A 115,343-nucleotide genomic window follows, 5' to 3' on the forward strand; every position below is an offset into this window, starting at 1 on the left:
CGACCGTGGTCGCCACGGTGCTCGGCACCCTGATGGCGTTCGCGCTGGCGCGGCACCGGTTCCGTGGCCGTTCCGCGATCGACGTGCTGATCTTCCTGCCGATGGCCACCCCCGAACTGGTGATGGGCACCTCGCTGCTGGCCCTCTTCGTCTCCGCCGGGGTACCGCAGGGCTTCTGGACCGTCGTCGTCGCGCACGTCATGTTCTGCCTGTCGTTCGTGGTGGTCACCGTCAGGGCGCGGCTGGCCGGGATGGACCCCCGGCTGGAGGAGGCCGCGATGGACCTCTACGCGAGCGAGTGGCAGACCTTCCGGCGGATCACCCTGCCGCTGGCGCTGCCCGGCATCGTGGCCGCCGCACTGCTCGCGTTCTCGCTCTCCTTCGACGACTTCATCGTCACGAACTTCAACGCCGGCACCACCGTCACGTTCCCCATGTACGTCTGGGGTGCCGCCCAGCGGGGCATCCCACCCCAGGTCAACGTCATCGGCACCGCCATGTTCCTGCTCGCCCTGCTACTGATACTCCCCGCCACCCTGCGAACGCGAAGAGCCCCTCGCCGACCGTGAGCGGTGGCGAGGGGCCCTTCGGTGCGGCCGTGCCCTGAGCTGACGGTCCCTAGAGGGTCAGGGTCCAGCCGTCGATGTAGCCGGTGTCGCCGGAGGCGGCGTCCTGGACGCGCAGGTTCCAGGTGCCGTTACGGGTCTCCGTGGAGAGGTTGACCGTGTAGGTCTGGTTGATGTTGTCGGCGGAGCCGCCGGTGCGGTTGTGCAGGGTGTAGGCGCTGCCGTCGGGGGCGACGAGGCTGACGGCGAGGTCACCGATGTAGGTGTGCACGATCTGCACGGCGACCTTGCTGGTGGACGACGCGGTACCGGTGCAGCCGGCGATCGCGATGCTGCTGGTGACCGTCGCGTTGTCGTTGACGGTGACGTTGTTGGCGTTGGTGCCGGTGCAGTTCGTCGTGCCGGAGCCGGCCAGGTTGAGCGTCCAGCTGTTCACGTAGCCGGTGTCGCCGGCGCCCGCGTCCTGGACCCGCAGCTTCCAGGTGCCGTTGGCGACCTCGGAGGAGAGGTTGACCGTGTAGGTCTGGTTGATGTTGTCGGCGGAGCCGCCGGTGCGGTTGTGCAGGGTGTAGGCGCTGCCGTCGGGAGCGACGAGGCTGACGGCGAGGTCACCGATGTAGGTGTGCACGATCTGCACGGCGACGGTGCTGGCGGAGCCGGCGGTGCCGGTGCAGCCCGCGATGGTGATGGTGCTCTCCACCGTGGCGTTGTCGCGGATCGTCACGTCGGTGCCGTTGGTCTGGGTGCAGCCGGTGGGCGGCGGGGGCGGCGGGGGCGTGGTGCCGCCGTCGCCGACGTACAGCAGCTTGTTGGGCGAGCCGGTGCCGGGGCTGGTCACCGCGTTGCTGGTGGCGTCGGCGACGAGCTTGTCGCGTACCTGCTGCGGGGTGAACGTCGGGTTGGCGGCGAGCACGAGCGCGGCGGCGCCGACCACGTGCGGGGTCGCCATCGAGGTGCCGCTGATGCTGTTCGTGGCCGTGTTGCTGGTGTGCCAGGCCGAGGTGATCGAACTGCCGGGCGCGAAGATGTCCAGGCAGGTGCCGATGTTGGAGAACGACGAGCGGGCGTCGGTGTTGGTGGTCGAGCCGACGGTGATGCCGGCGAGGAGGCTGGCCGGCGAGCTGTTGCAGGCGTTCGCGCCGTAGTCGTTGCCGGCCGCCAGGCCGTAGGTGACGCCGTCGGCGATGGAGCGGGCCACCGCGTCGTTGAGGGCCTGGCTGAAGCCGCCGCCGAGGCTCATGTTCGCCACCGCGAGCTGACCGGCGGCGTGGTCGCCGGTCACCCAGTCGACGCCCTGGATGACGCCGGCGTCGGTGCCGCTGCCCTCGCAGTCGAGCACCCGGACGCCGACCAGCGTGACGCCCTTGGCCACGCCGTAGGCGGTGCCGCCGACCGTGCCGGCCACGTGGGTGCCGTGCCCGTTGCAGTCGTCCGCGCTGCCGCCGTCGATGGAGTCGAAGCCGGTGACGGCACGACCGCCGAAGTCGCTGTGGCCGAACCGGATGCCGGTGTCGATGATGTACGCCTTCACGCCCGAGCCGGTGTTCGGGTAGGTGTACGAGTTGTTCAGCGGCAGCGTGCGCTGGTCGAGCCGGTCCAGGCCCCAGGACGGGGTGGGGCTCTGCGTACCGCTGATCCGCATGGTGTGGTTCTGCTGGACGTAGCGCACCGAGGGGTCGGCGGCGAGCCGCTTGGCCTCCGCCTCGGACATGCGCGCCTCGAACCCGCGCAGCGCGTTCTGGTACGTCCGGTTGACCGCGCCCCGGTGCCGGCCGGCGAGGTCACGGGCCTTCCTCGTGACGTCGGTCCGGCCCACCGAGGTGTCCTTGAACACCACGATGTACGAGTCGTCGACGGCGGTGGCGCCGCCCGCCATGAGGATCTGTCCCTCGGCGGGGGCGGCCGTCGCGGGGGCGCCGAACGCCACGGCGGTGGCGACGGCGGCTGTCAAGACACCGACGCGCCAGCGGCGCGCGGCGGGGTAGGGGAGTGTCATCCCTCGGGTGTTCCTCTCGCTACACGACGGCGGGTCCCGCCATCGATCGCAATTGATCAAAGTGAGCAAGAGCGTAGGGCCTGCACGGCAAAAAGTGGAGACGTGAGAGCACCTTGTGTTTAGGGGTCGAACTGCGGTAATGCATCGACGCCTCGCGAAGTCTCGGCTGTCGCCCGCTCGTGCGGATCAGCTCCCCGGGGAGGGGCTACGCTGCTGCGTGTGGACTCCGTCGCCTTCCATGTCGCCTCCCGCCCCGCGCACGGCGAGGGCGAGCTGACCGTCCACCACCCGTACGACGGGCGCGCCGTCGGTCGTACCACCCTCGCCACCGCCGGCCAGGTCGAAGCGGCCGTCGCGGCAGCCGCCGGGGTGGCCGCGGCGGTCGCGGCCCTGCCCGCGCACGCCCGCGCGGCGGCCCTGGACCACGTGTCCCAGCGGCTCGCCGAGCGGGCCGAGGAGTTCGCGCGGCTGATCACCGCCGAGAACGGCAAGCCGCTGAAGTGGGCCCGCGCCGAGGTCGGGCGGGCCGTCTCGACCTTCCGCTGGGCCGCCGAGGAGGCCCGGCGCTTCTCCGGCGAGCTGCAACGCCTCGACACCGACCCCGCCGCCACCGGGCGGATCGCCCTGGTCCGGCGGATGCCGAAGGGGCCGGTGCTCGGCATCGCGCCGTTCAACTTCCCGCTGAACCTCGTCGCGCACAAGGTCGCCCCGGCCATCGCGGTCGGCGCCCCGATCATCGTCAAGCCCGCCCCCGCCACCCCGCTGTCGGCGCTGCTGCTGGGCGAGCTGCTCGCCGAGACCGACCTGCCGGAGGGGACGTTCTCGGTGCTGCCGCTGCCCAACGAACGCGCCGCCGAGCTGGTCGCCGACCCCCGGCTGCCGGTGGTCTCGTTCACCGGCTCCGGGCCGGTCGGCGCGGCGATCCGCCGCTCGGTGCCCGAGAAGCACGTCACCCTGGAGCTGGGCGGCAACGCCGCCGCCGTGATCTGCGAGGACTGGAACACCGCCGAGGACCTGACCTTCGCCGCGCACCGCATCGCGACGTTCGCCAACTACCAGGCCGGCCAGTCGTGCATCGCCGTGCAGCGGGTCTACGTGCACGAATGGCTCTACGACGCGTTCCTGCCCCGCCTCGTCGCGGCGGTGCAGGAGCTGCGGGTCGGCGACCCGTCCGACCCCCTCACCGACGTCGGGCCGCTGATCTCCGCCGACGCCGCCCGCCGGGTCGAGGCGTGGGTGGACGAGGCCGTCACCGCCGGCGCCACCATCGAGCTGGGCGGCCGGCGCGACGGCGCGACGTACCCGCCGACCGTGCTCTCCGGCGTGCCGGCGGACGCCAGGGTCTGCGCCGAGGAGGTCTTCGGGCCCGTGCTGGTGGTCGCCCGCGTCGCGCACGACCAGGCCGCGTTCGCCGCCGTCAACGACTCGGCGTACGGGTTGCAGGCGGGGGTCTTCACCCACCGCCTCGACACGGCCTTCGCGGCGCACCGCGCCCTGGAGGTGGGCGGGGTGATCGTCGGCGACGTGCCGTCGTACCGGGCCGACCAGATGCCGTACGGCGGGGTGAAGGGCAGCGGCGTCGGGCGGGAGGGCGTGCGCAGCGCCATGGAGGACTACACGGAGCCCCGGGTCATGGTGCTGACCGGCCTGGCGCTGTAGCGCCGCCCGCTCACCAGGTGCCGTCGTCGCGGACGCGGGCCGGCGCCCGGCCGAGCAGTAGGGTGGTCAGCGCGGCGTCGATGTCCTCGCCGAGGAACCACTCGCCGGCCTGGTCCAGCGCGAAGACCCGCCCCCGCTCGTCGACGGCGAGGATGCTCTCCTGCCGCTCGGTGCCGATGGGGAAGAGCCGTACGCCGAGCACGGCCGCGCAGTCGGCCAGCGTGTCGGCGGTGTGCGCGACCTGTCGTGGACGGACGTCGAAGCGGGAGATCCACACCTGTTCGCCGGGACCGCGCCGGGCGCCCACCAGGCTCGGGAAGGCGGTGAGTGTCGACAGGACCGCGGGAAAGTCGGGATGCGTGGACGTCTCACCCCGGACGGCACCGACGTCCCTGATGGCGGACAGGGCGACGATCTCGTCTCCGAAGTGCGGCCGCCAGCCAGCCGCGACGAGTGCCTGCGCGACGTCCGGGTGGAACCGGCCCGGGACCGGGTCGGGCTGCGGGTCCGGCTGCCACGGCATCGTGAAGGCCCGGTCGGACCAGGGCAGCACGTGGAAGTCCACCAACGTGTCCACGCAGGAGTCGCACGGGCGGTCGGCGAGGCCGCCGTTCGGATCGCCCGGTTCGCGCACCCGGTGGACCTCGAACCGGGCGGTCTCCAGGATGTCCTGCGCGTCGGCCATGCCGAGTGGCGCGATGCCCTCGGCGGCGCGGTGGTGGTCGTAGTGGTGCAGGACGTCGGAGACGACGATCAGTTCGGCGTGCCGGTCGCCGCCGCGTACGAGGTGCCCGGCGGGCTGCTCGTCCAGGTAGGAGCGCACGAGTGGGTGGTGGTTGAGGGTGATCTCGCCCTTGGCGCCCTGCGCGCGGAAGAGTCGTCCGCCGACCGTCAGGTGGGCCGCCGTGTTGGGGGTCGGCAGACGGTGGATCTCGCGGAGCAGTTGGCTGGCCGGGTCGACGGTGCGGGGCACGCCGGGGCCTTGGGGGCGGCTGCGGCGGTACATCTGCGTGACCGCGTCGGTCGGCACGCGCGGCCAGGTGGTCACCTCGCCGGTGGTCTTGTCGATGACGGTGGTGGGCAGGTCGCCGGGCATCGTTTTCGTCTCGGTGGGAACGGTGGAGGTGATGACGTAGCCGAGGTCGAACTCGTCGACGTGGGGGTGGCAGTCGTGTCCCAGTCGTTGTGACTCGCGGCGGGCCCACACGGTGGCGAGTTGCTCGGCCTGCTGGCGATCGATCACGGCTTGAAAGTACCGGACCCCACGGATTCGTGGCGGCCGGTATGGTTCGCCCTACCGACGGTAACCGGGGGAGGGTGGCGTTGGCTGAGAGTGTGGCCCGGGACGCCAATCGCGCGCTGCGGGCGCGGTTCGACGAGGTGTACGGGGACTACCAGCGACTGAGGTCCGGTCTGGACGAGCTGCAGGGCCGGCTCGCCGGGCTGCGGGTGACCGAGCGCTCCGAGGACGGTCAGGTGACCGCCACCGCCGGTGCCCGTGGCGAGCTGATCTCGGTCGAGCTGCACCCCGCCGTCTTCCAGGACCGGGACGCGAAGGCGTTGAGCCGGAAGATCACGGTTACCGTCCACCGGGCCGGCGCTGCGGCGGTCGCCGCCACCCAGGAACTCGTGGCCGGCTATCTGCCCGCCGGCTCCGGGGCGACGGACTTCCTGCGTACGGGTGACTTCGGTTCCTTGCTGGGCCGGGCCGACGCCGTGCTGCGCCGGGGCGAGTGATGGACGGTCAGCTCTGGCTCGACCCGCAGCGCGCCCGACGCGGGGGCGTCGACCTCTCGTTGTCCGGCGAGGCCGTCACGGCACGCCGCCGCCAGGCGGGCGGCGCCATCGCGGCGGCGAGCGACCGGTCGCCATGGGGCAAGGACGACATCGGGGCCGCGTTCGAGCAGAAGTACCGCGGGTTCGAGGAGCTGATCCTGCGCACGTGGGAGGGCGTGGGTCGGCACCTGGAGGGTCTCGGTGCCGATGTGGTCCGGTCGGTGGACGCCAACCTGCGGACGGACGCGGCAAGTGCGGGGCGGCTAGGGCCGTGTCGGCGACCGGCACCAGCAGCGCTGATCCGCTGAGGAGACCCGGATGAGTGTGTTGCCGAGCCCGCGATTTCCCCGACCTTCGGGTGGTGAACAGGACGTATGGATTCGTCACGAAGAAGGTTGCGAGGAAGTGCTTCCCGGCCCTTTTCGCGTGGGCCGAGAAGTATGGCAGGGAGTTCGGGCGCGTTGTGGTCCCAGTGGTCTTCCCTGGGACGGGTCCGCCGGATCGCTCCGGCGACGGGGCATCCTCCCACTTCACGTCAGAGGACTGGATAATTGAGGGCAACCGTGGCCGATAGTTGGGTGTTTCGCATTTCCGGAGCAGTTGACCGCCCTGTTCTCGACCGGCTGCGCGCGGAGTTGGGCCTGAGCAAGGTCGGCCGACTGGCGGACGATTGGGACGAGCTGTTCGGGGAAGCGGCGTGGGCAATCCAGGGGCAGGTGGTCCGAGTCGAATTGTGGCGTGACGTCGACTCACAGGAGTGGCGCCTTGAATTGGAGGCCCCAGCCCCCCTGCCGGAGACTGAAGAAGTGAGCTTGTGGGAGCGGGTGCAGGCTGGACTGCGACTGGCAGGGCTGGAGGTCGCCTCCATCATCAAGCGCCCTTAGCGGCACTCCACGACGGTGAAGGCGGAGCCGAAGTATTGGGGCGCGGCCTCCGCGATGGACCGGATTGCGCGCCCTCCGGAATTGGACGCCGGCCCCGGCGGGACTCTGACGCCGCCGATGCCGTGTGACTCGGCCTGGTTGGTGGTCCATCCAGGTGGAGCGCCTGTTCCCGGCGGACGGGCGCCGGCCGGGCGGAGGGGCGAAGCCGGCGCGGGCGCAGGCGGCGGCGAAGCAGTCGCCGGAGCGTGCCGAGGCGCTACCGCTGGGAGCCCGGCCAGTAGGCGTCCGCCGCCCCCCGAGGGTCGCGGGTTCGGGGCGGGTTGCCGGGCCGGAATACCATGGCGAAATGGCTGAATCAGACAATGGGCAGAAGTCGCCCGGCCCTGGTGGCTGGCAGTCCAACGCCTGGGCGTGGCCGGTCGGCCTCATGCTCGGTCTGGTCGTCGGCCTGGCCGCACTGGACGGAGCCGCCGGTGTGGGCGTCGGCATCGCGATGGGGGTGGCCTTCGCCGTCGCCCTGGGAGCCGGCAGCAGCCGGGACACCGACGGCGAGGACGACGACGGCGAGGACGCCGACAGTGCGGGCGACGACATGAAGGGCGACGACAGCAAGGGCGACGACGGGCGGGACGCTCACGAGCAGGGCGCCGAGCGGCAGACGGTCGGCCCGGAGGGCGCCGGGACGCCGGGTGCCGACGGGCAGGGTGCCGACAGGTCGCGCACCGACGGGCCGTCGTGACGCCGGGCGAACCCGGAGCCGCGCGGGTGGAGACGACGACCGGGGCGCCGGACCCCCGGATGGTGGTGCCGGGCAGCGTGGCGGAGGCGCTGGCCGTACAGGAGCGGTTGCGGCCACTGGTGGACCTGGTCGGGCCCGGTCCGGCCGAGCCCGCGACGGTGGCCGGCCTGGACGTGGCGTACACCGAGAGTGGTGACCGGCTCGCGGCGGCCGTGACCGTGCTGGACACCCGGACCCTCGCGGTGGTCGACTCGGCGGTGAGCGTGGGCCGGCCCGCGTTCGGGTACGTCCCGGGGCTCTTCGCCTTCCGCGAACTGCCCGCGCTGCTCGACGCGCTCGACCGGCTGAGCGTGCCTCCCGAGTTGCTGGTCTGTGACGGGCACGGGCTGGCCCACCCGCGCCGGTTCGGGCTCGCCTGCCACCTGGGCGTGGTGACCGGCCTGCCCGCCATCGGGGTGGGCAAGACGCCCCTGCTGGGGGAGTGGACGCCGCCGGCCCAGCGTCGGGGCGCGTGGACGCCGTTGCGCGACGGGGACGAGACCGTGGGTCGGGTGCTGCGTACCCGGGACGGCGTGAAGCCGGTCTTCGTCAGCGTCGGCCACCGGATGAGCCTCGACGACGCGACCGCGCGGGTGCTGGCGTTGACGCCGCGCTACCGGCTGCCGGAGACCACCCGTACCGCCGACCGGCTCTGCCGCGACGCCCTGGCCGCCGCCGAGGCGACCGCCCGCGCCACCTGAGGCCGCCGCCGTCGAAGCGATGGCCCGCACCACCTGACGCCGCCGGAGCGACGGCCCGCGCCGTCTGGGGCCGCCGCCGTTCTCGGCAGCCCCGGACCGGCGGACGCACGACCGTCCCGCCGCCGGCCAGGGTGCGCGGACCGGGTCGCGGGGTAATACGGCGCACATCCGGAGCGCTCAATGACCGGGCCCCGAGCGGGCCCGGTAGTAGCCTGACCGGCGGACCCCCGTCGGGGGAGGAACGGCGAGGTGATCATGGCGGTACGTCGGCACGCGGCGCGGCTCGCGACGGTCTGCGCGTTGCTGGGCGGCCTGGTGGCGCTCGGCGCGACGCCGGCGCTCGCCGCAGGCGACTCGGTCCGGGTGCGTTCGGCCGGCAGCTTCACCGCCGGCGGTTCCGCCGGGGGCGTCTCGATCGAGGTGCGCAAGCGCAGCGACGGCTGCGTGCTGCTGCGTACCGCACTGGGGTTGCGCCTGGCCGGCCTGCGCGCCGACCAGGTCAGCGCGCAGGTCAACGTGGGTGGACGCTGGTTCCCGGTGCCGCTCTCCGGAAGCGGTGGCAGCGCGGCCACGTCGGCCACCTCGCCCCTGAAGCCGAGGCTCTGCAAGGGCAAGAGCATCACGGTGCGCTACCGGGTGGCGTTCGACGCGGAGGTGCCGGGCGGCCGGCTGACCGTCAGCGGCGCGGCCAGCGACGCGCTCGGGCGGGCCCTGGGCCGGGGCGCGGTGGCGTCCCGGGTGGTCGGCGACCGGGCCACGCCCTCGCCGACGCCGAAGCCGTCGAAGAAGCCGTCGCCCACCCCGAGCGCGGTCGCCACCGAGGTGCTGGCCGGCGCGGCGGACCCGAGCCTGGCCGCCGGCCAGGGCGCGGGCGCCGTCAGCAACGCGGCCGAGGAGGAATCTTCCGGCGGCTCGGTGGTCATGTTCTTCGGCATCGCCATGGTCGCCGTCGGGATCCTGCTCATCGTCCTGCTGTTCCGCCGCTCGCGGGCGGACAAGGAGCCGGCCGACCCGGGCCACGTCCCGCTGCCCCGCAACCCCGGCGGCACCACCTACCGCTCCGGGCAGGGCCCGGCCGCCGCCCCCGGTCCACCCGGCCAGGTGTACGGGCAGCAGCCGCCCGCCCCCGGCCTGTACGGCGGCGCGCCCGCCCCGCGCCCCGCTGGCGGCGTGTACGGCAGCCGCCCGGCACCGGCCCCGGAGGCCACGCAGGTGGTGCCCGGCGCGCCGGCCTCCCCACCCGTGTCGGCCCCGCCGGCGCCCCCGGTGCCGGGGCAGTACGGGGCGCCGCCGCCCGTGCCGCCCGCCCAGGGCAAGCCCGGTGACCCGCCGCCGGAGACCGGCGGTGGCGACCACACGGTGTTCATGCCCCGGCTCCCTGGCTGAGCCGGGCCGGGCCGCGCCGCTCCGATACGCTCAGGCCGTTGAGGACCTGCGGCGCGAGGAGCGAGACCGGTGTCTGATCTGTCCCAGATCGTGAAGGCCTACGACGTCCGTGGGACGGTGCCGGACCAGTGGGACGAGCAGGCCGCCGAGGCCCTCGGCACGGCCCTCGCGCAGGTGCTGGACGGCTTCGGCGAGCGGGACGGGGAGGTGCTCGTCGCGCACGACATGCGCGCCACCGGTCCTGCGCTGGCCGCCGCCTTCGCCGCCGGCGTGCGCGCCGAGGGGCGCGCCGTCATCGAGCTGGGCCTCGCCTCCACCGACATGCTCTACTACGCCTCCGGCGCGCTGGGGCTGCCCGGCGCGATGTTCACCGCCAGCCACAACCCGGCGCAGTACAACGGCATCAAGATGTGCCGCTCCGGGGCTCGCCCGATCGGGCAGGACAGCGGGCTGGCCGAGATCCGCGAGCGGGCGCAGGCCCTGCTGGACAAGGGGGAGCGTCCGGCCGGCACGCCGGCCGCGCCGGCCGAGCGCCGCGACCTGCTGGCCGACTACGCGGCGTACCTGCGGCAGCTGGTCGACCTCTCGGGCATCCGTCCGCTGAAGGTGGTCGTGGATGCCGGCAACGGCATGGCCGGCTACACCGTCCCGGCCGTGCTCGGCGACGCCGTCCTGCCGGCCCTGCCGCTGGAGATCGTGCCGCTCTACTTCGAACTCGACGGCACCTTCCCCAACCACGAGGCCAACCCGCTGGACCCGGCCAACCTGGTCGACCTCCAGCGCGCGGTGATCGAGCACGGCGCCGAGATCGGCCTGGCGTTCGACGGCGACGCCGACCGCTGCTTCGTGGTCGACGAGCGCGGCGAGCCGGTCTCGCCGTCGGCGGTCACGGCCCTGGTGGCGGCCCGCGAGCTGGCCAAGCACCCCGGCTCGACGGTGATCCACGGCCTGATCACCTCGCGGGCGGTACCGGAGATCATCCGCGAGCACGGCGGCGAGCCGGTCGTCGCCCGGGTCGGGCACTCCTTCATCAAGGCGGAGATGGCCCGGACGAACGCGATCTTCGGCGGCGAGCACTCCGCCCACTACTACTTCCGCGACTTCTGGTTCGCCGACACCGGCATGCTCGCCGCGTTGCACACCCTGGCCGCCCTGGGTGAGCAGTCGCTGCCGCTGTCCGTGCTGGCCGGCGAGTACGAGCGGTACGTGGCCTCGGGCGAGATCAACTCGACGGTGGCCGACCAGGCCGCCAAGGTGGCCGAGGTGCGGGCCGCGTACCCGCAGGCCGACGTCGACGAGATGGACGGGCTGACCCTGCGCTTCCCGGACGGCGCGTGGTTCAATCTGCGCGCCTCCAACACCGAGCCGCTGCTGCGGCTCAACGTCGAGGCCCCGACGCGGGAGCGGATGACCGCCCTCCGTGACGAGGTGCTCGACCGCGTTCGCCGATAAGATCGCCTGCGCCGGTCGGCACCGTCGATCGGTGAGACCGCATACGTGGAAGGAGCCGCGCCGTGGCCCTGGACCCGCAGTTGCTGGAAATCCTCGCCTGTCCGGACACGCATCACGCCCCGCTCGACTACGACGCGCAGGCGCAGACGCTGACCTGCACCGAGTGCGGCCGGATCTTCGAGGTCCGCGACGACGTGCCGGTGCTGCTGCTGGACGAGGCGCGCGGCCCCGCGGAGCAGTCGTGATCGACGGCACGGCCGGGGTCAGCGGCCGGCGCGAGCCCGACGAGGCACTGCTCGACGACCCGGCCGCGCTGGCCGAGCACGACCCGGGCGGCATGCTGCGGCACACCGCCTCCGCCGGGGCACAGGTCCGCGAGACGGCCGCGCTGGCCGCCGAGGCCAACCTCCAGGTGCTCGCCGACGAGGGCCGCCCCCGGGCGGTCGTCATCGCCGGCATCGGCACCGCCGGGCGTACGGGCGACGTGCTGGCCACCGTCGCCGGGCCGCGCTGCCCGGTGCCGGTCATCCCGCACCGCAGCGCCGGCGTGCCCGGCTGGGTGGGCGCCGCCGACGTGGTCATCGCCGTCAGCGCGTCCGGTCGCAGCCCCGAGGCGCTGGGTGCCGCCGAGGCCGCGCACCGGCGGGGCGCCCGGCTGGTCGCCGTCGGCGCGCCCGACTCGCAGTTGCAGTCCGTGGCCGAGCGGGCCCGGGCGCCGTTCATCCCGGTGCCCCGGCGCGCCCCGGCCCGGGCCAGCCTCTGGGCGCTCACCGTGCCGGTCCTGCTCGCCGCCCGTACGCTCGGGCTCGTGAAGGTCAACGAGGCGGACCTGGCGGAGACCGCGGCCCGGCTGGACGCGGACGCCGACCGCTGCCGCCCGACGGCCGAGTCCTTCGTCAACCCCGCGAAGTCGCTGGCCCTGGGCCTCGCCGGCTCGGTGCCGATCGTCTGGGGCTCGTCGCCGCTGGCCACGGTCGCGGCCCGCCGGTTCGGCGACACCCTGTCCGCCAACGCCCGCTACCCCGTGGTCAGCGGGGCGCTCGGCGAGGCGGGGCGCGGTCGGGTCGGCCTGCTCGACGGCGTCTTCGGCGGTCTGGCCGAGGGGGAGCGCGACATCTTCGCCGACCCCGACGTGGAGTCGCCGTCGGGCACCCGGCTGCGGTTGGTCCTGCTGCGCGACGGCGGGTTGAACCCGGAGGACGACGCCGACGAGCCGCTCGACGTCGAGGAGCGCCGCGCGGACGCCGTGCAGACCCTCGCCGAGCGGCGCGGCGTGCGCTGCGACGTGGTGACCGCCGAGGGCGGCTCCGCGCTGGAGCGGCTCGCCTCGCTGGTCGCCGTGCCGGACTTCGCCTCGATCTACCTCGCCCTGGCACACGGACTGGATCCGATGGCCGTGCCGGCCATCACCGAAATGAAGGAGCTGGCAAACCAGTGAGCGATAGCAGGGAACGGGTCGAGCGGCGCACCGCGCCGACGCCCGGCGGGGCCGCGCGACACGACGGAGCGACGGCGTGAGCGCCAACGGTGGTACGAAGGCGATCGTCGCCGCCCTGCTGGCCAACGCCGGCATCGCCGTCACCAAGTTCGTCGCGTTCCTGCTGACCGGATCGTCGTCGATGCTGGCCGAGTCGATCCACTCGGTCGCGGACTCCGGCAACCAGGGGCTGCTACTGCTCGGCGGGCGGCGGGCCAAGCGCGCGGCCACCCCGCAGCACCCGTTCGGCTACGGCCGGGAGCGCTACATCTACGCGTTCATCGTCTCCATCGTGCTGTTCAGCATCGGTGGCCTGTTCGCCCTCTACGAGGCGTACCACAAGTGGTCGCATGAGGAAGGCATCACCTCGTGGCACTGGGTGCCGGTCGTGGTGCTGGTGTCGGCGATCATCATGGAGACGTTCTCCTTCCGCACCGCCATCAAGGAGTCCAACCTCGTCCGGGGCAACCAGTCCTGGGTGAGGTTCGTCCGGCGGGCCAAGGCCCCCGAGCTGCCGGTGGTGCTGCTGGAGGACCTGGGCGCGCTGGTCGGTCTGATCTTCGCGCTCTTCGGCGTGGGCATGACGCTGATCACCGGCAACGGCCGGTGGGACGCGGTGGGCACCGCGATGATCGGTGTGCTGCTGGTGGTCATCGCGATCATCCTGGCCATCGAGACCAAGAGCCTGCTGCTCGGTGAGGGCGCCGAGGCGCACGACGTCGCCGCGCTGGAGAAGGCGGTCACCGACGGCCCCGAGTTCGAGCGGATCATCCACATGAAGACGCTCTACCTCGGGCCCGAGGAACTGATGGTGGCCGCCAAGGTCGCCGTGCCGGCCGGCGTCACCGCCGAGGTGCTGGCGCGGAGCATCAACACCGTCGAGGGGCGGATCCGCGCCGCCGTGCCGACCGCCCGGGTGATCTACCTGGAGCCGGACATCTACCACGCCACCGCCGAGCGGGCGGTCGCCGGGAACGCGTCGCCCGCCGAGCCGGGTGAGGTCGCCGGGCGGCCCGGGAGCTGACCGGTGGAACTGCTGCACGGACCGATCCGCGACTACGCCTGGGGGTCCCGCTCGGCGATCGCCGAGTTGCAGGGGCGGCCGGCGCCGAGCGACGGCCCGGAGGCCGAGTTGTGGCTGGGCGCCCACCCGGGCGGCCCGGCCCTGGTCGACCGCGACGGCGACCGGGTGAGCCTGACCGACCTGCTGCTCGCCGAGCCGCACCACTGGCTCGGCGAGCGGCTGGTCGGCCGGTTCGGTACCCGGCTGCCGTTCCTGCTCAAGGTGCTCGCCGCCGACGCCCCGCTGAGCCTCCAGGCGCACCCGGACGCCGAGCAGGCCCGCGCCGGGCACGCCGCCGACGCCGCCCGCCCCGACGGGCAGCGCAACTACGTCGATCCGTACCACAAGCCGGAGCTGCTGGTCGCGCTCTCGCCGATGGAGGCGCTCTGCGGTTTCCGGGACCCGGCGACCTCGGCGGCGGCGCTGGCCGGCTTCGGCGTACCCGCGCTGGAGCCGGTGCTGGCGGCGCTGAGGACGGGGCCGGCGGGCCTGCGTGACGCCGTACGACTGCTGCTGACCTGGCCCGCCGACCGGCGCGACGCGCTGGTGGCGGCCGTGGCGTCGGCGCCGGTCGCGGGGCCGGACGCGGAGCTGGCCCGGGACCTGGCCGCCGCCTACCCGGGCGACCCCGGCGTGCTGGTGGCGATGCTGCTCAACCGGGTGCGGCTGGCCCCCGGCGAGGCGATCTGGATGCCGGCGGGCAACCTGCACGCCTACCTGCGCGGCACCGGCGTGGAGATCATGGCGGCCAGCGACAACGTGCTGCGCGGCGGGCTGACGCCGAAGCGGGTGGACGTCGAGGAGCTGCTGCGGGTGCTGCGCTTCGAGGTGCTGCGCGACCCGGTGGTGCCGCCGCTGGAGGTCGCCCCGGGCGTGGTCACGTGGCCGGTGCCGGTGGAGGACTTCGCGCTGCACCGGGTGACGGTGGGCGCGGGACTGCCGGCGGTGTCGGTCGAGGTGCCCGGGCCCCGGGTGGTGCTCTGCCGCTCCGGCGAGGTCTCGGTCGACGACGGGGCCGGCGCGGTGACGCTGGCGCCCGGACGGGCGGCCGTCGGCAGCGCCGCCGCCGGGCCGCTGCGCCTGGGCGGGGCGGGGGAGGCGTACGTCGCGAGCTGCGGCCTGCGCTGACAGGCGGGGCGGCGGGCGTGCGGGTGGGGCGCGAGGCGGCGACGCGCAAGTCCGACTTTTCCGGAATAGCTTGACGCGGCCCTGGCTGAATGTGACTCTATGGGTACGCAGCGTTATCGCGACGAAGGTCCGAGAACGCGCGGGGGAACCAAACCGGGGGGATGCACGGGGCGGGCGGCCGATGGACGGGAGACCGTTCACGACCGGCCGCCCCGTGCGCTGTCCGCTGATGTCTTCGTGCTCACTTCACCCGACCGGTCCTCCCGTCGGCGGCTCGCGCGCGTAAGGTGAATGGTCGCGCAGCACATCGTCCGACAGGAGATTTCATGACCAGCACCCTCCCGGCGTCCGCCAGCGGCACGCCGTCCGAGGCCCGGCCGAGCACTCTCGCCGAGGGCGACTACAAGGTGGCGGATCTGTCGCTCGCCGAGTTCGGGCGTAAGGAGATCCAGCTCGCCGAGCACGAGATGCCCGGCCTGATGGCGATCCGTCGTGAGTTCGCCGACGCCCAGCCGCTCGCCGGTGCCCGGATCACCGGGTCGCTGCACATGACCATCCAGACCGCCGTCCTGATCGAGACCCTCGTCGCGCTCGGCGCGCAGGTCCGCTGGGCGTCCTGCAACATCTTCTCCACCCAGGACCACGCCGCCGCCGCGATCGTCGTCGGCCCCGAGGGCACCCCCGAGGCCCCGGCCGGCGTCCCGGTCTACGCCTGGAAGGGCGAGAGCCTGGAGGAGTACTGGTGGTGCACCGAGCAGGTGCTCGCCTGGCCCGACGGGCAGGGCCCGAACATGATCCTCGACGACGGCGGCGACGCCACCCTGCTGGTGCACAAGGGCGCCGAGTTCGAGAAGGCCGGCGCCGTGCCGCCGGTCGAGTCCGCCGACTCCGAGGAGTACGCGGTCATCCTCGGCGTGCTGCACCGCTCGCTCGCCGAGGACAACCAGCGGTGGACCCGGATCGCCGCCGGCATCAAGGGCGTGACCGAGGAGACCACCACCGGCGTGCACCGGCTCTACGAGATGCACCGCGCCGGCACCCTGCTCTTCCCCGCCATCAACGTCAACGACTCGGTGACGAAGAGCAAGTTCGACAACAAGTACGGCTGCCGCCACTCGCTGATCGACGGCATCAACCGGGCCACCGACGTGCTGATCGGCGGCAAGATGGCGGTCGTGCTCGGCTACGGCGACGTCGGCAAGGGCTGCGCCGAGTCGCTGCGCGGCCAGGGCGCCCGGGTCGTGGTGACCGAGGTCGACCCGATCTGCGCGCTCCAGGCCGCGATGGACGGCTACCAGGTCGCCACCCTGGACGACGTGGTCGAGCAGGCCGACATCTTCATCACCGCCACCGGCTGCTTCGACGTCATCACCAACGAGCACATGGCCCGAATGAAGCACCAGGCCATCGTCGGCAACATCGGCCACTTCGACAACGAGATCGACATGGCCGGCCTGGCGAAGCGTTCCGACGTCGAGCGGGTCAACATCAAGCCGCAGGTCGACCTCTGGAAGTTCGCCGACGGGCACGCCATCATCGTGCTGTCGGAGGGCCGCCTGCTCAACCTGGGCAACGCCACCGGCCACCCGAGCTTCGTGATGTCGAACTCGTTCGCCAACCAGACGATCGCCCAGATCGAGCTGTTCACCAAGACCGAGGAATACCCGATCGGCGTCTACGTGCTGCCCAAGCACCTCGACGAGAAGGTCGCCCGGCTGCACCTGGAGGCGCTCGGCGCCAAGCTGAGCACCCTGACCAAGGAGCAGGCGTCCTACCTCGGCATCTCCGTGGAGGGCCCGTTCAAGCCGGAGCACTACCGCTACTGACACCTGGCGCGCCGACCGGGCCGACCGCTCCCTCCCGAGCGGCCGGCCCGGTCGGCGTTTCCGCCGGCGGGCGCGCCGCCACGGGTCGAGCGGACCGGCGGCAGCGCGGGCGGTCGCCTGCCGCCGGGCGGTCAGTCCCGGCGGGAGCGGCGCCGGGCGGGGCGGACCCAGCTCCACACACACCAGACGAGCCACGCCACCGAGACCACGGCGGCCAGCGTGCGCAGCCGCAGCGCGTCGAGCAGCAGCACCAGGGCGAGGACGGCCAGCCACGGCCCGAACGCCCTCACGACCGCCACCGGCCGAGCACCATCCGGCGGACCAGCGGCGGAGCGATCCACGACCAGACGCAGAAGAGCATCCAGGCCACGGCGAACAGGCCGGCGAGCACGTCCAGACCGGCGACGTTCAGCAGCACGATGACGCCGACCGCGAACAGCCAGGTGCGGAAGATCCCCAGCCGGTGCAGCGGACGCAGCGGCAGCAGCAGCGGGTGCGCGTGCACCTGCGCCTCCCACGCCGCCTCGGCGTAGTCGGCATCGGTCGGGTCGTGCGCCACCGCCTGGCCGAACGCGCGGCGCGCGGTGCCCAACCGGCCACGCCGGGCCGAGGTGGCGCCGTGCAGGGCGAGCGCCGCCGGATTGTCCGGCCACGCCCCGAGGAACTCCCTGGCGATCCGGTCGGCCGCCCGGTCGTCCCCCCGGGCGTACGCGAGCTGGACGCGGCACGCGAAGACGGCCGGCTCCTGCGGGCTGATCGTGGCGGCCCGGGCGACCAGGCGTTCCGCCTTGTCGAGCTGCCCCACGGCCGAGCAGAGCTGCGCGTACTGGCACAGCAGCCACGGGTCCTCCGGCTCGATGGCGAGCGCGTCGAGCAGTGCCCGCTCGGCGGCGGGGTACTCGCGGCGGTGGCGCAGCGCGACGCCGAGCCGGCCGAGCAGTTCGGGGTCCGGGCCGGCCTCGGCGAGGCCTCGACGGGTGACTGCGGCCAGGTCGTCCCAGCGGCTCAGCGAGGTCAGCGCGTACGCCCGCAGCCGGAACGCCGCCGGGCTGAGGGCCAGCGCGGCCGGGAGCCGGTCGACCTCGTCGAGGGCCTGCTCCGCGCGGTTCAGCTCGAGCAGGTGCGCCACCCGGGCGAGCTGGGCCTCCGGGGCGGTCATCCGGCGGCCACCAGCAGGAACAGCAGGGCCTCGACGACGCCGAACAGGAGCACCGCCCCGAGGCCGGGCAGCCACAGCGACGCCGGCTCGTCGCCACGCAGCTCGTAGGCCCGGAACGGACGTTTCTGCGTGGCGGAGGCGGCGAGCCAGACCCCGGCGCCGGCCAGCGCCGCGATCAGCCGGACGGGACGGTCCCCCCAGTCGTCGAGGAAGGCGAGCGTGAGCGCCAGCCGGGCCGTCAGCGCGGCCAGCCCGACGCCGAGCACCATCAGGTTCGTCCGACGGGGCAGGCCCAGCCGGTGCCCGTTGACCAGGGCCAGCACGGTGGCGGCCAGCGGACCGGCGAAGACGGCGGGGAAGATCAGCGACTGCGGTCGCCACGGCCGGCGTCGCGTCCCGTACGCCGCCGGCGCGATGGTGGGGGTGAACAGATCGTCGGCCACGATGTTCCCGTCTCGGTAGGGGCGAGCGAGCCGGATCCTGCCACAGCCGGGTGACCGAGGGCGCTCCCGGAGGGAGTGGATTCCAGGTCGCGACGTGTGCGCGGCCCCCGCCCGCCGGTCAGGTGCCGGCATCGGGCACGGGCCCGCCACCCGCCGGTGCCGCCGTCGGCCGTACCCCCGGAAGGGGCTGCACCGGCACGGCGGCCGGCGCCCCGACGGGCACCGCCGGACGGACCGTGCCGGGCGGCACGACGCCCGCGGGCCCGACGGCACCTTCAGAGGTGACCACGCCTGCGGGCCCGGCGGTGAGGTCGGGTCCGGCGGCGCCTTCAGACGTGGCGACGCCCGCGGGCCCGGCGGCGGACGGGGTCGCGCGGGGTGGCGCGGGTGGGTGGAGTGTCAGCTCCGGCCAGAGCGTCGCGGCGGCCGACCGGCCGAGCCCCAGCCGGTACCTCGCCCGCCGGTGCCGCTCGCCGAGGACCGCGGCCAGGTAGACCGACTCGGGCATGCCCGGAGGCGGGGGCGGCGTGACCACCGCCGAGACCTCCGTCCACAATCCGTGCCCCAACCGCCCCCGCGCCGGCTCCGCCAGCTGGTGCACGCGGGCCAGGTACTGGCGGGCGGCCAACGCCAGGCCGTCGTCGAGCCGGCTCAGGTCCACCGCGCCCGCCCAACCGGCCAGCGCGGGGACCGCCGTGGGGACGGGCCGCCAGGCGGTCGCCGTGCGGGTGTGCACGACCAGCGTGCCCGCCACCAGGTCGCCCAGCCGACGCCCGCGCCGGTCGGTCACCATCACCGTCACCCCGGCCACCCAGCTCACCAGCGGCAGCACCAGGCCGGGCCACTCCACGGCCACGCCGACCAGCGCCCGGATCAGCGACTGCCGCGCGGCGACCGGAGCGCCGTCGGCGCTGACCACGCGCAGCCCGACCGCCATCTTGCCCAGCGTGCGACCGTGGTTGAACCGCTCGCACAGCACCGGGTAGCCGACCAGCACCAGGATCAGGCCCACCGTGGCGATCCCGCCGGCCAGGGCGCCGTCGACCAGCCCTTCCGGCAGGTTGAGCAGCGCGACGCCGACGCTCATGGACAGCACCAGCATGAGGGCCGCCTGCGCCAGGACGTCGAGCAGCAGCGCGAGCACCCGGGAACCGATCCGGGCGGCCCGGACGTCCAGCTCCACGGCCTCCCCGCTGACCAGCCCGGCGTCACCCCACGGGGCGGGTCGCGGTTGTGCTCTCACCCCGACAGTGAACACTATGATCGCCGGACGGGGGTGACGGTGGATCTCGACGCGTACGTCGCGGAACACGGCGGGCAGTGGCGACGGCTGGAGGAACTCTCCGGGCGCGGCCGGCTCGACGCCGCCGAGGTCGACGAGTTGGTCGCCCTCTACCAGCGGGCGACCACCCAGCTGTCGGTGCTGCGCAGCCGCTCACCCGACCCGGCGTTGGTCAGCCAGCTCTCCCAGGTGGTGCTGCGCGCCCGGGCCCGGCTCACCGGGCGCCCGCGCCCGTCGTGGGCGGCGGTCGGGCGGTTCTTCGTGGCCGGCTTCCCCGCCGCGGTCTACCGCGCCTGGCCCTGGTGGTGCGGGGTGGCGACCGGGTTCAGCCTGCTCAGCCTCTTTCTCATCTGGTTCGTCGCGGGCAATCCGCAGACGGCGGCGGCCTTCATCGGCGAGGCGGCGGCCGCCGACCTGGTCGAGTCCGGCTTCGCCGGCTACTACACCGAGTTCTCCGCGCCGACGTTCGCCTTCCACCTGTGGACGCACAACGCCTGGCTCGCCGCCCAGTGCCTCGCCGCCGGGGTGCTGATCGTCCCGGTGCTCTACCTGCTCTGGCAGAACGCGCTCAACATCGGCGTGGTCGGCGGGGTGATGGTCGCCTACGGCCGCGCGGACGTCTTCTTCGGCCTGATCACCCCGCACGGGCTGCTGGAACTCACCGGCGTCTTCGTGGCCGCCGGGGTGGGCCTGCGCATCGGGTGGGCGTGGATCGCTCCGCCCACGCAGCTCACCCGGGGGCAGTCGGTGGCCCAGGCGGGACGCGAGGGCGTGCTGGTCGCCGTCGGGCTGGTGGGGCTCTTCGCGGTCTCCGCCGTCATCGAGGCGTTCGTGACCCCCGCCCCCGTGCCCATTCCGCTCCGCGTGGCCGTGGGCGCCGCCGTCTGGCTCGCCTTCCTGGCGTACGTGGTGCTCCTCGGCCGCCGCGCCACCCACCCGGGGCCTGCCGGTGGGGTGCCGCCGAACGCGGGTCAGAGGTGGCCCAGGGACTTCAGGCGGAGGTAGGTGTCGGCCAGGGTGGGGGCCAGGCGGCCGGCCGGGGCGTCCACCACCGTCACGCCGTGGCGGGCCAGAGCCACCCGCACCCGGTCGCGTTCGGCTAGCGCACGCCAGGCCGCCGCTGCGGCGTAGGCGTCCGCCGGGCGCTGCGGGACGGTGGTGGTGAGGGCGGTCAGCACCGGGTCGTGCGTCGCCGCGATCACCACCTTGTGCCGGGCGGCCAGCCGGGGGAGCACCGGCAGCAGCCCCTCGCCGAGAGCGCCGGCCTCCAACGCGGTGAAGAGCACCACCAGGCTGCGCTGGCGCTGCCGGCGCAGCAGCTCGCCCGCGATCAGGTCGAAGTCCGTCTCCACCAGCGTCGGCTGGAGCGGGGCGAGGGCGTGCACCACCCGGGAGAGCAGGGCCGGGCCGCCGGTGCCGGTGACCGTGGCCCGTACCGCCGCGTCGGCCGCGAGCAGGTCGACCCGGTCGCCGGCGCGGGCGGCGAGGGCGGTGAGCAGCAGCGCGGCGTCGATCGCGGTGTCCAGCCGGGGTTCGTCGCCGACCCGCACCGCCGACGTCCGCCCGGTGTCCAGCACGCACAGCAGCCGGCGGTCCCGCTCCGGCCGCCACGTGCGCACCAGCACGTCGGCGCGGCGCGCACTCGCCCGCCAGTCGATCGAGCGCACGTCGTCGCCGACCACGTACTCGCGGAGGGTGTCGAACTCGGTGCCCTGGCCCCGCCCCCGGCTCACCTGGGTGCCGTCGATGACCCGCAGCCGGGACAGCTTCTCCGGCAGGTGCCGGCGGGAGTCGAAGCGGGGCAGCACGCGCAGCGTCCACGGCGGGGTCGCCGGCCGCCCGGAGCGCTGCCGGAACCCGAGCCCCAGCGGTCCGAACGAGCGCACGGTCAGCGCCACCGCCGGCCGGTCGCCGCGCCGCAGCGGGGTCAGCCGGCTGGGCAGCGCCACCGTCGCGCCCGGCTCGACGTGCACGAGCTGTCCCGGCGGCACGTCGGGGCGGGCGCCGGCGGAGGGCACCCAGGCGTCGCGGACGCGCGCCCGCAGCGTACGGCCGGAGGGGTTGTGCAGCAGCAGCGCGACGGTGGCGGTGCCGCCGAGGCGGACCGCGCGGTCCCCCTGCCGGGCGGCCGTGAGCGCGCCCGGCGGCGCGGCCAGCGCCCGGTCGAGCAGCACCAGCAGCAGTACCGCCCCGGTCATCACCAGCAGCCCGGCGAACGGCGACGGCCAGGCCGGCAGGGTCAGCGCGCCGACCGCCAGCAGGAGCGCCGCCCGCCAGGTCATCGCGGCGTCGGCACGGTGGCGAGCACCGTGTCCAGCACCTGGTCCACGCCGACGCCCTCCAGCTCCACCTCGGGGCGCAGCCGCAGCCGGTGCCGCAGCGTCGGCCGGGCGACCGCCTTCACGTCGTCCGGTACGACGTGGTCGCGGCCGGCCAGCCAGGCCCACGCCTTGGCCGTGTTGAGCAGCGCGGTGGCGCCCCGGGGCGAGGCGCCCAGCTCCAGCGCCGGGGTGTTGCGGGTGGCCCGGCAGAGGTCGACGACGTAGCCGAAGAGCGGCTCGGCCACGTGCACCCGGCCGACCGCCGCCCGGGCCGCAGCCAGGTCGGCCGCGTCGGCCACCGGCCGTACGCCGGCGGCGGTCAGGTCGCGCGGGTCGAAGCCGGCGTGGTGCGCGCGGAGCACGCCCAGCTCCTCGTCCCGGTTGGGCAGCGGCACGGTGAGCTTGAGCAGGAACCGGTCGAGCTGCGCCTCCGGCAGCGGGTAGGTGCCCTCGTACTCGATCGGATTCTGGGTGGCGGCGACGATGAACGGGTCGGGCAGCGGTCGCCGTTCGCCCTCCACCGAGACCTGCCGCTCCTCCATCACCTCCAGCAGTGCCGACTGGGTCTTCGGCGGCGTCCGGTTGATCTCGTCGGCGAGCAGCAGGTTGGTGAAGACCGGCCCCTCGCGGAAGGTGAAGGCGGCGGTGCGCGGGTCGAAGATCAGCGAGCCGGTGACGTCGCCCGGCATCAGGTCGGGAGTGAACTGCACCCGCTTGGACCCCAGGTCGAGGGCGGTGGCCACGGTGCGGATCAGCAGGGTCTTGGCCACGCCCGGTACGCCCTCCAGCAGCACGTGCCCACGGCAGAGCAGGGCGATGACCAGGCCGGTGACGACCGCGTCCTGCCCGACGACCGCCTTGGCGACCTCGGCGCGCAGCCGGTGCAGGGCGGCGCGGGGGTCGACGGGGTCGATGGTCGGCGGCTCGGCGGTACCGGCGGGTCGGGTCACCGGGGGTCTCCTTCGGCTCTGTGCGGGTGCGGGTGCGGTGCGGCTGGCGGAGGAGGCCCCACGGCTGGCGGGGGCGGCCCGTCGGCGGCCGGTGGCGGCGCCTCGGCGGGTGGGGGCGGTCCGTCGGTGGCGTGCGGGGCGGCGACGCGGGTCAGCCGGTCCAGCGCGCGGGCCAGGTCCAGCAGGTCCTGATCGGTCTCGGGCCCCGCGCCGTGCAGCACCTCGTCGGTCCACCGGGGGTCGTCGCCGGTGCGGGCGGCGACGGCGGCGGCCACGTCGGCCGGCGGCGCGGTCGGCGGCAGGTGCAGCCGGGGCGTCAGGCGATCCAGGGCGGCGCTCCGCAGCGTCCGCGCGGCCGCGTCCCGGGCACCCGCCTTCTCGTAGAGCCGCGCCCGGCCGAGCACCGTCTCCGCCGAGCGGACCGTGACCGGCAGCGGCTCCACCGCCGGCGGGCCGAGCCGGCGGGCCCGCCAGAGCGCCGCCAGCAGGGCGGCAAGGGCGAGCTGGGCCAGCAACGCCCACAGCCAGGCGGGGAAGGCGGACCAGAGCGGGTTCGGCGGGTCGGGCCTGTCGGCCCGGTCCTCGCTGTCGTCGTCGGTCTCCCCGCCCGGGTCCGCCGGGCCGCCGGGCCGCCCGTCGCCGGTGCCGTCGCCGGTGCCGGTGCCCGGCCCGCCGTACCCGGTGGAGCCGCCCGGCGTCGGCGACCAGGCCGGGCTGCCGCTGCTGCCGTCGCCGAAGACCGGCGGGGGTTCGGGGCCGTCCAGGTCGAGCCACACCACCCGGCCGGTCCCGCCGAGCAGCGCGGTGGCGAACGCCCGGTTGTCCCACTCGTCGATCCGGTCGTTGCGGAACGGATCGCTGGCGCCCACCGCCACGGTGCTCTCGGGGACCCGGGGCAGCAGGGCGAGCCCGTCGGCGAAGCAGAACCGGACGGGCGCCGACGCGCCCGGGGCGAGCGCGTAGCGTTGCAGCCCGACCGCCACGCGCCCGAGCTGCCGCAGCTCGGGCAGCGGGCAGGGCAGGCCCCGCGCGTCGGGCCCCACCGCCTGCGCGGCCCACCGTCGACCGGCCGGTTGCACCGGCAGCAGCCTGACCGCCTCCAGCACCCGTCGCGACGGATCCACCAGCACCAGCCTGGTGGTCGAGGGCAGCGAGTCCAACGCGCCGACCGTGTCCGGGTGCAGCAGCGCCGGCGCGGGCACGAAGAGCGTGGTCGCCCCACCGCGCGCGGCCAGCAGGGCGCGCAGCGTGTCCGTCTCCCGCTGCACGGTCACGCCCTGCCCGCGCAGCGCGTCGGCGAGCCGGCTGCCGCCGTCGTCCCCCGTCGCGACCGGGGAGAGGAAGCCCTGCTCGCCGGGGTCGGGCTGGTCGACCGCGTGGGTGATCAGGGTGGTGGCCAGCAGCGCCGCGGCCAGACCCAGCGGGATCAGCAGCCGGTGCCGGCGGCGCCGACGCCGGGGGGCGACGTCCGCGCGGGGCGCCGGTGGTACGGCGGTGGCCTGTGCGCTCATGGTCGTGGCCCGTCCTCGGGTCGCCCGGTCAGCAGCCGGTCCAGGTCGGCGGCGTGCTCCCGCATCCGGTGGTCGTGCTCGGCGGAGGCGGGGCGCTGGCCGTACCAGAGCTCGGAGAAGATCGCGCTGGCGGCGCTCAGCGGTGGACCCACCTGGGGCCGGGTGTCCGTCGCGGCCCGCACCAGTTCGGCGACGGTCATGCCGGGCTGCGGCTGCACCACGCGCCGGGCGGTCAGCTCCCGGACCATCGCGCGCAGCCGCTCCCGGACGGCTTCGGCGTACCGGCCCTCGGCGGCGAGCCGGTCCGCGAGGGAGACGTACGCGGCGGCCGGCAGCTCGGGCTCGCGGGGAGCGGGGACGACCGGCGGCGGGGCGGCCGGCGGCGCGGTCTCCCGGCGGCGTCGACGCAGCCGGGGCAACCGCCGGGGAACCCAGGCCGGGAACGTGTACCAGCCGACCGCGACCAGCACCGCGGCGAGCACCAGCAGCAGGGCGACCAGGGACAGCGGCACCCGGTCGCCGAGCGCCGCCGTGGTCTCGGTCCACCACCGGCTGAGGCTCATCGCCCGGCCGCCAGCAGGACGGTCTCCGGCGTGCCCGCCCGGGCCCGGGAGAGCCGGATGTCCAGCCCCTCGGTACGCATCCGGGTCTCCAGGTGCAGCACCGCGTCCAGGCAGGCCAGGGCCGGGTAGGCGACGCTGTTCACGCCCGCCCAGACGGCCAGCGACAGCCACCCGGCCCAGGCGCGGTCGACGAGGTCGAACGAGTCCAGCCCGACGTAGACGCCGACGCCGAGGCCGACGCGGACGATCCACCACACGAGGTAGCCGAGCAGCCGGATCCAGCCGGCCCGGCCGGCGCCGCGGACGGCCAGGGCGGCGGCGCGCAGCGGGGCGCGCATCGGATGCACCCGGTCGACGACCAGCGCCGGCGCCACGGCGCCGAGCAGGGCGAACCCGACGATCCACGCCGGCCCGAACAGCGCCACCCCGCACATCACGACGCCGACGAGGACGGCGAGCAGCACGGTGGCACCCCAGCGCGCGCCGGTCGGGCGGAGCAGTTCCCGGGCGCCCGGCGCGCGACCGAACAGGGCGGCCCCGGCGGCCCGGGCGGCCGGATTTCCGAGCAGCAGGACGATCACCGCCTCGGTCGCCGCCCCCACCGCCAGCAGCAGCCAGTACGCGCCGAACCGCCCGAACTCCGGCAGCCAGGCGGGTGGCGCCGTGCCGGCGGCGAGCCGCAGCGGGTGCAGCAGGAGTTGCTCGGCCACGGCCAGTACGAGGGCGACCGGCACCAGCACCCGGGCCTGGCCCCGCAGCAGCAGGACCGCGGAGTCCAGCAGTTCGCCGACCGTGAGGGGGCGGCGCGGGAGCACGGCGGTCGGGCCGGCGTCGGGCACGCGTACTCCTGGGGACGGGCGGCGGTGGCGCGTGACGGCGCGCGCGGGGATCATGGTGACACGCCCGTTCCGATCGGGTGGACCCGCACGTCGGGGCGGCGACGCCAGGCACCTGTTGCTGGGCGGCGACGGCCCACGGCAGTACCGTGCCGGGTGACGGGGATCCCACCGAACTGAAGGGGATGGAAACATTAACCCCATGAGAGCCCGGGTACTGGTGGTCGACGACGACCCCGCGCTCGCCGAGATGCTCGGCATCGTCCTGCGCAGCGAGGGATTCCTGCCCTCGTTCGTCGCCGACGGGGAGCGGGCGCTGGCCGCGTTCCGCGAGAACCGCCCCGACATCGTCCTGCTCGACCTCATGCTCCCCGGCATGAGCGGCATCGACGTGGCGCGGTCGATCCGGGCCGAGTCGGGCGTGCCGATCGTCATGCTGACCGCCAAGAGCGACACCGTCGACGTGGTGCTCGGCCTGGAGTCCGGCGCCGACGACTACGTGGTCAAGCCGTTCAAGCCCAAGGAGCTGGTCGCCCGGATGCGGGCGCGGCTGCGCCGGGGCGAGGACGTCGCCCCGGAGATGCTGACCATCGGGCCGCCCGGCAACCAGATCACCATCGACGTGCCGGCGCACACCGTCAGCCGCAACGGCGAGGAGGTGAAGCTGACGCCGCTGGAGTTCGACCTGCTGGTCGCGCTCGCCCGCAAGCCGCGCCAGGTCTTCACCCGCGAGGTGCTGCTGGAGCAGGTCTGGGGCTACCGGCACGCGGCGGACACGCGGCTGGTCAACGTGCACGTGCAGCGGCTGCGGGCCAAGATCGAACCGGATCCGGAGCGGCCGGAAATCATCCTCACCGTGCGGGGCGTGGGCTACAAGGCGGGCACCGGATAGCCTGGTCACACTGTGGCCACCTCCCCGATTCCGGACCCCCCGACGGCAGCTCCGCGCCGGCGTGTCGCCGCGCGGGAGCTGTGGCGTGGCGTGAGCGGCCGGGCCGCGCGCCTGCTCGCCGGGCTGCGCCAGGCCTGGCGGCGGTCGCTCCAGCTTCGGGTGGTGACCATCACACTGGTCGCGTCCAGCCTGCTGGTGGGCGGCTTCGCCTACCTGATCGCCGACAAGATCACCGGCATCCTGGTGGAGAACGTCGAGACCGACGTGCGGCTACGGCTGGGCAGCGGCGCGGACTACGCGGCGAAGCAGTTCGGCCTCTACAACCAGCCGCAGGAGGGGCAGCTCCAGGAGACCATCGACGGCACGGTCAACTACCTGGCCGGCGGTGACCCGCAGCAGACCACCGGCGTCATCGTGGCGCTCACCGCCGACAACCACACCGGGGCCATCCAGCCCCGGTCCTCGCCCGCGGTCAACGTCCGCCCGCTGATCAGCCGGGAGCTGCGCGAGACCGTCGCCGGGGGCAAGGTCGCCAGTCAGATCCGCACCGGGCGCCTCGGCGAGGAGCGCACGAAATACCTGGTCTACGGCTCGCCGGTGCCCACCCGGTTCGGCCAGGTGGAGCTCTACTACCTCGTGCCGCTGGCCCGGCAGGACGCCACGGCCGCCGACGTACGGGGCACCGTGGCCGCCACCGGAGCGGCCCTGGTGCTCCTGCTCGCCCTGCTCGCCGGCCTGGTCACCCGGCTGGTGGTGACCCCGGTACGGGTGGCCGCCCGCACGGCCCAGCGGCTCTCCGCCGGCCTGCTCGACCAGCGGATGGTGGTCAACGGCGAGGACGACCTCGCCCTGCTGGCGGCGTCGTTCAACCAGATGGCGACCAACCTGCAACGGCAGATCCTGCGGCTGGAGGAGATGTCCCGGCTGCAACGCCGCTTCACCTCCGACGTCTCGCACGAGCTGCGCACGCCGCTGACCACGGTCCGGATGGCCGCCGACCTGATCTTCGCCGAGCGGGACGAGTTCGACCCGGCGGTGGCCCGCAGCGCCGAGCTGCTCCAGGCCGAGCTGGACCGCTTCGAGGAGCTGCTCACCGACCTGCTGGAGATCAGCCGCTTCGACGCCGGCTTCGCCATGCTCGACTCGGAGCCGACCGACCTGGTGCCGGTCGTGCACCGGGTGGCCGACCGGCTGGCGGGCCTCGCCGAGCGCGTCGGGGTGGCCATCGAGCTGGACGTCCCCGGCACCCCGGTGATCGCCGAGGTGGACCCCCGGCGGGTGGAGCGGGTGCTGCGCAACCTGGTCGGCAACGCCGTCGAGCACGGCGAGGCCAAGCCGGTGCTGATCACGCTCGGGGTGGACGACACGGCGGTGGCGATCACCGTCCGCGACCACGGGGTGGGGCTCAAGCCGGGCGAGGAGAAGCTGGTGTTCAACCGCTTCTGGCGGGCCGACCCGTCCCGGGCCCGGCAGACCGGCGGCACCGGGCTCGGCCTGTCGATCAGCCTGGAGGACGCCCGGCTGCACGGCGGCTGGCTGGAGGCGTGGGGCGCGCCCGGACAGGGCGCCCAGTTCCGGCTCACCCTGCCGTCGCGCGCCGGCGACCGGCTGACCACCTCGCCGCTGCGGCTGGTCCCGGCCGACGCCACGCTGCCCTTCGGCGGGCCCCGGGCGGGCGGGCTGCTGGCCATCGGCCCCGGCACCGGGGGCGCGCTCACGATCGGCCCCGGCACCGACGGCGCGCTGGCCGTCGGTCCGCGGCGGCCGGGCACCGGGGGGCACGCGGAGGTGGGGTCGTGAGGCGTCGGTGGCTCGCAGGCATGCTCGGCGGCGCGCTGCTGTTGGGCGGCGTGGTCGGCTGCGGCATCCCGGAGAACACCGAGGTCCGGGTGGACGGGCCGGGGCCGGCGGCGGAAGGCGCCTCGACCAGCGGCAGCCGGGGCGAGCCCCCGAGCCGCAGCGCGGCCGGCACCGACGCCGAGCAGTTCGTCCAGAACTTCCTCTCCGCCGCGGCCGGCGAGCCGGACGGGGCGTACCAGCGGGTCCGGCAGTTCATCGTGCCGGCGGACCGCGACCGCCTCCAGACCAAGCAGGGCAGCGAGGTCACGCTGGCCGTCGTCCGGCTCGTCGAGGAGCCGGTACCCGTCTACGCCCCGGACCGCACGGAGGTCACCCTCAACGTGCAGCAGGTGGGGCAACTTCGCACGGACGGCACGCTGGCCCCACCGGAGACGAGCACCACGACCTACACCTTCGAGCTGCGCAGCCAGGCCGGGCAGGACGGCCTGACGGACGGCGGGCTGTACGTGGCGAACCCGCCGACCGCGCTGCTGCTCAGCGTCGAGGCGCTTGAGACGTACTACCAGAGCCGCACGATCTACTTCTGGAACAACGACCGCACCCGCCTGGTCCCCGACCAGCGTTACCTGCCGCTCGCCGTGCCGGACGAGCGGCGGGTCAGCGAGGTGGTCAAGTGGCTGACCGCCGGGCCCTCGGCCTGGCTCGGCACGGCCGTGCGCCGGCTGCCGGACGGCACCCGACTGATCAACAACGCCACCCGGACGGACGGCCGCTGGGAGGTCGACCTGGAGATGCCGGAGGACCGGGTCCGGTTGGAGCAGCTCGGCACGCAGCTCGCCTGGTCGCTGTCGGACCTCGACGGGCCGCTCGACATCAAGATCCGCAACCAGTCCCAGGAGTTCATCCCCGACCTGGAACGGCGCCGGCTGGACCGCCCGGTGCACCAGCTCCCGGAGAGTTTCCAGCGGTTCTGCGTCTACGAGGGAGCCGTCCACCCGCTGGCCTACCCGGGAGAGCCGACCGGCCCGGTGCCCGTGGACGCCAAGGCGAACCGGAACGTCGTCTCCGCCGGGCTCAGCCGCGCCGACAACCAGATCCTGGCGGCGCTGGTGGTCTCCGACGCCAACCGTCAGTGGCTCTCCGTCGGCACCGGCACCGACCCGGTGGCCACCTTCACCCGCAGCGCCAAGGGCTATGCCGCCATGGGCCGGCCGGTATGGCTGCGCTCCACGTACCGGGGGCAGCCGGCAGGGCTCGTGGTCGCCGACGGGAGCCTCTACCGCTTCGACGCCCAGGCGCAGCTCACCGCCGTGCCGCTGGGCGTACCCGGGCCGGTGACCGCCGTGGCGGCCTCGCTGGACGGGCACCGGATCGCCGTCATCGCCGGCGGCACGCTCTACGTCGCCGCCCTCAGCCCCGACGGCGCGGGGGCGACCCCCGGCCCGGCCCGTCGGCTGCACACCCGGCTGACCAGCCTGTCGGCCGTCGACTGGTACGGCGAGAACACCCTCGTCCTCGCGGGCGCGGTCGGCCGCCCCGCGGTCTACGAGGTCAGCGTGGACGGCGCCCGGGAGAGCCGGCTGGAGGACAAGATCGGTGCCCGGGTGACGCACCTCGCCGCGTACCCGGCGAACGCGGTGGGCCGCCTCGGCGCCGCGATGTACGAGGCGAACGGGGTGGCGTACCGCAGCGGCCCGTTCGAGCGGATCCAGCCGCAGCAGGTGCAGGAGGTCGCGCCGCCCTCGGCCGGGGCGCGCGCCGGCAACCCGACCGCCCCCTTCTTCCTCTACTGATCTCCGTGCGGGATCTCGGCGGGCTCTGGGCGGACCTCACCGACCTGGTGCTGCCCGTGGAGTGCGCCGGTTGCCGCGAGCGCCGGTCGGGGCTTCGGCACGGCGTCTGCCCGGAGTGCGTGGCGGCGCTCGGCGCGCTGCGCCCCCGGGCCGTACGACCCACTCCCGCCCCGCCCGACCTGCCGCCCTGCGTCGCCCTCGGCCCGTACGCGGGCCCGCTGCGGGAGGCGCTGCTGGCGTACAAGGACCACGGCCGGCACGGGCTGGCCCGGCCGCTGGGGGCGCTGCTCGCCGAGGTCGTGGCGGCGGCGGTGGACGGGGTCCGCCCGGTGACGCTGGTGCCGGTGCCGGACACCGCGGCGGCGGCCCGCGCCCGGTACGGCGACCACCTCGGCCGGCTGACCCGGCACTGTGCGGACCGGCTGCGCCGGGCGGGCTGGCCGGTGCGGGTGCGGCGGCCGCTGCGGGCCCTGCCCCGCCCCGACTCGGTGACGCTGGACAGCGCCGGCAGGGCGGCGGCGGCCGAGGCGGCCTTCCGGGTCCGCCCGCGGGTCCCGTCCGCGCCCGACGGGGCGGCGGTGGTGGTGCTCGACGACATCCTGACCACCGGGTCCACCCTCGCGGCGGTGGGGCGGGCGCTGACCGCGAGCGGACTGTCACCGACGGTCGCCGCGGTGCTCGCCGCGACCGAGCGACGGCGCACTTTGTGACGGTGCGTGTTTCCGTTTCACCCGTTGGTGTATGAGCTGCGAAAAATTGTTGGCCGTCCCGGCGACCGGGGGTGACTGTCGGGCGAACAGGAGTTAGCGTTTTCGTGTCGGGGGTAGGAGGTGTTTCCATCCGCCCCTGGTGGTGAAAGGAGGCGTAGCCGCACTGACCGGTCGACGCCGAGTGGGGCCCTCCCCCAGGGCGCGCGACCGGATGCCGGAACGAACGACCGTCCGAACTAGGGAGGTCACATGGACATCGTGGTCAAGGGCCGTAACGTCGAAGTGCCGGATCATTACCGGGTGCACGTGGCGGAGAAACTCGCGAAGATCGAACGCTACGACCATAAACTTATTCGTGTCGATGTGGAGCTGTTCCACGAGCGCAATCCGCGCCAGGCCGACCACTGCCAGCGCGTCGAAATCACCTGCGTTTCCCGTGGCCCGGTGATCCGGGCGGAGGCCTGCACGAACGACTTCTACAGCGCGCTCGACGCGGCCATCGCCAAGCTGGACACCCGGTTGCGCCGGGCGGCCGACCGCCGTCGCGTCCACCGGGGCCGGCACGCGCCGCTCTCCGTCGCCGCCGCCACCGCCGGTCTGCCGGTGGCCGGCCTCGACGCGCCGCTGGGCGCGTCCCCCGACGGCGTCGGGACGGCCACCGCCGTCGCCGAACGGGTCGAGGAGGAGGAACACGACCAGCCCTGGCACATCGCGCGGGAGAAGGTGCACCCCGCCGAGCCGATGACCGTCGACGACGCCCTGTTCCAGATGGAACTCGTCGGCCACGACTTCTACCTGTTCCAGGACAAGGAGTCCGGCCGCCCGAGCGTCGTCTACCGGCGGCACGCCTACGACTACGGAATCATCTCCCTCGCCGTCTGACCCCTCCGGCGCCGTGGTGGCGGCCCACCCGCCACCACGGCCGCCGAGGGCGGGCGGGTCAGCGGAGTTCGTCGGGGAGCAGCCCGAAGAGCAGGTCGTCGATGCGGCTGCCGGCCAGTCCCGGCAGCCGCCCGAGCAGCAGGCCCTCCCGGCGGAATCCCACCCGCTCCAGCACCCCGTGCGAGGCGGTGTTGTCGGGCACGGTGCCGGCGACCAGCCGGGCGATCCCGGCCGGGCCGAACGCCCAGCCGGCCAGGAGCCGCACCGCCCTGGTGGCCAGCCCCCGGCCCCGCTGGTCGGGCAGCAGCGCGTAGCCGACCGAGCCCTCGCCGGCCGCCGGGTCGGAGAGGCTGAGCCCGCAACTTCCCGCCGGCTCGCCGGTGACCGCGTCGACGATCAGCAGCCGGGCGATGCTGCCGGTGAGCCATGCGCTCTCGGCCAGCAGGCAACGCCGCTCGACGGCCGCCCGGGTCGGCGGCACCGGCGGAGCCTGGTTCGCCACCACCTCCGGCCGCGTGTGCAGGCGGTACATCACGTCGACGTCGTCCGGGCCGAGCCGGCGTAGGGTCACCACGCCGTCGGTGAGCCGGCCGTCGGGCAGGTCCGGCAGGAGCCGGGAGGTGGGACCGGGCGGGTCGTCGGCGAGGCGTACCCACGCGAGCAGGTCCGTCCGGCCGCCGCCGCGTAGCTGGCCGGCCGACCGGCGTACCCCCTCGTGGGTGAAGCCGGCGGCGAGCGCCACCCGCTGGCTGGCCGGATTCTCGGCGTGGGTCATCAGCTCCAGCCGGTCGAGACCGTGGCGCAGCGCGGAGTCGGCCAGGGCCCGCGTCGCGGCGCTGGCGATCCCGCGCCGCCGCGCCCACGGCGCGACCCAGTAGCCCACCTCCGCCTGCCGGCGCGGCGGCACGACCTGGCCGATGCCCGCGCCGCCGACCAGCCGGTCGGTGGTCCGGTCGGCGATGGCGTACGCGGCCCCACCGGTGGCCCAGGCCGCCGGGGCGCCCTCGGTGATCCACCAGCGGGCGTCGGCCTCGGTGTACGGCTGCGGCATGCCGGGGTTGAACCGCAGGTTGACCGGGTCGCCGCAGCCGGCGGCCAGGTCGGCGACGTCGGCGGGGCGGAACTGCCGCAGCCGCACCCCGTCGGCCTCGATCACCTCGGGCGTCACGTCAGGTCCCCGGCGAGCAGCGCGCCGACCCAGGCGTCCACCCGCTGGCCCCGGTGGGTGAGCCCGCCCCGGGCGGTGCCCTCGACCGCGAAGCCGGCCTTCTCGGCGACCCGGCGGGAGGCGGTGTTACCGACGTTGGCCTTCCACTCGACCCGGGCCAGGCCCAGCGTGGTGAAGCCCCAGGCGCTGAGCGCGGTCAGCGCGGCCGGCATGAAGCCGCGGCCCCGGGCCGCGGGGGCGGTCATGAAGCCGACGTCGGCCAGCAGCGGGTCGGCGGGGGAGAGCCGCAGGTCGATGGTGCCGGCGTACCGGTCGTCGGCGTCGGCGACCACGAAGCAGGCGCTGCTGCCGCCGGCCCAGGCACTCCGGGCGTGGTCCAGGTACCACTCGGCATCCGCCCGCTCGTACGGGTCGGGCACTGTGGTCCACCGGATGCTCTCCGGGTCGCGGCAGGTGTCGACGACCGCGTCCAGGTCGCGCTCCTCCATGGGGCGCAGCCGCAGCTCGGTGGCGCCGGCGGTGGCGAAGACGACGGGCTGGGGCCGGCCGAAGACGGCGGCGCGACGGGCGTCCAGGGTGCCCGGCCCGGCCGGACCGGTATCCCCGGGGGCGGGCACCTCGCCGGGGAGCAGGGAGCCGATCCAGCCCTCCGCGCTGCCGCCCGGGGCGGGGTCGGCGAGCCGCAGCCGGCCCTCGACGCGGAAGCCCGCCCGGAGCGCGACCAGACGGGAGGCGTGGTTGCCCACCTCGGCCTGCCAGATCAACCGGCGCAGCTCCAGCGCGTCGAACGCCCAGCGGGCGACGGCCCGGGCGGCCCGGACGGCCACGCCCGCGCCCCGGGCCCAGGGCGCGGTCCAGTAGCCGATCTCGCCGGAGCGCAGGCCGGCGTCGATCGAGACGAGCCCGCAGGAGGCGAGCAGCTCGCCGGTGGCGGCGTCGCAGACCGCGAACGGCGCCCCGGTGCCCTTCGCCCAGTCGGCCGGGGCCACCTCGGTCACGAACCGGTGCGCGTGTTCGGGCAGGTACGGGCGCGGTACGGTGGTCCAGCGCTGGATGTCCGGGTCCTGGCACGCCCGGTGCACCGCGTCGGCGTCGGTCGCCCGCCAGGGTCGCAGCAACAGGCCGTCCTCGGTGATCTCGACAGGTTCCACCCGAGCCATCGTGCCGGACCGTTCGCGGACGGCGTAACCGGATTTCGGCGGGGCGGCGCGAGTCGGGCGTGTTATGTCGGTTTCGCCGGCTCGGAGGGCCGCCACCAGTGACCATCGCGCCGATGGAGCGCCTACGATGGGTCGAGACTGTCTAGGGGAGCGTTGATCCGTGTCGATTCTGGAAAAGGTCCTCCGCGCGGGCGAGGGCCGTATGGTGCGCCGGCTCAAGGCCATCGCCGCCGCCGTCAACTCGATCGAGGACGACTACGTCAACCTCACCGACGAAGAGTTGCGCGGCATGACCGACCAGTTCAAGGAGCGGCTCGCCGACGGCGAGACCCTCGACGACCTGCTGCCGGAGGCGTTCGCGGTCTGCCGCGAGGCGGCCGCCCGGGTGCTCGGCCAGCGGCCCTACGACGTCCAGGTCATGGGCGGCGCGGCGCTGCACTTCGGCAACATCGCCGAGATGAAGACCGGTGAGGGCAAGACCCTGACCTCGGTCATGCCGGTCTACCTCAACGCGCTCTCCGGCAAGGGCGTGCACGTCATCACGGTCAACGACTACCTGGCCCAGCGGGACGCCGCCTGGATGGGGCAGGTGCACGAGTTCCTCGGCCTCACCGTCGGCGTGGTGCTGCCCAACCGGCCGGCCACCGAGCACCGGGCCGCCTACGAGTGCGACATCACCTACGGCACCAACAACGAGTTCGGCTTCGACTACCTGCGCGACAACATGGCGTGGTCGAAGGAGGAGCTGGTCCAGCGCGGCCACAACTTCGCGGTGGTCGACGAGGTCGACTCGATCCTCATCGACGAAGCCCGCACCCCGCTGATCATCTCCGGCCCGGCCGAGCACTCCGCCCGCTGGTACGGCGAGTTCGCGGGCGTCGTGGCCCGGCTCCAGGCCGGCAAGGACGGCGAGGGCGACTACGAGGTCGACTACTCCAAGCGCACCATCGCCGTCACCGAGCGCGGCGTGGCCAAGGTCGAGGACCGGCTGGGCATCGACAACCTCTACGAGTCGGTCAACACCCCGCTGGTGGGCTACCTCAACAACGCCATCAAGGCCAAGGAGCTCTACAAGCGCGACAAGGACTACATCGTCAGCGACGGCGAGGTCCTGATCGTCGACGAGTTCACCGGGCGCATCCTGCACGGCCGCCGCTACAACGAGGGCATGCACCAGGCGATCGAGGCCAAGGAGGGGGTGGAGATCAAGCAGGAGAACCAGACCCTGGCCACCATCACCCTCCAGAACTACTTCCGCCTCTACGAGAAGCTCTCCGGCATGACCGGCACCGCCCAGACCGAGGCGGGCGAGTTCAACAAGGTCTACAAGGTCGGTGTGGTGACGATCCCGACCCACCGGCCGATGGTCCGCCAGGACCGGCCGGACGTGATCTACAAGACCGAGAAGGCCAAGTTCAACGCCGTGGTGGAGGACATCGCCGAGCGGCACGCGATGGGTCAGCCGGTGCTCGTCGGCACCGTCTCGGTGGAGAATTCCGAGATCATCTCCCAGCTGCTGCGCCGGCGCGGCATCCCGCACTCCGTGCTGAACGCCAAGTTCCACGCCCGTGAGGCCGAGATCGTCGCCCAGGCCGGCCGCAAGGGCGCCGTCACCGTCGCCACCAACATGGCCGGTCGTGGCACCGACATCCTGCTCGGCGGCAACGCCGAGTTCCTCGCCGCCAACGAGCTGCGCCAGCGCGGCCTCGACCCGGTCGAGCAGGAGGAGGAGTACGCCAAGGCGATGGAGGAGGTCCTGCCCCAGTGGAAGCAGGCCTGCGACGCCGAGGCGGAGGAGGTCGCCGCCGCCGGTGGGCTCTACGTGCTGGGCACCGAGCGGCACGAGTCCCGGCGCATCGACAACCAGCTGCGGGGTCGGTCGGGCCGGCAGGGTGACCCGGGCGAGTCCCGCTTCTACCTCTCGCTCCAGGACGAGCTGATGAAGCGCTTCCGCTCCGGCGCCGTCGAGGCGGTCATGGAGCGCTTCAACATCCCGGAGGACGTGCCCATCGAGTCGAAGATGGTCACCAAGCAGATCAAGAGCGCGCAGGCCCAGATCGAGGGCCAGAACGCCGAGATCCGCAAGAACGTCCTCAAGTACGACGAGGTCATGAACAAGCAGCGCCAGGTGATCTACGCCGAGCGGCTGCGGGTGCTCAACGGCGAGGACCTCTCCGACCAGGTCCGCAACATGATCGACGATGTCGTCGGCGCGTACGTGCAGGGGGCCACCGCCGACGGTTACGCCGAGGACTGGGACCTGGAGCAGCTCTGGGCCAGCCTGAAGCAGCTCTACCCGGTGGGCATCACGATCGAGGAGATGGAGGAGGAGGCCGGCGGCTCGCGGGCCGGCATCGACGCGGACTTCCTGCTCTCCCGCCTCAAGGAGGACGCGCACGCCGCGTACGACCGGCGTGAGGAGCAGCTCGGCGAGGAGGGCACCCGCCAGCTGGAGCGGATGGTCCTGCTCCAGGTCATCGACCGCAAGTGGCGCGAGCACCTCTACGAGATGGACTACCTCCAGGAGGGCATCAGCCTGCGGGCGTACGCCCAGCGCGACCCGGTGGTGGAATACCAGCGCGAGGGCTTCGACATGTTCGCCACCATGATGGACGGCATCAAGGAGGAGACGGTCGGCTTCCTCTACAACCTCGAGGTCCAGGTCAACGAGCCGGAGCCCGAGGCCGAGGAGGTCCAGCTGCTCGACAAGCCGGTCGAGATCCGGGCCAAGGGCCTGGGCCGGGCCCCGCAGCAGCAGGGCCTGCAATACTCCGCGCCGACCATCGACGGCGAGGCCGGCGCCGGTGCGGTGGCCGTCGAGCACGCCGAGCAGCAGGCGCCCGCGCTGGGCGTCGGTCGTCCGGCACCGGCCGCCCCGGCCGCGCCGGGCACGACCGCCCCGGCGGCGCCGCAGCGTCCGGCGTCGGGTCTGCGCGGCCCGGGCGTGCCGGCCGGCAACAACCGGCGGGCGGCGTCGGGGCAGGCGGAGGCCGGCAACGGCCCGTCCCGAAACGCGCCGTGCCCGTGCGGGTCCGGCCGGAAGTACAAGCGCTGCCACGGCGCCCCCAACGGCGGCGCGTGACCGGCAGCTGAGCGGGCCCGCGCCCGCCGGAGCAGTCGAGCCGTGGTCCTCGTGGACCACGGCTCGCTTCCGTCTCGGCCACCGTGGGGGGCGGGCCACCCGGGCCGGTGTGCGCACCTCGGCGACCGCCGGGTCGGCGCGCACCAGGTCCGCCCCGGGCTCGTGGGTGAGCACCATGCGCGCGTGGCCGGAGCCCGGTGGCTCAGAGCACCTGGAGGGCCGTGCAGAGCCAGCTGCCCCGGCGGTGCTCCAGGCGCAGCGCCATCGCCCAGGTGCGCCCGCCCGTGCCGGCGAGCACCGCGGCCACCTCGACGGCGGCGGTGCGCGGCTCGCAGACCCGCAGCCGGAGCAGGCGTACGGCCGGGCGGGTCGACCGGCGGCGGAGCGGGCCGGAGCGGGCGGTGGCGCGGGCCAGCTCGGTCAGCAGCCCGGCCGCCCGGGCCGGGTCGAGCAGCGGCCTGAGCTGCCCGGGCGAGCGGTAGCCGTTGAGCACCTCCAGGCAGGTGCGGACGAACCGGTGCGCGGCCCGGATCGCCTCGGGGGTGGCGGTCACCAGCGCGTCCAGTGGCAGCGGGTCGGCGGGCCGACGGCCGGGGCCGGTCGGTACCGGCCGCTGTCGTCGGCCGGTCGGCCGGTCGGCCTCGCGCCGGGACGGCTCGAAGAGGTCGAGGACGAGCTGGGCGTGGCCCGGGGCCGGCCAGTGGGCGGCGTCGTCGTCGGTGAACGGCGGCTCGAACGAGGGGGCAGGGCGTAGCCGAACGGGAGGGCGCGCCGGCCCGGGTCGGCGGTGATCGGTCATCCGGAAACCTCCCACGATCTTGCGTTTGCCTTCGTTTGCCTTCGACAGGCTCCATTCTCGGGCACGGCAGAGCTCCCGGTCAATGTCTCTGCGGATCGGTCCGGTCACTCCGGGTCGCGGTCGGCCAGCGGGTTGCTCCGCACCCAGTCGGCCGTCTCGGCGTATTTGCGCTCGATGTACTCCTCCAGCCGGGCGCGTTCCACCCGCCACTGGCCGCGCCCGCCGATCTTGATCGCGGGCAGCTCGCCGCTGCGCACCATGTGGTAGACCTGCGAGTCCGACACGTTCAGCTCGGTGGCCACGTCGGAGAGCAGCAGGAACCTTGGCTCCACGGAAACTCCCGGGGTTGGCGTCGTTTGCTTCAGTTTGCCACCGACGGCCGACATGGCCCAGCCACCCGGGGTGCGACCTGCGCCGAGCCGCCCCGGGACACACCGGTGGGACGCTTCCACCGCAGAAGGTGCGCGGTGTATGACGGTCACGGCGATAGGGCATGATCGGCCCGGGGTCGGCGGAAGCCGGCGTAGGGACCTGAGCGGGGGAGACGACCGGTGACCGAGGAGCTTGTCCGGGTGTACGTGCCGGCGACCGTCCCGATGCTGACCCTCCTGCGCGGCGCCGGGCTGCCGGTGGCCGCCGCGCACGCGGTGACCCCCACCCTGCGGGAGTGGTACGCCGAGGGCGACGAGGAAGAGCTGGAGTACGTCGCCTTCACCCGGGCCGCCCAGGACGCGTTGCAGCTGCTCCGGGCCGACCCCGATGCGCCCCGCCGCCGGATCGTCGTCTCGGTCGACCTGCCCGCCTCGGCCGTGGGCCGGGGCGACGGGGAGCTGGGCTCCAGCGCGGTCGAGCTGAGCGCCCCCGTGCCGGTGGGCGCCGTCGCGGCCGTGCACGTGGACGGCGCCGACGCGGTCGAGGACGTCTCCGCCGCGGCGGAGGCTGTCACCGAGGCCCTGGCCGGCGACCCGGACGCGCAGTTCACGGTCGACGGCGCCGAGGACCACGAGCTGGAGTGGTACGACGTCACCGAGCTGGACCTGCTGCTCCGCGCCACCTCCTGACCTCCCGCGCGCCTCCTGCGCCGCCGGACGGCGGGATGTCGGGGCGGGACGGGTGCCGCGAGGTCAGCGGGTGGGAGCGGCCTCGACCGGCTCGTCGTCGTCGGCGTGGGCCGGCCCCAGGGTGCGGCCGAAGGCGATCATCGCGGTCAGGGCGCCGACGAAGAGCACCCAGATGGCGTTGTCGATCCGGGAGGTGCCCAGCGAGGTCTGGGCCACCGCGTCCGCCTCGCTCAGCGCCCCGGCCAGGTCGAGCAGGGACCGCCCGCCGACCCGGATGATCACCTCGGCGACGATCAGGAGCAGGCCCGGGCCGGCGCCGGCCAGCAGGTAGGCGGGCCAGCGGGGCGCGGGCGCCGCCGCGTCGAGCCGGGCGGCCCGGCGGCGGGCCAGGGTCAGGTACCCGAAGGCCAGCAGCCCGGCCACCAGGCCGGCGAGCAGGGACTCGGTGCGGGAAACCCACTTGGCCGCGCTCAGCAGCGACTCCTGGCCGTCGCCGCCGCCGAACAGGTCGAAGAGCGGGTCGCGGGCCCGGCTGAAGGCCACCACGAAGATCAGTGTGCCGAGGGCCGCGGCCACCACGGCCCCGACCACGGACCCGCTACGCGCGCCGGCGACGGCGCCGCCGACGGTCGCGGCCGCGGCGGTGGTGGCGGCGATCACGTTGGTGGTCGCGTTGTCGGCGTACGTCAGGTTGATCGCGAACGCGGCGGCGAGCCCGACGAGCAGGCCGGTGCCGATCGCCGCCACGAAGCGCAGGGTGACCCGCTCGCTGCCCCGGCGGGCGAGCAGGTCGACACCGAAGAGGGCGAAGCCGGCGCCGGCGACCAGCGCCGCCGAGATCACCCCCGGCAGGGCGAACGCGGAGAGGCTGATCGCGGTGAGCCCGGCCGCCGCGGAGCTGATCACCTCGCGGGTCGACCAGAGCATCGCGGCCAGCCACCCGAGCGCCAGGAGCGCCAGCACCGGCGCACCGGGCGCGAGCGGCAGCGCCGTCCCGCCCCGCGGGTCGACGGAGGGGCCGGCCCCGGTCGCGTCGGTCTCGTCCACCGGTGCGGCGCCGGTGGCGTCCTGCGCTTCGGCGGCGGTGTCCCCGGCGACGTCCGTCGTGCCGGTGGCGGTTTCCCCGACGGCGTCCGTCGTCTCGGGAACCGCGTCGCCGGCCGGCGCCGACCGGTCCGACTCCGCGGCTGCGGAGCTGCCGGGCTGCTTGGTCATCGTGTTCCTTCCGACGGACGCCCGGCCCCGGTGGGCCGGCAGTTCACCGGCCACCCAGCGTACGCGTCCACCACGCCCGCCCCCGTCGCCCGCCCCGCGCGGGGTGGGAGGGCCGGGGGTGGGGCGTGGAAGAATCGGGAGAGGTCCCGCTGCCGTGACCGGTCAACCCGGCACGGCGTCGGCGCCGGTCACCCGGCCGGTGCCCGCGGGTCCGGTTTCGCCACCGCTGTCGAGATCGCCAGGAGCCTTGATGGACGCTGTGTTCTCCGTACCCGAGCCGCGCAACGAGCCGGTCCGCAACTACGAGCCGGGCAGTGCCGACCGGGAACGGCTCCAGCGGCGGCTGACCGAGCTGGCCGCCGAGCGGATCGACCTGCCGATGACCATCGCCGGTGAGCAGCGGATGGCCGGCGGCGAGTCGATCGACGTCGTGCAGCCGCACAAGCACGCGCACGTGCTCGGCGTCACCGCACACGCCACCCACGACGACGCCCGCGCCGCCGTGAAGGCCGCCAAGGACGCCGCCGGGATGTGGCGGGCCCTGCCGTTCGAGGAGCGGGCCGCGATCTTCCTGCGCGCCGCCGAGCTGCTCGCCGGCCCGTGGCGCGACACGCTGAACGCGGCCACCATGCTCGGCCAGTCGAAGACCGTCATCCAGGCCGAGATCGACGCGGCCTGCGAGTTCATCGACTTCCTCCGGTTCAACGTGCACTTCGCCCGGGAGCTGCTCGAGGCGCAGCCGATGTCGTCGCCGGGGGTGTGGAACCGCTTCGACCACCGCCCGCTGGAGGGCTTCGTCTACGCGGTCACCCCGTTCAACTTCACGGCCATCGCCGGCAACCTGCCCTCGGCGCCGGCCCTGCTGGGCAACACCGTGGTCTGGAAGCCGGGCCCGACCCAGCAGTTCGCCGCGCACTTCACCATGCGGCTGTTCGAGGCGGCCGGTCTGCCCCCCGGTGTGATCAACATGGTCACCGGGCGCGGCGAGGAGGTCTCCGACGTGGTGCTCGCCGACCCGGATCTGGCCGGCATCCACTTCACCGGCTCCACGAAGGTCTTCCAGCACCTGTGGCGGACCGTCGGCGAGAACATCTCCCGCTACCGGGGCTACCCCCGGCTGGTCGGCGAGACCGGCGGCAAGGACTTCGTCGTCGCGCACACCAGCGCCGACGTCGACGCCCTGCACACCGCCCTGATCCGCGGCGCCTTCGAGTACCAGGGCCAGAAGTGCTCGGCGGCGTCCCGGGCGTACGTCCCGCGGTCGCTGTGGGAGGGCGGGCTGCGCGACCGGCTGGCCGCCACCGCGGAGTCCCTCACCTACGGCGACGTCACCGACTTCGGCAACTTCGGCGGCGCCGTGATCGACGCCAAGGCGTTCGACCGGCACCGCGCCGCGCTGGAGCTGATCTCCGGCGACGACGTCTGCCGGGTCCTCGCCGGCGGCACCGCCGACGACTCCGTCGGCTGGTTCGTCCGGCCCACGCTGTTCGAGTGCACCGACGCGGCGCACGAGACGTTCACCACCGAGTACTTCGGGCCGATCCTCGGCGTGCACGTCTTCGACGACGGCCGCTTCGACGACGTGGTCAACCAGGCCGAGTCGATCGCGCCGTACGCCCTGACCGGGTCGATCTTCGCGACGGACCGCCGGGTGGTCGACGCGGTCGCCGAGAAGATGCGGTACGCCGCCGGCAACTTCTACATCAACGACAAGCCGACCGGCGCGGTGGTCGGGCAGCAGCCCTTCGGCGGCGCCCGGGCCAGCGGCACCAACGACAAGGCCGGCTCCTGGCACAACCTCGTCCGGTGGATGTCGCCCCGGACGATCAAGGAGACCTTCGTCGCGCCGACCGACCACACCTACCCCCACATGGGCTGAGGTTGAGGTGCAAGGAAGGGCCCCTTCTTAACGCCTGGTGTATAGGAAGGGGGCCCTTCCTTGCCAGCGGGCGGGGGTGGGGCGACGGCGGTACCGTGGCCGCTGTGACCCACCCCACCCCCGCGCAGGATCCCCACTTCGGCGAGCAGGGTGGCCTGCTCACCTACACCGACTACCTGCGACTGGCAGACCTGCTGGCCGCCCAGGTGCCGGAGTCCGACCCGGCCTCCCACGACGAGCTGCTCTTCATCACCATCCACCAGGTCTACGAGCTCTGGTTCAAGCTGCTGCTATCCGAGCTGACCGACGCCCGGGACCGGATGCTGGACGGCGAGACCTACCTGCCCCGGGTGCGGCTGGAGCGCTGCCACGTGGTGGAACGGGTCCTGATCGGTCAGGTCGACGTGATCGACACGATGACCCCGCAGGACTTCCTGGCCTTCCGCACCAAGCTCGCCCCGGCCTCGGGCTTCCAGTCCGCCCAGTTCCGGGAGATCGAGTTCCTCTCCGGCCTGAAGGACCCCGACTACCTGCGCCGCTTCCGGGGCCTGCCCGACGTCGAGCGGGAGCGCCTGGAGCGGCGGCTGGCCGAGCCGAGCCTCTGGGACGGCTTCCTGGCCGTGCTCGGCCGGGCCGGTTTCGACGTCGCCGAGGCGGAGGCGCGCTTCGTCGCGTACGCCACGATCGCCGGGGACCGGGAGCGGTTCGGGCCGCTGTGGGACCTCGCGGAGGCGCTGGTCGCCCACGACCAGGCGTTCTCGCTGTGGCGGGCCCGGCACGTGCTGATGGCCGAGCGGCAGATCGGCACGAAGCCCGGAACCGGGGGCTCGGCCGGCGGGGCTTATCTGCGCTCCCGGGTGGAGACCCGGTTCTACCCGGAGCTGTGGGAGCTGCGTAGCCGACTGTGACCGTTCCGCGCCTCCTCGACGCACTGTCTCGCGCCGACAGTGCACATAGGAACCCGACCGGGTGGCGAAAATGCCAAATCCTGGACGCCGCGTCGGCAAAGTGGCAGCGTGAGGGGCATGGCGGATTCCGGAGTCAACCCCACGGCGGCGGCCCTGCTCGGGCTGCTCCACGAGGGCCCCATGACAGGTGGCCAGTTGATGGCCGCCGCCGAGCGCCGACTGGCGCCGTACTGGTCGATGACGCGTAGTCAGGTCTACCGGGAGCTGCCGGTGCTGGCCGAGCGGGGCCTGGTCCGGATGGGCAAGCCCGGCCCGCGCTCCAGCCAGCCGTACGCGATCACCGCAGCGGGAAAACGGACATTCTCCCGCTGGCTGGCCGAGGAGCCGGGGCGGGACACCATCCGCAACCCGATCGCCCTGCGGATCGCCTTCGGCGAGCTGCACTCAGCCAGCCAGCTCAAGAACCTCCAGGCCGCGGCCAACGACTACCACACCGAGGCCCTGGCCAAGGTCCGGGAGCAGGTCAAGAACGCCAAGAAGGAGGGCGACGCGTACGACGCCAGCGCGCTGGAGTTCGCCGTCGCCTACCACAAGGCCGCCCTATCCTGGCTGAAGAGCGCCCCGGTCGCCTGACCACAGGGCGTCCCACCGGGATCTTTGGCCCGTGACTGCGGGGCTGACAGGTCCGCTCCTCGCACGAGCTGGGTCTTTTTTCGCCCGTGACTGCGGGGCTCGCAAGCTCACTCCTCGCACGAGCAGTACCCTTGTCTGTCGTGACCGCTGCCGATTACGCCGAACAGCTCAAGGACCTCGACGCCACCCTGCGCAACATCGAGGCGGTGCTCGACATCGACCGGCTGCGCGCGGACAAGGACCGCCTGGAGCAGGAGGCCTCCGCGCCCGACCTGTGGGACGACCAGGCGAAGGCCCAGCAGGTGACCTCCCAGTTGTCGTACGTCAACGGCGAGATCAGCAAGCTCGGCAGCCTCCGTTCCGGGCTCGACGACGCCAAGGTGCTGCTGGAGCTGGCCGAGGCGGAGTCCGACCCGGGGGTGCTCGCCGAGGTCCAGGCGGAGATCGCCTCGCTGGGCAAGGCCATCGAGGAGATGGAGGTCCGCACCCTGCTCTCCGGCGAGTACGACTCCCGGGAGGCGCTGGTCGCCATCCGGGCCGGCGCGGGCGGCGTGGACGCGGCGGACTTCGCCGAGATGCTGCTGCGGATGTACCTGCGCTGGGCGGAGCGGCACGGCTACCCGACGGAGGTCTACGAGACCTCGTACGCCGAGGAGGCGGGCCTGAAGTCGGCCACCTTCACGGTCAAGGTGCCCTACGCGTACGGCACGCTCAGCGTCGAGTCGGGCACCCACCGGCTGGTGCGGATCAGCCCCTTCGACAACCAGGGGCGCCGGCAGACCAGCTTCGCCGGCGTCGAGGTGCTGCCGGTGGTCGAGCAGACCGACAGCATCGAGATCCCCGAGAACGAGATGCGGGTCGACGTCTACCGCTCCTCCGGCCCGGGCGGGCAGAGCGTCAACACCACCGACTCCGCCGTCCGGCTCACGCACATCCCGACCGGCATCGTGGTCACCTGTCAGAACGAGAAGTCCCAGCTGCAGAACAAGGCGTCCGCGCTGCGGGTGCTCCAGGCCCGCCTGCTGGAGCGCAAGCGCCAGGAGGAGCAGGCCAAGCTCCAGGGCCTCAAGACGGACGCCGCCGGCTCGTGGGGCGACCAGATGCGCTCGTACGTCCTGCACCCGTACCAGATGGTGAAGGACCTCCGGACGGAGCAGGAGACCGGCAACCCGACGGCGGTCTTCGACGGCGACCTGGACAAGTTCCTCGAGGCGGGCATCCGGTGGCGAAAGCAGCAGCAGCTCGCCGGCGACGCTGCGTGATCAACCGTGGGCGGAGCGCGTCATCGATCTTCCCGGTACGCCCGAATTGGATGACGCGACTCGCAACGGCGGGGCGCGGGGCTTGGCTCCCCGGTTACACCGCGTAGACTCACGACCCGTGATTCAGCTTGAGCAAGTGACGAAGACGTACCCGAAGGCGTCCCGGCCTTCGCTCGACAACGTGTCCGTCTCGATCGAGAAGGGCGAGTTCGTCTTCTTCATCGGTCCATCCGGCTCCGGCAAGTCCACCATCATCAAGCTGCTGCTGCACGAGGTCTCGCCCAACAAGGGCCGGGTCGTCGTCAACAGCAAGGACGTCACGTCGATGCGTTCCTGGAAGCGACCCCACTTCCGGCGTTCCATCGGCTGCGTGTTCCAGGACTTCCGGCTGCTGCCGAACCGCACCGCGTACGAGAACGTGGCGTTCGCCCTCGAGGTGATCGGCAAGACCAAGGCGGTCGCCCGCCGGGTCGTGCCCGAGGTTCTGGAGCTGGTCGGACTCGGTGGCAAGGAGCACCGCTACCCGCACGAGCTCTCCGGTGGTGAGCAGCAGCGGGTCGCCGTCGCCCGGGCGTTCGTGAACCGTCCGCTGATCCTGCTCGCGGACGAGCCGACCGGAAACCTGGACCCGGACACCTCGATCGAGATCATGCGCCTGCTGGACCGGATCAACCGCACCGGCACGACCGTCGTGATGGTCACGCACGACTCCAACATCGTGAACCAGATGCGCCGCCGGGTCATCGAGATCGAGAGCGGCCGCATCGTGCGCGACCAGGCCCGCGGCGTCTACGGCTGAGTCGACGCCACCCCTGCGCAGCCTGACGACGAACACCTCATGCCGGAGACCCGGAGGAAATCCCGATGCGCGTGAAATACGTCCTGTCCGAGGTACTGGTCGGACTGTGGCGCAACGTGACCATGACCATCGCGATGATCATCACGATGGCGGTCTCGCTGACCATGCTCGGCGCCAGCGGTCTCATGTACCGCCAGGTCGACGACATGAAGGACCTCTACTACAAGAACATCGAGGTCTCGATCTTCCTCACCCAGGAGGTGAGCCCTGAGCAGCGCGGCGCGTTGGAAGCCCAGCTGAAGGGCGACCCGCTGGTCAAGGAGGTCCTCTACGTCAACAAGGACGAGGCGTACAAGCGTTTCCAGGAGATGTTCCAGGACGCTCCGGACCTGCTCAGCGCCGTCAAGGCGGACAGCCTGCCCGAGTCGTTCCGGCTGAAGCTGAACAATCCCGAGCAGTACAAGAACATCTACGACCAGTACAAGGACGCCGAGGGGGTCGACGAGATCGTCGACCAGAGCCGGCTGCTGGACAAGATCTTCGACATCCTCACCGCGATCCAGAACATCGCCCTGGCCGCCGCGATCGTGATGGCCATCGCCGCCCTGCTCCTGGTCGCCAACACGATCCAGGTGGCGGCGTACAGCAAGCGGCGTGAGGTCGCGGTCATGAAACTGGTCGGCGCGTCGAACTGGTTCATCCAGGCGCCGTTCGTGCTGGAGGCCGTGGTCGCCGGCCTGATCGGCTCGTTGCTCGGCCTGGTGGCGCTCATCGCGGCCAAGTACCTGCTCTTCGACGGGTCGCTCCAGGCGCTGCAGGGCCTGCTCTCGCCGATCAGCTGGGGCGACATCCTGTTCATGTTCCCGCTGATGGCCGGCGTCGGTGGCCTGGTCAGCGCGATCACCGCCTGGGTCACGCTCCGCTTCTACCTGCGGGTCTGACGCCCGTACGGCTCGACGACGGCCTTCCCGCGCCAGGAACAAACGGCGTGGGAGGGCCGTTGCCGTTCGGGTAGCATGATCTCCGCTCCGCGGCCGGTCACGTCCGGCGCGGATCACCGGAAAGGGGGTGGCGCCGATGCCACGGGAAAAGGGACGCAAGGTCGTCGCCTCCAACAAGAAGGCCCGGCACGACTATGCGATCCTCGACACCTACGAGGCGGGCATGGCGTTGACCGGCACGGAGGTCAAGTCGCTGCGGGCCGGGCGCGCGTCGCTGGTCGACGCGTTCGCCCAGGAGCGCGACGGCGAGCTCTACCTGCACGGGATGCACATCCCGGAATACACGCAGGGCACGTGGACCAACCACGAGCCCCGGCGGACCCGCAAGCTGCTGCTCAAGCGGCTGGAGATCGACCGGCTGATTGGCAAGACCCGCGAGGGCGGCCTGACCATGGTGCCGTTGCAGGTCTACTTCTCCGACGGCTGGGCCAAGGTGGAGATCGCCCTGGCGAAGGGCAAGAAGTCGTACGACAAGCGGCAGGACCTCGCCAAGCGGGACGCGGACCGGGAGATCGCCCGGGTCGCCGGCCGGCGTGGCAAGGGCATGGACGACTGAGGTGTCCGTCCTGTCCGGTTCGGCGCGCCCGCCGGGGGCTCGGGATGAAACCCGTTGCGGCAGGCGTTACGCTTGTCAGTGCCGCCACATCGGCGGCCTGTCGAGGGGGTGACTGGTTTCGACTTCGTACGCAGCGACAGGGGAAGCGAGCCGAGGAAGCCGACGTCGTCTCGAGAATCGGTCGTCGGAAACCAATAAGCGCCAAGAACAATCGCGCTGACTTCGCTCTCGCCGCCTGAGGCGAGTAGTGAGTCTGTCGGCCTGGGAGCGCCTTCGACCCAGTTAGCCGGCATCAGCTAGAAGGCTGGCCAATCGGACCCGGTCGCGGGGTCCGTGCGGCGAGATCAATCAGCGACTGGGCCCGTCACACCAACTTGCTCGCGTGAGCGGTGGGGCCGAGTAGAGGCACAGCGAGCTGCGCTCGGAGAAGCCCTGACAAACCGGCGAAGGACCCGGGTTCGATTCCCGGCACCTCCACCACCAGACGATGCGCCCCGGTCCACCGGACCGGGGCGCATCGTCGTGTCCGGACCGGTCGGCCCTGGGGCAGCCGGGCCGCACGGGACACGAGGGACGGATGGGACCGATGAGGTCCGTCCCGCCTCTGGACAGGGCGGACGCGCGGGTCCACCATCGCTGTACGCGGTCAGACGCGACGCGGGAGGTGCCCATGGTCACCGGTCCGATCCAGCAGCCGCCCACCCCGCCCGGAGGGCTCCGGCCGCCCGCCGCGCGCCGGCTCCCCGGCACCCCGCCCGGGGACCTGCCGCTCGCCCGGGCGCTGGCCGTCGCGCCGGCGGGACCGCGCTGGCGGGAACGTCTCCTCGTGGGGCTCGGCCCCGTGCGACGGGGCTTCACGGAGCACGTTCGGGTCACCGAGGGACCCGCCGGCCTCTACGCCGAGGTGCTCGGCCAGGCGCCCCGGCTGGAACGCGGGGTGCGCCTGCTGGCCCGGGAGCACGTCGCCATCACCGCCGCGCTGAGCGCCCTCCAGCAGGCGGCGGAACTGCCGGACGCCTCGCTCGACGACCTCCTCGGTCGGGCCGCGCACCTGCTACGGGCCCTCGCCCGGCACCGGCAGCGCGGCGCGGACCTGCTCTGGGAGGCGTACGAGACGGATCTCGGCGGAGAGACCTGACCAGGGGGAACCGGCGTGGGCGTACCGGCGTCCAACCCACATGCGCCGTACCGCCGCCCTGCTGGGCCTTCCGCTGTTGATGATCGTCGCCGGGTGCGCGCCGGCCGGCTCCGACCCGGCCGTCGACCCGGTCGACTCCGACCCGCGCCGCGACGCCTTCGCCCAGCGGGCCACCGAGGTGGCCGACTTGTGGCGACCGCTTCCGGCGTGGAAGTCCGGTTACGTGCCGATGCAGGACCCGACAGTGCTCGTCGGCGACCCGGGCTTCACCGGGGAGACCAAGATCGCCTTCCTCAACGGCTGGTACCGCGAGCAGGTCGACCTGCCTGTCGCGCAGCCCGCCGACGGCACCATCAAGTTTCCGGACGGCACGCTGACCGTCCCGCTGGTGAGCGTCGCCACCGCGTACGGGCAGCTCGACCGGGGCGATCCGCCGCCGTGCGACGGCCGCCCCAAGGACCCCGGGTCCAAGCTCCCCGGTGGCGGCCCCACCATCGAGCCGGGGCCCGACGGTCCGGTGAGCAGCAACTCGCAGACCGCCTGCGTCCCGCTGACGGTCACGGCCGTGAAGCTCGGCACCGCGCCGGTGCGCACCAGCCGGGGCGAGGCGCAGGTGCCGGCGTGGCTGTTCACCGTCGAGGAGATCACCGCGCCGGTGGCCCGGCTCGCCGTGGCGCCGCAGGCCGTCACCGCCCCGCCCGAGCCCGCCCCGCCCGCCCGTCCGGCCCTGGAGGGCCTGGTCAGCGCACAGGACATCCAGTCCGTCAACGGCACCGAGCTGACCTGGCGGCTCGGCGTGGGCAGCTGCGACACCGGGATCACCCCGATGGTGCAGGAGCGCGACGACGTCGTGGTGGTGGGCGGCAGCGTGATCACCGCCACCGGCGTGTGCAACGCGATGCTCAAGATGGAACCGGTCACCGCCACGCTGAAGGCGCCGCTGGGCGACCGGCCGGTCCTCGACGTGCTCACCGGTGCGCCGCTGCGGCTCGCGTCGAGCTGACACGAGCGGGCCGCCCGGCGCCGGGTGGCCCGACGCCGGGCGGTGGAGAGCGGAACGGACCGTGGCGCGCGGCGCCGGGCGGCCCGGTGCCGGCGCGGCTCACAGGAGCCGGGGCACCTCGGTGTCGACCGGCACCGGCAGCACCGTCGGGCCGTCGGCGCGCAGGCCGGCGGCCAGGGCCTCGCCGAGCTGCTCCGGGGTCTCCACGATGGTGGCCGCGCAGCCGTAGCCCCGGGCGATCGCGGTGATGTCCAGCCCCGGCAGGTCCAGCCCGGGCACCCCCGGGGTGTCCTTGAAGTCGGCGAAGGCCTTCAGGATGGCGTACTGCTGGTTGACCGGCACCACCACGACCAGCGGCAGGCGCAGCCGCGCGGCGGTCCAGAGCGCCTGCACCGAGTAGTGGAACGAGCCGTCCCCGATCACCGCGACCACCGGCCGCCCCCGGCCGGTGTCGCGCTGCGCGAGCGCGATGCCGACCGCCGCCGGCAGACCGTATCCGAGGCCGCCGCTGGCCATCGTGAAGTACGACCCGGGGCGGGTGGCGCGCAGCCGGCGGCGCAGCGCCGGCAGGCTGGACGGCGACTCCTGGACCAGGATCCCGTCGGCCGGCCAGTGCCGGGCCAGGGCCGCGAAGAGGGCGTCCGGGGCCAACGGCAGCCCGTCCGCCGGCGGGGGCGGATCGGGGCGCGCCGGCGGCGCCGGCCGGTCCGCCGCCGGGAGCAGGTCGACCAGGGCGGCCAGGGCCAGCCCGGCGTCGGCGAGCAGGCTGTCGCCCACCGGCGCGCGGGCCGCCTCGTCCGGGTCGTCGGTGACGTGCAGCAGGCGGGCCCCGGCGGGCAGGTGGTCGCCCGGCACGTGCGGGTAGTAGCGGAAGACCGGCGCGCCGACCACCAGCACGGTGTCGTGCCCGTCCAGCGCCTCCGAGAGCGGCCCCATCGCGAACGGGAGCACTCCCCGGAAGTGCGGGTGGTGCTCGGGGAAGGCGGCCCGCTCCGGCGCGGGCGCCGACCAGACCGGCGCGGCGAGCCGCTCCGCCAGCGCCACGGCGGCGGGCCAGCCGTCGGCCCGGTCCACGGCCGCGCCGAGCACCAGCGCGGGCGCGCGGCTGGCGGCCAGCACGGCGGCGAACTCGCGCAGCCGGCGCGGGTCGGGCGCGAACCGGGTCGCCACCGTACGCACCGGCGGTGGCGGGTCGGCCGGCTGCGCCCAGTCGTCGAGGGGCAGCGAGAGGAAGACCGGCCCGGCGGGCGGCTGCACCGCCGTCGCGTACGCCCGCATCAACGCCGCCGGGACGTCCTGCGCGCGGACCGGCTCGTGGCTCCACTTCACGTACGGCTGGGGCAGTTCGGTGGCCCGCCGGCTGGCCAGCCGGGGCTCGATCAGCAGCATCTCCCGGGTCTGCTGGCCGGCGGTGACGATCAGCGGGGTGCGGTTGTGCCAGGCGGTGACCAGGTTGCCCATGCCGTTGCCCGTGCCGGGGGCGGTGTGCAGGTTGACGTGCGCCGCCCCGCCGGTGGCCTGCGCGTAGCCGTCCGCCATGCCGACGGCCGACGCCTCGTGCAGGGCGAGCACGTAGTGGAAGTCGTCCGGGAAGTCGCGCAGGAACGGCTCCTCCGTGGAGCCGGGGTTGCCGAAGACCGTGGTCAGGCCGAGGGCACGGAGCAGGTCGTACGTGGTGTCGCGGACCGTAGCCATCGCCTCTGAATCTATCCGGATGACTCAGGCAACCAGGGCTTTTCGCCGCTGCTTCCTTGCACCTCAGGGGAGTGCGAAGGGGAGGGTGATGCCGTCCAGTGCGTGCCCGCAGGCGCAGTCCCGCTCGGTCGGCAGCGCGGCGACGGCCGCCAGCAGCAGGCCCCGCAGCCGGTCGGTGTTCTCCCCGAAGACCCGGAACACCTCCTCCTGCGTCACCGCGCCGCCGCCCTCGACGCCCGCGTCGAGGTCGGTGACCAGGGCGATCGAGGAATAGCAGAGGGCCAGCTCGCGGGCCAGCACCGCCTCCGGGTGGCCGGTCATGTTGACCACCGTGCCGCCGATCGAGGCGTACCACCGCGACTCGGCACGGGTGGAGAAGCGCGGGCCCTCGACCACCACCACGGTCCCGCCGTCCACCGCGGGCACGTCCCGGCCGGCCGCGGCGGCCAGCAGCGTACGCCGGCCCGAGGGGCAGTACGGGTCGGCGAAGGAGACGTGCACCGCGCCCCGGTCGTAGTAGGTCTGCGTCCGCCCGCTGGTGCGGTCGATCAGCTGGTCGGGCACCACGAACGTGCCCGGCCCGAGGTCCGGCCGCAGGCCGCCCACGGCGCAGGGGGCGAGCACCTGGCGTACGCCGAGGGAGCGCAGCGCCCAGAGGTTGGCCCGGTAGGGGATCAGGTGCGGCGGGTGGCGGTGGTCCCGGCCGTGGCGGGGCAGGAACGCCACCCGCCGGCCGCTGACCTCGGCGATCGTGACGGCGTCGGACGGCGGCCCGTAGGGCGTCTCCACCACGTGCTCGGTCGCGTTGTCGAGCAACGCGTAGAGCCCCGAACCGCCGATCACCGCGAGTTCCGCCGTGGGACCCATCGGCCCTCCCTCGTGTCCGCCGATCTACCGCACGTCAGACCTTAGCCACCGCCCCGGGGGCAAGCTATGGTGCCAGGCATGGCGTTCACAGCGCGGATGACACCGGTGCCCCCGGGCGTCCCGGTCCGGTCGGTCTGACGGGTGTCCGGCATGCAGGGAGAGGGGCAGGCGATCGGCGGGCGGGCGACGGGGTCGATGACCGGGCGGCTGCTGGTCGCGACGCCGGCGCTGAAGGACCCGAACTTCGACCGTACGGTGGTGCTGCTCGTGGCGCACGAGCCCGGCGGCGCCCTCGGCGTGGTGCTCAACCGGGCCACCGAGGTGCCGGTCGCCGACGTGCTCGGCGACTGGAGCGACCTGGCCCGCGACCCGGCGGTGCTCTTCGAGGGCGGCCCCGTGCAGCCCGACTCGGCGATCTGCCTGGCCCGGATGCGCCACCCGGTGCAGCGGCTCAGGGGATTCCACCAGGTCTCCGGGGCGGTCGGGACCCTCGACCTCTCCGTCGACCCGGGGCCGCTGCGGGAGGGCATCACCGGCATCCGGGTCTTCGCCGGCTACTCCGGCTGGGGCACGGGGCAGTTGGAGCAGGAGATCGAGGACGGCTCCTGGTTCGTGCTGGACGCGCTGCCCGGCGACGCCTTCGTGGACCGGCCGGACGACCTGTGGCCGATGGTGCTGCGCCGCCAGGGCGGCATGATGGCGGCGGTCGCGCACTTCCCGCCCGACGTGGCGCTCAACTGAGCCGCGCGGGGGGAGGGCCCCCGCGAGATGACCATGCGGCGGGCGCTGTGTATAGTTCTCTCGTGCCCGGGTGACCGGGACGAGGCAAGGGGCCGTGGCGCAGCTGGTAGCGCACCACACTGGCAGTGTGGGGGTCAGGGGTTCGAGTCCCCTCGGCTCCACCCTTGTGTTTGTAGGTCAGCGGCCTGGTCGAGAGCGATTCGACCAGGCCGCTGACCTGTTCTCCGGCCGGTCAGGCGGCGCGGCGGGCCCGGCGGCGGGCCTGCATGTACCGGCCGATCGAGGCGAAGACCGGCGCGGCGTCGGCGTCGGCGTCGCGGCCGGTGCGCGCCAGCCCGTACGCCAGGACGTTCGCGTCGTTCAGCCAGTCGGCGTGCCGGGTGGCCGGCTGGTGGAACCACCGGGACAGCACGTTGTCGAGATATGTGCCCCTCCCGATGCCAGGGGTCGCGCCGGGTCAGCTCACGCCACGTCTCCTCGACGTCCTCCCGTGGCGTGCTCTGGCCGATCATCAGGTCCAACAGGTTGACGTACGGCGTGGGGTCCCCGGGGGCGCGCCGCATCGCCAGATCATTCACCTGCCGGGCCGGTTGCAGCAGGCGGTTGAACTCGGTCCACTGCGCCGGGCGGACGCTGGCGGCCCAGTCCCCGCCGCGCACCTCCCAGGCTCGTGCCATCAGGGACCGGGCACGTACGAGTTGCGCATCCGGACTGGTGGGCGTGCGCGCCGCCCAGCGGTCGGTCCAGGCGGCCGCGGTGTCGACCCGGCCGGTCGCAGGGTCGACCCGGGAGCCCAGCCCACCGGCGGTCGACGCGGCCATGACGCGCACGTACCGCGCCCGACGGTCGTGGTCGCCTCGGGTGGCAGCCAGCGCCTTCCGGGCGGACTCGGTGTCGGAGCCGTACCGCGCCTGCGTGCACGCCTCGCGCAGCACGGCGTCGTCCTGGGCCAGGTTCGTATCCATCTAACGGGTGAGCAGCCGCCACACGGTCGAGATCACGATCACGGATGGTAGGCGTCGGCTGGCGTCCTCCTCGGGCCTGGACCTGGTCCCCCTCGCGAATAGGGGTCCTGTCGCACAAGTGAGGCGTTGTCGCCCACCGTGCCTTCTGTCACGATCGCCCCACTGGAGGCCTTTCCCCCGCCGGGTGGTTGGGCCCGATCCCGTGCGGCCAGCGAAGGAGCCGATGGTGGACCACCCCCACGCGTTGACAGCCGAGCAACAGGACCAGTTCCGGCGCGACGGGCACCTGATTTTGCGGGGCGTGCTCCCGACCGGAACGCTGGACGCGCTGCACGGCTCGTTCAGCCGCGTCGTGGACCACCTCGCCCGGCAGTGGCAGCAGCGCGGGGTGATCACCGAGACCTTCGCCGACCTGCCGTACGACCAGCGTTACCTGCGCCTGATCGAGTCCAGCCAGGTCCGCGTACCGGCCGCCTGGCGGCGGATCCTGGTGGGCCGGCCGGTGTACGACCTGTGGCGCACCCCCGAGCTGCTCGGCCCGGTGCGCAGCCTGATCGGCGACGAGGTCTACGCGCACGGCGTCTGGAACGCCCGGCCGCGCGACCCCCACGGCCGCACCCAGCAGGTCGCCTGGCACCAGGACGCCTACTACTACAAGGGTTGGGACGCCTCGGTCGGGCCGCTGCTGTCGGTGTGGATTCCGCTGGTGCCCGTCGACGAGGACACCGCCTGCCTCCAGTTCGTCACCGGCTCGCACACCCGGGGCTGGATCTCCCGCGACCGCCTGCCCAACGGCGAGTACGGCACGTCGGACGAGGCCATCGGGGACGGCCCGGTCAGCACCGCCCGGATGGAGCCCGGCGACGTGGTGATCTTCACGGACACCACGCTGCACCGCTCGACGCCCAACGTGTCGGACCGCATCCGGTGGAACATCGACATCCGGTTCGCCCCGGCGGTCGACGAGGTGGTCCGGAACTCGCCGCGCGGCTACCGCTGCTTCAGCGCCGCCGACCCGGCACAGGTCGAGTCGTTCGAGACCTGGGCCGGCCGGTACCGGTACGAGCCGGAGGACCTGCTGACGGAGCTGACGAACTTCGAGGAGGGCTACGACCTCGACGTGCTGAGGGCCTTCTCCCGGGCGTCGCCGTACGCCGACATCTACTGACCGGGCGTTCCCGGAACGACCGGAACCTCGACGGACCCCACCCGACGTCGGCACACCGGATGACCGGCGGGTACCGACGTCGGGTGGGGCACCGTCATGGCTCGGCTGCCCCCGGTGTCAGCCGAACCAGCGCACCCCCTCGGCGATCCGGACGAGTTCCGAAGCGGCGACGGCCGGGTCCGGCGAAGGTGACAGCCGGGCTGGTACGGGGCCGGACCCCGACACCACCAGTTGCCCGCCCTGGAAGCCCTCCAGCACGAGGGCCCTTCCCTGGTCGGTCAGGTAGGTCGGCAGCCCCTGCACGTCCCCGACCCGCTCGTCCGGGTTGAGCGGGAACCGGTTCGCCGCGTCCGCGGTCCAGGTGATCCTGTACGTGGCATCGACGTCGATCGTCGGCTGGTCGGTGACCACCCCGTCCTCGGTGACGCCCTCCTTCCCACCCAACGGCAGGCCGGAGCCGTCCCGGTACGCCACCCCGGAGAGCCGGCCACCGCCGTCCGTGACCGTGGCGAGGCGCTGCCCGGACGGCAGGTAGGTCGGGGCGAACGGGGAGCTGAGCAACCCCGACGGCGTCTCGGTCACCTGCTCGGCGATCCGCCGGGCCGTGGCCTCCAGCCCCTTGGTCGCCGGACCGCCCGGTGTGCCGACGCCGTACTCCAGCGAGGCCCAGCGGCCCGACGGGAGTGGGAACTCGACGAGCGACCGGGTCGCCCGGGTGACTGTCCGCCCGGGACGGCCGTTGACGGCGACAGGCTTCCATCCGCGCACCGTCGGTGTGCCCTGCCGGCCCGACTGGTCAATGCTCACGCTGAGGTACGGGCCGCCGCTCATCGGATAGAGGATGCTCTGTGCGGCGGGGCCGCAGCTCCGGATCGGCGTGGACAGCCCCGTGGGAAGCCAGCCGAGGCTGATCCGGCACTCCTGCGGCGGCACCGGGGTCGCCCGCGCGGACGGGGACGTGCTGCCGGCCGGGCGGGGCAGGAACTCCTCGTCACCGCCGACGAGCACCGTCGTGCCGGTCAGCCCCAGCGTGGCGACCGCGGCGAGCCCGACGGTCGCGTACCGGCGTCGCCGGCCGGAGCGGGCTATCCCGTCCCGCACCCCGGCCAGCACGACCTCGGCGTCGGGCGTGTGCCGTTCCCCCTCGGCAAGGGCCCGGAACAGTCGTGCGTTCATCGACTCTCCTCCAGTTCCAGCTCAAGCCTGAGCGCGGCGAGGGCACGGGCCCGGTAGACCCGGACCGACGCGACCGCGCACCGCAGCACGTGGGCGATCTCGACATCGGAAAGGTCCTCGTAGTAGCGCAGCACCACCACGGCCCGCTGCCGGGGCGGCAGCGCCGCCAGCCGCGCCCACAGGTCGTCGCGTTCGGCATGGCCGATCGCGTGGTCGGGGTCGTGCTCCTCGACCGGTCGACGTGCCACATCCAGCGCCGCCCGTCGGGCTCGCCGCCGCCACAGGGAGAGGTACTCGGTGAGCACCATCCGGCGTAGGTACAGGTCGGGCCGGTCCATCCGGCCGATTCGGCCCCACCGGGCGTGCGCCCGGATCATCGCGTCCTGGACCACGTCCTGGGCGAGGTCCCGGTCGCCGGCCAGCACGGCCGCGTACCGCAGCAGGGCCGGCAGCCGGGCTGCCATCACGTCGTCGAAACTTTCCACCCGCGCACCTCCTGCCAGAAGAACGCCACGGGCTCCCCGGGGTGTGACACGGGTCGTCGGTCGACTCGATGACACCGTCCTCGCGCGACGGGCACCCCCGGCGGTCACCGTGCGGCCGCGCCGGGGGTGCCCGGAAGGAGTTGCGGGGATGTCAGCCGAGGTGGCGCTCGATCTCGGCCAGCTCCTCGGCGCTGAGGTCCAGGTTGTCCAGGGCGGCGACGTTCGCCTCCAGCTGCGGCACGCTGCTCGCCCCGATGATCACGCTGGTCATCCGCGGGTCGCGCAGCGCCCAGGCGAGCGCGAGCTGGGCCAGCGACTGGCCGCGCCGCTCGGCGATCGCGCCGAGCGCCCGGATGGTGGCCATCTTCTCCTCGCCGAGGTCGCTCTCGCTGAGGAAGACGCTGGTGCGCACCCGGGAGTCCGCCGGGATGCCGCCCAGGTAGCGGTCGGTGAGCAGGCCCTGGGCGAGCGGGCTGTACGCGATGCAGCCCGCGCCGACGCGCTCCAGCGTGTCCAGCAGGCCGTCGTCCTCCGTCCAGCGGTTGAGCATCGAGTACGACGGCTGGTTGATCAGCAGCGGCGTACCCAGGTCGCGCAGGATCGCGGCGGCCCGCTCGGTCTGCGCGGAGTCGTAGTTGGAGACGCCGACGTAGAGCGCCTTGCCGGCCCGGACGACGGCGTCGAGGGCGCCCATCGTCTCCTCCAGCGGGGTGTCCGGGTCGAAGCGGTGCGAGTAGAAGATGTCGACGTGGTCCAGCCCGAGGCGGCGCAGCGACTGGTCCAGCGAGGAGACCAGGTACTTGCGGGAGCCCCACTCGCCGTACGGGCCGGGCCACATCAGGTAGCCGGCCTTCGTGGAGACGACGAGTTCGTCCCGGTACGGCCGCAGGTCGGTGGCGAGCATCCGGCCGAAGTTCTCCTCGGCGCTGCCCGGCGGCGGTCCGTAGTTGTTGGCCAGGTCGAAGTGGGTCACGCCCAGGTCGAAGGCGCGGCGGACGACGTCGCGCTGCCGCTCGTACGGCCGGTCCGGGCCGAAGTTGTGCCACAGTCCGAGCGAGACGGCGGGCAGCCGCAGTCCGCTGCGCCCGCTGCGCCGGTAGGTCATCTGGTCGTAGCGCTCATCTGCGGCGAGGTAGGTCACGGTCACCGACCCTATCCCCGCCGGTGGCGGGCGTGCGCGGCGAACGGGCCTGCGACAACGGACGCCGGGGTAGTTTCGGGACCATGCGCTTCGTCCCGCTCGACACCCCCAAGCCCCTGTCCAAGATCGGCCTCGGCACCTGGCAGTTCGGGTCCCGGGAGTGGGGCTACGGCCCCGAGTACGAGCGCCGGGCCGCCGACATCGTCCGGCGCGCCGTCGACCTCGGCATCACCGTCTTCGACACCGCCGAGCTGTACGGCTTCGGCCGCAGCGAGCGGATCCTCGGCGAGGCGCTCGGCGACGACCGGCCGAAGGTCGTGATCGCCACCAAGATCCTGCCGATCCTGCCGGTCGCCCCGGTGGTGCAGCAGCGGGCGGTCGCCTCGGCCGCCCGGCTCGGCGTCACCCACCTCGACCTCTACCAGGTGCACCAGGCCAACCCGCTGGTCGCCGACCACACCACCATGCGCGGCATGCGCGCGTTGCAGGACGTCGGGCTGGTCGGCGAGGTCGGCGTCAGCAACTACGGCCTGCGCCGCTGGCAGGTCGCGGAGGCGGCGCTCGGCCGGCGGGTGATCAGCAACCAGGTCCGCTACAGCATGGTCGACCGCGGGCCGGAGCACGACCTGCTGCCGTACGCGAAGCAGGCCGGCCGCGTCGTCATCGCGTACAGCCCGCTAGCCCAGGGCTTCCTCTCCGGCCGGTACGACGCGAAGAACCCGCCGAGCGGGGCGGTACGCCGGGCCAACCCCTACTTTCTGCCGGAGAACCTGGAGCGCGGCGCGACGCTGATCGAGACCCTGCGGCAGGTGGCCGACGCGCACGACGCCACGCCCAGCCAGATTGCCCTCGCCTACCTGCTGCGCCACCCGAACGTGCTGGCCATCCCCGGCGCGTCCGGCGTGGAACAGGTCGAACGCAACGCGGCTGCCGCCGACATCGACCTGGCCGACGACGAACACGCCGCGCTGGCCCGCGCGGCGAAGGAGTTCCGCCCGATCACCGGCCTGGCGGCGGCGCCCCGCCTGCTGCGGGCCCGAGCCGGAAGGTGAGCCGATGGACGACATCACCGCACTGATCCTCGACGACCACGCGGCCTTCCGCCGGGGCTTCGCCCGCCTCGACGACGCCCGCGACGAGCACGAGCTGCTGGCGATCTGGGACGCGCTCGCCCTGCACCTGGACGTGCACGCCGAGGCGGAGGAGGCGATCCTCTACCCGCACCTGGTGCGCCACGGCGACGACGGCGAGGCCGAGACCGTCGACGCGATCGGCGACCACAACAAGATCCGCGACGCCGTCGCCGAGTCCAAGCTGCACCCGGTGGGCTCCGACGAGTGGTGGGCGGCGGTGCGTACCGCCCGCCGGGAGAACAGCGAGCACCTCGCCGAGGAGGAGGACGAGGCGCTGCCCGACTTCCGCCGGCATGCGAGCGTCGAGCTGCGGGCCGAGCTGGGCCGCCGCTGGCTGACCTTCCACGGCGAGCACAAGTTCGGCCGCGACCTGGCCTTCGCCGACAAGGACCCGCAGCGCTACGTCGACGAACACCGCCGCTGAGCGGAGCGCCGATCTCCCCGACGCGGGGGAGTCGGCCCGGGGCGCGACCGGGACAGAATGGGCGGGTGAAGCCCCGCACGGTCCTCGCCCCGCTGACGGCCGGCAGCACCTGGCGGCGCGGCGTGTTCCTGCTGCTCGGCGGGGTGCTCGCGCTGCCGTACGCGCTGCTGGCGGTGGCCTTCGCCCAGCTGCTCACCCGGGCGGACATCCCCCGGCCGCTGGTGCTGGCCCTGCTCGGCGTCGCGGCGGTCATCGCGGCGGTCCCGGTCTTCCTCGACGGCCCCCGGGCGCTGGAGATCGCCGCCGCGCGGACCCTGCTCGGCGTCGACCTGCCGGACCCGGCCCCCGGGCACGTCGCCGACCGGGAGACCCGGCTGCGCTCGGCGCTCTGGATCGGGCTGCACCTGGTCAGCGGCGGGCTGTTGGTGGCCGCCCTGTTCAGCGCCGTGCCGATGGCGCTCGCCTTCATCGGGCAGCAGTTCGGGCTCGACACCGGGCTGACCGGCGGCGACCGGTTCGGGCCGCTCGACGGGCGGGACACCGGCTGGCTGACCCTCGCCGGCGTCGTCGTGCTGGTGGCGCTCGGCTACGCCGTGGCCGGGCTGGGCGCGCTGGCGGTGTCGATGGCCCCGGTGCTGCTCGGCCCGGCCCAGGCGGAACGGATCGCGGCCCTGGAGGCGCGCACCGCCCGGCTCGCCGAACGCAACCGGCTGGCCCGGGAACTGCACGACTCGGTGGGCCACGCCCTCACCGTCGCCACCCTCCAGGCCGGGGCCGCCCGCGAGCTGCTCGACCGGGACCCGGAGTTCGTCCGGCGCGCGCTGGGCGCGATCGAGGAGGCCGGGCGGACCGCCATGGACGACCTCGACCACGTGCTGGGGCTGCTCCGGGAGCCCGACGGCCGGCGGGCCGCGCCGGCGCCGCAGCGTACGCTCGCCGACCTGGACCGGCTGGTGGCCGACACCCGCGCGGCCGGCCTGCCGGTCGACACCCGGCGCACCGGCGACCCGGCCGACCTGCCGGCGGCGGTCTCCCGGGAGGGCTACCGGATCGTCCAGGAGGGGCTGACCAACGCGGCCCGGTACGGTCGGGGACCGGTCACGCTGCGCCTCGACGTGCACGCCGACGCGCTGGAGCTGGAACTGGACAACACGGTCAGCCGGCGCCGCCGCGCCGACCCGGGGCGGGGCGGCCGGGGCCTGGACGGGATGCGGGAGCGGGTGCTGCTGCTCGGCGGCCGGCTGACCGTCGGACCGGACGGCGACCGCTGGCGCATCCGGGTGCGACTGCCGTTCGAGGGGACCGCATGACGACCGGAACCGCGACGACCACCGGCGTGCTGATCGTCGACGACGACGAGCTGATCCGGGTCGGGCTGCGGGCCATCCTCGACGCCCAGCCCGACCTGCGGGTGCTCGGCGAGGCCGCCGACGGCGCGGAGGTGCCGCCGCTGGTCGCCCGGCTGCGCCCCCGGGTGGTGTTGATGGACGTGCGGATGCCCGGCATCGACGGCATCCAGGCCACCCGGCGGCTGCTCGCCACCTCCGCCGACCCGCCCCGGGTGCTGGTGGTGACGACGTTCGCCAACGACGAGTACGTCTACGACGCGCTCCGCGCCGGAGCGAGCGGGTTCCTGCTCAAGCGGGCCCGACCCGCCGAGGTGGTGGAGGCGGTCCGGGTCGTCGCGCGGGGCGAGTCGCTGCTCTTCCCCGCCGCCATCCGCCGCCTCGCCGGGGCGTACGGGGGGCGGGGCGCCGACCGGCTGACGGCCGCCCGGCTCACCGAACGCGAGGCGGAGGTGCTGCGGCTGATGACCACCGGGCTGTCCAATCCGGAGATCGCCGCGCACCTGGTGGTCGGGGTGGAGACGGTGAAGACCCACGTCGGCAACGTGCTGGCCAAGCTCGGCGTCCGCGACCGCACCCAGGCGGTGATCGCCGCGTACGAGTCGGGGTTCGTCACCCCGTCGGGCTGAGCGTTCCCTCCCGAGGGGGAGCCGGTTCACCGCCGCACGGGAGGGCGTACGCGGCCCGCCGGCCGAGGCTGGGAAGCATGACGACGACCAATGTTCCCACCCATCGACCGGCCCCGAGCCGGCTGGACCGGCTCGCCCCGCTGGCCGCCGGCTGGCTCGGCCTCTGGGGGCTGCTCGCCCTGGTCTCCGCCGTCACCGGCGCCGGCTACCCCTTCGGGGCGAACGATCCGGTCGACGGCGAGGCCAACCTGCTCCGGCTGGTCCCCACCGACGTCGGCGCGCCGCTGTTCGCCGTGCTGCTGCTCGGCGCCGCCGTGGCCGCGCTCGCCATGACCGGCCCGGCCCGCCGCCGGGCCCGACCGCTGAACACCCTGCTGTCGGCGTACGCCTGGACTGTCGCGTTCCTGCTCGCCGTCGTCGTGCCGGACGTGAAGGTGCTGGTCATCCTCGGCTACCTCCCGATCCTGATCGTCGGCGCGCCGTTCGGCTGGCCGCCGGTGGACTACGCCGACGTGTTCACCTGGGCCTTGTTCGCGCGGTGCGCGGCCATGGTCGGCGGGGTGCTGCTGGCCGGGGCGGTGCTGCGCTGGCAGCGGCGCACCGCGGGCGCCTGCCCGACGTGCGGGCGCGACGGCGCCGACCACGGCTGGACCTCGCCCGCCTCGGCCGCCCGCTGGGGGCGCGTGGCGGCCTGGACCGCGGCCACCGTTCCCGCCCTGTACGCGATCACCCGGCTCGCCTGGGCGGTCGGCGTCCCGCTCGGCATCGAGCGGTCGTTCCTCGACGAGATGCGCGAGTCCGGGCTGGTCTGGGCGGGTGCCGGGCTGGGCGCGTTCGCCCTGGTGGGCGCGGTCCTCACCCTCGGGCTGGTGCAGCGGTGGGGCGAACGGTTCCCGCGCTGGATGATCGGCCTGGCCGGGCGCCCGGTGCCGGTCCGGCTGGCCGTCGTCCCGGCGACGCTGGTGGCGGTGGCGGTCACCGCGGCGAGTCTCGGCCTGCTCGCCACCCCCGCCTTCTGGGACTTCTCCGGCGGGTTCAGCCTCGCCACCGCACCGATGCTGCTCTGGCCGTTCTGGGGCGTCGCGCTCGGCGTCGCCACGTACGCGTACCACCTGCGCCGTCGGGGCACCTGCGGGAGCTGCGGACGCGGCTGAGGCGGGGGTGCCCGGTCGACGGACCGGGCGCCCCCGTTCCCGTGAGCTAGCGTTGGTCGGGTGACTGCGCCTTCCCCGGTTACCCCGGCACCTCCGGCCGACCTGCCCGGCACGCTCGGCGCGCTGCGGGCGGCCGGCCACGCGTACCGCACGGTCAAGCAGGAACTCCGCGACAACCTCCTGGCCCGGATGCGTTCCGGCGCCGACCGCTTCCCCGGCATCGTCGGCTACGACGACACGGTGCTGCCCGAGGTCGAGCGCGCGCTGCTCGCCGGGCACGACATGGTGCTGCTCGGCGAGCGGGGCCAGGGCAAGACCCGGCTCATCCGCTCGCTCGTCGGCCTGCTCGACGAGTGGACCCCGGTGATCGCCGGCTCGGTGCTCAACGAGCACCCGCTGCACCCGCTCACCCCCAGCTCTCGGGCGCTGGTCGCCGAGGCCGGCGACGACCTGCCGGTGGCGTGGCTGCACCGCTCGATGCGCTACGGCGAGAAGCTGGCCACCCCGGACACCAGCGTCGGCGACCTGATCGGCGACGTCGACCCGATCCGGATCGCCCAGGGGCGCACCCTCGGCGACCCGGAGACGATCCACTTCGGCCTCGTCCCGCGTACCAACCGGGGCATCTTCGCCGTCAACGAGCTGCCCGACCTGGCCGAACGGATCCAGGTGGCGCTGCTCAACGTGCTGGAGGAGCGGGACATCCAGGTCCGCGGCTACCAGCTGCGGCTGCCACTGGACCTGTTCCTGGTGGCCAGCGCCAACCCGGAGGACTACACCAACCGGGGCCGGATCATCACCCCGCTGAAGGACCGCTTCGGCGCCGAGGTGCGTACCCACTACCCGGTCGACCTCGACCTGGAGCTGGCCCTCATCCGGCAGGAGGCCGACCTGGTCGCCGAGGTGCCGGAGCACGTGCTGGAGGTCCTCGCGCGGTTCGCCCGCGCGGTGCGCGAGTCGCCGTCGGTGGACCCGCGCTCGGGTGTCTCCGCCCGGTTCGCCATCGCCGCCGCCGAGACGGTCGCCGCCGCCGCGCTGCGCCGCGCCGGCCTGCTGGCCGCCGCCGGCACGGTGCCCCCCGCCGAGCGGTTAGGAAGGGCACCTTCCACATCAGAAAGCGATAGCAAGGTGCCCTTCCTTTCATCCGAGGGGGCGGTGGCGCGGGTGGGGGACGCGGTTTCCGTGACCAGCACCCTGCGCGGGAAGGTCGAGTTCGAGAGCGGCGAGGAGGGCCGGGAGGTCGAGATCCTCGGCCACCTGCTGCGGACCGCGACCGCCGAGACGTTCCGGGCCCGGCTGGCGGGGCTGGACCTCTCCGGGTTCACCGCCCTGGTCGACGAGGACGCCGTCATCGAGACCGGCGAGCTGGTCAGTTCCGCCGAGCTGCTGCGCCAGGTGGGCACCGTGCCCGGCCTGGCCAAGGCGCTGGACCGGCTCGGGCTGGGCGACGCGCCCACCCCGGAGCAGGTCGCGGCCGGCGTGGAGTTCGTCCTGGAAGGGCTGCACCTGACCCGCCGGCTCGGCAAGGACGTCACCGACTCCGGCCGGACCCGCTACGGCGGCCGGGCCTGAGCATGGCCGGCGACCGGTTCCGGTACGGGCAGTGGCGGGGCGGCCCCGACCCGCTCGCGCCCCCGTACGACGTGCGGGGGGCGGTGGACGCCGTCGGTGCCGAGGTGCTGGCCGGCGGCAGTCTCCGGGAGGCGCTGCGGAGCCTGCTGCGGCAGGGCCCCCAGGGGCGCGGCGGCCTCGACGACCTCGCCGCCCGGGCCAGGCGGCTGCGCCGGGAGGCGTTGCGCCGGGGCGACCTGGACGGGGCGGTCACCCGGGCCCGGGCCCTGCTCGACCAGGCGCTCGCCGCCGAGCGGGACGAGCTGCGCGGGCGCGACGACGACGCGCGGTTCGCCGAGGCGGTGCTGGACAACCTGCCCCGCTCGACGGCCCGCGCCGTGGAGGAGCTGACCGGCTACCGGTGGAGCAGCGACGAGGCCCGCCGGACGTACCAGCGGATCCTCGACGGGCTGCGCGACGATGTGCTCGGCCAGCGCTTCGCCGGGCTGCGCGACGCGGTGCGCGCCTCGGCGGATCCGGCCGCGCAGCAGCGGCTGGCCGAGATGATGCGCGACCTCAACGACCTGCTGGCCCGCCACGCCCGGTCGGAGGACACCACCGACGCCTTCGCCGAGTTCATGCGCCGGCACGGCGCGTTCTTCCCCGAGCAGCCGGCCGACGTCGACGAGTTGGTCGACGTGCTGGCCCGGCGCTCCGCCGCCGGTGAGCGGCTGATGCGCTCGCTCTCCGACCGCCAACGTGAGGAGTTGGCCGGCCTGATGCGGCAGTCGCTCGGCGACCGGCTCGCCGGGGAGCTGTCCGCGCTGGACGCCAACCTCCGGGCGCTCCGCCCCGACCTGCACCGGGGCCAGGGCGAGCGGGTGCGGGGCGAGCGGCCGCTCGGCTACGGCGAGGCCGCCGGCGCGCTCGGCGAGATCGCCGAGCTGGACGAGCTGCTGGACCAGCTCGACCAGGAGCATCCGGGCGCCACCCTGGACGACGTCGACGTCGACGCGGTGGCCCGGACGCTGGGCCGCGACGCCGCCGACGACGTACGCCGGCTGCGGGAGCTGGAGCGGGAGCTGCGCCGGCAGGGTTGGGTGAGCCGGGACGCCGACGGGCTGACCCTGAGCCCGAAGGCGCTGCGCCGGCTCGGCGGCACGGCGCTGCGGCGGGTCTTCGCGGACCTGACGGCCGGGCCGCGCGGCCAGCACGACCTGCGCTCGGCGGGCGCCGCCGGCGAGGTCAGCGGCGGATCGAGGCCTTGGGAGTACGGCGACGAGCAGCCCCTGGACGTGGTGCGGACGCTGGCCCGCGCGGTCCGCCGTGCCGGCTCCGGTGTGCCGGTCCAGCTGGCCGTCGAGGACTTCGAGGTGGTGGAGACCGAGCGGCGGGCCTCGGCGGCGGTGGTGCTCTGCGTCGACCTCTCCTACTCGATGATCTCCCAGGGCCGGTGGGGCCCGATGAAGCAGACCGCGCTGGCGCTGGCGCACCTGATGGCCACCCGGTTCCCCCAGGACGCGTTGCAGATCGTCGGCTTCGGCCTGGAGGCGCTGCCGCTGACCCAGCAGGAACTGGCCGCCGTCGAGCCGGACCTGCGGCAGGGCACGAACCTCCAGCACGCGCTGCGACTTGCCGCCCGGCACCTGCGGCGGCACCCGGACGCCGAGCCGGTGGTGCTGGTCGTCACCGACGGGGAGCCGACCGCCCACCTGGACCCGGACGACGGGGAGGCGCTGTTCCACTGGCCGCCGCTGCCGGAGACCATCGCGGCGACCGTGGGCGAGGTGGACCGGCTCACCCGCTACGGGGCCACGCTCAACCTCTTCATGCTCGGCGACGATCCCGGCCTGCGCCGCTTCGTCGACGCCGTGGCCCGCCGCTCGAAGGGCCGCATGTTCACCCCCGACCTGGAGGATCTCGGCGAGTACGTGGTCTCCGACTACCTCCGCACCCGGCAACCCCGCCGTCGCTGACCTGACGGATTCGACGGGTTTGGACGGCTGCGCCCCGTGCCCAGCCTTGGTGCAGGGCCGGGCTGGTGCAGGCGCGTGGCCGGCAACGGTTCCGCTTTGGCCGCCGCTCCTGGTCCTGTCGACGGGGCAGCTCGACAGCGTCCGAACAACCCTTCGGCCTCCGGCGTCCCGGCACGCGTTTCCGCCGGTCCCTTCCGGGTGAACCGTGCGCGGGAACTCCGGGCCGGACAGCGTGGGCCGGGATTGACTGGGGACATGGACAGCGGGGCGTTGCGGGGGGCGTACGCGGAGGTGCTCGCGGAGGTCGAGGCGGGCGGGTTCGCGCCGCCGCCAGCCGGGCAGTTGAGCGCCGAGCAGATCGTCGCGCACCTCGCCGCCAACGACGAGCTGATGACCGAGGCGACCGAGGCGGTCATCGCGGGCTCGCCGTTCGCGTACTACGACCTGGAGACCATCCACCGCCCGCAGGTGGACGCGCTGGTTGTCGAGTGCGGCGGGTTGGCCGGGCTGGCCACCCTGCTGCGGGCCACCAGCCAGAAGCTCTGCGCGCTGACCGACCGGCTCGGCGCGGCGGCGCAGACCCCGGTCGAGACCCACCTGCGCGAGGGTTTCGACCTTGTCGTCGACGAGCCGCTGCCCTGGGGCCGCACCCTCGACCTGCACGCCCGCGTCCACCTGCCGAAGCACCTGGCCCAACTGCGCATGCTGCGCGTCGGCTGAGGCTCCGCGCCCCCGTCAGTCGACGACCCGGACGTCCTTCCAGAAGGCGACCCGGTCGCGGACCATCTCCGCCTCCGGCTTCGGCTCGGGGTAGTACCAGACCGCGTCGGCGCTGGTCCGGCCGTCGTGTTCGAGGGTGTAGTAGGACGCGGTGCCCTTCCACGGGCAGACGGTGTGCGTGTCGGACTCGCGGAGCAGGTCGTCCCGTAGGGCGGCGCGCGGGAAGTAGTGGTTCCCCTCGACCAGCACGGTGTCGTCGCTCTCGGCCACGACCAGGTCGTTCCAGACGGCTCTCGGCATGGCTCCCACGCTATGCCGCCGGCCCGGCGGCGGCCAGTGTTCCGACCACGTCGCGGACGCACCAGTGGACGTCCCCCGTCACGGGGGTTGCAGCGCGTACAGTGATCGCATGTGTGCGGTCCGTGTGGATCATCATCCGGTCGACCACGACGGTGCGGTGGCCCAGTTGCGACGGTCCTACGCGGCGGTGCCCGCGGGCGCGCCGGTGCGGCTGGCCAAGCGCACCTCCAACCTGTTCCGTCCCCGGTCCGCCCCGCGTGCGCCGGGCCTGGACGTCACCGGGCTCACGGGCGTGCTCGCCGTGGACCCGGTCGCCCGCACGGCCGACGTGCAGGGCATGTGCACCTACGAGGACCTGGTCGACGCGACCCTGCCGCACGGGCTGATGCCGCTGGTCGTGCCGCAGTTGCGCACCATCACCCTCGGCGGGGCGGTGACCGGTCTCGGCATCGAGTCGACCTCGTTCCGCAACGGCCTGCCGCACGAGTCGGTAATCGAGATGGACGTGCTCACCGGGGCCGGCGAGATCGTCACCGCCCGCCCGGAGGGGGAGCACGCCGACCTCTTCGCGGCGTTCCCCAACTCGCTGGGCAGCCTCGGCTACGCCACCCGGCTGCGCATCGAACTTCAGCCGGTACGCCGCTTCGTGGCCCTGCGCAACGTCCGGTTCACCCGGCTGGAGGCGCTCGCCGACGCGATCGCCGAGGTCGCCGCGACCCGGTCCTGGGCGGGGGAGGCGGTGGACGCGATGGACGGGGTGATGTTCAGCCCCGGCGAGGCGTACCTGGTGCTGGGCACCTTCACCGACGACGCGCCACCGCCCAGCGACTACACGGGACAGGACATCTACTACCGCTCGCTGCGCCGGCGCACGCACGACGCACTGACCACCTACGACTATCTCTGGCGCTGGGACACCGACTGGTTCTGGTGTTCGGCGGCGTTCGGGGTGCAGCACCCGGTGCTCCGGCGGGTCTGGCCGGCGCGGTGGCGGCGCAGCGACGTCTACCACCGGCTGGTCCGGTGGGAGCACCGGCACGGCGTGGCCGCCCGGATCGACCGCCTGCGGGGCCAGCCGGCGCGCGAGCGGGTGGTGCAGGACGTGGAGATCCCGCTGGAGCGGATGGCCGAGTTCCTGCGCTGGTTCGCCGGCGCCGTGGGGATGACCCCGGTCTGGCTGTGTCCGTTGCGGTTGCGCGAGCCGTCCGGTCCCGGTTCGGCCCGGGCCTGGCCGCTCTATCCGCTCCGGGCCGGGCAGGACTACGTGAACGTCGGCTTCTGGGGCAGCGTGCCGATCGCGGCCGGGGCCGCCGACGGCGACGTCAACCGGGTGATCGAGCGCATGGTGTCGGAGTCGGGCGGCCACAAGTCGCTCTACTCCGACGCGTACTACGACCGGGAATCCTTCGACCGGCTCTACGGCGGCGCGACGTGGCGCGCGGTGAAGGACCGTTACGACCCGGACCACCGGCTCACCGGACTGTACGAGAAGGCGGTAGCGAGAGCATGAGCCTGACCGATCGAGACCAGGGGGCGGCGAGCGCTCCCGCCAGCCCGCCGGCGGGGAGCCGGCGCCCGGGTCCGACCGTGGCGGACGTCGTCCGCGCGTTGACGACCGGTGCCCTGCCGGTGCGGGTCACCGGGTACGACGGCAGCGCGGTCGGCCCGGCCGACGCCGGCATCACCCTGTCGATCCGTTCCGAGCGGGGCCTGACGTACCTGCTCACCGCCCCGGGCGACCTGGGTATGGCCCGGGCGTACGTCGGCGGCGACCTGGCGTTGCAGGGGGTGCACCCGGGCGACCCGTACGAGGCGTTGCGGGTGCTCAAGGACGAGCTGCGGCTGCGTACGCCGTCGCTGGCCGAGGGGCTGGCCCTGGTGCGCGGGCTGGGCTGGGAGCGGCTGATGCCGCCGCCGCCCCCGCCGCAGGAGGCGCTGCCGCGCTGGAAGCGCCTGGTGAACGGGCTGCGGCACTCCCGCACCCGGGACAGCACCGCGATCTCCCACCACTACGACGTCTCGAACGCCTTCTACGAGAAGGTGCTCGGCCCGTCGATGACGTACACCTGCGCGCTCTTCCGCTCGCCCGACGACACGCTGGAGCAGGCGCAGGCGGCCAAGTACGACCTGGTGGCGCAGAAGCTGGCGCTGAAGGCCGGGATGCGGCTGCTCGACGTGGGCTGCGGGTGGGGCGGCATGGTCCGGCACGCGGCCCGCGAGTACGGCGTGAAGGCGCTCGGGGTGACCCTGTCCCGGGCGCAGGCCGAGTGGGCGCGGGCGGCGATCGAGCGGGAGGGGTTGACCGGCCTGGCCGAGGTGCGCCACCTCGACTACCGGGACGCGCCGGGCGAGCAGTTCGACGCGGTCTCCTCGATCGGCCTGACCGAGCACGTCGGGGTGCGTCACTACCCGGCCTACTTCGGGGCCCTGCGGGACCGGCTGCGGCCGGACGGGCGGCTGCTCAACCACTGCATCACGCGGGCCGACAACCGCGCGCCGCACCGGTCGGGCGCGTTCATCGACCGCTACGTCTTTCCCGACGGGGAGCTGGCCGGCCCGGGGCGCCTGGTCAGCGAGATCCACGACGTCGGGTTGGAGGTGCAGCACGAGGAGAACCTGCGGCTGCACTACGCGCTGACGCTGGCCGGCTGGTGCCGCAACCTCGTCGCGCACTGGGACTTCTGCGTCTCGGAGGTGGGTCCGGGCACGGCCCGGGTGTGGGGCCTCTACATGGCCGGGTCCCGGCTGGCGTTCGAGCGCAACGGCATCCAGCTGCACCAGGTGCTGGCCACCCGCCCCGGCCCGGAGGGGGCGAGCGGCTACCCGCTGCGCCCCGACTGGCTGGCCTGACCGCGTCCGACAGCCGCGCCGACCGCCGGCGCGGCTGTCGCCGAAGCTATTGACAAACAAATTTTGTACGTACAAACTGATTTTGCCATGAGAGACGTCCTATACCTGGAACAGATCGAGCAGGCCGAGGTCCTGCTCAAGCCGCACCGCGTCGAGGTGCTGCGACAACTGGCCGAGCCGCGCACCTGCACCGAGGTCGCCAACCGGCTGGAGCAGACGCCGCAGCGCGTCTACTACCACGTCAAGCAGCTCGTCGCCGCCGGGCTGGTCGAGCTGGTCAGCGAACGCAAGGTCCGGGGCATCACCGAGGGCATCTACCAGGCCGCCGCCCGGTCCTACTGGCTGTCGCCCCGGCTGGTCGGCCGGATCGGCCTGCGCCGGGCCCGCGACGAGCTGAGCCTGGGCTACCTGCTGGACCTGATGGAGGAGGTCCAGGAGGACATCGCCGGGCTCGACCGTGCCGCCCCCGAACTCCCCTCGGTCGGGGTCGCCGGCGAGATCCGGGTGCCGGCGGAGCTCCGCCAGCAGTTCCTGCACGACCTGCAGAGCACTCTGCAGGACCTGTTCACCCGCTACGGGGGCGCCGAGGGCGACGCCTTCAAGCTCGCCGTGGCCTGCTACCCGAAGGGGAAAGAACGTGACTGAATTGATGAGGCTGCCCGTCCGTCTCGCCGCACCGGCCGAGGCCGTCCGCCGCGCCCTGACCGACCCGGCCGAGCTGCGCGTCTGGCTCGCCGAACACGCCGAGGTCGAGCTGCCGCGACGGTACGAGTTCTGGGGCCGCCACACCCCGGAGGGCGACGCGCCGCACCAGCGGCTGCTACACGTCGACGACGACACGCTGCGCTTCGCGTGGCTGCTCGACGGGGTGGAGACCACCACCGAGTTCGCCCTGCGCGCGGAGGGTCCCGGGACCACGGTGCTGACGCTGACCCAGAGCCACTTCGACTTCGCCGAGGCGATGAGCGGCAGCAGCATCCGGGGCGTGCTCCAGACGTTCTGGAGCCTGTCGCTGGCCAACCTGGCCGCCCACCTGGCGGGGCAGTCGCTGCTGCCGAAGGTCGACTTCGCCTCCGCCGAGATGCGCGGCGAGCTGCTGATCGACGCGCCGGCGGCGAAGGTCTTCGAGTCGCTGACCGACTCCGAGCAGGCCAGCGCCTGGTTCGGCTACCCGATCGGCATCGAGCCCTGGGTCGGCGGTCGCTACGCCATGGGCGGCTTCGAGCACGGCTACGCGGCGAAGGTCGTCGACCTGGAGCCGGGCCGGAAGCTGTCGGTGGACTGGGGACCGACCGGCGTCAGCACCTGGGAACTGGCCGAGTCGCAGGGGAAGACGAAGCTGACCTTCGTGCAGTCCGGCTTCGACGAGCAGAACCCGCCGTACGGGGCGTGGGCCGGGTCGGTCTCGTCGCTGTTCGAGCTGCGCCGGTTCCACGAGATGAAGGACTGGCAGCCGATCTGGCTCCCCGCGGAGGTGCCGGGCCTGGAACCCGTGCCCGCGAAGGCGACGAGCTGACGTACGCCCCCCGGGGTGCGCTCCAGCCCGGAGCGCGCCCCGGGTCGTCGAAAGTCGCAGGTGATAGTCGGGCGGCTCGTGGGTACTGGGGGGCGATGTTCTTCATCTTCGGGCTCCGCACCAAGGTCAGCCAGTCCGGCGTGGTGCAGCAGGTCTGCCGCAACTGCCACAACCAGGCCGCACAGGTGATCACACGCCGATCGACGAAGTTCAGCCTGTTCTTCGTGCCGCTCATCCCGATCCGCACCCGCTACGTGCAGCAGTGCACCTTCTGCGGCGCCCAGTACGACATCTCCCGGTCGGAGGCCGAGCGCCTCCCGGTCGGCTGAGCCCACCGATGGCCCGTTTCCTCTGCTGGCTGATCGGCCGACCGCCCGCCGCGCCCGCGCCCGTGCACACCGTCTCCCGGCCGCCGTGCACCCCCGGCCGCCGCCGCCGCCGTCGTCGCCGCGACCGCCGGCCGCTGGCCGGCACCGCCCTGCCCCGTTCGCCCTGGAACCGCTCCGCCGGGCGCTGACCGATTCGTGATCCGCCGAGGCGCGGCGGACTGGTGGGGCCGTGCCAGGATGTGGCGGTGTCGTACCCCCCTCATGCGTCGTACCCGCACATGCCGGGCCCCGTGACGCCGATGGCGTACCCCCACCCGATCGCGCCCCCGCCCGGCTACGCGGTGCTCGCCGTCACGGTGAACCGTGGCCCGTACATCGTGCCCGCCCCCGCCACGAGCAAGTTCAAGGTCAACGGCCAGCCGGTGCCGATCCCCGGCGAGGGCACCTGGTACGTGGTGATTCCTCCCGGGTCACTCGACGTGCGGTACACCGACTTCATGGGCCTGCCGCTGATCACCACCACGCTGGTCGCCCATCCCGGCGCGGCCTACCACCTGTCGTTCCGCTTCGGCGGCTGGCGCAACCGCGCCTACGACGGGTACGGCACCGACGTGACGAAGTTCGGGCTCTGGTCGAACTACAGCATCGCGCTGGTCACGTTGGGCGCCTTCGGGCTGATCTGCTGCGGCTTCCTGGGGCCGTTCACCACCCTGCTCTGAGCCGGTTCCGCGCGGCCCCGCCCCGGGCCGACGGCTGCGGCGGGTGCCACCGGCCGGGGCGGCGCCGGGCGCGGGCGGCGACGACCGCCTATCGTGGCGGATCGTGACGAGCACCGAGGAACGACTGGCCGCGATCCGCGGCGGCGTGCCACCGAGGCGGCACAACGCGCGCACCATCGCCGCCCTGACCGGCAATCCGGGCTGCACCCGGCGGGCCGTGCTGGACGGCGCGGGGGTGGACAAGCCGAAGCTGGCCGAGCGGATCGGCTTTCCCGCCCGGTTCGGGCAGTCCCGGTTCGCCATCACCCGGGGCAACGCGTTCGAGGCGCAGGTCAAGGCCGACGGCGGGGCCGAGCTGATGCGGCTGGTCGCCGAGCGGCTGGGCGTACCGGTGCCGGCGGCGGCGAGCTGGACGGACCTCGGCGACGGCGTCGAGGACGACACGGCCGCCCGGCACCGCCGCTCCGCCGCGCTGCTGACCGGCGCCACCCCCGCCGGGACGGACGACACCGCCGCCCTGTTCGACCACCCGCTGCTCGGCCTGGAGGTCGCCGGCCGCCGGGTGCACCTGGAGCCGGACCTGGTCGCCGCCCGGCTCGCCGGCCGGTTCCACGTCGTCGAGATCAAGTCGTTCCCGGTGGTCGACGGCCAGGCCGACCCGGCCAAGGTGTCCGGCGCCGCGATCCAGTCCGCCGTCTACGTGCTGGCCCTGCGCGAGCTGCTCGCCGCCGCCGGGCACGACCCGGAGCTGGTGTCGCACGACGCGGTGCTGGTCTGCCCGCGCGACTTCGCCCTCCAGCCGGTGGCCAGCCTGGTCGACGTGCGCAAGCAGCTGCTGGTGCTGCGCCGCCAGCTCGACCGGATGGCCCGGGTCGACGCGCTGCTGGCCGCCGTGCCCGAGGACTTCACCGCCGACCTGACGGTCGAGCCCGCGGCCCTGCTAGCCGCGCTGTCGCAGGTGCAGGCCCGCTACGCGCCCGACTGCCTGGCGGCCTGCGAGCTGGCGTACTTCTGCCGGCACGAGGCGCGCGGGCACACCGGGGCGCTGGGCCGGCCGGTCCGGGAGGCGCTCGGCGGGGTCGCGGAGGTCGACGAGGTGCTGGCGCTGGCCGCCGGCGAGCGCGCCCCGGAGCCCGGGCAGGAGGAGGCCGCCGCGCTGCTGCGGGCCGCCGCCCGGTTGCGCGCCGACGCCCTCACCGGGCCCCCCGCATGAGTACGCCGACCGCCCGTCGCCGCCACCCGGCCGATCCCTCGCCGCCCCGCGCCGGTTCACTCGCGGGGCCGGGGCGAGCGGCACGGCCACCAGCCGCCGCCGGCCGGGCGGGCAGGTCGGCGTGAGCACATTGCGCGCGCTCGCCCGGGCCCAGGCGCTCGCCGCCGGGGTGGCCCAGCCGGTGGCCACCGTCCGGCACCTGCACCTGTCCGCGCGACCGCTGGTGCTGGTGCCGCTGGCGATGGCCGGCGAGGCCAACGCGCCGCTGGCGGCGCTGGTCGGCGACGCCCCGGACGCGGCGCGGCTGCTGATCGTGCCGCAGCCCCGCAACCGTGACCAGCGGTTCGCGTTCGCCGCCGAGCTGGCCGGGATCGTGCTGCCCTACCTGGACGGGTTCCGGGGCGTCTCCGAGGCGGTGCCGGTCGACCGGGGCAGGGACGTGCGGTACCGCCACGTCGACGCCCCGCAGCTGCTGGTGCCGAACCCCGCCGGGATCACCTTCCTGCGGCTGTTCGGCCGTTCCACCCGCTTCCGCCGGCCGGACGGGGACTATCCGGTGCACCCGTCGGTGCCGGTGCTCGGGTGCTGGCTGACCTTCTTCGCGGAGCGGGCCGAGCACCCCGGCTCGTCGGCGCTGCTGGCGATGACCGACGCGCTGGCCCTGCACTGGGCCACCGGGCAGAGCGTGGTGGAGGACCTGCACCTGCCGGCGCTGCTCGGCTGGATCGACCCGCCCGCCGGGCTCACCGGCGCCGAGGCGGCGGCCCGGGCCGAGGACCCGGCGACCTGCCCGCCCGCCGGCCCGGCCACCGACCCGGACTTCGACAACCGGTGGCTCGCGCCGGCCATCGCCGCGTACGCCGCCGCCGAGGACGACCCGGTCGCGCGCGCCGGGGCGTACGCGGAGCTGGAACGGCTGCTGCGCGACCAGCTCGCGCCCACCTGGGAGCTGATGTGGCGCGGCGTGGGGCTGCTGCGCGGCCTGCCCCCGGGCGCCCGGGTGGCCGGCCGGTGGGACGGCGACAAGGACGCCTTCACCGGCTACGCCGAGCACGTCGACTCCGGCGGCGCGCCGCAACCCCGCCGGGACGGGGCGGTCGCCGCCGCCCAGCGGCTGCACCGGCTGGAACGGGCCCTGACCTCCTACGCGGTGCAGCGCGCCTACGACGACCCGCTGGTGATGGCGGAGCACCGGCTGACCGGGGAGGCGTTCGTCGGCGAGGTGACCCTGGCGGACCCGAAGCGGGTGGACGACACCGGGAAGCGTCCGGTGCTGCGCCCCCGGATCCAGCTGGTCACCACCGAGCCGGTGTCGGTGCCGGTCGGCGCGACGCTGTACTCGCCGGCCCGGCCGGCGCAGAAGGCCCGGGTGGTCTTCGTGACCCCGGCGGCGGACGGCAAGACCGAGGTGGTGCTGGAGCTCTCCGGCGGGATGGGCCGGGGGCTGACCGCGCCGCCGGGCAGCGTGCCCGAGGTGGGGGAGCGGCTCTGCTACACCACCCTGTCGGACGCGTTCATGCCGGCGGGGGCGTTCCCGGCGGTCGAGGAGACACCGTGGACGCACGGTGGACCGCCGGATCTGGCTTGACCCTCACGTAACGGCAGGCGGGAGCCTCGGTGGCGGAAGGGAGGGAACCATGGCCTACACGGTGGGACAGGTCGCGAGGGCGGCCGGCGTGACCGTGCGGACGCTGCACCACTACGACGGGATCGGACTGCTCTCGCCCAGTGGCCGCAGCAGCACCGGCTACCGGCGCTACGACGACGCCGACCTGGACCGGTTGCAGCACATCCGCTACTACCGGGAGCTGGGGTTCCCGCTGGAGGAGATCGCCGCGATCCTCGACGACCCGGCGAGTGACCGGGCGTCGCACCTGCGTCGCCAGCACGAGCTGCTGTCCGTACGGATCAGGAAGCTCCAGGAGATGGTCGCGGCGATCGAGTTCGCGATGGAGGCGAGCAAGTTGAACATTCCACTGACCCCGCAGGAGCGGTTCGAGGTCTTCGGCGACTTCGACCCGGACGCGCACACCGAGGAGGTCGAGCAACGCTGGGGCGACACCGACGCGTACCGCCAGTCGAACGAGCGGGTCGCCCGCTACACCAAGGACGACTGGCTGCGGAACAAGGCCGAGAACGAGGACTGGGCGCGGCGGTTCGTCGAGGTGATGGCATCCGGGGCGCCCGCGGACGGGCCGGCGGCCATGGACCTGGCCGAGGAGCACCGGCAGCTCATCAGCCGCTGGTTCTACGACTGCCCGTTCGAGCTGCACACCTGTCTGGCCGACATGTACGTGTCGGACGAGCGGTTCACCGCGTACTTCGAGACGATCAGGCCGGGGATGGCCGCCTACCTGGGCGAGGCCATCCACGCCAACGCCATCACCCGCGCCTGACGCGCGGCCGTACCCGGAGGTCAGCAGTGTTCATCGTCGCCGGCAGTCTCTACGTCGACCCGGACCAGCGGGACGCCTACCTGGCCGACTGCGTGGAGGTCGTCCGGCAGGCGCGGTCCGCGCCGGGCTGCGTCGACTTCGCGATCGGCGCGGACCTGGTCGAGCCGGGACGGATCAACGTCTACGAGCGCTGGGAGTCCGAGGAGCAGCTGCTCGACTTCCGGGGCTCCGGACCCTCGACGGAGCAGGCGGTGGCGATCCGCGGCGCGGAGGTGCACCGCTACCTGATCTCCGGGGTCGAGGCTCCCTGACGGGGCCGGCGGGGCGTCACGGCGTCCGGCCGGCTTCGTCGGGGGCGACCAGGTGGTCGTAGACGGTGCGGGCGAGGCGACGGACCACCTCGTCGCCGGTGGCGATCGGGCCGGAGGTGAGGAACGCGACCGCGACCCTCGGAGCCGGGAATCAGGTAGTGGCCCACGTCGTGGGAGGCGCCCGGCAGGTCGCCGGTCTTGTGGGCGACCGGCACGCCGGGCGCCGTACCGGCCGGAGAGGTCGCGGACGGTGACGCCAGCCGGGTTGGTGCCGGCGGAGGCGTCCACCACCTGCCGGAGCCGGTCGGTCAGGGGCAGGCGGCGGCCGGCGGCCGGATCGGTGGGCGGCGGGGGATCGGTGACCACCGGGCCGGTCCGTCGCTGCGGCCGGGCGCCGGGGCGGAGCACCTCCAGGGCGCCTCACCGGCGGCCGACCAACGGGACGTCGTAGGCGTACGGCGTGCCGTCGACGACCAGCGTGCCGCGCGCGGCCCGGCCGGTGATCCGCATGTCCGGGTCGGACGCCCGGCCGGTGTCGCCGTCGCACGCCCGGTAGCGCACCGTGCGCGTGCGGGTGTCGACCGAGAAGACCCCGCCGGGGAAGGCCAGCCACGCCGCCGAGGCCGCCCGGGCCCGGGCCCCGGTCCGCCGCCGTCCGCCGCTGCGGGGTCCGCCGCCAGCGTCAGCGCCGTGACGATCGCCAGCGGTACGCGGACAGCAGTCCACCGGGAAGACGAACGACTCTTGTCTGCTTTCCTCACGTTCGCACGATATGGACGTGGGTATCGCGGGCGTGGCCGCCCCCGGCGGCGTCACCCGTCCGGGCGGCGCCCTACGGCGGTCGGCGGCGCCGGTGCTGGCGGCAGCCCTCCGGGGGTGGGGCGGCGTCGGTTGCCGGCGGTGGCCCCGGGGTGGGGCGGCGCCCCTACCGCTTCGGTGCTGCCGGCGTCGGTGCCGGGGTCAGGCCCGGGGCGAGGCGGCGCAGCGAGGTGAACGTGGGAACCAGCGCGTCGTAGAGCCCGGCGAAGAGCGGCAGCAGGGCGGCGTAGGTGGCGGCGGCGGCCGGATCCGGGCGTGCCGTCTCCTCGATGCGCACCAGGTGGGCGGCGACCTCGATGGAGGGGATCAGCCCCAGCGCCTCCATGCCGAGCAGCGCCGCGCCGAAGCCGGAGCCCTCCCGCGTGGCGGGGAAGTGCACCGGCACGCCGAGCACGTCGGCCAGCATCTGCCGCCACAGCGGGCTGCGCGCGAAGCCGCCGCTGGCGCGAATCTCCCGGACCTCGTTGCCGGCGGCCCGCACCGAGGCCAGTACCAGCGCCAACTGCTGGCAGACGCCCTCCAGCGCGGCCCGCACCAGGTGCGCCCGGCGGTGCCCGTGGGTCAGCCCCACGTACGCGCCGCGCGGCAGCGCGCTCCAGTGCGGGGCGCGTTCGCTGAGCAGGTACGGCAGCATGATCAGACCGCCGGAGCCGACCGGTGCCAGCGCGGCCTGCGCCAGCAGCTCCTCCTCGGCGTCCTCGCCCAGCTCCGGGGCGAGCGCGTCGCCGGTCCACTCCAGCACGACGCCGCCGTTGTTGATCGCCCCGCCGACCACCCAGCGTTGCTCGGTCAGCGCGTAGCAGAACACCCCGCCGAGCGGGTCGACGCCGGGGCGCTCCACCATGACCCGCATCGCGCCGCTGGTGCCGATCGTGCAGGCCATCACGCCCGGGGCGACCGCGCCGAGCCCGAGGTTGGCCAGCGGGCCGTCCCCGGCGCCGACGACCACCTTCGTGTCCCGGGGCAGCCCGGTCGCCGCGGCGGCCTCGGCGGTGAGGCCGGGCAGCACGGTGGTGGTGGGGACCAGCTCCGGCAACTGCTCCGCGGTGATCCCGGCGACGCCGAGCGCCTCGGAGTCCCAGGAGAGCTGGTGCATGTCCATCAGCCCGGTGGCGGAGGCGACCGAGTGGTCGGTCACCAGCGCGTCGCACAGCCGCAGCAGCACCCAGTCCTTGATGCCCACCCAGTACGCCACCCGCCCGAACAGCACCGGCTCCTGCTCGGCGAACCAGAGCAGCTTGGGCAGCGGCGCCATTGGATGCACCGGGGTGCCGGTGCGGCGGTGCAGCGCCAGCCCGGACGGGACCGCGCGCAGCCGCTCGGCCTGCCGGCTGGCCCGCGAGTCGGCCCAGGTGAGTGACGGGGTGAGCGGGCGGCCGTCCGGGTCCAGGCCGATCAGGCTGTGCATCGCCGTGCCGAAGGAGAGCCCGGCGACCGGCCGGTCCAGCTCCGTTACGACCACGCGCACCGACTCCAGCACCGCCGCGTGGATGTGCCACGCGTCCTGCTCCGCGTAGCCGGGGAAGGGTTCGTCGAGGGGGTAGCCGACCGAGTGGTGGGCGAGCTGGGCGCCGTCCAGGTCGTACGCGACCGCCTTGGTGCTGGTCGTGCCGATGTCGACGCCGATCACCACCGGGCGGAGCGGGTCGCCCACCGGTCCCACCCCCTCGTCGGCCCTGGCTGCCGCCGACGTTACCCAGCGTCCGGGGGGTCCGTAGGGGGAACAACCCGGTTTCCCGGTCGGGTCTTCCTCGGCACGCCCGCGCCCGGCGAGAATGCCGGTCGTGTGAACTTCTCACACGTCCACCGGACGGGAGGAAGTCCCGATGAGGCCAAGGCCGCTCTGCGCACTGGTCACCGCCCTCGCCACGGTCGCCACCACAGCGGTCGCCGGCGTCCCGCCGGCCGCCGCGCGGCACCACGACGGCGGCTACTCGGCGGAGATCCGTCGGGCGTCGTACGGCGTCCCGCACATCACCGCCCGCACCTTCGCCAGCCTCGGCTTCGGCGTCGGCCACGTCCAGGCCGAGGACAACATCTGCGTGATCGCAGAGAAGGCCGTCACGGTCAACGCCGAGCGGTCCCGCTACTTCGGAGCGACGGGCCCCACGGACGCGAACGTCCGCAGCGACCTCTTCCACCGCAAGGCGATCGACGACCGCACCGCCGAGCGGCTGCTACAGGGGCCCCGCGACGGCGTGCACTCCCCGTCCGACGAGGTCCGCGACCAGATCCGCGGCTTCGTCGCCGGCTACAACAGCTATCTGCGCCGCACCGGCGCGGCGAACCTCACCGACCCGGCCTGCCGGGGCAAGCCGTGGGTGCGTCCGCTGACCGAGCTGGACATGTGGCGCGCGAGCTGGGCCAGCATGGTCCGGGCCGGCTCGCGGGCGGTGCTCGACGGGATCGTCGCCGCCGCCCCGCCCACGGCCACCGGTCCGGCCGCCGCCCTCGACGCGCCGGGCGCCGCGGCGGTCGTCGCCGCCCGTGACGGCGCGCCCGCCGGTGTCGGCAGCAACGCGTACGGGCTGGGCGCGCGGGCCACCACGCACGGCGGCGGGATGGTGCTGGCCAACCCGCACTTCCCGTGGGAGGGGGCGGAACGCTTCTACCGGATGCACCTGAAGGTCCCGGGCCGCTACGACGTGGAGGGCGCGGCGCTCATCGGCGACCCGATCATCGAGATCGGGCACAACCGCACCCTCGCCTGGAGCCACACCGTCTCCACCGCCCGCCGCTTCGTCTGGCACCGGCTCGCGCTGGTCCCCGGCGACCCGACGTCTTACTACGTGGACGGCCGGGCCCGGAAGATGACCACCCGCACGGTCACCGTCCAGGTGCCCGCCCCGGGTGGCGGCACCGTTCCGGTCAGCCGCACCTTCCACGACACCCACTTCGGTCCGGTCGTCGTCGTCCCCGGCACCTTCGACTGGACCACCACCGCCGCGTACGCGATCACCGACGTCAACGCGACAAACAACCGGGCGTTCGACGGCTGGCTCGAGATGGGCCGGGCGAAGACGGTCCGCGAGCTGAAGCAGGTCCTCGACCGGCACCAGTTCCTGCCCTGGGTCAACGTGATCGCCGCCGACGCCCGTGGTGAGGCGCTCTACGCCGACCACTCGGTGGTGCCCCGGGTCACCGACGAGCTGGCCGCCGCCTGCATCCCCGCGCCGTTCCAGCCGCTCTACGCCAGCAGCGGCCAGGCCGTCCTCGACGGCTCCCGGTCGGCCTGTGCGCTGGGCCGCGACCGCGACGCGGCGGTGCCCGGCATCCTCGGCCCGGCCAACCTGCCGATCCGGTTCCGCGCCGACTACGTGACCAACTCCAACGACAGCCACTGGCTGGCCAATCCGGAGGCGCCGCTGGAGGGCTTCCCGCGCATCGTCGGCAACGAGCGCACCGAGCGCAGCCTGCGTACGCGCCTCGGCGTGGAGCAGGTGCGGGAGCGGCTCGCCGGCACCGACGGGCTGCCCGGGCGGGGCTACACCACGTCCCGGCTCTGGCAGACGGTCTTCGGCAACCGCGCGTACGGCGGCGAACTGCTGCGCGACGACCTGGTGGCGTTGTGCGCCGCGCAGCCCACCGCGACCGCCTCCGACGGGACCACTGTCGACCTGCGGGGGGCCTGCGCGGCGCTGAAGGGCTGGGACCTGCGCGTCGACCTGGACAGCCGCGGCGCACACCTGTTCACCGAGTTCGCCCTGTCGGGCGGCATCCGGTTCGCCGACGCGTTCGACGCCGCCGACCCGGTGCGCACCCCGAGCCGGCTCGACACCGCCGACCCGCGCGTGCTCACCGCGCTCGCCGACGCCGTCCGTAAGCTCGCCGGCATCCCGCTCGACGCGCGCCTGGGCGACATCCAGACCGAGCCGCGCGGCGACCGGCGGATCCCGATCCACGGCGGACGCGCCGAGGCCGGCGTCTTCAACATGATCATCGGTCCGTTGGCGCCGGGCGTCGGCTACCCGAAGGTGGTGCACGGCTCGTCCTTCGTGATGGCCGTCGAGCTGGGCCGCAACGGTCCCTCGGGGCGGCAGATCCTCACCTACTCCCAGTCGAGCAACCCGAACTCGCCCTGGTACGGCGACCAGACCCGGCTCTACTCGGGCAAGGGCTGGGACACGATCAAATACACGGAGGCGCAGATCAAGGCCGACCCGAACCTGCGCACCTACCGCGTGGGGGAGGGTCGCCGCCACTGACTCGCGATCGGTCGCGCCCGTCCGGTCACCGCGACCGGGCGGGCGCGACCGCGTTCACGGGTAGGGAGTGGCTGCGCGCGCTGGTCACCTTTCAGATCTTGGCAACAAACGGCCCTTACAGGGGCCCTTCCGTACCAAGATCTACACCGGCCCCCGACCGCCTGGGACCGGTGCCCGGTTCCGTGGGTGCTGTTCGGTGGGCGGTGGGGTGTGCCGCCGGACACGCCCGACTGATGCGAAACGATGCGGCGAAATCCACCTATCGCCCGTTTTCGCCCGTCGTTCGGCCATTTTGCCCGTTGCGGCGTGTCCCCGTCGGCCGTTGTCACCGTTGACGGTTGTGACACCCCGGTTGGTGGCCTGCACGGCGAAGGAGTCGGCATGGCAAGGACTGATTCGACGGGTTCCACGTGGCGGTACCGGTGGGTGCACCGGCAGAACGAACGGCGGCGGCGGGAGTTCCGCAGCGCCGACACGGCATGGCGAAGACGCGACGACGAACTGCGCCGCCTGCGTACCCTCGCCGAGGAGTTCCAGGGCTCGGCCGCGGCGGGCGCCGGCCTGGCGCTGGAGCTCGCGCCCGACGAGGTGGTGTTCTGGGTGCTGCCGGCCGCGCAGCTGGTGGAGGTACGACACACCACCGTGCTGCCCGCGCCCGACCTGACGGTCGCCCCGGCCGCCGCGCCGCCGCGGCCCCGCAGGCCGGACGGTGTCCGGGTCGCCGACGCCGGCATGGCGGTGATCACCAACCGCCGGCTGGTGCTGCTCGGCGGTCGCGGCCGGCGCGACTGGGCGTACGGGAGGATGACCGGCCTGGCCCACGACCCGCACGCGCCCGTCACCCTCATGCAGGTGCTGGACCGGCGGCGCACCTCCGGCCTGATGCTCCCGGCGGACGTCGCCGCCGACTTCCGGTTCAAGCTGACCCTGGCCTTCGCCGACGCCATCGAGCAGCGCGGCGCGGTGCTCGACCAGCTCGACGAGGCGATCGCCGAGCACGCGCAGCTCAAGCCGTTCCGGCCGCAGATCGCGACCCCGGCGCAGGCCCGGCCCTTCGCGTTCGTGCCCGGCGGCCGGCGCACCGTGGCCGTCGCCGCCGGCATCGCCCTGCTGGTGCCCGCCGCCCTGCTGGACACCGATCCCGCCGACCCGACCGGCTCCGAGGTCGCCGTCGCCGCGACCCCCGCGCCGACCTTCGTCGCCCCGCCGGTCGCCCTCCCGGCCGCGCAGGCGAAGGTGCCGCCCGCCGCGTCGAAACCGCGACGTGGCACCACCGCACCCACGCCGACGCCCGCCCGCGAGCGCCTCTGCGGCGCCCCGACCAACCCGATGGGGTACGACTTCTGCGGCGGCGAGCGCATCCGCAGGCCGGCCGTCGAAATCTGCGACTGGTTCGACTGCGTACCCGGGTTCTGGGCCGGCCGGGGCCACCTGGTGCAGTGCGGCGACGGCTCGGTCAGCCTCACCGGCGGGCGGCGCGACGCCTGCGCCGGGCACGACGGAGTGCGCCGCACGGTCTGGCGCTGACCACCGGGCCGGCCACCACCGGGGCGACGGCACGCCATCCGAGAGATCCGGGGTGGCGCGGAAGTCGCATGATGTTCCCTGTGATCCACCTCCCGAGCAACCAGCGTCGCAAGAAGAAGAGCCGCTTCGACAACTGCGACGCCTGCAACTGCGACATCCCCTGCTGCGACCTGGGGCTCTTCTCCACCCTGCTGACCCTGGGCGCGCTGGGCGCCCGGCTCGTGTCGCCCGGCCGGGCCTCGGCACCGCCGACCGTCGCCGCCGGGCGGGCGCCGCTGGTGGACCGGGCCGGGCGGGCCGCCATCCTCGGCTACCGGCGCTGGCTGTCGCACCGCTGGCCCGGGCAGTGCCGCTTCACCCCGACGTGCAGCGCGTACGGGCTCGCCGCCGTGGAGCGCCACGGGCTGGCCGTCGGCGGGCGGATGGCGGCCGACCGGGTGCGCCGCTGCCGGCCCGACGTGCCGCGCGGCACCCACGACCCGGTGCGCTGACCGGGCGTCCGCACCCGGGGCCGCTGTTCGCCGGGGCGCCCTGAGCTGCGGGGATGCCCCCCATCCGCGCCTCGGGATCGGTCATGATGACAGCATGGAGATCCGCTCCGACGACGGCGCCCGGGTGAGGATCCGGCCGGTGGGCTACCAGCCCGGGGTCGAGCCGCCGGACGACCCGGACGAGGCGGCGGACTGGGACGACTGGCTGCTCGTCGAGACCGACGCCCGCACCGCCGACGGGCAGGCCTGGTCGCACCTCGAACCCTGCCTGACGGTGGCAGAGGCGTACGCGCTGGCGGGCTGGCTGCGGCAGCAGGCGGAGACGACCGGTGACCCGGCGGAGCCGTTGGCGGTGGCCCGCTTCACCGAGCCGAACCTGGCCTTCCGCACCCGCGTACTGCGCCGCCGTCGGCTCGCGTTGACGGTCGAGTTCGCGTACGAGTCCCTGCCGCCGTGGATGCGGCGGCAGCCGCCGGGCGCGGTCTATCCGCTGACGCTCACCGTCTCCGCCGACGCGCTCTCCGTGGCCGCCGAGCAGTGGGCGCGGGAAACCGACGCGTACCCCCGCCGCGCCACCTGCTGACGGTCGGCCGCTCGCAAGTCGACTTTCCGGCTACCGGGCCACCTCGTGGGTGGTGACGACGACACTGGACGGACGACGAACCGCAGGGGGGCGGGATGGCCGACGAGGAGCGGACGGAGATCCGACGGTGGCCGCCGCGACGGGTCTGGATGGTGGCGCTGCTCGGTGCCGGGGTCACCCTCGTGGCACTGGCCTTCACCGTCGCCGCCATCGTCTATTCGCCGGACGAGGTGGGCGGGCCCTCCGACCAGGCCGAGTACCAGGCGCGGATCCGCGCCGACCGGTCCGGTCTCTTTCCCGGCACCATCCACGTGGCGGCCGAGCGGCGGGTGCGGGTGGGCGAGGAGAGCAGGATCGGGATCTGGGCGTGCGGTCCGGACAGCGGTGTGGCCTGCCCGGCCGCCACGGCGACGTCCGGGACCGGCCCCGTTCCGGACGCGAGCCGCGAACCGGTGGCGGTCCCGCTCGGAGCCCGGGTGCGGGTCGACCTGACGAGCGGCAACCCCGACGCGATGACGGTCAGGTCGGTGGACGCGACCGGGGACCCGGCACAGCCCCTGACCGAACGCGACGACGTGGCCTACTGGGCCTGGTTCGTGAAGGCCGCCCGACCCGGCACGTACCCGCTCGTCGCGAGCGTGTCGGTTCTCGCGGGCGATTCCGAGACGCTGCTGATGCCCCGGGAGCGGGTGGACATCGAGCTGACGGTGACCAGGACGGGCGCCTACACCGCGCGCGAGGCGACCCGCGGCGGCTGGGCGGTGACCCAGTGGATCGTCGGCACGGTGATCGCGTTGCTGGGCACCGGGTTGATCACCGTGGCGACCCTTGCCCGATGGCGGCGCGGTCCCGGTAGGTCGCGGCGTCGTCGCACCCGGGCCCGCCGGCCGGACGCCTGAGTCACTCCGGGCCGCGGCCGGCCTCGGCGGGACCCGCACCAGCACCGAGGTCGGGGACGGTGAGTGAGCCGTCGGGGCCGAGGGGGAGGCCCGGGTTCCAGGCGATCTCCCAGACGTGCCCGTCGGGGTCGGCGAAGCAGCCGGCGTAGCCGCCGTAGAAGGTCTCGCGTGCCGGTACGGTCACCTCCGCCCCGGCGTCGGCCGCCGCCGTCAGCAGTTCGTCGACCTCGCCCCGGGAGCGGACGTTCTGCGCCAGCGTCGTCCCGCCGAACCCGCCCGCGCCCCGGTCGGGCACGCCCGCGTCGGCGGCCAGCTTCTCCCGGCTCCACAACACCAGCGCCAGGCCGCCCGCCTGGAAGAAGACGGTCTCCTCGACCTCCTGGCCGCGCCAGCCGAGCCGCTCGTAGAAGGCGCGTGCCCGGGCCACGTCGGCGACGCCAAGCGTCACGAGGCTGATCCGCTGCTCCATCACCCGACGACCCTCCACCTACGACCCGGCACCGTCCACCGTCACCGTAGTCATCCGGTCGGCGAGGCGGCGCAGCGCCGGGGCGGCAGCGAGCAGCGTCTCGCGGTCCGGGGCGTCCAGCTCGGCCAGCGCGGCGGCGAGCAGGTCGCGCCGGTGCCGCCCGTACGCGGCCATCCGCTCCCGCGCCGCGTCGGTCAGCTCCAGCCGGATCGTGCGCCGGTCGGCCGGGTCCCGCTCGCGGTGCAGCAGCCCGGCGGTGGTCAGCTCGCCGACGAGGGTGCTGACCGTGTTCGGCGCGGTGCCGAGTCGCTCGGCGGCCTCGCGGACGCCGATTCCCGGGTGCCGCTGCACGAGGCGCAGCACCTCCACCTGGGCGTCCGGCAGGGCGGTGCGGCCGACCCGCTGGGTGGCCGTCCGGCGCAGCATCCGGTGCAGGTCGCCGAGCGCTCCGCCGAGCAGGTCGACCGTCTCGTCCGTCACAGTCAGGCCCTCCGACGCCGAAATAGCTCTGTAGTCAGAGCTATCGTAGCCGGGCCGAGCCGTCAGTGAGGGGACCGCCATGCCGCACGCCACCGCGCCGCCCGTACCAGCGGGCGAGCGCGTCGCCGCGCCCACCGGGCGGGCCGCCGTCGTGCTGCTGGTGCTGCTCGGCACGCTCACCGCGTTCGGGCCGCTCTCCCTGGACACCTACCTGCCGGCGTTTCCGGAGATGACCCGCGACCTGTCCGCCAGCCAGGCGCAGATCCAGCTCTCGCTGACCACCTGCCTCGTCGGCATGGCGCTCGGCCAGCTCGTCACCGGTCCGCTCAGCGACCGCTTCGGGCGTCGCCGGCCCGTGCTGGTGGGCGTCGCCGCGTACACCCTGCTGTCGTTGGTGTGCGCGGCCGTGCCGTCGGCCGAGACCCTGGCCGCCGCGCGGCTCGCGCAGGGCTTCGCCGGCGGCATGGGCGTCGTGGTCGCCCGCGCCGTCGTGCGCGACCTCTACGCCGGCCGCGAGGCCGCCAAGTACTTCTCCCGGCTCACCCTGGTCTTCGGCGTCGCCCCGATGGCCGCGCCCGCCTTCGGCAGCCTGGTGCTGCGCTTCGGGGACTGGCGTACCGTCTTCGTCGCCCTCGCCGTGATCGGCGCACTGCTCGCCGTCGCCGTCGCGTGGCGGCTGCCGGAGACGCTGCCCGCCGCGCGGCGCAGCACCGGCGGCCTCGCCGCCACGGCCGCCGCCGGCCGCTCGCTCTTCACCGACCGGATCTTCCTCGGGTACGCGCTGGCACAGGGCCTCGCCTTCGCCGCGCTCTTCGCCTACATCTCCGGGTCGTCCTTCGTCTTCCAGGACGTCTTCGGCGTCTCGGCCGGCGCGTTCAGCCTCATCTTCGGCGTCAACGCACTTGCCCTGGTCGCCGCCGGTCAGCTCAACGCCCGCCTGCTGGACCGCTTCGCGCCCCGCACGCTGCTGGTGCGCCCGCTGGGCGTGGGGCTGCTGGCCGCCGCCGTCCTGCTCGCGGGCGCGCTGCTCGGCAGCCTGCCGCTGGTGGCGGTGGCGCTCTTCGTCTTCATGGGATCCCTCGGCATGGTGATGCCGAACGGCACCGCGCTCGCCCTGGACCGCCACCCCGCCCACGCCGGCACGGCCGCCGCCCTGCTCGGCACCATCCAGTCGCTGGTGGGGGCGATGGCCGCCCCGCTGGTCGGGCTGGGCGGCGAGGGCAGCGCCGTCCCGATGGCCGTGGTGCTCGCCGGGGCGGCGGTCGCCTCCCTCGCCGTCGTCGGCACCCTCGCCCGCACCCGCCGCCCCTGACGCTGCTCGCCCGTGGTCACGCAAACAGGGAGATCAGCCGACGGCTGTTCATCAGCGAGGCCACCGTCAAGACCCACCTGGTCCGCATCTACGCCAAGCTTGGCGTCGACTCGCGTACCGCGGCGGTGCACGCCGCCGTTGAACGGAAGCTGATCCGACTGTGAGACGCCGCGCCCTGCTCGCCCTCACCCTCGCCGCCCTCGCGGCGGCCGGCTGCACGCCGCCCGAGACCACACCCGCCCCGGAGGACACCGTGACCGCACCAGCGAACCAGGACCTGCTCGCCGCCGCGAGCGCCGGCGACCCGACGAGGGTACGCGCCGCGCTGGCCGCCGGCGCCGACACCGAGACCCGCGACGAAAGACGGCGTACGCCGCTGCTGCTGGCCGCCGCCAACGACCACGTCGAGGTGGCCCGGATGCTGGTCGAGGCGGGCGCGGATCCGGACGCCCACGACGACCAGCACGACACCCCCTGGCTGGTGACCGGCGTGACCGGCAGCGTCGCGATGCTGGAGGTGCTGCTGCCCGCCAAGCCGGACCTGACGATCGTGAACCGCTACGGCGGGATCTCCGTCATCCCCGCCAGCGAACGCGGCCACGTCGACTACGTCCGGCGGGTCGTCCACACCGGCATCGACGTCAACCACGTCAACAACCTCGGCTGGACCGCCCTGCTGGAGTGCGTGATCCTCGGCGACGGCAGCAGGCCGTACCAGCAGATCGCGGAGATCCTCGTGGCCGCCGGCGCGCGCGTCCAGCAGCCCGACCGCGACGGCGTCGACGCGCTGGAGCACGCCCGCCAGCGTGGGTACGCCGAGATCGTCGCCATCCTCTCCCGCTGACCGGCCGCTGCCTTAACCAGTCGCCGAAATTCGCGTGCCGGCGGTAGCGTGCCGGCGTGCCCCGCCTCGTGACCCTCGTCCTGGTCGATGCCGCCGGCGCTGCGCTGGGCGCCCTGCCGCCGTTCGACGTCCCGTCGCCCTGGTGGCAGGAGGTCGCCCCGGTCGTGGCCGAGGCCCGCCGGCGGTACGGCGTCGAGGTGGCCGTGCTCCGCCTGCTGGCCGGCGAGGCGCCGCAGCCGATGGGCGGCACGGTCACGTACCTCGCCCAGGTCGACGGGCCGCCCGCCACGCCGCTCGTACCGGCGAAGGCAGACCTGTCGGCGGACCCGCTGCGCGCCCCCTACGCCGAGCCCGGCGGCCCGGCGCGCAGCCTCGCCTGGGCGACGGCGGAGCTGCGGCGGCTCGGCCGCCCGGCGCGGACCGTCACGCAGCAGCGCACCTGGAACCTGTCGGCGGTCTGGCGGCTCGACGGGCCGGACGGCACGGCCTGGCTGAAGCAGGTGCCGGTGTTCTTCCGGCACGAGGCCGCCGTGCTGCGCTGGCTCGGCCGGGCCGCGCCCGGGAGGACGTCGACGCTGCTCGCCGACGACCGCGACGGCCGGATGCTGATCGAGCACGTGCCCGGCGAGGACCGCTACGGCGCGCCCGTCGAGGAGCGGCTGGCGATGGCCGCCGACTTCCACCCGGTGCAGGTGCGCTCCGCCCCCGACGTGGCGGAACTCGTCGCGGCGGGCGTGCCCGACCTGCGCGCCGACGCCCTGCCGGCCTGGATCAGCGACCGGCTGGTCGGCTGGGACACCTCGCGGGTGCAGTCCCTGCTGGCGGGGCTGGCGGCGCGGCTCGACGAGGTACGCGGGTGCGGGCTGCCGGACACCCTCGTGCACGGGGACCTGCACCCGGGCAACGTGCGCGCCTGCGATGGGCGGCACGTGGTCATCGACTGGGGTGACGCGTTCGTGGGACACCCGGCGTTCGACGCGCTGCGGCTGGTGGAGGGCCTTGCGGACGACGCCGCCGCCCCGGTGCTCGCCGAGTGGTGCGCGCGGTGGCGGGCCGAGGTGCCCGGGTGCGAGCCGGAACAGGCCGTGGAGCTGCTGCGGCCGGTCGCGGCGCTGCGGATGGCGGCCGTGTACGCGATGTTCCTCGACGGGATCGAGGCGAGCGAGCGGGTCTACCACGCCACGGACGTCGACACCTACTTCGCGAAGGCGCTCGCGCAGGTGGCGACGTCGGCGTGACAAATCCCGACACGCGGGGTGGAAGCTACGAGGGAATTGACCTCGCCTTATAGCATCAATGCTATGGCTTGGGGTAGCGTGGAGCTGGAACCAGAAGTCCGAGACTGGCTGGAGGGACTACCGAGCGCAGACTTCGCGCGAGCCGCGTTCTATATCGACCTGCTTGCCAGCAGGGGAGTGTTGCTCGGGGAGCCGCACTCTCGACAGCTTCACGGCAAGCTACGGGAGTTGCGCTTCTACCTGGAGCGCGATGCGGTCCGAGTGACGTACTGGATAGCCACCGACCGGCGGATCATACTGCTGACCGTGTTTCGCAAGACCCGCATGCGGGAGGACCGGGAGGTAGAACGAGCCCGGCGAGCGCTTGAGCGATGCGTGGCGGAGTTGCACACCGTGAACGAGGGGGCGGAGCGATGAGTGATCGCGTCGACTGGAACGACCTGCGCGACCGCCGGATGGCGGAGCCGGGAGCTGCCGAGACGTACGAGGCGACACGTATCGCCTTCGAGCTTGGGCAGGAGGTGCGGCACTTGCGGGAGCACAACGGCTGGAGCCAGACTCAGCTGGCGCGGGCGGCCGGCATGACCCAGCCAGCCGTGGCCCGGTTCGAGGCGGGCGGCACCGTGCCGACTCTGCCGGTCCTGGAACGCCTCGCGCGGGCGCTCGACATGCGGCTGGACGTCAGGTTCGCCCCGAATGCCGATGCCGCCTGAGCGCGCTCACGCCACCCCGCCGATCTCGGCCTATGCCGTTTCTAGGCAGCAAGGGGTTCGCCCTTGAAGACCTCTCGACGATGCCAGGAAATGTGTTCGTTGGCGGGGACCTGCGTGCCGGGGCGTGGTTGCAGCGCCCTGCCGTGCAGGTCGTAGGTCGATCGGCCAGCCTGCGTGCGCGCGGTGAAGGCGGCGGAGACGTGGATGCGCAGGTCGCAGTCAAGGCCGAGCGCGCCGAAGTCGAAGAGCTTGTGGTGTAGCACGCAGAGCGCCAGGCCGTTGTCGGGCTTGTCCGGCCCGTCGAAGGCCCACCAGCGCACGTGAGCCGCCTCCACGCCGACGCAGGCGTGGCCGAGCTGACCGTCGTACCCGCAGAACGCGCACTGCCGGTCCCACGCCTGGAGCACATCCCTCCGCCAGGCGGGGTCCCGGCGGCGGGCGGGGACCGGGGTGACGCCTGGCGCATGGAGGATGTCGTCGGGATCGAGACCGGCGGCCACCTCCTGGCGGGTGCTCATGCGGCGATGGTGCGGGCGGTGGCGTACACGTCGGCGGGGAGGGCGTGTGACAGCCGCCAGATGATCCGCATGGGTCGGTCGCCGGTGTGCTCGCGGTAGGTCATCGGGCCGGCGTAGAGGTAGGCGGGCGCACCCAGGTCGCGATCGGCGATCCGGGTCTCCCGCACGAACAGGTGCACGGTCGAGCCGCGCTTCTCGTGATGGATGTACCGCTGGCCGGTCGCCGACGCCGACGACGTGGTGCTCTGCGACTCCCACTGGAACAGGCTGTCGGTGATGGCCCGGTCGGCGTACATGGTGGTGGGGGAGTAGTGCGCCTCCGACTTGACCAGGGTGACGAAGAAGAGGTCCGCCTGGGCCTCGGGCAGCCATTTCACCCCCTCACGCAGCGAGCCCGGGTTCGGCATGCCGAAGGCGGCGCACGCCTCGTTGCGGCTGTAGCGGGCGTGCACCCGCAGCGGCACCTCCGCCGACAGCGGGTCTGGCGTGACCCGGTGGATCCGGTCGCGCAGCACCTCGGCCACCTGCCGCAGCTCGGCGCAGCGGGCCGGCTCGGCCCAGAGCCGCGCCAGCCGCTCGTCCCGCGAGGTCAGCGGCGCGTTCGGCCCCCACAGGTCGAAGTGCAGCATGTCCCAGAGTCGCCCGGCGTCCGGCTGCTCGCCCGCCGCCACCCGGGCCAGCAGGTCCAGGCGGTCCGGGTCGTCGAGGTGCAGCATCCGCCCGATGGCCCGGCCCAACTCCCGGTCGTCCGGTCCCGGTGTCGACGACTCCAGCCCGGCGAGCCGGCGCAGCCCGGTCCACCCGCCGATGGTCGCCGACCGGTACACGTCCTCGATCTCCACGCCGGTCTCCCGCAGGAACCCGGCGAGGCTGACATCCCCGAGGTGCCGCAGCTCCGCCAGCAGGCCGTTCTTCGACGTCGGCATGACGGTACGCAGGTTGTCGAGCACGACCTTGCGGGCGACCGGATCGAGCTGGATGTGGCAGCCGCTGGGCAGCGACGGGAAGTCCTGCTCGACGGCGTCCCTGATCTCCCTGCGGCTGACCCCGGTCAGGGCGCGCCAGCGCAGATCGAAGCGGAAGTTGGCGTGCTGCCCGCCGATGAAGTCGAGCACCGTCAGGCAGGGCTTGTCGTCGTCCAGGCGCAGACCCCGGCCGAGCTGCTGGAGGAAGATCGTGGCGCTCTCGGTGGGCCGCAGCATCAGGATCGTGTCGACCATCGGCAGATCGACGCCCTCGTTGAACAGGTCAACGGTGAAGAGCACCCGCAGCTTGCCGGCCTTGAACTCCCGCAGCAGATCATGCTGCACGGGCCGGTCGACCTGGGAGGTCACCGCCGCCGACGGCACGCCGTGCCGGGTGAACCACTCCGCCATGAACCGGGCGTGGGCGATGCTCACGCAGAACCCGAGCGCCCGCATCCGGTCCACGTCGACCGTGTCGCGTACCGCCTTCAGCACCAGCCGCGCGCGGGCGTCGTTGCCGGTGTAGAGGCCGTCAAGCTCGCCGAGGTCGTATCCCTGGCCGCGCTTCCAGCGCAGCCGCGACAGGTCCACGTCGTCGTGCAGCCCGAAATACTGGAACGGCGCGAGCAACTGCCGCTCCAACGCCTCCCACAGGTGCAGCTCCACCGCCACGCGGCCGTCGAACCACCGCCGCACATCCCGACCGTCGGCCCGGTCGGGGGTCGCCGTCAGCCCCAGCAGTACGCGCGGCCGAAGCCGCTCCAACAGCCGGGCGTACGTCGGTGCCTCCGCATGATGGAACTCGTCGACGATCACCATGTCGTACGCCTCGGGGTCGATCTCCCGCCGGTGTAGCGACTGGATGGAGGCGAAGACGTGCCGCCACCTGGTCGGGGTCTTGCCCCCGACCAGGGTCTCGCCGAAGCTGCCGTCGAGCATGACCTGCCGGAACGTCGCCAGGCTCTGGGTGAGGATCTGCTCCTGGTGGGCGACGAAGAGCAGCGAGTCGACCTGGTTGTTGCGGTGCAGGCGCCGGAAGTCCAGCGCCGCGACGACCGTCTTGCCGGTGCCGGTCGCCATCACCACCAGGTTCCGGTGCCGGCCGTGCACCTGTCGCTCGGCGTCCAGGTCGGCGAGGATCTCCGCCTGGTACGGGTACGGCCGCACGTCCAGGTTGGCGATCTGCGTCGGCGAGTCCTCGCGCCGCTCTCCGCTGAGGGCGTTGCGCAGCCGCTCGGCGTCCCTGCTGGCGTCGTAGTCCTCGAACGCCGGGTCGTTCCAGTAGTCCTCGAAGGTGGCGGTGAACGTGTCGATGACGTGCGGCTGCTCGACGTTGGAGACGCGCACGTTCCACTCCACGCCGTCGATCAGCGCGGTCTTCGACAGGTTCGAGGATCCGACGTACGCGGTGGTCATGCCGTTGTTACGGCGGAACAGCCACGCCTTGGCGTGCAGGCGGGTGGTCCTGGTCTCGTAGGACACCTTGATCTCGGCGCCCAGCTCGGCGAGCCGGTCGAGGGCTCGCTGATCGGTTGCGCCCAGGTAGGTGGTGGTGATGACGCGCAGCTTGCCGCCCCGGGCGATCAGCTCGCGGATGGCGGGCTCGACGATGCGCAGGCCGTACCACTTGATGAACGCGCAGAGCAGGTCGACCTGCTCTGCCGACGCCATCTCGTGGGTGACCTCGTGGCCGATACGCGGCTGGTGGCGGCCGTTGACCAGGAGTGCGCCGGTGGAGAGCGGGGTGGTGGGGCGCTGAGGGAAGGCTGGTTGCGCGGGCGGGGTGGGTGGGGCGGCGATGGCGTGCAGGAGGTGCTTGGCGTCGGTTACCTGGTCCTGTGGCGTTGACGCCTGCGGGCTTTCGGCGGCGATGGCGTCGGCGATGCGGTTGGCGAGTTCGATCTGGTGGCGGAGCTTGTCGTCGCCGCTGGGTACGGCGTGCAGGGCGCGGTGGGCCAGCGCGGCGATGTGACGGGCGAGGGCGTCGGGGGCATCGGCGGGGTCGAGCTTGTGGTGCTGGACGAGGGTAAGGTCGACGTGCTGGAGGCGGCCGGCCAGCTCACGGGTGATGAGGTGCTCGTACACGCCCCGCTCAAGATCAGTCACGGTCAGCTTCTCCAGATGGATGCCGGCGTACGTTGGGTCCTGAAACTTCTGGATGAGGTCGATCTTGTTCTGGACCGGGTTCGGCAACTATGTGTATCGCGCCTTGGCGGTCGTGAGGGTGGGCAAGGTTCTCGGTCAGCTTGGGATCGGCGCGACGGGCACGAAAACGGCGTCGGCGATCAGCGCAGCGAAGTGGTCCCGCAATCGGGCCGGCAGGTCGCCACCGACGATCCGGATCCCGACTTCGACGTTGGAGTCGAAGGCGTGACCAGAGAGATTGGCGCTGGTCAGAAAGGCGCTGTGGTCGTCGGCCACGATCCCCTTGGCATGCATGGACGGTGGAGAGCTAAGTCGGGGGCGTCGGCCCGGATCCCAGACGTAGAACTCCGCACGCAGATCCCCAAGAGCGTCCAGGGCCGGCGTGTGCAGAGTCCCGCCCTCAGCGCGAGTGGTCTCGACCAAGATCCTCACCCGCACGCCTCGGCCGATAGCGGCACCCAACGTGGCCATGATCCTTGGATCGGTGTGGGCGGAGTAGGTAAGCACCAGTAATTCATGGTGTGCCGCCACGGCGACGCTCTCAAACGCCTGTCGGGTAGCCCGAAGCGGAACATGTTGGCTCTGCGGACCGGTGACCACCGGTTCGACCCGGAGCATGCCACGTTCGGCCCTGACTGCCTCATAGGCACTGGCCAGCATGCCCGCCACCGTCATGCCCGTGATCCCCGTCGACGTTCGCCACACCTGGCAGAGCTGGTCGACCTCGGCCCGGATGGCCGGTGTCTGTGCCGCCACGGCCCGCAGCGCGCCGAAAGCGACGTGGTCGGCGGTGACTCTCGGGGCGAGGGCGTCGGTGAGCGCCACCAGCACCTGTTGGTGCGGACTGGCCCGGCCCAGCGCGACGACGGCTTCGATCAGCTTTCTCATGCGCTCGAGAAGAAGGCGCTCTCCTCGCCCCCGAAGGTTGGGACGAGCAGTTTTCGGTCGAGGAAGCGGTTCCCCCGTTCACAGGACGTCTCGGCCGCAAAGAGACATGCGTGGCAGGCGGCCCCGTGGACCGTCCGATCGTTGTCCGGGCGGTGTTCCGCGCACATGGGGTCCGAGGAGCAGAGGCCCGCATCGCGCAAGGCCTGCTTGAATACCAGCGTTAACATCTCAGGTTCGGCGAGCCGTACCAGGCCACCGAGGGTGCCCTCGCTGTCTGGGGCGGCGGTGTATAGCAGCACTCCGGCCATTCCCTCCCGGGCGTAGATCCGCTCCCGGATGCCACTGGCGCTGTATCCACACTCGAGTGCGAAGGCCCGGATCAGCGCATGGGCCAGGGTGTGTAGAAGCGTGTAGCGCGGTGGGCGCCAGTCCTCGACAGCGTCGACGTTGCGTTGTCCGCACCACTGGCGGTGGCCCTGGCGCAGCCGGAGGAGAGCCTCGTGACCGAGGACCTTGCTCTCCCACGCTGCGACGCGTTCTTCTGGCAGACGGAGGAAGACGCCCTCGCCGCGGGTTTCGGCACATGGCACCCAGGCGAGAGCAGAATTGGACAGCGGGGCGAACCGGAGACCGGCGTCGTAGCGGCCGTCCCCGAGCTCGTTCGGAGCGACGATTCGGGTGAAGCCAAGCAGCGCAGAGACCTCCCGGAGACGGGTTACCGCCAGCACCTCAGTCAGCTCGCCGCGCCACTCCGACGCCACCGGCCGGGGTTCGATGCGGAAGTCCGGATGGTCCTTGGGCGCCCGGCGGTGATCACTAAATACCTCCCACTCTGGGGTCAGGACGTCCGAGGCATCCTCTGCCGAAGTTACCGTGCTCTTGGCCCGATAGCGGTTGATCGCCGCGAATATCTCCGCGTCACTCTCGCTGCCGAAACCAATGAACTTTTCTGGCGCGAACGCACGCGCCCCAGAAACCTGCTCAACACTCTGGAGGCCCCCCAACTGGGCCCAGTGCTTCTCGACCTCGATGAGTAGATGATCCTCGGCCTCGGGAATCGACACGACCGCCACCTTGAAAGGGAACCAGAGGTTCGAGGCCCCCAGGCCAATCGCCCTTGGCGGTATTTTGCAGCCCTGCTGGAAGGAACGCAGATGCGGATGCCGGCCTCGGCAGCGGGGCAAGTGCTTCCCAGCGTCCCGGCTGAACGCTGGTGCCATGCTGCGCCGGGCATTGCAGCTTACGCAGGTGACGAAGACGCTGGCCGCGTCGCCTGAGACGCCTCGCTCGCCGAACTGGAGGAGCGTCTTGCCGCAGCTGGTGCCCCTGTGGACGTAGTAGTCCCAGGGGAAATCGTCGAGGTGACCGGCTTCGCAGGCGAGCATGAACCGCACCGGCATCGCCACCGGCGCCTTCCCCTTGGCGACCGAACAGTTCTCGTGAACCACCCGTACAAGGTCGGGGCGGCTCGGATTTGCGCGGAGTTTAAACAGTGTGCTCTCGATCGGACCGAGATGGCGGCAGTAGGGGCAGCGCAGGAATCGTGGGAAGACTTCGACGGGAACCCCGACCCGGGTCCAATCGCCGAACATATTGCCGTTTTCCTCCGGCACGTATGGGGGCAGCCGCAGCGTGCTCACCTGCGCCCCCGCCCGTGCCTGAACGGCGCTCAGCAGACGGGGCTCGCTGATTGCTTCGGTGTGCCGGATATCCCACTCGTCCAGCCCCATGACCAAGGCCGAGAAGCGGGGCAGGTCGACGATGGAGCCGATGCCGAAGGTGTGCTGGAGCTGACTCGGTCGCAGTTCGCCGACCCGGTTGATGCGCGGGCCCTTGCCTTTCACTCGACGGTCTCCTCGCCACTCTCGTCGTCTGGCTCGAACGATGACGACTCGAACAGCGTCGGCGCCTCGTCGTTTGGCCGCCGGTACGGGTTATCCCGTTCGTTGCCGATTGGGCTACCGTCGTCGCAGATAAGCAGTCGGATGCCCGGCTCCACGTTGCGCAGCGAGGTGGGACAAGTCCACTCGGTCCACGGACCGGTGTCTGGCTCGGCGAGCAGTCCGACGGTGCGACCGTCGGACATGGCCCTGTATCCCAGCTGTTGATACTTCGCCGACGCCCGGTCGGCCCAGCGGTCGAGCGTCCGGTCGAGTCTGGCCCGGACGAGTTCGGCGGCCGATGCGTCTCCCGTCACTGTTGCCGCCCGATCTACCACCGTCTCCACCAGCTCTGCGACCTTCTGGCCATACCGGTCCACTCGCTCCGCGTCCCGATTGGCATTCCAGGTTGCGTCATGCTGCCGGATCAGGCTGGTCAACACAGCGGTGAGCCCCCGATCTAGCGCACGGTCGGCGAACGGAGTCACCGACAATGCCTCTACATGCCGGTAGGCGGAGCTGTGGAAGTGCTCGAAGGTCTCGTAGTGCGACAAGTCGCGCGGCCGGGCCCAGTTGAAGGCGGTGAAGACAAGACCGGGCGAAGCACGGCCGACTCGGCTGGTTGCTTGGATGTATTCAGCCGCCGACTTGGGCTGCCCGGCGACGACCATCAGGCCGAGCCGCGAGATGTCGACGCCGACGGAGATCATGTTGGTGGCCAGCAGTACATCGACCGGCAGCACGTCCGGTGCCTTTTTGCTCCGGTGGGCCAACACCGGGACCTCCAGCCGCCGAAGAATCTCCGGGATCTCGCTGGAGTGCAGCCGTGAGGTGAGTTCCGCGACGTCCGGCTTGTCCCGCCTCGCGAGGCCGAGCTGCCGGGCGTCATATAGACGGGTCGCCACGTCGTCATCGACGACCCGGCGCATCCCGCCCAGCTCCCGTAGCGAGCCGAAATAGCCAACCATAGTCATGTACGCATCGGTGCCGGCCTGCGCGCCGTACCGCTCGTGAAGCAGTTGTGCCGCTGCCATTCCGGCGACGTAGAGCCGGATCAGCAGTGCCTTGAATTTTCGACCGTGCGCGCAAACCCCTACGTAGCGGCGGCCCGGCATTTTGTCCACCGGTCGGGTACGGGCAAAGAAGGAGTTCCGCGAGTCCGTGCCAGGCGGTGGGAAGATTGCCAGTTTCCGGGTGAACACGCTCCGAACCTGTGCCTCTGCGCCCCGCACCGTGGCCGTCGATGCGATCACCATCGGGCGTACCGGTGCAGCGCCGGGGATGTCGGGCCGCCAGGTAGCCAGTTCGTCAATCACGGTCTCATAGAGGCCCACGAGAGAGCCGAGTGGTCCCGAGATGAGATGCAACTCGTCCTGCACGATGAGGTCTGGCGGTCGCAGCCCGCCAACCGGTTCGACGCGAGCTGCCGGGTGACGACCGGAGGGCCGGTGCTCCTGGGCCTCACAACCGCTAGTTTCCGGCGTGCGATAGCCATGCCTGCTGCATCGGCCGGTGACCTTGCCGAAGAGCGCCTGCACCGAACCGCGCCAAGGAAGCTGGGCGAACTTGTCGACGGTGGCGATAACAAATGCTGGTAGCAGCCGGTAGACCTCCTCATCGACCACGACCACCGGTAGCCCCTCACCGGGACTGTGACGCAGAGTAAAGGGGCAACGGCGAGTGATGTCGGCGCACGAGATGATCGTCCGGCCGCGGACCAGGTCGACTTCGATATTGCGGTCGGCGCTCAGTCCGGTGCCGCACCAAGGACACGTGGTGAGTTGGTGTGGCGAGCCTTGGCCACCGCCACCAGGACGGCCCTTAATCTGGCCCCGAGCCTCCTTCACAGCGTCGCTCGCAGCCTCGGTGCGGTTGGGCGTCACGCTGCCGCCGACCCATAGGCCCAGACGGAACGGGGTCTCCCCCCACCGCGCAGGCTCCTCCCGGCGCAGCGTCTCGCAGGCGCAGATCAAGGCTGCCGCCCGTTGGAACTGCTGCACGGTCAACAACCGCAGGGTGTAGCGCATCAGCACCGCCACGCCGTCCTCGGCGTACAGGCCGCCCAGCGTGGACTTGCGCCGACGGATCGCCATCGCGAAGGCCGCCAGCCCGAGGTATGCCTCGGTCTTGCCGCCACCGGTGGGGAACCAGAGCAGGTCCGCGAGGCCGCTGTCCGGGCGACGGTTGGGATGCGTCGGGTCGGCCAGGGCGGGCAGGCCCATCAGCAGGAAGGCGAGCTGAAAGAGTCGCCAGGCCGGCCGGTTCTCGGCGTCCGCGGCGGCGATGGCTTCGCTCAGCAACAGCTTCGGGTCGGCCCGCCGCTTGCCGGCGGCCATGGTGTGTAGCCGCTGCAGCCGCATCGCCCGGTTGACGAAGCGGAATGCCGCGAGCGGCTCCGGGTCAGCCGGATCGAGCAGCACCTGGATGCCCTCCCTGATCCGGGCGGCCGCCTTGCGGCAGTCATCAAGGGCTAGCTCGGCATCGACCCTGAACCGGTCCAGGGACAGGTCAGTGGTGGCCTGTTTCGCGCATTCCTCAATCCACGCCTCGTAGGCGGTCAGGATCGGTTCCAGCATCTCGCGCAGGCGCGCCGGGTCCGCCTCGGCCAGAGTCGCCATGTCGAGCTGGACCCGAGCGAGTCGTTTCTCGTCCTTCGGCCGCGTGGCGTCCGTGGCGGGCATCTCATACCAGGGCATCGGATCGGTGCGGATCTCCACCGCGCGCGTGGTGTCGCTGTCCGTGGTCTTGACCAGAACGCCGACGCCGTGCCCAACGGCGAAGGCCGGCGTGTGTCGGTAGCGCATGGCGAGGGTACGCAGCTCGCGGATGGCTGGATCGGCGATGCGCTCATCCGGAAGCGGCAACTCCCGGGGGCAGAAAGGAGAAGAACCTTCGGTGACGCCGCGTACCCGCAGGCCGCACTGGAAGATCCAGGTCGCGTTCATCATCTTGCCGCTGGGGTCCGTGGTGTTGACGAGGAACAGCGAGACGACCCACTGTCCGTCGTGCCGGCGGATCCGGCCCCGGACCACCACCTCCGGCTGCTCCCGGTCGATCCCGAACGGCGTGACCTCACCCTCGACCAACGTCAGGCGTGCCTCGCCGCCGCGCTGCTGTCGACGCCAGACCAGCGGCTGGCTGCCGTCGTCGAGCGGAATGCTGGCGTGCTCCCGCACGTACCGGCCCCACTCGGCCTTGACAACCAGCTCAGTCTCTCGGGCGGCCACCGCAAAGCTCAGACCGAGCGAGGAGGGGTAGAACGAGGGGGTGGCGGGGGCAGCGTCGGTACCGGCTTCGTCGTCACCGGAAGGGTCGCCCTCTTCGGCGAGGCCGTCCAGGGCCGCCGGGTTGACCAGGAGGCCAGCCGGGGCCAGGCAGCCGACCGGGTAGCGGTCGCGCAACAGGACCTGCCGGCCGCCGGGCGGGCCGGCGAGCTCCTCTGCCGGGTCGGCCGGTCCGACCAGGTCGCGTCGGACCAAATCGGCCAGCTTGTCGCGGAGTTCGGCCCCGGAGGGTACGGCCAGCACGGACGGCTCGGTCATCCGTCCTCCCCGTCGTCCGTCTTGCGCAGCTCGTCGCGCAGAGCGGCCAGCGGGCGCAGCCCAGCCTGGGTGTCAGCCAGCCAGTACGCCCAGCCGTTCGTACTGCCTCCGTGCGCCACGTCGCCCGCCCGGGAGGGGGAGTCATACGGCAGCCCGTCGAACTCGATCCGGCCGTCGGTGAGGACTCGTGCCTCGACGTCGTCGGTCGGGTTGATCAGCACCGCGTCGACCGCCAGCAGCCCGGCGTCGATGAGGTCGACGACCCGAACGCCGTACCAGGTGCGGGCCGGTGCGGGCGGTGCGGTCGGCTTTCCGGCCTTCGGGTAGACGGGCGCATAGCCGGAGTCGGCCAACCGGTTGAAGGCGTCCCGCACCACCCCGGCCATCAGCTTGCGGCGCTGGCTGAGGAACGCGTCGTACGACAGTTTGGTCCACTTGTCGGGCAGGGCGTGCCAGCGCGCCTGCACATCGAGCGTGGCCCTACCTAGGCCCTTCTTGCGGATCTCGTCCGGCCAGTACTTCGCCGGCGGCTGGTCGGAGATGCTGATGTTGTCGTGCCACTCAACCAGCGCCATGTTGGCGATCTGGTTGATCTTCTTGGTGTTGGTGATGCCTTGCTTGTGCAGGTAGGCGCGGGGGAACAGGTGGTGCCGCTCGATGCCCTTCTTGGCCATGATGGCAGGGTCGAGTCGGGCGCGGACCTTGCCGGTGGAGAGCAGGGCGTCGGCGTCCACGATGTTCAGGGCGGCGATGTACGCCAGCAGCGCGGGCGACTTGGCTGCCGAGCTGTCGAGATCGTTGGGGAGCCGGATCTCCCAGTAGTCGGTGGTGAGGGTGTCGTTCACGATCTTCGACAACACGGTGACAAACCCGTCTGCGTCGCCCGGTGCCAGGCCGGCGAACTGGGCCAGGTCCCGCTCGACCTGGCTCTCGAACGAGCCGGAATAGCGGCCGGTGGTGTGCGCCATGAAGAACCAGCGAGCCATCACCTCTCGCAGCCGGGCGATCGGGACCTGGTAGTCCACCCGGCCGATCAGCCAGATCGCGTACGAGAAGATGATTGCGTTCTCGCTGGAGATCATCTTTTTGCCCCGGAAGCCGGCCCGCTCCAGGCAGAGCAGGAACTCGTGCCAGTTGGTCAGGTTCAGCACCTGCTCCTGGGCCTCGGCGAGCCGGGCGAACTGTGCGTCCCGCTTCTCCGGCGACGGCTTGCCGGTCTCCACGTCCTTGCCACGCAGCAGCACATAAATCTGCTTCAGTACCGCCCGCCGCATAGCGAGCGCGACGGTGGCGCGCAGCAGCTGCGGCGGCTGCGGCTGGATGTACCAGTTGAACGGGGCGGCCTCACCGAGGCTCGGCACCCGGCAGGCACGGCAGAATTCCTCCAGGTCCCGCCGGCCCTTCTCCCAGAAGACCGACATCAGGGTAAGGATGAAATCGGCCTGGACGAGCGCGACACCCTCGCTGTTGATCCGAACGAAGATCTCCGCGACCTGCTCCTCGTTGGCGGCTGCGGACAGCTCGATTACCTTGAACGGGTACTGCTGGAGTTCGTGCAGGCGATGGATCGCCTCTTCCAACCGCTGCTCCTCGGCGTCGTCAACCTCGCGGCGCGCGGCGAGGGCCTTCAGGTACGCCTTCTTGGTCGCCCACAGGCCGCCCTGCTGCCAGAGCACGCTGATGTCCGGGATGAACTCCGGATCCTTTTCAATTGCCGCGTCGGTGACGGCAAAGGTGGCATCAGTCGGCCGGAAGGCGATCCGGATCCTCGACTCCGAGTAGTCGTCGTGTAGCACGGTCGCGCCGGTCATCACCGTGAAGAGCGAGGTGAGGCGCTGCTGCCCGTCGACGATCAGATGGTGGGGCGCGGTTTTCACCGTGTCCACCCCGATCTGCCGGGCGCCGACCTCGGCGCCGGTGTCCCAGAACAGCAGGTATCCGACGGGGAAACCCTTGTACATCGAATCAAGAAGCGCCCGGACCTTGGTCGCCTGCCAAACAAAGGGCCGCTGGATGTCCGGCAGCGCGATCTTTCCCGTCCTGATCAGCTCGACCAGCAGCGAGACCGGGTAGGTGGTGTCCTTGTAGAGCGTCTCGGCCATGCGACTATCCCCAGTTAATTGGCAGTTGCTCGGAATCAGCGGCAGACCTCGGCTTCGGCACCTTGGCCGGCTTGCCACGCGCGGGCTTGCCCTTGTTGTGCAGGCCGCGCTTCTTCTCCTCCTCGAAGCGGGCGAAGTTCAGCTCCAACAGGCGGTCCAGAATCTCCTGCCGGACCGTCGGACCGACCGTGTAGCGGACGCCCTGCCGGGTTTCTTGGAAGTCGTGATCCAGCGTCAGGTCCTGCCAGCCGTACGCTTCGGCCACCGCGTGGTCGATCTCGACGTGGATTGCCCGCAACTCGGCGATGTCGACGGCGCGCTCGTCCGGGTTGTGTACCCGGTTGTATGTCTTTGTCAGCCCTTCGTTTCGGTTGAGCATGAGCTCCCGCCGGTACGAATCGAGCCGCTCCCCGGCCGTCCGTACCCAGTTCGTCAACTGCGGTCGGGTCCACGTCTCAAACACATCCGAGGGGTTGTATCGGACCCGGGTTTCCAAGGTAGACGTTCGGTCAATGGCCCACCAGTAATGGGGGGCGCTCGACAGTAAGGCTAGGTCTGCTGCATCCGCGGTTGCTATGACCACCACCTGCTCACTGAATACTTGATTTGTGGCAACAAAAATAGGAAGAACAGCCTTGCTGACGCGGGCGATAGCTAGTACTCGATCTAGCCCTTCAATAGCCTTGTACAAGGTGGCTGCTTGATGTTCAAACTTCCACCATGCGTCACGGACGCGCGCTTTATAGGGCGGTAGTCGATCGCGACCGGGCTTAACTAGCTGCTCGACTTGCTCCATGCAGGAGGAGTATTTCCTGGCCTGAGCCAAGGGTGTGTCGCCGAAATTTATAACGAGGCGTCTGGCTGCCTGATCGGGCGAACTGTTTAAGTCCTGGCCGTTTAGGTACCAACTAAGCACTTCTCGGCTTTTTGGATCGCGCCTGCATAGTTCCGCTGCTTCTTCAGCGCTAACGACGAATCCGATACCATTAACGAAGGAGCCGATATATGCGACGCCACCGTTGGTGGCGAGTCGATGTGGCGTGCCGCTTGCCCTGCTGAGAGGCTCGAGAGTGGGCGTTATGCCCCGTACCGAGATGCCGTCCAGCACGACTCGTTCCGCGTCGCTCGGTCGACCGAGCCAGACCTTGGACACTTCTAGCGTTGCCTCGCCAGGCCAAGGGATGCTCTTCACCGCCCTAACAATCGACCAGCCTGCACCAGTCAATTGGTCCAGGCCAACCTCTCGGGTATCGCCTTGACTAATTGTGTTGGTGGCGATTAGACCGGTCCGGCCTCCCCGTGCTACCTGAGCAGACCTGAGGAAGAAGTAAGCGACCATGTCGGCGTTGCCAGCATGTCCACCGGCAACCCAGCGGACCAGGTGTCCACGGTAGTCCGTGCCATAAGGACCCGAGATGCGCTTGCCGCCCTGGAAAGGTGGGTTGCCGACGACGGCGGCGAAGCCCCCGTTCTCCATCACTTCGGGGAATTCCAGCGGCCAGTGAAAGCACTCGCGGACGGGGCCTGACTCCGGCCGCCCCTCCTGCAGCCACTCCTGCGTCTGCGCCCTAAGTGTCTCCCGCGCGGCGGATTTGCCGGCCAATACCCCTCGCGTGTAGCCCGGACGGTGGCAAGCGAATTCTCGTATTCGATTGGCGAGCGTCCCCGGGCCAGTGCGGCGGCAACCACGCCGTCGGCGATCAGCTTCAACGCTTCGGTGTGGCCGTCGGCCTTGGCCAACAGCGCTGCCTTGTCCTCGGCGTTGCGGACGTCGCGGACCGGTATCGACTCCAGCTCATGGCGGTATCCGAGCGCGCCCTTGACCTCGCTCGACATGACCCCGACGGTGTCTTCGAAGAACGTGACGTGACCCGCGATCTTACGGCCCTGCGCCGGGTCGAGGTGCAGGTGCAGGAGCTGGTCGAGGTCGGTGATGCCGAGCAGCGAGTCGCCCCGGCGCACCGCGTGGTCGAGGAACTCGAAAGGCCGGTTCTTGGCCAGCGTGACCAGCCACATCGACATCTTGGCCATCTCCACGGCCATGTCGTCCCGGTCCACCCCGTAGAGGCAGCGGTCGGTGACCAGCCGGCGGGCGTAGAGCAGCCGCTCCTCCTGGGCGTCCGGGCTGTCGCCGTCAGGGACATCGTCCGGCAGGCCGTCGCGCTGCCACGCCTCGACCAGGCGGTTGGCCAGGTAACGGCAGGCGGAAACCAGGAACGCCCCGGAGCCAACCGCGATGTCAGCGACCCGCAGGGCAAGCAGTTCATTAGCCGGGCGGACCCGCCACTCGTCGTCCGGCCCGAGACCGTCAGCCGGGCCGGGGGAGTAGCAGAGCGGGTCGAGGGTGTGTTTGACGATCTCCTCGGCGAGGTGCTTTGGGGTGTAGTGCGCACCGGCCGCCCTCCGATCACCCACCTGGGTGACGTAGACGGTGCCCTCGCCGTACACCAGCGGTCCGCCGCGCAAATCGGGCCGTAGCAAGCCCCAGTACGGCAGCACCCGCGCGGTGATCGCGTCGTCGCCGCCGCAGGCGGCGCGCAGGTCGGCGAAGCTCGGCGCGTCCGGCTCGTCGGCGAGCCAGCGCTGCACCTGGGCCGCGTTGGCCTTGCGCTTGCTGCCCAGCGACATCTCCCGCACCAGGTACGCGATCAACTCGACGTCATTCAGCGCCTCCAACCTGGAGAGCGGAATCTCCGGCTGTGCCGGCCCGCGCAGCGCCAGCACTGTCTCCTCTGCGCGGAGCCCGGAGTGGTCGAGCAACCCCTCGTAGACGTACCCGATCTGCTCGACGTCCAGGGAGCGGTAAGAGAGCGGCATCGCCTCGATGCTGGCGCGGCCCTCCCTGCGCAGCATCAGCAGTCGGTCCAGCACCCGCAGCATGGTGCGGTCGTCCACCCGCAGCTGTTCCAGCCACGGGAACCGTCTCGGTGCGAAGAGCGAGCCCCCGTACGCGGGGAGCCGCAATGCATCGTGCCGCGATCCGCCATGAACCGCGCGGGATGTGGCCAGCAGGCGGCCCCAGGCGGAGTGTCGCCGGTCCAGAATGTCCTCGGTGAGGCGGTTGGCGTCGCCGCGCAGCTGGTCGAAGAGGCTGTGTATGGCGTACGACTCGGCATAGAGGCCTTGTAGGGGCAGCAGGCCACGGTCCTCGGCGTAGAGGAGGAAGACCATCCGCATGGTGGCGGTGACGGCGCCCCGGTACACCTCGCGCGGTGACACCTCGGCGAGCACCGCGCCACCGATTTCCCGGTCGGAACGGGAGAGTGCGTCGACCAGGTGCTCGACGGCGGAGCGGACCTGCGCGCCGAGCTGCCCGGTGACTGCCTCCTCACGGTTGCCGCTCTCGTGCAGCAGTGCACTCAGGTGCTCGTCGTCGGGCCGGCTGAACCACCGGGCCCCGCCTAGTAGTTCGGCGAAGGCGGAGAGGGTGACCGGTTCGTCGACCCAGATCTCCGCGTCAAAGGTGGCCACGCCAACCGGTAGGTCCGCGGCGGCGTGCACTACCGACCACCGCCAGCCGTTGGTAACCACTCCGACGGGATTGCCGGTTGCCCGGCACAGCTCCACCATCCGGTCGACCGGCGAGGCCGCCCAGGCGCGGTCGGGCAGCACCTTGTCGAGCCGCGTGTCGCTGGGCCAGCGTGCCACCAGCACCTCGGGGGAGCTGTTGGCCATGAGCACGATGTCCGGACGAAGGGTCTCGCCGGCTGCTGGCGGTCGGTAGGCGAGTGCGCCAGGGACAGCGGAGTCCCGCACCGCAGCTCCATACGCGGGGTCGCCGTCGAGGTCCCACTCCAAGACCTCGCGGAGGACGAACTCTACGAAGAGCTCTACCTTGGCCGGCTCGGCGCGTAGCTCCTCGATAGCCAGTGCCAGTCTGTCCCGGACCACGCTCCGCACCGGCGCGCAGCCCTGTGGCAGCGCGGCGTCGAGGACGTCCAGGTCGAGGAAGGGTTCGATGGTCTCGACCAGCGCCAGCCACTCGGCGTGCGGGCTGATCCTCTGCCCGGCTCGGGTGCTACGCGCGCCGGGTCGGCGGGATTTGGCGGTCATCGGGTGGCCCTCCTTGGGATCAGGAACTCCAGGGCCACCGGGAAAAACCGGGGTGTCGGGTCGGCGTAGCGGCGTCTAATGGCCTCGCGGGACTGGGCGATGTCGTCCGGGATTCGGTCCAATCGGTCCAGCAGCGCCTCCCGGTCGCGGTGCAGCTGCAACCGTTCGTCACTGCTCAGGTCGAAGAGTGCCAACTGCTCGTGCGGGTTGTCGTGCAACGCCTTCCGGATGGCAGCACTCAACTCGCGCAGGGTCTCCTCGGCAGCGGTTGCCTCCTGTTCGGCGTTGGCCTCCAGCATCCGTTCGATGCCACCCTGTCGCTCGTCCCGTCGGCGTTCCAGCGCCTTAATCAGCGCCTTGCTGACCTTCGGCAGCAGCTCGGTCAGGCGCTCGGCGAACTCTGGATCGAGTGGTGCGGTGCTGTCCCGAGCAACGGCCACTGCCTGTTCGGTCTCCCGCACTGTGCCGAAGGAGGCGAAGCGCCCCTGTCGGAGCCAACCGCCGGCGGTGATGATCTGCTCGTGCAGGCGCGTACCTGCGCCGCCGGTCACCACCAGCCGGCCGTGGGCCAGCACGGCGGGCTCGGCCAGCGCGTCGTCCGGCACGACCCGGGCGGTGACCCGGGACAGCTTGGCCTCCCGACCGCCGGACCACACCTCAGCCCGCAGCAGGCGCAGGCACTGCTGCACCAGCGGATGCCCCAGGTGCAGGTGCACCACATCCTGGCGGCTGTGCCGCTGATCCGTCGGCTTCGTGGCGGCGTCGTCGAACGTCACTGGTCGCGCTCGCCCGGTGCGTGGGTGCACGATGCCAGCCACCGCCCGGGCCCAGTCATCGGCGAGCGGTGGCACGGTGAAGAATTCACCTGCGAAACCAGGGACGGTCGTGGGGGCCAGCGGCTGCTGGCGGCCCAACCGCAGGCCTACCTCGACTACCCGGCGCACTGCCTCCGGGTGTAGCCGGAGTCCGGCGCGACTCTCGTGCAGCTTCCCGACCAGCTTCCCCACTTCGGCGGCGAGCTGCCGCTCCACCGCGAGCACGGCTCGCTTGGCGGCGTCGCGCTCTGCGGTGGATGTGTCCAGTCCGGTGCGCCGCCGTCCCAACATCGCCTCGGTGACCTGGTCGGCGATGACCGGTCCGACGCTGCCGAGATCAGTCCGGATCTGTTCGACCTTTCGTACGGCCTGCGCGAGGAAGTGCAGGTCGCCGTCGAGTGAACCGGGCCGGACATCGAATGAGGCACCCTCGGTGAACCCGGCACCGACGAAGTGATGGATGAGCACCTCGTCCGCCTGCTGGCCATGCCGGTCGATCCGGCCGTTGCGCTGCTCAAGCCGGTTGGGATTCCACGGAATCTCCCAGTGCACCAGCCGGTGGCAGCGTTCCTGGAGGTCGATGCCCTCGCTCGCAGCGTCCGTTGCCAACAAGATCCGGATGGGGGAGTCAGCGGCGAGGAAGTCCTTCTTGATCCGGTCCCGCTCGCGGGTGTCTAGCCCACCGTGCAGTACCTCGATCCGGTTGTCGACGCCGTAGCCGTGCGCCTCCAACTGTTCCTGCAACCAGCGCAGAGTGTCCCGATACTCGGTGAAAACGATGACCCGCTCGTCACGGTCCGGTCCGCTGATGTCGTCCAGCCACGAGAGGAAAAGGCCGAGCTTGCTGTCCGCCTGGTGTTTCGCCCGTTCGGCCCAGAGCGTCATCCGATCAAGCAGCTCACGGTCTGCGCTCGTGAGCGTCGGTTCCGCGTCGCCGGCTGCCACCAACGCCCGACGGGACAGGTTCTCGTACGAGCTGTCGTCGTCGACCTCAGTGTCGAGGGCGTCCTCGACCGCGGCGAAGGCATCCCGCAGCACCGAGATCCGTGGCTGCTTCTCCTTTGCCTGGCGGCCGTTCTCCTGAGACGCGATGTGGGTGGCCAGGGTGCGGGCGAAGGCAGCTGGGGAAGAGAAGAGCCGCTTTTTCAGGGTGGTCAGCGAGAACTCTGCCGCCACCCGTGCTGCCTCCCCGTCGGCTGCGGTGCGGCGCACTCGCGAGTCGGTGTAGGCGCGCAGATCCTCGTGGACCTGCCGCTCCTCCGAGGTGTAGTCGACCGGTAGGGCGACGATCCGGCGAGGCGGGAAGAGGGGACGGCCGTCGAACGCGGTAGTCAGTTCTGACTTGAGCCGGCGCACCATGATCTGCTTGAGCTGCCGCTCGTCCGGCGGCACACCCCGAGCGAAGCGCTGGTCGTCCAGGAGCTCAAGCAGTGCGGTGAACGATTCAAGATAGCCGTTATGCGGAGTCGCCGATAGAAAAAGCCGATGCTCGCAGTGTGGTGCCAGCTCACGGATCGCCTTCGTCCGTAACGAGTCGACTGCGTACTTACCCTGGCCCGTCGGGGCGCACGAATGCACCTCATCCACCACGAGCATGTCGAACGCTCGCGGCAGCCGGAACTCCTTGGGCAACACGTCCCGCAGCATCCGCATGGGCCGGTCCCGCTTTAGCCAGTCGATGCTCATGATCAGGCGCGGGAAGTGCGTAAACGGGTTAACCCGCACCCCCCGCTCGCGGCGCAGGCTGCGGACCAGTTCAGTGTCCAGCACCCGGAACTCCAGACCGAACTTCTCCTGCATCTGCTCCTGCCACTGGATGCAGAGGCTGGCGGGGCATACGACCAGCACCGTCCGAGCCCGGTAGCGCAGAATCAGCTCCTGGATGACCAGGCCCGCTTCGATCGTCTTGCCGAGCCCGACATCATCGGCGATCAGCAGGTTCGCCCGTGGCATCGAAAGGGCGCGCACCAAGGGGTCCAGTTGGTACGGCTCGATGTCGATCCCGCTGCGAAACGGTGCCTGCAACAGACTCCGGTCGGCGCTGGTGAGCGCGCCCCAGCGGACGGCGTCGAGGAAGGCGTCCAGCGTCTGCGGATCGTCCAACGTCCGGCCTTCGCCGAGGATCGGAAGTTCCGATGACTCATGAGCTCGGGCGCCGGATTCGACCTCCCACACCACGCTCATCGTTTCGTCGAAGCTGTCATCCTCGATCGAGCTGAGTGTCACCAGATTCTCGGGTGTCCCAGCACCGTTCGCGGCCCGGTCAGAAGTGATGGTGCTGGGCAACCGATCCGCCACGACCCAGCGTCGACCCCGGACTGTGACGAGCTGTCCCGGATGTGGCGCGGAGGCGGTGGTCACCCGATCCTGTGTACCGAACGGCGGTTGAAGCGCATCCACCGAGCTGACCGACATTCATGCCCCTCCCCGCGCGGCCGGCTATGTCACCGGGGAGTCTCGGTCCTATTAAGAGAACCTTTCGCTCCCAGCCACGGCACGCTACCGAGACGGTGGCTGCGCTACCAGTCCTCGAAGATCATCAAGTTAACGGGCGACGGTGCCGAAAGATTGGGGGTCGGTGAGTCCCGTCCAGGAGACTGGCGGATAGAGCCGAGATGTCATCATTTGGCCGTCGAAGCATCCACTGTCGGCTCGCTGCTTGGGCTTGTGGCGGATATCCGACAGATAGATAGGTGTTGGGGTCAATGGGTGTCGGTTCGGAGACGGCCAGGCGCCAAAGGTGCGAGGCAGTAGCCATATGATCGGTCGGCGGTGCAGCGCGCGGCCTATGGCTAACCATGGCGTGATCGGCGACGGAGGCGTCTACGCCCCGATGGCTGCATAGTCGCTGCCTGCGGAGGGATAGTGATGGCCTCTCGGAACCTAGGCGGGTGGTCCCATCATTGAGCCCTTTTCATCCTGTGTAGCGGTTGGATTCGGTTTGGTGCAGGACGAGGATCGCCTGGACGATCGCGGTGGCTCGGCGTGGGCAGCAGCGCAGCTTGACCAGGATCTTCCAGGTCTTGAGCGTGGCAATCGCTCGCTCACCGCGGGCGCGGATCTTCGCGTGGGCGCGGTTCACGGCTCTCTGCCTGCGTGACAGCCTCGGCCGGAAGCGGTGCCGCTTGAACGGAGTGCGCACGCTGCCGCGGGCGCCCTGATAGCCCTTGTCGGCGAAGGTCATCACGTTTTCGCTGGTCAACGCGTCGAGGATGCCATGGATGCGGGCAGCGGTCAGGTCGTGAGCCGATCCCGGTAGCGCGGGCGAAGCCCAGACGAGGCGGCCCGCTGCGTCGGCGATGACCTGCACGTTCACGCCGTGGCGTTTGTGTTTTCCCGAGTAGTAGGGCTTCTGGTCGGCGACCCGGTCGATCGGGATCAGCGTGCCGTCCAGGATCGCGTACGCCAGCATGCGGATCCGCTTCATCGCGGTGACCAGGTCGTCGGCGGATGCCGCGAGCAGGGCGATCGCTTCCTGCACGTAGCGCCAGGCGACGCCGATCGCAAACCCGCAGGCCAGCCGAGTATAAGTGTCGCCGTTACGCAGATGGGCAAGGGCGAGTAGCGCCTGGCGTCCCGCATCGAGGCGCCGCCACCTGGATCGTTGCTGGTTACGGTGCTGGCGGATGCAATCGGCGAGGTGGTTGAGGGTCCGGCTGGACAACGAGATCGTGGACGGGTAAGACAGCACAGGCGAGGCTCCCGGTCGGGGCATCGGGTTTTGGTCGATTTGCTGTCTTACCTGGAGCCTCGCCCTCATCGATCCCCGGGCTACACACCCCGCCTCTGACCTGCAAGGGCAGGATGAAAAAGGCTCACTGGTGGATTGGGTGCAGCGGGCGGAATCGGCCGTTCTCTACCTGGCCTGTCTGCTCCGGTGGCTCGGTGAAATCTGCTTCACCAGGACGTCGTACGTGGGTGCCTGCTCCCAATCAGGCCGGAGCGTGGTGATCTTTCGCCAGCCCCAACTCTGGTAGGCCGCCTGGGCTGGAGTGTTGTCTGGATCAGCCAAGAGGGTGGCCCGTTCCTCGGCACGCCCAGCGAGTAGCTCGTCGTGCAGCGACTTGGCGATTCCTCTGCGGCGCCAGCCAGGGGCCACCATCAACTCGCTGATGGCGAAGGTCCGCTTCCCGTCCTCGTCGGTGAACCCGGCCGGGACCGGCTCGTGGATGCCGCCCCACCACCTGGTCTCGGCGGGCAGCGGGAAGCCGTAGATGTATCCCACCAGCTCGCCGTCGGCCGTGGCGGTGACGAGGTCCCAGCCGTCGCGCTGCATGTGGCCGGCAAGCTGGCGGCGGTAACGGTCCTCGCTGTGGAACTCGCCGCCGTCCGCGTACACCGTCAGGTAGAGCTCGACGAGCCGATCGGTAAGTCCGGCCGCCTGGTCGGTGGTGTGGTGCCGCAGTTCCAAGCCCTCGATCAGGCGTTCACCGCCTGGTCGTACGCCTCGACGAACTTTCGGGTCGCGGCCGTCGCCCGCTGCGGTTGCCCCAGGCTGGACCGGAGCTGCGCGAGGTGGAGGCTCACCCGCCCGGAACTCACCTGACCAAGTTCAGGCAGCAGGTTCATTGCCGTCCAAGCAGCCTCGTCGAGGTTGCCCTGCCGGCAGGCGGCGTCGGCGAGTTGGACCGTGTAGTAGATGTGGTTGCGCCGGAGAACGGGGGAGGGGTTCGCCGTGATGGTTCGGAAGGCGTCGGCGGCGCGTTCGGGCCTGCCCAGGGCGAGGTAGGCGAGGCCCTCGATGCCCTTGATCTCCTGCGCGGTGACGAAGTGAAGGAACGGCATGTCGTCCTCACTGGTGCCGCGTTCGAACTCGCGTTGAGCCTTGCTCATCGCCCGGTGGAAGCCGCTCATGTCGTTCAGGGCGGCGTACGTTCTCGCAGCACGCAAGTGCAGCAGCGTGGCCAGTCGTGGGGTGCCCCACCCGGCGGAGGAGCGGAGTGCCGCTTCGACGGCGTGCAGCGACTCGCCGGGGCGGTCCTGACGGGCCAGCAGCGCGAGGTAGGCGAATGCACGTACCTCCATCCGCGGATCGTCGGAGAAGCGGGCTCTGGTGATCGCTTCGTTCAGGTAGGCCCTGGCTTCCGGGCGGCGATTCGCGTCGATCGTGAGCCAGGCCGTCTCTATGGCCAGGTCGGCGAGGGTGGCCTGGAGGGCTTCGCCGACGTCCCGGCTGTAGGTGGCCTTCGCCGCCCACTCCGAGAGCCGGGCGTGCATCCGGACAGCGAGGCCGCAGAGCTGGTTGGCACCGACCGCTGCATCAGTGCGGCGGAACTCGTCCACCAGCGAGCCGACGGCGCGAACCTGCTCCATGCTGATGCTTCTGGCCGTGTTGTGGGGTACGGCAAGCAGGTCGAGGGAACCGGTCGCGGCGATGCCCGCGAGTGCGGCGAGGGCATGGAACTGTCGGCGGTCCGTAGTGCCACCTCCTTGGCTCGATGCCGCGAGGTCGGCATCAGTCCGCGCCGGCGTCTCTGTCGGTCCGGCTTCTTTCACGGGTACGGGGTCGCGCTCCGCAACCTTGGTCAACCGGGCGGGGAGACTGAACCACAGGAAGCGGGGCGGGACCCGGAGCAACTGCGTCCAGTGCGCCAGCCGATCCAGGTGCACCAGCGGCGGCCCGTTCTCCACCCGGCTGAGCTGCGCCTGCGTGATTCCCAGCCACCCCGCCACCACGGTCTGCGGCAGCGCGGCCCGCCCGTGGTACGGATGACACCGGTACGCCCGGATCACCCGTCCGAGGTGCCGCTCCGCCAATGCCCGTCGAACCGGCTCATGCTCCCAGAAGCTCGCCGGCACCACTGGCGGTGCGCTTAGCCTGTCCCGCTCGGCGGCCTGGCACGGCGCGCAGCGCCCGCTGTCGTTGTCGCGGGCCAGTCGTCCGCCACACCGGGGGCAGTTCGCGTGTGTCACCGGCAACCTCGCCATGCGCAGGTGGCTCCGTCCGTCTCGCCTCGTCGAGCCTATCCATTGAAGCCGCTCCGTGCAGACGCGGTTCACGCAGCGCGCATATCGATGATCCTCGCGAAGTCATCCGCCACCCGACAATCCGGCCACAGCCTGGGTGAGACCTGTGCGTCGAGGTGGCGGCCTGTCAGGCGTACACGCCCTGCACGGCTGCGACGAACGCCTGCCCGCTCGTCGAGGACGGCCCGTCCTTGGTCGGGAACAGCTCCATCCGTAGGTCGGACGTCAGCTCAAGCTGAACGCCGGCACCGTCGGCGTCCTTGTTGACGAAGTTCGCGGTGGACGTGCCGGCGATGTCCGCCGGCGCGGGCTGGACGACGCTGAAGCCGGCGGCGCTCAGGGCTGTCGCCAGCTCCGCGCCGGTGGCGGTGTCCCGTCCGCCGATGTAGACGACCTTGCCCGGCTTGGAAGTGCCGTGCACCGACAGTGCGTGGGTCCGCTGGCCGATCAGGATCAGGCACTCCTCGACGTCCCAGTTCTCGCTCGTGACGTGTAGCCGCGGGAAGTTCTGACCGGCCGGCAGCATGCCCTTGAACTGGCACTGCGTGTGGACTGTGCCCGCGATCGCGCCCGCGATCTCGCTGGTGCGCGACTCGATCGAGCCGCCGTGCGGGGCGACGACGATCAGCGGCGAGCTGGTGATCTTCCAGCTCAGCTCGTAGGCGACGCCCGCCTGTTCGACCTTGCGGAGCGCGGTCATCGACGGATACTCGGCCACACTGCCTACCGGGGCGGCTGCCTGGTGCGTAGGGGCGTCGCCCACCCGAGCGATGCCGTACCCCGTCAGCATCACGAGCGGAACGGCGAGGGCGCTGAGCATCCATCGGGCATGTCTGTTCATGGGGATTCTCCTTGTTGCCGCGTCGATCTCGCCTCGGGGACTCTATCCACCGATATCACTCTGTGCGGGGCCGATGTGCGCAGCGCGTATTCGTGCCGTTCTCGACTGCGCAGCCGCGACCAAGAGGCGTGAGTGACGAACCGAATGCGCAGCGTGCATCGCTGTCACGGTGATCGCGGCATAGCGGGAGCCTTGGCCGGAGCCGAAGGTCGACGCATGGCCCGGGGCGGGTGCTGGCTCCGGAGCTGCGTCGACCCGAACGACACAGCTCCGCTCCCGCCCGCCCCGGCGCCACTCGAAACCGTTGGCAAGGGGCCCTTCCTCTACCGAATCCGTTAACAAGGGCACCTTCCTTACACATCCCCGTGAGGAGTGGGCGTGAGCGTGCAGGAGGTGGTCGGGCGGTGGCTGCGGCTCGTGGTGGCGGACGCGGAGCTGTCGCCGTACCTCATCGGGGTCGACCTGGAGCGGCTCGGCGCGCACCTGGCGGCGGGCCTCGCCGCAGCCGTCGAAGGCCAGCCAAGAGAGGACCCGTGGCGCGGGTTCGGCCTGTCGGAGGAGCAGCACCGGCGCGTCGTCGACTACCTGGCGGGGGTGCTCTGGGCGCTCGACGTGCCCGACGAGCGGATCGACCGAGCCCGCCGGGCCTTCGCCGGCGAGGTGGGCGCGTGAGCATCGCCGACGCCTGGGAGGCAGCCGTCGAGCGGGGCGCCGACGGCTTCTGGTGCACGCTGGAGGACCGCCGTCCCGGCCTGCTGCCCGAGCGGGACGCGCCGCTGCTCTTCGCCGCGCTCGGCCGCCTCACGGTCGGCGGCGACGACCCGGCCGGGCGGGCGGCGCTGCTGGCGGTGCTCGGCCGCGCGTACCGCCAGCTTGGCCTGCTGCCGCACGCCGCCACGATCGGCGACGCGCTGCTCGCCGCCGTCGCCCGGCGTGCCCGGCCACGGTGGACGCCGCGGCTCGCCGACGCCTGGGAGCACGCCGGCCGCCGCGCCGACGAGGCCGTGCGGCGCGCCGTCGCCCGCGCCGAGGACGGCCCGGCCTGGTGCCCCGCCGAGGTGATCGGCCACGACCGGCCGTGCGACACGATCGCGATCCTGACCGTACGCCCCTGGCAGCGCCTGCCCTTCCGGCCCGGCCAGGCGGTGCCGGTCTGCGCGCCGCGCCGGCCGGGCCGCTGGCGCTGGCTCTCCCCGGCCAACGCGCCGCGCCCCGACGGCACCGTCGAGCTGCACGTCCGCGCCGTCGCCGCCGGGGCCGTCGCCCACAGCCTCGTCCACGACGTACGCCCCGGCGAGCTGCTCCACCTCGGCCCGCCGCGCGACGCCGGCCTCAGCCTGGACCCGTCTGCGCGGCGGGACCTGCTGCTCGTGGCCGGGGGTACCGGGCTGGCGCCGCTGCGCGCCCTGGTCGAGCAAGTCGCCGCCGCGCCCGACTGCCGGCGGGTGACCCTGGTCGTCGGCGCGCGCACCTTCGCGGACCTGTACGACGCGCCAGCCCTCGACAAGCTCCAGCAGGCCCACGACTGGCTGACCGTCGTGCCCGCGTTCAGCCAGGATCCCGGCGCCGAGCCCGCCGAGCAGGGCGACGCCCTCACGATCGCCCTCGACCACCACCGCCCCGAGGACCACGTGTACGTCTGCGGGCCGCCCCCGATGCTCGCCGGCGCGCGGCTGCGGCTGCTCGCCGTGGGGGTGCCCGCCGACCGCATCCACCTGCCGGCGGAGCTGGTGCCCTGATGGCC

105 protein-coding genes, 1 tRNA gene, 1 other RNA gene and 1 pseudogene (2 of these 108 running past the window's edge) are annotated in these 115,343 nt (G+C 72.6%); 68 read left to right on the forward strand and 40 right to left on the reverse strand.

The window, feature by feature from the left end:
- Positions 1-569 carry the 3' portion of an ABC transporter permease gene (locus tag EV374_RS09140; protein WP_132233550.1) on the forward strand. Its footprint begins 235 nt before the window's first position, so 569 of the gene's 804 nt are visible here — the last part of the coding sequence; its start codon lies beyond the left edge, outside the window; it ends in the stop codon at positions 567-569.
- A gap of 49 nt (positions 570-618) precedes the next feature.
- Here EV374_RS09140 and EV374_RS09145 read toward each other — a convergent pair whose 3' ends face one another.
- Complete coding sequence (locus EV374_RS09145) at positions 619-2,562, reverse strand: proprotein convertase P-domain-containing protein (RefSeq protein WP_132233552.1); 1,944 nt, start codon at positions 2,560-2,562, stop codon at positions 619-621.
- A 219-nt stretch (positions 2,563-2,781) separates the two neighbouring features.
- Between EV374_RS09145 and EV374_RS09150 the strand changes: the two genes are divergently transcribed.
- A complete protein-coding gene (locus EV374_RS09150; protein ID WP_132233554.1) occupies positions 2,782-4,221 on the forward strand; it encodes an aldehyde dehydrogenase family protein in 1,440 nt (479 codons plus the stop codon).
- A 10-nt stretch (positions 4,222-4,231) separates the two neighbouring features.
- On the opposite strand, the gene EV374_RS09155 is transcribed toward EV374_RS09150, so the two are convergent.
- Positions 4,232-5,464 (reverse strand): SUKH-3 domain-containing protein, encoded by a 1,233-nt coding sequence (locus tag EV374_RS09155; protein WP_132233556.1) that lies wholly within the window; start codon positions 5,462-5,464, stop codon positions 4,232-4,234.
- Positions 5,465-5,538: 74 nt separating this feature from the next.
- Here EV374_RS09155 and EV374_RS09160 point away from each other — a divergent pair, with 74 nt between their 5' ends.
- From EV374_RS09160 to ahcY, 12 genes are all read left to right on the forward strand, one after another.
- Positions 5,539-5,958 (forward strand): YbaB/EbfC family nucleoid-associated protein, encoded by a 420-nt coding sequence (locus tag EV374_RS09160; protein ID WP_486485646.1) that lies wholly within the window; start codon positions 5,539-5,541, stop codon positions 5,956-5,958.
- Positions 5,958-6,305: a hypothetical protein gene (locus tag EV374_RS09165; RefSeq protein ID WP_486485647.1), complete on the forward strand. Its 348-nt coding sequence runs from the start codon at positions 5,958-5,960 to the stop codon at positions 6,303-6,305. The genes EV374_RS09160 and EV374_RS09165 overlap by 1 nt, the downstream gene beginning before the upstream one ends.
- Before the next feature lie 243 nt (positions 6,306-6,548).
- Entirely contained in the window at positions 6,549-6,881 is a 333-nt protein-coding gene (locus EV374_RS09170; RefSeq protein WP_132233562.1) for a hypothetical protein, read from the forward strand.
- Between the two features lie 346 nt (positions 6,882-7,227).
- Positions 7,228-7,620: a hypothetical protein gene (locus tag EV374_RS09175; protein WP_132233564.1), complete on the forward strand. Its 393-nt coding sequence runs from the start codon at positions 7,228-7,230 to the stop codon at positions 7,618-7,620.
- A 59-nt stretch (positions 7,621-7,679) separates the two neighbouring features.
- Complete coding sequence (nfi, locus tag EV374_RS09180) at positions 7,680-8,360, forward strand: deoxyribonuclease V (RefSeq protein ID WP_132233972.1); 681 nt, start codon at positions 7,680-7,682, stop codon at positions 8,358-8,360.
- Positions 8,361-8,615: 255 nt separating this feature from the next.
- Positions 8,616-9,746, forward strand: a complete 1,131-nt coding sequence (locus EV374_RS09185) for a cell wall-binding repeat-containing protein (protein ID WP_486485677.1) — start codon at positions 8,616-8,618, stop codon at positions 9,744-9,746.
- Positions 9,747-9,815: 69 nt separating this feature from the next.
- Complete coding sequence (locus tag EV374_RS09190; protein WP_132233566.1) at positions 9,816-11,198, forward strand: phosphomannomutase/phosphoglucomutase; 1,383 nt, start codon at positions 9,816-9,818, stop codon at positions 11,196-11,198.
- A gap of 62 nt (positions 11,199-11,260) precedes the next feature.
- The gene (locus tag EV374_RS09195) at positions 11,261-11,443 is read left to right on the forward strand and encodes a Trm112 family protein (protein ID WP_089001904.1); all 183 of its coding nucleotides are present in this window, start codon (positions 11,261-11,263) and stop codon (positions 11,441-11,443) included.
- On the forward strand, positions 11,440-12,636 hold the full coding sequence (locus EV374_RS09200) for an SIS domain-containing protein (protein ID WP_132233568.1): 1,197 nt from the start codon (positions 11,440-11,442) through the stop codon (positions 12,634-12,636). The genes EV374_RS09195 and EV374_RS09200 overlap by 4 nt, the downstream gene beginning before the upstream one ends.
- A 76-nt stretch (positions 12,637-12,712) precedes the next feature.
- Entirely contained in the window at positions 12,713-13,699 is a 987-nt protein-coding gene (locus EV374_RS09205) for a cation diffusion facilitator family transporter (protein ID WP_132233570.1), read from the forward strand.
- 3 nt (positions 13,700-13,702) lie between these two features.
- On the forward strand, positions 13,703-14,866 hold the full coding sequence (manA, locus tag EV374_RS09210) for a mannose-6-phosphate isomerase, class I (protein ID WP_132233572.1): 1,164 nt from the start codon (positions 13,703-13,705) through the stop codon (positions 14,864-14,866).
- Positions 14,867-15,192: 326 nt separating this feature from the next.
- Positions 15,193-16,692 (forward strand): adenosylhomocysteinase, encoded by a 1,500-nt coding sequence (ahcY, locus tag EV374_RS09215; protein WP_132233574.1) that lies wholly within the window; start codon positions 15,193-15,195, stop codon positions 16,690-16,692.
- Between the two features lie 131 nt (positions 16,693-16,823).
- Here the strand turns inward: ahcY and EV374_RS32450 are convergent, their stop codons facing one another.
- From EV374_RS32450 to EV374_RS09230, 4 genes are all read right to left on the reverse strand, one after another.
- Positions 16,824-16,991, reverse strand: a complete 168-nt coding sequence (locus EV374_RS32450) for a hypothetical protein (RefSeq protein ID WP_165947727.1) — start codon at positions 16,989-16,991, stop codon at positions 16,824-16,826.
- Positions 16,979-17,851: a tetratricopeptide repeat protein gene (locus tag EV374_RS09220; protein WP_132233576.1), complete on the reverse strand. Its 873-nt coding sequence runs from the start codon at positions 17,849-17,851 to the stop codon at positions 16,979-16,981. Before EV374_RS09220 ends, EV374_RS32450 begins: the two co-directional genes overlap by 13 nt.
- Entirely contained in the window at positions 17,848-18,294 is a 447-nt protein-coding gene (locus tag EV374_RS09225) for a hypothetical protein (RefSeq protein WP_132233578.1), read from the reverse strand. Before EV374_RS09225 ends, EV374_RS09220 begins: the two co-directional genes overlap by 4 nt.
- Positions 18,295-18,412: 118 nt before the next feature.
- Complete coding sequence (locus EV374_RS09230) at positions 18,413-19,537, reverse strand: RDD family protein (RefSeq protein WP_486485648.1); 1,125 nt, start codon at positions 19,535-19,537, stop codon at positions 18,413-18,415.
- A 33-nt stretch (positions 19,538-19,570) separates the two neighbouring features.
- Between EV374_RS09230 and EV374_RS09235 the strand changes: the two genes are divergently transcribed.
- Positions 19,571-20,581, forward strand: a complete 1,011-nt coding sequence (locus tag EV374_RS09235; RefSeq protein ID WP_486485649.1) for a stage II sporulation protein M — start codon at positions 19,571-19,573, stop codon at positions 20,579-20,581.
- On the opposite strand, the gene EV374_RS09240 is transcribed toward EV374_RS09235, so the two are convergent.
- From EV374_RS09240 to EV374_RS09260, 5 genes are read right to left on the reverse strand one after another with little or no spacing between them, the layout of a single operon-like run.
- Positions 20,548-21,858 (reverse strand): DUF58 domain-containing protein, encoded by a 1,311-nt coding sequence (locus tag EV374_RS09240; RefSeq protein WP_132233580.1) that lies wholly within the window; start codon positions 21,856-21,858, stop codon positions 20,548-20,550. The genes EV374_RS09235 and EV374_RS09240 overlap by 34 nt on opposite strands.
- Positions 21,855-22,847, reverse strand: a complete 993-nt coding sequence (locus EV374_RS09245; RefSeq protein ID WP_207913964.1) for an AAA family ATPase — start codon at positions 22,845-22,847, stop codon at positions 21,855-21,857. The genes EV374_RS09240 and EV374_RS09245 overlap by 4 nt, the downstream gene beginning before the upstream one ends.
- Entirely contained in the window at positions 22,844-24,358 is a 1,515-nt protein-coding gene (locus EV374_RS09250) for a DUF4350 domain-containing protein (RefSeq protein WP_486485650.1), read from the reverse strand. The genes EV374_RS09245 and EV374_RS09250 overlap by 4 nt, the downstream gene beginning before the upstream one ends.
- Positions 24,355-24,921 (reverse strand): DUF4129 domain-containing protein, encoded by a 567-nt coding sequence (locus EV374_RS09255; RefSeq protein ID WP_132233582.1) that lies wholly within the window; start codon positions 24,919-24,921, stop codon positions 24,355-24,357. The genes EV374_RS09250 and EV374_RS09255 overlap by 4 nt, the downstream gene beginning before the upstream one ends.
- A complete protein-coding gene (locus tag EV374_RS09260; protein WP_132233584.1) occupies positions 24,918-25,760 on the reverse strand; it encodes a hypothetical protein in 843 nt (280 codons plus the stop codon). The genes EV374_RS09255 and EV374_RS09260 overlap by 4 nt, the downstream gene beginning before the upstream one ends.
- Positions 25,761-25,959: 199 nt before the next feature.
- Here EV374_RS09260 and mtrA point away from each other — a divergent pair, with 199 nt between their 5' ends.
- From mtrA to hpf, 5 genes are all read left to right on the forward strand, one after another.
- Positions 25,960-26,649, forward strand: coding sequence for an MtrAB system response regulator MtrA (mtrA, locus tag EV374_RS09265; RefSeq protein WP_089001893.1), 690 nt, complete (start codon positions 25,960-25,962; stop codon positions 26,647-26,649).
- 12 nt (positions 26,650-26,661) lie between these two features.
- A complete protein-coding gene (gene mtrB, locus EV374_RS09270) occupies positions 26,662-28,449 on the forward strand; it encodes an MtrAB system histidine kinase MtrB (RefSeq protein ID WP_207913966.1) in 1,788 nt (595 codons plus the stop codon).
- The gene (locus EV374_RS09275; RefSeq protein WP_165947730.1) at positions 28,446-30,242 is read left to right on the forward strand and encodes an LpqB family beta-propeller domain-containing protein; all 1,797 of its coding nucleotides are present in this window, start codon (positions 28,446-28,448) and stop codon (positions 30,240-30,242) included. The genes mtrB and EV374_RS09275 overlap by 4 nt, the downstream gene beginning before the upstream one ends.
- Before the next feature lie 5 nt (positions 30,243-30,247).
- Positions 30,248-30,952 carry a type I phosphoribosyltransferase gene (locus EV374_RS09280; RefSeq protein ID WP_132233586.1) on the forward strand — a complete coding sequence of 235 codons (705 nt, stop codon included), beginning with the start codon at positions 30,248-30,250 and terminating at the stop codon, positions 30,950-30,952.
- Between the two features lie 249 nt (positions 30,953-31,201).
- Entirely contained in the window at positions 31,202-31,834 is a 633-nt protein-coding gene (hpf, locus tag EV374_RS09285) for a ribosome hibernation-promoting factor, HPF/YfiA family (RefSeq protein ID WP_132233588.1), read from the forward strand.
- Between the two features lie 58 nt (positions 31,835-31,892).
- Here the strand turns inward: hpf and EV374_RS09290 are convergent, their stop codons facing one another.
- Both EV374_RS09290 and EV374_RS09295 read right to left on the reverse strand, forming a co-directional pair.
- Positions 31,893-33,002 carry a GNAT family N-acetyltransferase gene (locus EV374_RS09290; protein WP_132233590.1) on the reverse strand — a complete coding sequence of 370 codons (1,110 nt, stop codon included), beginning with the start codon at positions 33,000-33,002 and terminating at the stop codon, positions 31,893-31,895.
- The gene (locus EV374_RS09295) at positions 32,999-34,162 is read right to left on the reverse strand and encodes a GNAT family N-acetyltransferase (protein ID WP_486485651.1); all 1,164 of its coding nucleotides are present in this window, start codon (positions 34,160-34,162) and stop codon (positions 32,999-33,001) included. Before EV374_RS09295 ends, EV374_RS09290 begins: the two co-directional genes overlap by 4 nt.
- A gap of 160 nt (positions 34,163-34,322) precedes the next feature.
- Here EV374_RS09295 and secA point away from each other — a divergent pair, with 160 nt between their 5' ends.
- Positions 34,323-37,244, forward strand: coding sequence for a preprotein translocase subunit SecA (gene secA / locus EV374_RS09300; protein WP_132233594.1), 2,922 nt, complete (start codon positions 34,323-34,325; stop codon positions 37,242-37,244).
- 202 nt (positions 37,245-37,446) lie between these two features.
- On the opposite strand, the gene EV374_RS09305 is transcribed toward secA, so the two are convergent.
- Entirely contained in the window at positions 37,447-38,043 is a 597-nt protein-coding gene (locus EV374_RS09305) for an Rv3235 family protein (protein WP_132233596.1), read from the reverse strand.
- Positions 38,044-38,147: 104 nt separating this feature from the next.
- The gene (locus EV374_RS09310) at positions 38,148-38,375 is read right to left on the reverse strand and encodes a helix-turn-helix domain-containing protein (protein WP_121396459.1); all 228 of its coding nucleotides are present in this window, start codon (positions 38,373-38,375) and stop codon (positions 38,148-38,150) included.
- A gap of 219 nt (positions 38,376-38,594) precedes the next feature.
- On the opposite strand from EV374_RS09310, the gene EV374_RS09315 reads away from it, so the two are divergent.
- Complete coding sequence (locus EV374_RS09315) at positions 38,595-39,104, forward strand: DUF6912 family protein (RefSeq protein WP_132233598.1); 510 nt, start codon at positions 38,595-38,597, stop codon at positions 39,102-39,104.
- A gap of 63 nt (positions 39,105-39,167) precedes the next feature.
- Here EV374_RS09315 and EV374_RS09320 read toward each other — a convergent pair whose 3' ends face one another.
- Entirely contained in the window at positions 39,168-40,319 is a 1,152-nt protein-coding gene (locus EV374_RS09320) for a hypothetical protein (RefSeq protein ID WP_132233600.1), read from the reverse strand.
- 250 nt (positions 40,320-40,569) lie between these two features.
- On the opposite strand from EV374_RS09320, the gene pruA reads away from it, so the two are divergent.
- The 10 genes from pruA (at position 40,570) to EV374_RS09370 (ending at position 49,498) form a co-directional block, all read left to right on the forward strand.
- On the forward strand, positions 40,570-42,198 hold the full coding sequence (pruA, locus tag EV374_RS09325) for an L-glutamate gamma-semialdehyde dehydrogenase (RefSeq protein ID WP_132233602.1): 1,629 nt from the start codon (positions 40,570-40,572) through the stop codon (positions 42,196-42,198).
- A 104-nt stretch (positions 42,199-42,302) separates the two neighbouring features.
- Positions 42,303-43,106 (forward strand): tryptophan 2,3-dioxygenase family protein, encoded by an 804-nt coding sequence (locus EV374_RS09330; RefSeq protein ID WP_132233604.1) that lies wholly within the window; start codon positions 42,303-42,305, stop codon positions 43,104-43,106.
- 117 nt (positions 43,107-43,223) lie between these two features.
- Positions 43,224-43,739 (forward strand): PadR family transcriptional regulator, encoded by a 516-nt coding sequence (locus tag EV374_RS09335; RefSeq protein ID WP_132233606.1) that lies wholly within the window; start codon positions 43,224-43,226, stop codon positions 43,737-43,739.
- 140 nt (positions 43,740-43,879) lie between these two features.
- Positions 43,880-45,001 carry a peptide chain release factor 2 gene (gene prfB / locus EV374_RS09340; protein WP_132233608.1) on the forward strand — a complete coding sequence of 374 codons (1,122 nt, stop codon included), beginning with the start codon at positions 43,880-43,882 and terminating at the stop codon, positions 44,999-45,001.
- Positions 45,002-45,119: 118 nt separating this feature from the next.
- The gene (gene ftsE, locus EV374_RS09345; RefSeq protein ID WP_089001878.1) at positions 45,120-45,800 is read left to right on the forward strand and encodes a cell division ATP-binding protein FtsE; all 681 of its coding nucleotides are present in this window, start codon (positions 45,120-45,122) and stop codon (positions 45,798-45,800) included.
- Between the two features lie 65 nt (positions 45,801-45,865).
- Positions 45,866-46,741 carry a permease-like cell division protein FtsX gene (gene ftsX / locus EV374_RS09350; RefSeq protein ID WP_132233610.1) on the forward strand — a complete coding sequence of 292 codons (876 nt, stop codon included), beginning with the start codon at positions 45,866-45,868 and terminating at the stop codon, positions 46,739-46,741.
- A gap of 136 nt (positions 46,742-46,877) precedes the next feature.
- Positions 46,878-47,357: an SsrA-binding protein SmpB gene (gene smpB / locus EV374_RS09355; RefSeq protein WP_132233612.1), complete on the forward strand. Its 480-nt coding sequence runs from the start codon at positions 46,878-46,880 to the stop codon at positions 47,355-47,357.
- 104 nt (positions 47,358-47,461) lie between these two features.
- Positions 47,462-47,837, forward strand: a transfer-messenger RNA (tmRNA) gene (ssrA, locus tag EV374_RS09360).
- 190 nt (positions 47,838-48,027) lie between these two features.
- On the forward strand, positions 48,028-48,495 hold the full coding sequence (locus EV374_RS09365) for a hypothetical protein (RefSeq protein ID WP_486485652.1): 468 nt from the start codon (positions 48,028-48,030) through the stop codon (positions 48,493-48,495).
- 40 nt (positions 48,496-48,535) lie between these two features.
- Positions 48,536-49,498 (forward strand): hypothetical protein, encoded by a 963-nt coding sequence (locus EV374_RS09370; RefSeq protein WP_132233614.1) that lies wholly within the window; start codon positions 48,536-48,538, stop codon positions 49,496-49,498.
- Positions 49,499-49,597: 99 nt separating this feature from the next.
- Here EV374_RS09370 and mdlC read toward each other — a convergent pair whose 3' ends face one another.
- Positions 49,598-51,193 (reverse strand): benzoylformate decarboxylase, encoded by a 1,596-nt coding sequence (gene mdlC / locus EV374_RS09375; protein WP_132233616.1) that lies wholly within the window; start codon positions 51,191-51,193, stop codon positions 49,598-49,600.
- A 63-nt stretch (positions 51,194-51,256) separates the two neighbouring features.
- Positions 51,257-52,060 (reverse strand): S-methyl-5'-thioadenosine phosphorylase, encoded by an 804-nt coding sequence (locus tag EV374_RS09380; RefSeq protein WP_132233618.1) that lies wholly within the window; start codon positions 52,058-52,060, stop codon positions 51,257-51,259.
- A gap of 150 nt (positions 52,061-52,210) precedes the next feature.
- Between EV374_RS09380 and EV374_RS09385 the strand changes: the two genes are divergently transcribed.
- On the forward strand, positions 52,211-52,801 hold the full coding sequence (locus EV374_RS09385) for a YqgE/AlgH family protein (RefSeq protein ID WP_089001872.1): 591 nt from the start codon (positions 52,211-52,213) through the stop codon (positions 52,799-52,801).
- Positions 52,802-52,889: 88 nt separating this feature from the next.
- Positions 52,890-52,962: transfer RNA gene (locus tag EV374_RS09390), tRNA-Ala, on the forward strand.
- 71 nt (positions 52,963-53,033) lie between these two features.
- On the opposite strand, the gene EV374_RS33305 is transcribed toward EV374_RS09390, so the two are convergent.
- The gene (locus tag EV374_RS33305; RefSeq protein ID WP_486485653.1) at positions 53,034-53,213 is read right to left on the reverse strand and encodes a hypothetical protein; all 180 of its coding nucleotides are present in this window, start codon (positions 53,211-53,213) and stop codon (positions 53,034-53,036) included.
- 779 nt (positions 53,214-53,992) lie between these two features.
- On the opposite strand from EV374_RS33305, the gene EV374_RS09400 reads away from it, so the two are divergent.
- Positions 53,993-54,934 (forward strand): phytanoyl-CoA dioxygenase family protein, encoded by a 942-nt coding sequence (locus EV374_RS09400; RefSeq protein WP_165947731.1) that lies wholly within the window; start codon positions 53,993-53,995, stop codon positions 54,932-54,934.
- Positions 54,935-55,051: 117 nt separating this feature from the next.
- Here the strand turns inward: EV374_RS09400 and EV374_RS09405 are convergent, their stop codons facing one another.
- From EV374_RS09405 to mgrA, 3 genes are all read right to left on the reverse strand, one after another.
- The gene (locus EV374_RS09405) at positions 55,052-56,110 is read right to left on the reverse strand and encodes a hypothetical protein (RefSeq protein WP_132233622.1); all 1,059 of its coding nucleotides are present in this window, start codon (positions 56,108-56,110) and stop codon (positions 55,052-55,054) included.
- On the reverse strand, positions 56,107-56,595 hold the full coding sequence (locus EV374_RS09410; protein ID WP_486485654.1) for a SigE family RNA polymerase sigma factor: 489 nt from the start codon (positions 56,593-56,595) through the stop codon (positions 56,107-56,109). Before EV374_RS09410 ends, EV374_RS09405 begins: the two co-directional genes overlap by 4 nt.
- 151 nt (positions 56,596-56,746) lie before the next feature.
- A complete protein-coding gene (gene mgrA, locus EV374_RS09415) occupies positions 56,747-57,742 on the reverse strand; it encodes an aldo-keto reductase family protein (protein ID WP_486485655.1) in 996 nt (331 codons plus the stop codon).
- Between the two features lie 77 nt (positions 57,743-57,819).
- Here mgrA and EV374_RS09420 point away from each other — a divergent pair, with 77 nt between their 5' ends.
- The 8 genes from EV374_RS09420 (at position 57,820) to EV374_RS09455 (ending at position 66,669) form a co-directional block, all read left to right on the forward strand.
- A complete protein-coding gene (locus tag EV374_RS09420) occupies positions 57,820-58,788 on the forward strand; it encodes an aldo/keto reductase (RefSeq protein ID WP_132233624.1) in 969 nt (322 codons plus the stop codon).
- A gap of 4 nt (positions 58,789-58,792) precedes the next feature.
- Positions 58,793-59,293, forward strand: coding sequence for a hemerythrin domain-containing protein (locus tag EV374_RS09425; protein ID WP_132233626.1), 501 nt, complete (start codon positions 58,793-58,795; stop codon positions 59,291-59,293).
- Positions 59,294-59,358: 65 nt separating this feature from the next.
- Positions 59,359-60,603, forward strand: a complete 1,245-nt coding sequence (locus EV374_RS09430) for a histidine kinase (RefSeq protein WP_132233628.1) — start codon at positions 59,359-59,361, stop codon at positions 60,601-60,603.
- Positions 60,600-61,268: a response regulator transcription factor gene (locus EV374_RS09435; protein WP_132233630.1), complete on the forward strand. Its 669-nt coding sequence runs from the start codon at positions 60,600-60,602 to the stop codon at positions 61,266-61,268. The genes EV374_RS09430 and EV374_RS09435 overlap by 4 nt, the downstream gene beginning before the upstream one ends.
- 77 nt (positions 61,269-61,345) lie before the next feature.
- Positions 61,346-62,422: a hypothetical protein gene (locus tag EV374_RS09440; protein WP_132233632.1), complete on the forward strand. Its 1,077-nt coding sequence runs from the start codon at positions 61,346-61,348 to the stop codon at positions 62,420-62,422.
- A gap of 60 nt (positions 62,423-62,482) precedes the next feature.
- A complete protein-coding gene (locus EV374_RS09445; RefSeq protein WP_132233634.1) occupies positions 62,483-63,994 on the forward strand; it encodes a magnesium chelatase ATPase subunit I in 1,512 nt (503 codons plus the stop codon).
- A 2-nt stretch (positions 63,995-63,996) separates the two neighbouring features.
- Positions 63,997-65,949: a VWA domain-containing protein gene (locus EV374_RS09450; protein WP_132233636.1), complete on the forward strand. Its 1,953-nt coding sequence runs from the start codon at positions 63,997-63,999 to the stop codon at positions 65,947-65,949.
- Between the two features lie 255 nt (positions 65,950-66,204).
- Positions 66,205-66,669, forward strand: coding sequence for a hypothetical protein (locus EV374_RS09455; RefSeq protein WP_132233638.1), 465 nt, complete (start codon positions 66,205-66,207; stop codon positions 66,667-66,669).
- Positions 66,670-66,684: 15 nt separating this feature from the next.
- Here the strand turns inward: EV374_RS09455 and EV374_RS09460 are convergent, their stop codons facing one another.
- Positions 66,685-66,969 (reverse strand): DUF427 domain-containing protein, encoded by a 285-nt coding sequence (locus EV374_RS09460; RefSeq protein ID WP_132233640.1) that lies wholly within the window; start codon positions 66,967-66,969, stop codon positions 66,685-66,687.
- Between the two features lie 109 nt (positions 66,970-67,078).
- Between EV374_RS09460 and EV374_RS09465 the strand changes: the two genes are divergently transcribed.
- From EV374_RS09465 to EV374_RS09515, 11 genes are all read left to right on the forward strand, one after another.
- Positions 67,079-68,479 carry an FAD-binding oxidoreductase gene (locus tag EV374_RS09465; RefSeq protein ID WP_132233642.1) on the forward strand — a complete coding sequence of 467 codons (1,401 nt, stop codon included), beginning with the start codon at positions 67,079-67,081 and terminating at the stop codon, positions 68,477-68,479.
- Entirely contained in the window at positions 68,476-69,819 is a 1,344-nt protein-coding gene (locus tag EV374_RS09470) for a class I SAM-dependent methyltransferase (protein WP_132233644.1), read from the forward strand. The genes EV374_RS09465 and EV374_RS09470 overlap by 4 nt, the downstream gene beginning before the upstream one ends.
- Before the next feature lie 87 nt (positions 69,820-69,906).
- On the forward strand, positions 69,907-70,464 hold the full coding sequence (locus EV374_RS09475) for a winged helix-turn-helix domain-containing protein (RefSeq protein ID WP_132233646.1): 558 nt from the start codon (positions 69,907-69,909) through the stop codon (positions 70,462-70,464).
- Entirely contained in the window at positions 70,457-71,335 is an 879-nt protein-coding gene (locus EV374_RS09480) for an SRPBCC family protein (RefSeq protein ID WP_132233648.1), read from the forward strand. The genes EV374_RS09475 and EV374_RS09480 overlap by 8 nt, the downstream gene beginning before the upstream one ends.
- 95 nt (positions 71,336-71,430) lie before the next feature.
- The gene (locus tag EV374_RS09485; protein WP_132233650.1) at positions 71,431-71,664 is read left to right on the forward strand and encodes a zinc-ribbon domain-containing protein; all 234 of its coding nucleotides are present in this window, start codon (positions 71,431-71,433) and stop codon (positions 71,662-71,664) included.
- Between the two features lie 8 nt (positions 71,665-71,672).
- On the forward strand, positions 71,673-71,852 hold the full coding sequence (locus EV374_RS09490; RefSeq protein ID WP_132233652.1) for a hypothetical protein: 180 nt from the start codon (positions 71,673-71,675) through the stop codon (positions 71,850-71,852).
- A 57-nt stretch (positions 71,853-71,909) separates the two neighbouring features.
- A complete protein-coding gene (locus EV374_RS09495; protein ID WP_132233654.1) occupies positions 71,910-72,383 on the forward strand; it encodes a hypothetical protein in 474 nt (157 codons plus the stop codon).
- A 103-nt stretch (positions 72,384-72,486) separates the two neighbouring features.
- Entirely contained in the window at positions 72,487-73,596 is a 1,110-nt protein-coding gene (locus tag EV374_RS09500) for a hypothetical protein (RefSeq protein WP_132233656.1), read from the forward strand.
- Between the two features lie 121 nt (positions 73,597-73,717).
- Positions 73,718-75,184 carry a hypothetical protein gene (locus tag EV374_RS09505; RefSeq protein WP_132233658.1) on the forward strand — a complete coding sequence of 489 codons (1,467 nt, stop codon included), beginning with the start codon at positions 73,718-73,720 and terminating at the stop codon, positions 75,182-75,184.
- Between the two features lie 49 nt (positions 75,185-75,233).
- A complete protein-coding gene (locus EV374_RS09510; RefSeq protein ID WP_132233660.1) occupies positions 75,234-75,992 on the forward strand; it encodes a MerR family transcriptional regulator in 759 nt (252 codons plus the stop codon).
- A gap of 26 nt (positions 75,993-76,018) precedes the next feature.
- Entirely contained in the window at positions 76,019-76,303 is a 285-nt protein-coding gene (locus EV374_RS09515; protein WP_132233662.1) for a putative quinol monooxygenase, read from the forward strand.
- Between the two features lie 420 nt (positions 76,304-76,723).
- On the opposite strand, the gene EV374_RS32455 is transcribed toward EV374_RS09515, so the two are convergent.
- Together EV374_RS32455 and EV374_RS09520 are read right to left on the reverse strand one after the other, a co-directional pair.
- A complete protein-coding gene (locus EV374_RS32455) occupies positions 76,724-76,864 on the reverse strand; it encodes a hypothetical protein (protein ID WP_165947732.1) in 141 nt (46 codons plus the stop codon).
- Positions 76,865-77,228: 364 nt separating this feature from the next.
- Positions 77,229-78,776: a gluconokinase gene (locus EV374_RS09520; protein ID WP_132233664.1), complete on the reverse strand. Its 1,548-nt coding sequence runs from the start codon at positions 78,774-78,776 to the stop codon at positions 77,229-77,231.
- A gap of 172 nt (positions 78,777-78,948) precedes the next feature.
- Here EV374_RS09520 and EV374_RS09525 point away from each other — a divergent pair, with 172 nt between their 5' ends.
- The 5 genes from EV374_RS09525 (at position 78,949) to EV374_RS09545 (ending at position 84,827) form a co-directional block, all read left to right on the forward strand.
- Positions 78,949-81,327, forward strand: a complete 2,379-nt coding sequence (locus EV374_RS09525; RefSeq protein WP_132233666.1) for an acylase — start codon at positions 78,949-78,951, stop codon at positions 81,325-81,327.
- Between the two features lie 381 nt (positions 81,328-81,708).
- The gene (locus tag EV374_RS09530) at positions 81,709-82,854 is read left to right on the forward strand and encodes a hypothetical protein (RefSeq protein WP_132233668.1); all 1,146 of its coding nucleotides are present in this window, start codon (positions 81,709-81,711) and stop codon (positions 82,852-82,854) included.
- 71 nt (positions 82,855-82,925) lie between these two features.
- A complete protein-coding gene (gene yidD / locus EV374_RS09535; protein ID WP_486485678.1) occupies positions 82,926-83,345 on the forward strand; it encodes a membrane protein insertion efficiency factor YidD in 420 nt (139 codons plus the stop codon).
- Positions 83,346-83,439: 94 nt separating this feature from the next.
- Entirely contained in the window at positions 83,440-83,928 is a 489-nt protein-coding gene (locus EV374_RS09540; RefSeq protein ID WP_132233672.1) for a WapI family immunity protein, read from the forward strand.
- A gap of 95 nt (positions 83,929-84,023) precedes the next feature.
- A complete protein-coding gene (locus EV374_RS09545) occupies positions 84,024-84,827 on the forward strand; it encodes a hypothetical protein (RefSeq protein WP_132233674.1) in 804 nt (267 codons plus the stop codon).
- A 1-nt stretch (position 84,828) separates the two neighbouring features.
- Here the strand turns inward: EV374_RS09545 and EV374_RS09550 are convergent, their stop codons facing one another.
- Both EV374_RS09550 and EV374_RS09555 read right to left on the reverse strand, forming a co-directional pair.
- The gene (locus EV374_RS09550) at positions 84,829-85,296 is read right to left on the reverse strand and encodes a VOC family protein (RefSeq protein ID WP_132233676.1); all 468 of its coding nucleotides are present in this window, start codon (positions 85,294-85,296) and stop codon (positions 84,829-84,831) included.
- A gap of 18 nt (positions 85,297-85,314) precedes the next feature.
- The gene (locus tag EV374_RS09555) at positions 85,315-85,722 is read right to left on the reverse strand and encodes a MarR family winged helix-turn-helix transcriptional regulator (RefSeq protein ID WP_486485679.1); all 408 of its coding nucleotides are present in this window, start codon (positions 85,720-85,722) and stop codon (positions 85,315-85,317) included.
- 133 nt (positions 85,723-85,855) lie between these two features.
- Here EV374_RS09555 and EV374_RS09560 point away from each other — a divergent pair, with 133 nt between their 5' ends.
- The 6 genes from EV374_RS09560 to EV374_RS09585 all read left to right on the forward strand — a co-directional run bounded on the left by EV374_RS09560 (position 85,856) and on the right by EV374_RS09585 (position 89,883).
- On the forward strand, positions 85,856-87,088 hold the full coding sequence (locus tag EV374_RS09560; protein ID WP_132233680.1) for a multidrug effflux MFS transporter: 1,233 nt from the start codon (positions 85,856-85,858) through the stop codon (positions 87,086-87,088).
- Positions 87,089-87,138: 50 nt separating this feature from the next.
- Positions 87,139-87,252: a LuxR C-terminal-related transcriptional regulator gene (locus tag EV374_RS09565; RefSeq protein ID WP_486485680.1), complete on the forward strand. Its 114-nt coding sequence runs from the start codon at positions 87,139-87,141 to the stop codon at positions 87,250-87,252.
- Complete coding sequence (locus EV374_RS09570) at positions 87,249-87,932, forward strand: ankyrin repeat domain-containing protein (RefSeq protein ID WP_486485656.1); 684 nt, start codon at positions 87,249-87,251, stop codon at positions 87,930-87,932. Before EV374_RS09565 ends, EV374_RS09570 begins: the two co-directional genes overlap by 4 nt.
- Before the next feature lie 56 nt (positions 87,933-87,988).
- Positions 87,989-89,170 carry an aminoglycoside phosphotransferase family protein gene (locus tag EV374_RS09575; protein WP_132233682.1) on the forward strand — a complete coding sequence of 394 codons (1,182 nt, stop codon included), beginning with the start codon at positions 87,989-87,991 and terminating at the stop codon, positions 89,168-89,170.
- Between the two features lie 63 nt (positions 89,171-89,233).
- Positions 89,234-89,587 carry a type II toxin-antitoxin system RelE/ParE family toxin gene (locus EV374_RS09580; RefSeq protein ID WP_132233684.1) on the forward strand — a complete coding sequence of 118 codons (354 nt, stop codon included), beginning with the start codon at positions 89,234-89,236 and terminating at the stop codon, positions 89,585-89,587.
- Positions 89,584-89,883 carry a helix-turn-helix domain-containing protein gene (locus tag EV374_RS09585; protein ID WP_132233686.1) on the forward strand — a complete coding sequence of 100 codons (300 nt, stop codon included), beginning with the start codon at positions 89,584-89,586 and terminating at the stop codon, positions 89,881-89,883. The genes EV374_RS09580 and EV374_RS09585 overlap by 4 nt, the downstream gene beginning before the upstream one ends.
- Positions 89,884-89,924: 41 nt before the next feature.
- Here the strand turns inward: EV374_RS09585 and EV374_RS09590 are convergent.
- The 13 genes and pseudogenes from EV374_RS09590 to EV374_RS09650 all read right to left on the reverse strand — a co-directional run.
- A pseudogene (locus tag EV374_RS09590) lies at positions 89,925-90,380 on the reverse strand (HNH endonuclease); the annotation flags it as partial.
- Between the two features lie 17 nt (positions 90,381-90,397).
- Entirely contained in the window at positions 90,398-93,472 is a 3,075-nt protein-coding gene (locus EV374_RS09595) for a DEAD/DEAH box helicase (RefSeq protein WP_132233991.1), read from the reverse strand.
- Positions 93,473-93,607: 135 nt separating this feature from the next.
- Positions 93,608-94,399 carry a DISARM system phospholipase D-like protein DrmC gene (drmC, locus tag EV374_RS09600; RefSeq protein WP_132233690.1) on the reverse strand — a complete coding sequence of 264 codons (792 nt, stop codon included), beginning with the start codon at positions 94,397-94,399 and terminating at the stop codon, positions 93,608-93,610.
- Positions 94,396-96,243 carry a DUF1998 domain-containing protein gene (gene drmB, locus EV374_RS09605; protein WP_207913968.1) on the reverse strand — a complete coding sequence of 616 codons (1,848 nt, stop codon included), beginning with the start codon at positions 96,241-96,243 and terminating at the stop codon, positions 94,396-94,398. The genes drmC and drmB overlap by 4 nt, the downstream gene beginning before the upstream one ends.
- On the reverse strand, positions 96,240-99,821 hold the full coding sequence (gene drmA / locus EV374_RS09610) for a DISARM system helicase DrmA (protein WP_132233692.1): 3,582 nt from the start codon (positions 99,819-99,821) through the stop codon (positions 96,240-96,242). Before drmA ends, drmB begins: the two co-directional genes overlap by 4 nt.
- Positions 99,818-101,923: a GmrSD restriction endonuclease domain-containing protein gene (locus EV374_RS09615; RefSeq protein ID WP_132233694.1), complete on the reverse strand. Its 2,106-nt coding sequence runs from the start codon at positions 101,921-101,923 to the stop codon at positions 99,818-99,820. The genes drmA and EV374_RS09615 overlap by 4 nt, the downstream gene beginning before the upstream one ends.
- Positions 101,924-101,927: 4 nt before the next feature.
- Complete coding sequence (locus EV374_RS09620; RefSeq protein ID WP_486485681.1) at positions 101,928-103,400, reverse strand: type IIL restriction-modification enzyme MmeI; 1,473 nt, start codon at positions 103,398-103,400, stop codon at positions 101,928-101,930.
- Positions 103,400-105,976, reverse strand: a complete 2,577-nt coding sequence (locus EV374_RS09625) for a hypothetical protein (protein ID WP_132233698.1) — start codon at positions 105,974-105,976, stop codon at positions 103,400-103,402. Before EV374_RS09625 ends, EV374_RS09620 begins: the two co-directional genes overlap by 1 nt.
- The gene (gene drmD, locus EV374_RS09630; RefSeq protein ID WP_132233700.1) at positions 105,973-109,206 is read right to left on the reverse strand and encodes a DISARM system SNF2-like helicase DrmD; all 3,234 of its coding nucleotides are present in this window, start codon (positions 109,204-109,206) and stop codon (positions 105,973-105,975) included. The genes EV374_RS09625 and drmD overlap by 4 nt, the downstream gene beginning before the upstream one ends.
- Before the next feature lie 499 nt (positions 109,207-109,705).
- Complete coding sequence (locus EV374_RS09635) at positions 109,706-110,482, reverse strand: transposase family protein (RefSeq protein ID WP_132233702.1); 777 nt, start codon at positions 110,480-110,482, stop codon at positions 109,706-109,708.
- A gap of 165 nt (positions 110,483-110,647) precedes the next feature.
- Positions 110,648-111,202: a GNAT family N-acetyltransferase gene (locus tag EV374_RS09640; RefSeq protein ID WP_486485657.1), complete on the reverse strand. Its 555-nt coding sequence runs from the start codon at positions 111,200-111,202 to the stop codon at positions 110,648-110,650.
- A gap of 8 nt (positions 111,203-111,210) precedes the next feature.
- Positions 111,211-112,593: a helix-turn-helix domain-containing protein gene (locus EV374_RS33310; protein ID WP_486485658.1), complete on the reverse strand. Its 1,383-nt coding sequence runs from the start codon at positions 112,591-112,593 to the stop codon at positions 111,211-111,213.
- Between the two features lie 292 nt (positions 112,594-112,885).
- Positions 112,886-113,578 carry a poly-gamma-glutamate hydrolase family protein gene (locus tag EV374_RS09650; RefSeq protein ID WP_165947733.1) on the reverse strand — a complete coding sequence of 231 codons (693 nt, stop codon included), beginning with the start codon at positions 113,576-113,578 and terminating at the stop codon, positions 112,886-112,888.
- Between the two features lie 399 nt (positions 113,579-113,977).
- On the opposite strand from EV374_RS09650, the gene EV374_RS09655 reads away from it, so the two are divergent.
- The 3 genes in view from EV374_RS09655 to EV374_RS09665 are tightly spaced (each overlapping or abutting the next) and all read left to right on the forward strand, a layout consistent with a single transcriptional unit that may run on beyond the window.
- Positions 113,978-114,271: a hypothetical protein gene (locus tag EV374_RS09655; RefSeq protein WP_132233708.1), complete on the forward strand. Its 294-nt coding sequence runs from the start codon at positions 113,978-113,980 to the stop codon at positions 114,269-114,271.
- A complete protein-coding gene (locus EV374_RS09660; protein WP_132233710.1) occupies positions 114,268-115,338 on the forward strand; it encodes an FAD-binding oxidoreductase in 1,071 nt (356 codons plus the stop codon). The genes EV374_RS09655 and EV374_RS09660 overlap by 4 nt, the downstream gene beginning before the upstream one ends.
- A protein-coding gene (locus EV374_RS09665) for a DivIVA domain-containing protein (RefSeq protein WP_132233712.1) crosses the window boundary here: on the forward strand, positions 115,338-115,343 show its beginning. It continues 264 nt past the right edge of the window; 6 of the gene's 270 nt are visible here — the first part of the coding sequence; it begins with the start codon at positions 115,338-115,340; the stop codon falls past the right edge of the window. The genes EV374_RS09660 and EV374_RS09665 overlap by 1 nt, the downstream gene beginning before the upstream one ends.

Source organism: Micromonospora sp. CNZ303 (genome assembly GCF_004345505.1).

Excerpts from the sequence above, each read along its gene's own strand:
- EV374_RS09145 (WP_132233552.1), bottom strand. The coding sequence starts at position 2,562 with ATGACACTCCCCTACCCCGCCGCGCGCCGCTGGCGCGTCGGTGTCTTG.
- EV374_RS09165 (WP_486485647.1), top strand. The coding sequence starts at position 5,958 with ATGGACGGTCAGCTCTGGCTCGACCCGCAGCGCGCCCGACGCGGGGGC.
- EV374_RS09175 (WP_132233564.1), top strand. The coding sequence starts at position 7,228 with ATGGCTGAATCAGACAATGGGCAGAAGTCGCCCGGCCCTGGTGGCTGG.
- nfi (WP_132233972.1), top strand. The coding sequence starts at position 7,680 with ATGGTGGTGCCGGGCAGCGTGGCGGAGGCGCTGGCCGTACAGGAGCGG.
- EV374_RS09185 (WP_486485677.1), top strand. The coding sequence starts at position 8,616 with ATGGCGGTACGTCGGCACGCGGCGCGGCTCGCGACGGTCTGCGCGTTG.
- ahcY (WP_132233574.1), top strand. The coding sequence starts at position 15,193 with ATGACCAGCACCCTCCCGGCGTCCGCCAGCGGCACGCCGTCCGAGGCC.
- EV374_RS09220 (WP_132233576.1), bottom strand. The coding sequence starts at position 17,851 with ATGACCGCCCCGGAGGCCCAGCTCGCCCGGGTGGCGCACCTGCTCGAG.
- EV374_RS09240 (WP_132233580.1), bottom strand. The coding sequence starts at position 21,858 with ATGACCTGGCGGGCGGCGCTCCTGCTGGCGGTCGGCGCGCTGACCCTG.
- EV374_RS09250 (WP_486485650.1), bottom strand. The coding sequence starts at position 24,358 with ATGAGCGCACAGGCCACCGCCGTACCACCGGCGCCCCGCGCGGACGTC.
- EV374_RS09255 (WP_132233582.1), bottom strand. The coding sequence starts at position 24,921 with ATGAGCCTCAGCCGGTGGTGGACCGAGACCACGGCGGCGCTCGGCGAC.
- mtrA (WP_089001893.1), top strand. The coding sequence starts at position 25,960 with ATGAGAGCCCGGGTACTGGTGGTCGACGACGACCCCGCGCTCGCCGAG.
- hpf (WP_132233588.1), top strand. The coding sequence starts at position 31,202 with ATGGACATCGTGGTCAAGGGCCGTAACGTCGAAGTGCCGGATCATTAC.
- EV374_RS09295 (WP_486485651.1), bottom strand. The coding sequence starts at position 34,162 with ATGGCTCGGGTGGAACCTGTCGAGATCACCGAGGACGGCCTGTTGCTG.
- EV374_RS09305 (WP_132233596.1), bottom strand. The coding sequence starts at position 38,043 with ATGACCGATCACCGCCGACCCGGGCCGGCGCGCCCTCCCGTTCGGCTA.
- EV374_RS09320 (WP_132233600.1), bottom strand. The coding sequence starts at position 40,319 with ATGACCAAGCAGCCCGGCAGCTCCGCAGCCGCGGAGTCGGACCGGTCG.
- pruA (WP_132233602.1), top strand. The coding sequence starts at position 40,570 with ATGGACGCTGTGTTCTCCGTACCCGAGCCGCGCAACGAGCCGGTCCGC.
- EV374_RS09335 (WP_132233606.1), top strand. The coding sequence starts at position 43,224 with ATGGCGGATTCCGGAGTCAACCCCACGGCGGCGGCCCTGCTCGGGCTG.
- ftsX (WP_132233610.1), top strand. The coding sequence starts at position 45,866 with ATGCGCGTGAAATACGTCCTGTCCGAGGTACTGGTCGGACTGTGGCGC.
- smpB (WP_132233612.1), top strand. The coding sequence starts at position 46,878 with ATGCCACGGGAAAAGGGACGCAAGGTCGTCGCCTCCAACAAGAAGGCC.
- EV374_RS09365 (WP_486485652.1), top strand. The coding sequence starts at position 48,028 with ATGGTCACCGGTCCGATCCAGCAGCCGCCCACCCCGCCCGGAGGGCTC.
- EV374_RS09370 (WP_132233614.1), top strand. The coding sequence starts at position 48,536 with ATGCGCCGTACCGCCGCCCTGCTGGGCCTTCCGCTGTTGATGATCGTC.
- mdlC (WP_132233616.1), bottom strand. The coding sequence starts at position 51,193 with ATGGCTACGGTCCGCGACACCACGTACGACCTGCTCCGTGCCCTCGGC.
- EV374_RS09380 (WP_132233618.1), bottom strand. The coding sequence starts at position 52,060 with ATGGGTCCCACGGCGGAACTCGCGGTGATCGGCGGTTCGGGGCTCTAC.
- EV374_RS09385 (WP_089001872.1), top strand. The coding sequence starts at position 52,211 with ATGCAGGGAGAGGGGCAGGCGATCGGCGGGCGGGCGACGGGGTCGATG.
- EV374_RS09405 (WP_132233622.1), bottom strand. The coding sequence starts at position 56,110 with ATGAACGCACGACTGTTCCGGGCCCTTGCCGAGGGGGAACGGCACACG.
- EV374_RS09420 (WP_132233624.1), top strand. The coding sequence starts at position 57,820 with ATGCGCTTCGTCCCGCTCGACACCCCCAAGCCCCTGTCCAAGATCGGC.
- EV374_RS09425 (WP_132233626.1), top strand. The coding sequence starts at position 58,793 with ATGGACGACATCACCGCACTGATCCTCGACGACCACGCGGCCTTCCGC.
- EV374_RS09435 (WP_132233630.1), top strand. The coding sequence starts at position 60,600 with ATGACGACCGGAACCGCGACGACCACCGGCGTGCTGATCGTCGACGAC.
- EV374_RS09440 (WP_132233632.1), top strand. The coding sequence starts at position 61,346 with ATGACGACGACCAATGTTCCCACCCATCGACCGGCCCCGAGCCGGCTG.
- EV374_RS09450 (WP_132233636.1), top strand. The coding sequence starts at position 63,997 with ATGGCCGGCGACCGGTTCCGGTACGGGCAGTGGCGGGGCGGCCCCGAC.
- EV374_RS09455 (WP_132233638.1), top strand. The coding sequence starts at position 66,205 with ATGGACAGCGGGGCGTTGCGGGGGGCGTACGCGGAGGTGCTCGCGGAG.
- EV374_RS09460 (WP_132233640.1), bottom strand. The coding sequence starts at position 66,969 with ATGCCGAGAGCCGTCTGGAACGACCTGGTCGTGGCCGAGAGCGACGAC.
- EV374_RS09465 (WP_132233642.1), top strand. The coding sequence starts at position 67,079 with ATGTGTGCGGTCCGTGTGGATCATCATCCGGTCGACCACGACGGTGCG.
- EV374_RS09470 (WP_132233644.1), top strand. The coding sequence starts at position 68,476 with ATGAGCCTGACCGATCGAGACCAGGGGGCGGCGAGCGCTCCCGCCAGC.
- EV374_RS09475 (WP_132233646.1), top strand. The coding sequence starts at position 69,907 with ATGAGAGACGTCCTATACCTGGAACAGATCGAGCAGGCCGAGGTCCTG.
- EV374_RS09485 (WP_132233650.1), top strand. The coding sequence starts at position 71,431 with ATGTTCTTCATCTTCGGGCTCCGCACCAAGGTCAGCCAGTCCGGCGTG.
- EV374_RS09490 (WP_132233652.1), top strand. The coding sequence starts at position 71,673 with ATGGCCCGTTTCCTCTGCTGGCTGATCGGCCGACCGCCCGCCGCGCCC.
- EV374_RS09510 (WP_132233660.1), top strand. The coding sequence starts at position 75,234 with ATGGCCTACACGGTGGGACAGGTCGCGAGGGCGGCCGGCGTGACCGTG.
- EV374_RS09525 (WP_132233666.1), top strand. The coding sequence starts at position 78,949 with ATGAGGCCAAGGCCGCTCTGCGCACTGGTCACCGCCCTCGCCACGGTC.
- EV374_RS09530 (WP_132233668.1), top strand. The coding sequence starts at position 81,709 with ATGGCAAGGACTGATTCGACGGGTTCCACGTGGCGGTACCGGTGGGTG.
- yidD (WP_486485678.1), top strand. The coding sequence starts at position 82,926 with ATGTTCCCTGTGATCCACCTCCCGAGCAACCAGCGTCGCAAGAAGAAG.
- EV374_RS09540 (WP_132233672.1), top strand. The coding sequence starts at position 83,440 with ATGGAGATCCGCTCCGACGACGGCGCCCGGGTGAGGATCCGGCCGGTG.
- EV374_RS09545 (WP_132233674.1), top strand. The coding sequence starts at position 84,024 with ATGGCCGACGAGGAGCGGACGGAGATCCGACGGTGGCCGCCGCGACGG.
- EV374_RS09550 (WP_132233676.1), bottom strand. The coding sequence starts at position 85,296 with ATGGAGCAGCGGATCAGCCTCGTGACGCTTGGCGTCGCCGACGTGGCC.
- EV374_RS09555 (WP_486485679.1), bottom strand. The coding sequence starts at position 85,722 with ATGCTGCGCCGGACGGCCACCCAGCGGGTCGGCCGCACCGCCCTGCCG.
- EV374_RS09560 (WP_132233680.1), top strand. The coding sequence starts at position 85,856 with ATGCCGCACGCCACCGCGCCGCCCGTACCAGCGGGCGAGCGCGTCGCC.
- EV374_RS09580 (WP_132233684.1), top strand. The coding sequence starts at position 89,234 with ATGGCTTGGGGTAGCGTGGAGCTGGAACCAGAAGTCCGAGACTGGCTG.
- EV374_RS09585 (WP_132233686.1), top strand. The coding sequence starts at position 89,584 with ATGAGTGATCGCGTCGACTGGAACGACCTGCGCGACCGCCGGATGGCG.
- drmC (WP_132233690.1), bottom strand. The coding sequence starts at position 94,399 with ATGAGAAAGCTGATCGAAGCCGTCGTCGCGCTGGGCCGGGCCAGTCCG.
- drmA (WP_132233692.1), bottom strand. The coding sequence starts at position 99,821 with ATGACCGAGCCGTCCGTGCTGGCCGTACCCTCCGGGGCCGAACTCCGC.
- EV374_RS09615 (WP_132233694.1), bottom strand. The coding sequence starts at position 101,923 with ATGGCCGAGACGCTCTACAAGGACACCACCTACCCGGTCTCGCTGCTG.
- EV374_RS09620 (WP_486485681.1), bottom strand. The coding sequence starts at position 103,400 with ATGGAGAACGGGGGCTTCGCCGCCGTCGTCGGCAACCCACCTTTCCAG.
- EV374_RS09625 (WP_132233698.1), bottom strand. The coding sequence starts at position 105,976 with ATGACCGCCAAATCCCGCCGACCCGGCGCGCGTAGCACCCGAGCCGGG.
- drmD (WP_132233700.1), bottom strand. The coding sequence starts at position 109,206 with ATGTCGGTCAGCTCGGTGGATGCGCTTCAACCGCCGTTCGGTACACAG.
- EV374_RS09650 (WP_165947733.1), bottom strand. The coding sequence starts at position 113,578 with ATGCTCAGCGCCCTCGCCGTTCCGCTCGTGATGCTGACGGGGTACGGC.